The organism is Streptosporangium sp. H16 (genome assembly GCF_051918855.1).
Classification (GTDB): Bacteria; Actinomycetota; Actinomycetes; order Streptosporangiales; family Streptosporangiaceae; genus Streptosporangium.
In genome coordinates this window covers 1-112,836 of the sequence record NZ_JBPXMD010000015.1, presented here as the reverse complement: position 1 = coordinate 112,836, position 112,836 = coordinate 1, and the positions used below count along the sequence as shown (strand labels likewise).

104 protein-coding genes, 1 tRNA gene and 4 pseudogenes (1 of these 109 only partly in view) are annotated in these 112,836 nt (G+C 69.9%); 75 read left to right on the top strand and 34 right to left on the bottom strand.

Annotated features, from left to right (window positions below):
- Positions 1-841, top strand: the 3' portion of a protein-coding gene (locus tag ACTOQ2_RS24710; RefSeq protein WP_440102561.1) for an RNA polymerase sigma factor. 389 nt of this gene lie to the left of the window's left edge; only the last 841 of its 1,230 coding nucleotides appear in the window; its start codon lies beyond the left edge, outside the window; the stop codon is at positions 839-841.
- A gap of 39 nt (positions 842-880) precedes the next feature.
- Here ACTOQ2_RS24710 and ACTOQ2_RS24705 read toward each other — a convergent pair whose 3' ends face one another.
- Complete coding sequence (locus ACTOQ2_RS24705) at positions 881-1,174, bottom strand: sulfurtransferase TusA family protein (protein ID WP_440102560.1); 294 nt, start codon at positions 1,172-1,174, stop codon at positions 881-883.
- Positions 1,171-1,836 carry an ArsR/SmtB family transcription factor gene (locus tag ACTOQ2_RS24700; RefSeq protein WP_440102558.1) on the bottom strand — a complete coding sequence of 222 codons (666 nt, stop codon included), beginning with the start codon at positions 1,834-1,836 and terminating at the stop codon, positions 1,171-1,173. The genes ACTOQ2_RS24705 and ACTOQ2_RS24700 overlap by 4 nt, the downstream gene beginning before the upstream one ends.
- Before the next feature lie 219 nt (positions 1,837-2,055).
- On the opposite strand from ACTOQ2_RS24700, the gene ACTOQ2_RS24695 reads away from it, so the two are divergent.
- The 10 genes from ACTOQ2_RS24695 (at position 2,056) to ACTOQ2_RS24650 (ending at position 16,565) form a co-directional block, all read left to right on the top strand.
- On the top strand, positions 2,056-3,222 hold the full coding sequence (locus ACTOQ2_RS24695) for an NAD(P)/FAD-dependent oxidoreductase (RefSeq protein WP_440102556.1): 1,167 nt from the start codon (positions 2,056-2,058) through the stop codon (positions 3,220-3,222).
- Between the two features lie 58 nt (positions 3,223-3,280).
- Positions 3,281-4,009: an ArsR/SmtB family transcription factor gene (locus tag ACTOQ2_RS24690; protein ID WP_440072827.1), complete on the top strand. Its 729-nt coding sequence runs from the start codon at positions 3,281-3,283 to the stop codon at positions 4,007-4,009.
- Between the two features lie 228 nt (positions 4,010-4,237).
- On the top strand, positions 4,238-4,576 hold the full coding sequence (locus tag ACTOQ2_RS24685) for an ArsR/SmtB family transcription factor (RefSeq protein WP_440102554.1): 339 nt from the start codon (positions 4,238-4,240) through the stop codon (positions 4,574-4,576).
- A 52-nt stretch (positions 4,577-4,628) separates the two neighbouring features.
- A complete protein-coding gene (locus tag ACTOQ2_RS24680) occupies positions 4,629-5,090 on the top strand; it encodes an SRPBCC domain-containing protein (RefSeq protein WP_440102552.1) in 462 nt (153 codons plus the stop codon).
- Positions 5,091-5,391: 301 nt separating this feature from the next.
- Positions 5,392-6,372: a DUF1702 family protein gene (locus tag ACTOQ2_RS24675; protein WP_440102550.1), complete on the top strand. Its 981-nt coding sequence runs from the start codon at positions 5,392-5,394 to the stop codon at positions 6,370-6,372.
- Positions 6,369-8,285: a CRTAC1 family protein gene (locus ACTOQ2_RS24670; protein WP_440102548.1), complete on the top strand. Its 1,917-nt coding sequence runs from the start codon at positions 6,369-6,371 to the stop codon at positions 8,283-8,285. The genes ACTOQ2_RS24675 and ACTOQ2_RS24670 overlap by 4 nt, the downstream gene beginning before the upstream one ends.
- The gene (locus ACTOQ2_RS24665; RefSeq protein WP_440102546.1) at positions 8,282-9,235 is read left to right on the top strand and encodes an enediyne biosynthesis protein UnbU; all 954 of its coding nucleotides are present in this window, start codon (positions 8,282-8,284) and stop codon (positions 9,233-9,235) included. Before ACTOQ2_RS24670 ends, ACTOQ2_RS24665 begins: the two co-directional genes overlap by 4 nt.
- Before the next feature lie 3 nt (positions 9,236-9,238).
- A complete protein-coding gene (locus ACTOQ2_RS24660) occupies positions 9,239-14,875 on the top strand; it encodes a type I polyketide synthase (protein WP_440102544.1) in 5,637 nt (1,878 codons plus the stop codon).
- Entirely contained in the window at positions 14,872-15,624 is a 753-nt protein-coding gene (locus ACTOQ2_RS24655) for an NADPH-dependent F420 reductase (protein ID WP_440102542.1), read from the top strand. Before ACTOQ2_RS24660 ends, ACTOQ2_RS24655 begins: the two co-directional genes overlap by 4 nt.
- On the top strand, positions 15,621-16,565 hold the full coding sequence (locus ACTOQ2_RS24650; RefSeq protein WP_440102541.1) for a hypothetical protein: 945 nt from the start codon (positions 15,621-15,623) through the stop codon (positions 16,563-16,565). Before ACTOQ2_RS24655 ends, ACTOQ2_RS24650 begins: the two co-directional genes overlap by 4 nt.
- A 159-nt stretch (positions 16,566-16,724) precedes the next feature.
- On the opposite strand, the gene ACTOQ2_RS24645 is transcribed toward ACTOQ2_RS24650, so the two are convergent.
- A complete protein-coding gene (locus ACTOQ2_RS24645; protein WP_440102727.1) occupies positions 16,725-18,125 on the bottom strand; it encodes an LVIVD repeat-containing protein in 1,401 nt (466 codons plus the stop codon).
- Positions 18,126-18,503: 378 nt separating this feature from the next.
- Here ACTOQ2_RS24645 and ACTOQ2_RS24640 point away from each other — a divergent pair, with 378 nt between their 5' ends.
- The 7 genes and pseudogenes from ACTOQ2_RS24640 (at position 18,504) to ACTOQ2_RS24610 (ending at position 26,444) form a co-directional block, all read left to right on the top strand.
- Entirely contained in the window at positions 18,504-19,952 is a 1,449-nt protein-coding gene (locus ACTOQ2_RS24640) for a DHA2 family efflux MFS transporter permease subunit (RefSeq protein WP_440102539.1), read from the top strand.
- Positions 19,953-20,044: 92 nt separating this feature from the next.
- Positions 20,045-20,395, top strand: coding sequence for a VOC family protein (locus ACTOQ2_RS24635; RefSeq protein WP_440102537.1), 351 nt, complete (start codon positions 20,045-20,047; stop codon positions 20,393-20,395).
- A 12-nt stretch (positions 20,396-20,407) separates the two neighbouring features.
- Positions 20,408-20,659 (top strand): annotated as a pseudogene (locus ACTOQ2_RS24630) (ArsR/SmtB family transcription factor); the annotation flags it as partial.
- Positions 20,660-20,930: 271 nt separating this feature from the next.
- The gene (locus tag ACTOQ2_RS24625) at positions 20,931-23,258 is read left to right on the top strand and encodes an ATP-dependent Clp protease ATP-binding subunit (protein ID WP_440102535.1); all 2,328 of its coding nucleotides are present in this window, start codon (positions 20,931-20,933) and stop codon (positions 23,256-23,258) included.
- Complete coding sequence (locus tag ACTOQ2_RS24620; protein WP_440102534.1) at positions 23,248-24,369, top strand: acyl-CoA dehydrogenase family protein; 1,122 nt, start codon at positions 23,248-23,250, stop codon at positions 24,367-24,369. Before ACTOQ2_RS24625 ends, ACTOQ2_RS24620 begins: the two co-directional genes overlap by 11 nt.
- Positions 24,370-24,381: 12 nt before the next feature.
- Positions 24,382-25,233, top strand: a complete 852-nt coding sequence (locus ACTOQ2_RS24615; RefSeq protein ID WP_440102532.1) for a phosphate/phosphite/phosphonate ABC transporter substrate-binding protein — start codon at positions 24,382-24,384, stop codon at positions 25,231-25,233.
- Positions 25,230-26,444 carry a hypothetical protein gene (locus ACTOQ2_RS24610; RefSeq protein ID WP_440102530.1) on the top strand — a complete coding sequence of 405 codons (1,215 nt, stop codon included), beginning with the start codon at positions 25,230-25,232 and terminating at the stop codon, positions 26,442-26,444. The genes ACTOQ2_RS24615 and ACTOQ2_RS24610 overlap by 4 nt, the downstream gene beginning before the upstream one ends.
- Before the next feature lie 55 nt (positions 26,445-26,499).
- Here ACTOQ2_RS24610 and ACTOQ2_RS24605 read toward each other — a convergent pair whose 3' ends face one another.
- Positions 26,500-27,054 (bottom strand): peroxidase-related enzyme, encoded by a 555-nt coding sequence (locus tag ACTOQ2_RS24605; protein WP_440102528.1) that lies wholly within the window; start codon positions 27,052-27,054, stop codon positions 26,500-26,502.
- Between the two features lie 95 nt (positions 27,055-27,149).
- Here ACTOQ2_RS24605 and ACTOQ2_RS24600 point away from each other — a divergent pair, with 95 nt between their 5' ends.
- The 4 genes from ACTOQ2_RS24600 (at position 27,150) to selA (ending at position 31,274) form a co-directional block, all read left to right on the top strand.
- Positions 27,150-27,824: a winged helix-turn-helix transcriptional regulator gene (locus ACTOQ2_RS24600; protein WP_440102527.1), complete on the top strand. Its 675-nt coding sequence runs from the start codon at positions 27,150-27,152 to the stop codon at positions 27,822-27,824.
- 322 nt (positions 27,825-28,146) lie between these two features.
- Positions 28,147-28,698: a carboxymuconolactone decarboxylase family protein gene (locus ACTOQ2_RS24595; protein ID WP_440072803.1), complete on the top strand. Its 552-nt coding sequence runs from the start codon at positions 28,147-28,149 to the stop codon at positions 28,696-28,698.
- A 94-nt stretch (positions 28,699-28,792) separates the two neighbouring features.
- A complete protein-coding gene (gene selD / locus ACTOQ2_RS24590; RefSeq protein WP_440102524.1) occupies positions 28,793-29,863 on the top strand; it encodes a selenide, water dikinase SelD in 1,071 nt (356 codons plus the stop codon).
- 61 nt (positions 29,864-29,924) lie between these two features.
- Entirely contained in the window at positions 29,925-31,274 is a 1,350-nt protein-coding gene (selA, locus tag ACTOQ2_RS24585) for an L-seryl-tRNA(Sec) selenium transferase (protein WP_440102523.1), read from the top strand.
- A 180-nt stretch (positions 31,275-31,454) separates the two neighbouring features.
- Here selA and selB read toward each other — a convergent pair whose 3' ends face one another.
- Entirely contained in the window at positions 31,455-33,221 is a 1,767-nt protein-coding gene (gene selB, locus ACTOQ2_RS24580) for a selenocysteine-specific translation elongation factor (RefSeq protein WP_440102521.1), read from the bottom strand.
- Between the two features lie 40 nt (positions 33,222-33,261).
- Positions 33,262-33,355, bottom strand: a tRNA-OTHER gene (locus ACTOQ2_RS24575).
- A 314-nt stretch (positions 33,356-33,669) separates the two neighbouring features.
- Between ACTOQ2_RS24575 and ACTOQ2_RS24570 the strand changes: the two genes are divergently transcribed.
- The 10 genes from ACTOQ2_RS24570 (at position 33,670) to ACTOQ2_RS24525 (ending at position 42,771) form a co-directional block, all read left to right on the top strand.
- Positions 33,670-34,113 (top strand): hypothetical protein, encoded by a 444-nt coding sequence (locus ACTOQ2_RS24570; RefSeq protein WP_440102520.1) that lies wholly within the window; start codon positions 33,670-33,672, stop codon positions 34,111-34,113.
- Between the two features lie 52 nt (positions 34,114-34,165).
- Positions 34,166-34,903, top strand: coding sequence for a DUF6073 family protein (locus ACTOQ2_RS24565; protein WP_440102519.1), 738 nt, complete (start codon positions 34,166-34,168; stop codon positions 34,901-34,903).
- Between the two features lie 113 nt (positions 34,904-35,016).
- A complete protein-coding gene (locus ACTOQ2_RS24560) occupies positions 35,017-35,658 on the top strand; it encodes a hypothetical protein (protein WP_440102518.1) in 642 nt (213 codons plus the stop codon).
- A 2-nt stretch (positions 35,659-35,660) separates the two neighbouring features.
- Positions 35,661-36,947 (top strand): ABC1 kinase family protein, encoded by a 1,287-nt coding sequence (locus tag ACTOQ2_RS24555; RefSeq protein ID WP_440102725.1) that lies wholly within the window; start codon positions 35,661-35,663, stop codon positions 36,945-36,947.
- A gap of 228 nt (positions 36,948-37,175) precedes the next feature.
- Positions 37,176-38,615, top strand: coding sequence for a DHA2 family efflux MFS transporter permease subunit (locus tag ACTOQ2_RS24550; RefSeq protein WP_440102517.1), 1,440 nt, complete (start codon positions 37,176-37,178; stop codon positions 38,613-38,615).
- A gap of 59 nt (positions 38,616-38,674) precedes the next feature.
- Positions 38,675-39,883 carry an acyl-CoA dehydrogenase family protein gene (locus ACTOQ2_RS24545; protein ID WP_440102516.1) on the top strand — a complete coding sequence of 403 codons (1,209 nt, stop codon included), beginning with the start codon at positions 38,675-38,677 and terminating at the stop codon, positions 39,881-39,883.
- Positions 39,880-40,788, top strand: a complete 909-nt coding sequence (gene phnD, locus ACTOQ2_RS24540) for a phosphate/phosphite/phosphonate ABC transporter substrate-binding protein (RefSeq protein ID WP_440102514.1) — start codon at positions 39,880-39,882, stop codon at positions 40,786-40,788. Before ACTOQ2_RS24545 ends, phnD begins: the two co-directional genes overlap by 4 nt.
- The gene (locus ACTOQ2_RS24535) at positions 40,785-41,555 is read left to right on the top strand and encodes a phosphonate ABC transporter ATP-binding protein (RefSeq protein WP_440072785.1); all 771 of its coding nucleotides are present in this window, start codon (positions 40,785-40,787) and stop codon (positions 41,553-41,555) included. Before phnD ends, ACTOQ2_RS24535 begins: the two co-directional genes overlap by 4 nt.
- Complete coding sequence (gene phnE / locus ACTOQ2_RS24530; protein ID WP_440102513.1) at positions 41,552-42,424, top strand: phosphonate ABC transporter, permease protein PhnE; 873 nt, start codon at positions 41,552-41,554, stop codon at positions 42,422-42,424. Before ACTOQ2_RS24535 ends, phnE begins: the two co-directional genes overlap by 4 nt.
- On the top strand, positions 42,421-42,771 hold the full coding sequence (locus tag ACTOQ2_RS24525; protein ID WP_440102511.1) for a DsrE/DsrF/TusD sulfur relay family protein: 351 nt from the start codon (positions 42,421-42,423) through the stop codon (positions 42,769-42,771). The genes phnE and ACTOQ2_RS24525 overlap by 4 nt, the downstream gene beginning before the upstream one ends.
- A gap of 60 nt (positions 42,772-42,831) precedes the next feature.
- On the opposite strand, the gene ACTOQ2_RS24520 is transcribed toward ACTOQ2_RS24525, so the two are convergent.
- Positions 42,832-44,217 (bottom strand): aminotransferase class V-fold PLP-dependent enzyme, encoded by a 1,386-nt coding sequence (locus tag ACTOQ2_RS24520; protein WP_440102509.1) that lies wholly within the window; start codon positions 44,215-44,217, stop codon positions 42,832-42,834.
- A gap of 218 nt (positions 44,218-44,435) precedes the next feature.
- On the opposite strand from ACTOQ2_RS24520, the gene ACTOQ2_RS24515 reads away from it, so the two are divergent.
- Positions 44,436-44,777, top strand: a complete 342-nt coding sequence (locus ACTOQ2_RS24515; RefSeq protein ID WP_440102507.1) for a YciI family protein — start codon at positions 44,436-44,438, stop codon at positions 44,775-44,777.
- A 25-nt stretch (positions 44,778-44,802) separates the two neighbouring features.
- On the opposite strand, the gene ACTOQ2_RS24510 is transcribed toward ACTOQ2_RS24515, so the two are convergent.
- Positions 44,803-46,035: an MFS transporter gene (locus ACTOQ2_RS24510; RefSeq protein ID WP_440102505.1), complete on the bottom strand. Its 1,233-nt coding sequence runs from the start codon at positions 46,033-46,035 to the stop codon at positions 44,803-44,805.
- The gene (locus tag ACTOQ2_RS24505) at positions 46,032-47,339 is read right to left on the bottom strand and encodes an MBL fold metallo-hydrolase (protein ID WP_440102504.1); all 1,308 of its coding nucleotides are present in this window, start codon (positions 47,337-47,339) and stop codon (positions 46,032-46,034) included. The genes ACTOQ2_RS24510 and ACTOQ2_RS24505 overlap by 4 nt, the downstream gene beginning before the upstream one ends.
- A gap of 87 nt (positions 47,340-47,426) precedes the next feature.
- Between ACTOQ2_RS24505 and ACTOQ2_RS24500 the strand changes: the two genes are divergently transcribed.
- From ACTOQ2_RS24500 to ACTOQ2_RS24475, 6 genes are all read left to right on the top strand, one after another.
- Positions 47,427-48,086, top strand: coding sequence for an ArsR/SmtB family transcription factor (locus ACTOQ2_RS24500; RefSeq protein ID WP_440102502.1), 660 nt, complete (start codon positions 47,427-47,429; stop codon positions 48,084-48,086).
- A gap of 12 nt (positions 48,087-48,098) precedes the next feature.
- Complete coding sequence (locus tag ACTOQ2_RS24495; RefSeq protein WP_440102500.1) at positions 48,099-49,271, top strand: cysteine desulfurase family protein; 1,173 nt, start codon at positions 48,099-48,101, stop codon at positions 49,269-49,271.
- Between the two features lie 160 nt (positions 49,272-49,431).
- A complete protein-coding gene (locus ACTOQ2_RS24490) occupies positions 49,432-50,049 on the top strand; it encodes a 4Fe-4S dicluster domain-containing protein (RefSeq protein WP_440102498.1) in 618 nt (205 codons plus the stop codon).
- Positions 50,046-50,945 (top strand): NrfD/PsrC family molybdoenzyme membrane anchor subunit, encoded by a 900-nt coding sequence (gene nrfD, locus ACTOQ2_RS24485; protein WP_440102497.1) that lies wholly within the window; start codon positions 50,046-50,048, stop codon positions 50,943-50,945. Before ACTOQ2_RS24490 ends, nrfD begins: the two co-directional genes overlap by 4 nt.
- Positions 50,946-50,955: 10 nt before the next feature.
- Positions 50,956-53,514: a molybdopterin-containing oxidoreductase family protein gene (locus ACTOQ2_RS24480; RefSeq protein WP_440102495.1), complete on the top strand. Its 2,559-nt coding sequence runs from the start codon at positions 50,956-50,958 to the stop codon at positions 53,512-53,514.
- The gene (locus tag ACTOQ2_RS24475) at positions 53,511-54,134 is read left to right on the top strand and encodes a TorD/DmsD family molecular chaperone (RefSeq protein ID WP_440102493.1); all 624 of its coding nucleotides are present in this window, start codon (positions 53,511-53,513) and stop codon (positions 54,132-54,134) included. The genes ACTOQ2_RS24480 and ACTOQ2_RS24475 overlap by 4 nt, the downstream gene beginning before the upstream one ends.
- A 216-nt stretch (positions 54,135-54,350) precedes the next feature.
- Here the strand turns inward: ACTOQ2_RS24475 and ACTOQ2_RS24470 are convergent, their stop codons facing one another.
- Together ACTOQ2_RS24470 and ACTOQ2_RS24465 are read right to left on the bottom strand one after the other, a co-directional pair.
- A complete protein-coding gene (locus ACTOQ2_RS24470; RefSeq protein ID WP_440102492.1) occupies positions 54,351-55,748 on the bottom strand; it encodes an FAD-dependent oxidoreductase in 1,398 nt (465 codons plus the stop codon).
- Between the two features lie 301 nt (positions 55,749-56,049).
- Positions 56,050-56,883 carry a helix-turn-helix domain-containing protein gene (locus ACTOQ2_RS24465; RefSeq protein ID WP_362849926.1) on the bottom strand — a complete coding sequence of 278 codons (834 nt, stop codon included), beginning with the start codon at positions 56,881-56,883 and terminating at the stop codon, positions 56,050-56,052.
- Positions 56,884-57,049: 166 nt separating this feature from the next.
- Here ACTOQ2_RS24465 and ACTOQ2_RS24460 point away from each other — a divergent pair, with 166 nt between their 5' ends.
- The 3 genes from ACTOQ2_RS24460 to ACTOQ2_RS24450 all read left to right on the top strand — a co-directional run bounded on the left by ACTOQ2_RS24460 (position 57,050) and on the right by ACTOQ2_RS24450 (position 61,811).
- Complete coding sequence (locus tag ACTOQ2_RS24460) at positions 57,050-58,069, top strand: aldo/keto reductase (RefSeq protein WP_440102490.1); 1,020 nt, start codon at positions 57,050-57,052, stop codon at positions 58,067-58,069.
- A 1,883-nt stretch (positions 58,070-59,952) separates the two neighbouring features.
- Entirely contained in the window at positions 59,953-60,414 is a 462-nt protein-coding gene (locus ACTOQ2_RS24455; RefSeq protein WP_440102489.1) for a hypothetical protein, read from the top strand.
- A gap of 299 nt (positions 60,415-60,713) precedes the next feature.
- Positions 60,714-61,811 (top strand): tyrosine-type recombinase/integrase, encoded by a 1,098-nt coding sequence (locus ACTOQ2_RS24450; protein ID WP_440102487.1) that lies wholly within the window; start codon positions 60,714-60,716, stop codon positions 61,809-61,811.
- A 69-nt stretch (positions 61,812-61,880) separates the two neighbouring features.
- Here ACTOQ2_RS24450 and ACTOQ2_RS24445 read toward each other — a convergent pair whose 3' ends face one another.
- Together ACTOQ2_RS24445 and ACTOQ2_RS24440 are read right to left on the bottom strand one after the other, a co-directional pair.
- Entirely contained in the window at positions 61,881-62,135 is a 255-nt protein-coding gene (locus ACTOQ2_RS24445; RefSeq protein ID WP_440102486.1) for a helix-turn-helix domain-containing protein, read from the bottom strand.
- Between the two features lie 238 nt (positions 62,136-62,373).
- On the bottom strand, positions 62,374-62,778 hold the full coding sequence (locus tag ACTOQ2_RS24440; protein WP_440102484.1) for a hypothetical protein: 405 nt from the start codon (positions 62,776-62,778) through the stop codon (positions 62,374-62,376).
- On the opposite strand from ACTOQ2_RS24440, the gene ACTOQ2_RS24435 reads away from it, so the two are divergent.
- Together ACTOQ2_RS24435 and ACTOQ2_RS24430 are read left to right on the top strand one after the other, a co-directional pair.
- Positions 62,741-63,358, top strand: a complete 618-nt coding sequence (locus ACTOQ2_RS24435; protein WP_440102482.1) for a zinc-binding dehydrogenase — start codon at positions 62,741-62,743, stop codon at positions 63,356-63,358. The two genes, ACTOQ2_RS24440 and ACTOQ2_RS24435, sit on opposite strands and share 38 nt — an antisense overlap.
- 50 nt (positions 63,359-63,408) lie before the next feature.
- Positions 63,409-64,245, top strand: a complete 837-nt coding sequence (locus ACTOQ2_RS24430) for a MerR family transcriptional regulator (protein ID WP_440102480.1) — start codon at positions 63,409-63,411, stop codon at positions 64,243-64,245.
- Positions 64,246-64,331: 86 nt separating this feature from the next.
- Here ACTOQ2_RS24430 and ACTOQ2_RS24425 read toward each other — a convergent pair whose 3' ends face one another.
- Positions 64,332-66,311, bottom strand: a complete 1,980-nt coding sequence (locus ACTOQ2_RS24425; RefSeq protein ID WP_440102478.1) for an ABC transporter ATP-binding protein — start codon at positions 66,309-66,311, stop codon at positions 64,332-64,334.
- A gap of 328 nt (positions 66,312-66,639) precedes the next feature.
- On the opposite strand from ACTOQ2_RS24425, the gene ACTOQ2_RS24420 reads away from it, so the two are divergent.
- Complete coding sequence (locus ACTOQ2_RS24420; RefSeq protein ID WP_440066647.1) at positions 66,640-66,945, top strand: DUF3817 domain-containing protein; 306 nt, start codon at positions 66,640-66,642, stop codon at positions 66,943-66,945.
- Positions 66,946-66,980: 35 nt separating this feature from the next.
- Here the strand turns inward: ACTOQ2_RS24420 and ACTOQ2_RS24415 are convergent, their stop codons facing one another.
- Together ACTOQ2_RS24415 and ACTOQ2_RS24410 are read right to left on the bottom strand one after the other, a co-directional pair.
- Positions 66,981-68,000: a DUF4037 domain-containing protein gene (locus ACTOQ2_RS24415; RefSeq protein WP_440102477.1), complete on the bottom strand. Its 1,020-nt coding sequence runs from the start codon at positions 67,998-68,000 to the stop codon at positions 66,981-66,983.
- 104 nt (positions 68,001-68,104) lie between these two features.
- Positions 68,105-68,290 (bottom strand): annotated as a pseudogene (locus ACTOQ2_RS24410) (GNAT family N-acetyltransferase); the annotation flags it as partial.
- Positions 68,291-68,388: 98 nt separating this feature from the next.
- On the opposite strand from ACTOQ2_RS24410, the pseudogene ACTOQ2_RS24405 reads away from it, so the two are divergent.
- Positions 68,389-68,562, top strand: a pseudogene (locus ACTOQ2_RS24405) (transposase); the annotation flags it as partial.
- A gap of 203 nt (positions 68,563-68,765) precedes the next feature.
- The gene (locus ACTOQ2_RS24400; RefSeq protein WP_440102732.1) at positions 68,766-69,008 is read left to right on the top strand and encodes a hypothetical protein; all 243 of its coding nucleotides are present in this window, start codon (positions 68,766-68,768) and stop codon (positions 69,006-69,008) included.
- Between the two features lie 67 nt (positions 69,009-69,075).
- Here ACTOQ2_RS24400 and ACTOQ2_RS24395 read toward each other — a convergent pair whose 3' ends face one another.
- The gene (locus ACTOQ2_RS24395; protein ID WP_440102475.1) at positions 69,076-69,873 is read right to left on the bottom strand and encodes an alpha/beta fold hydrolase; all 798 of its coding nucleotides are present in this window, start codon (positions 69,871-69,873) and stop codon (positions 69,076-69,078) included.
- Positions 69,874-70,057: 184 nt separating this feature from the next.
- Positions 70,058-70,846 carry a MerR family transcriptional regulator gene (locus ACTOQ2_RS24390; protein WP_440102473.1) on the bottom strand — a complete coding sequence of 263 codons (789 nt, stop codon included), beginning with the start codon at positions 70,844-70,846 and terminating at the stop codon, positions 70,058-70,060.
- Positions 70,847-71,873: 1,027 nt separating this feature from the next.
- Between ACTOQ2_RS24390 and ACTOQ2_RS24385 the strand changes: the two genes are divergently transcribed.
- The 3 genes from ACTOQ2_RS24385 (at position 71,874) to ACTOQ2_RS24375 (ending at position 74,282) form a co-directional block, all read left to right on the top strand.
- Positions 71,874-72,758 carry a DUF2268 domain-containing protein gene (locus ACTOQ2_RS24385; protein WP_440102471.1) on the top strand — a complete coding sequence of 295 codons (885 nt, stop codon included), beginning with the start codon at positions 71,874-71,876 and terminating at the stop codon, positions 72,756-72,758.
- A 10-nt stretch (positions 72,759-72,768) separates the two neighbouring features.
- The gene (locus ACTOQ2_RS24380; RefSeq protein WP_440102469.1) at positions 72,769-73,527 is read left to right on the top strand and encodes a MerR family transcriptional regulator; all 759 of its coding nucleotides are present in this window, start codon (positions 72,769-72,771) and stop codon (positions 73,525-73,527) included.
- Between the two features lie 164 nt (positions 73,528-73,691).
- The gene (locus tag ACTOQ2_RS24375; protein ID WP_440102468.1) at positions 73,692-74,282 is read left to right on the top strand and encodes a recombinase family protein; all 591 of its coding nucleotides are present in this window, start codon (positions 73,692-73,694) and stop codon (positions 74,280-74,282) included.
- A 31-nt stretch (positions 74,283-74,313) separates the two neighbouring features.
- Here the strand turns inward: ACTOQ2_RS24375 and ACTOQ2_RS24370 are convergent.
- The 3 genes and pseudogenes from ACTOQ2_RS24370 to ACTOQ2_RS24360 form a co-directional block, all read right to left on the bottom strand.
- Positions 74,314-74,478 (bottom strand): annotated as a pseudogene (locus tag ACTOQ2_RS24370) (DUF4158 domain-containing protein); the annotation flags it as partial.
- 392 nt (positions 74,479-74,870) lie between these two features.
- Complete coding sequence (gene purB / locus ACTOQ2_RS24365; RefSeq protein WP_440102466.1) at positions 74,871-76,301, bottom strand: adenylosuccinate lyase; 1,431 nt, start codon at positions 76,299-76,301, stop codon at positions 74,871-74,873.
- Positions 76,302-76,428: 127 nt separating this feature from the next.
- Positions 76,429-79,692, bottom strand: a complete 3,264-nt coding sequence (locus tag ACTOQ2_RS24360; protein WP_440102464.1) for an efflux RND transporter permease subunit — start codon at positions 79,690-79,692, stop codon at positions 76,429-76,431.
- A gap of 118 nt (positions 79,693-79,810) precedes the next feature.
- On the opposite strand from ACTOQ2_RS24360, the gene ACTOQ2_RS24355 reads away from it, so the two are divergent.
- The 3 genes from ACTOQ2_RS24355 (at position 79,811) to ACTOQ2_RS24345 (ending at position 82,314) form a co-directional block, all read left to right on the top strand.
- Complete coding sequence (locus tag ACTOQ2_RS24355; protein WP_440102462.1) at positions 79,811-80,290, top strand: MarR family winged helix-turn-helix transcriptional regulator; 480 nt, start codon at positions 79,811-79,813, stop codon at positions 80,288-80,290.
- 14 nt (positions 80,291-80,304) lie between these two features.
- Positions 80,305-81,078 carry an SDR family NAD(P)-dependent oxidoreductase gene (locus tag ACTOQ2_RS24350; protein WP_440102460.1) on the top strand — a complete coding sequence of 258 codons (774 nt, stop codon included), beginning with the start codon at positions 80,305-80,307 and terminating at the stop codon, positions 81,076-81,078.
- A 75-nt stretch (positions 81,079-81,153) separates the two neighbouring features.
- The gene (locus tag ACTOQ2_RS24345) at positions 81,154-82,314 is read left to right on the top strand and encodes an MFS transporter (RefSeq protein WP_440102458.1); all 1,161 of its coding nucleotides are present in this window, start codon (positions 81,154-81,156) and stop codon (positions 82,312-82,314) included.
- Between the two features lie 341 nt (positions 82,315-82,655).
- Here ACTOQ2_RS24345 and ACTOQ2_RS24340 read toward each other — a convergent pair whose 3' ends face one another.
- Positions 82,656-82,823, bottom strand: a complete 168-nt coding sequence (locus ACTOQ2_RS24340) for a hypothetical protein (RefSeq protein ID WP_440102456.1) — start codon at positions 82,821-82,823, stop codon at positions 82,656-82,658.
- 105 nt (positions 82,824-82,928) lie between these two features.
- Between ACTOQ2_RS24340 and ACTOQ2_RS24335 the strand changes: the two genes are divergently transcribed.
- The 7 genes from ACTOQ2_RS24335 to ACTOQ2_RS24305 all read left to right on the top strand — a co-directional run bounded on the left by ACTOQ2_RS24335 (position 82,929) and on the right by ACTOQ2_RS24305 (position 86,257).
- Entirely contained in the window at positions 82,929-83,078 is a 150-nt protein-coding gene (locus ACTOQ2_RS24335; protein ID WP_440102454.1) for a hypothetical protein, read from the top strand.
- Complete coding sequence (locus ACTOQ2_RS24330; RefSeq protein WP_440102452.1) at positions 83,075-83,290, top strand: hypothetical protein; 216 nt, start codon at positions 83,075-83,077, stop codon at positions 83,288-83,290. The genes ACTOQ2_RS24335 and ACTOQ2_RS24330 overlap by 4 nt, the downstream gene beginning before the upstream one ends.
- Positions 83,291-83,369: 79 nt before the next feature.
- Positions 83,370-83,525 carry a hypothetical protein gene (locus ACTOQ2_RS24325; RefSeq protein ID WP_440102450.1) on the top strand — a complete coding sequence of 52 codons (156 nt, stop codon included), beginning with the start codon at positions 83,370-83,372 and terminating at the stop codon, positions 83,523-83,525.
- A gap of 278 nt (positions 83,526-83,803) precedes the next feature.
- The gene (locus tag ACTOQ2_RS24320; RefSeq protein WP_440102448.1) at positions 83,804-84,229 is read left to right on the top strand and encodes a VOC family protein; all 426 of its coding nucleotides are present in this window, start codon (positions 83,804-83,806) and stop codon (positions 84,227-84,229) included.
- 120 nt (positions 84,230-84,349) lie between these two features.
- The gene (locus tag ACTOQ2_RS24315) at positions 84,350-84,523 is read left to right on the top strand and encodes a hypothetical protein (RefSeq protein WP_440102446.1); all 174 of its coding nucleotides are present in this window, start codon (positions 84,350-84,352) and stop codon (positions 84,521-84,523) included.
- A 175-nt stretch (positions 84,524-84,698) separates the two neighbouring features.
- The gene (locus ACTOQ2_RS24310) at positions 84,699-85,106 is read left to right on the top strand and encodes a YciI family protein (RefSeq protein ID WP_440102444.1); all 408 of its coding nucleotides are present in this window, start codon (positions 84,699-84,701) and stop codon (positions 85,104-85,106) included.
- A 5-nt stretch (positions 85,107-85,111) separates the two neighbouring features.
- On the top strand, positions 85,112-86,257 hold the full coding sequence (locus ACTOQ2_RS24305; RefSeq protein WP_440102723.1) for an RNA polymerase sigma factor: 1,146 nt from the start codon (positions 85,112-85,114) through the stop codon (positions 86,255-86,257).
- A gap of 208 nt (positions 86,258-86,465) precedes the next feature.
- Here the strand turns inward: ACTOQ2_RS24305 and ACTOQ2_RS24300 are convergent, their stop codons facing one another.
- The gene (locus ACTOQ2_RS24300; RefSeq protein ID WP_440102442.1) at positions 86,466-86,969 is read right to left on the bottom strand and encodes a MarR family winged helix-turn-helix transcriptional regulator; all 504 of its coding nucleotides are present in this window, start codon (positions 86,967-86,969) and stop codon (positions 86,466-86,468) included.
- Between the two features lie 38 nt (positions 86,970-87,007).
- Here ACTOQ2_RS24300 and ACTOQ2_RS24295 point away from each other — a divergent pair, with 38 nt between their 5' ends.
- Positions 87,008-88,021, top strand: coding sequence for an EamA family transporter (locus ACTOQ2_RS24295; protein ID WP_440102440.1), 1,014 nt, complete (start codon positions 87,008-87,010; stop codon positions 88,019-88,021).
- On the opposite strand, the gene ACTOQ2_RS24290 is transcribed toward ACTOQ2_RS24295, so the two are convergent.
- Together ACTOQ2_RS24290 and ACTOQ2_RS24285 are read right to left on the bottom strand one after the other, a co-directional pair.
- Complete coding sequence (locus ACTOQ2_RS24290; protein ID WP_440102438.1) at positions 87,919-89,844, bottom strand: amino acid transporter; 1,926 nt, start codon at positions 89,842-89,844, stop codon at positions 87,919-87,921. The two genes, ACTOQ2_RS24295 and ACTOQ2_RS24290, sit on opposite strands and share 103 nt — an antisense overlap.
- A 417-nt stretch (positions 89,845-90,261) precedes the next feature.
- Positions 90,262-90,981, bottom strand: coding sequence for a TetR/AcrR family transcriptional regulator (locus ACTOQ2_RS24285; RefSeq protein ID WP_440102436.1), 720 nt, complete (start codon positions 90,979-90,981; stop codon positions 90,262-90,264).
- Positions 90,982-91,324: 343 nt separating this feature from the next.
- Between ACTOQ2_RS24285 and ACTOQ2_RS24280 the strand changes: the two genes are divergently transcribed.
- On the top strand, positions 91,325-92,839 hold the full coding sequence (locus ACTOQ2_RS24280) for a M1 family metallopeptidase (protein WP_440102434.1): 1,515 nt from the start codon (positions 91,325-91,327) through the stop codon (positions 92,837-92,839).
- 245 nt (positions 92,840-93,084) lie between these two features.
- Positions 93,085-93,489 carry an ATP-binding protein gene (locus ACTOQ2_RS24275; RefSeq protein WP_440102432.1) on the top strand — a complete coding sequence of 135 codons (405 nt, stop codon included), beginning with the start codon at positions 93,085-93,087 and terminating at the stop codon, positions 93,487-93,489.
- Between the two features lie 75 nt (positions 93,490-93,564).
- On the opposite strand, the gene ACTOQ2_RS24270 is transcribed toward ACTOQ2_RS24275, so the two are convergent.
- The 3 genes from ACTOQ2_RS24270 to ACTOQ2_RS24260 all read right to left on the bottom strand — a co-directional run bounded on the left by ACTOQ2_RS24270 (position 93,565) and on the right by ACTOQ2_RS24260 (position 96,454).
- The gene (locus tag ACTOQ2_RS24270) at positions 93,565-94,395 is read right to left on the bottom strand and encodes a hypothetical protein (protein WP_440102430.1); all 831 of its coding nucleotides are present in this window, start codon (positions 94,393-94,395) and stop codon (positions 93,565-93,567) included.
- 15 nt (positions 94,396-94,410) lie between these two features.
- Entirely contained in the window at positions 94,411-94,959 is a 549-nt protein-coding gene (locus tag ACTOQ2_RS24265; protein WP_440102428.1) for a hypothetical protein, read from the bottom strand.
- A 475-nt stretch (positions 94,960-95,434) separates the two neighbouring features.
- Positions 95,435-96,454: an LLM class flavin-dependent oxidoreductase gene (locus tag ACTOQ2_RS24260; protein ID WP_440102426.1), complete on the bottom strand. Its 1,020-nt coding sequence runs from the start codon at positions 96,452-96,454 to the stop codon at positions 95,435-95,437.
- A gap of 535 nt (positions 96,455-96,989) precedes the next feature.
- On the opposite strand from ACTOQ2_RS24260, the gene ACTOQ2_RS24255 reads away from it, so the two are divergent.
- The 7 genes from ACTOQ2_RS24255 to ACTOQ2_RS24225 all read left to right on the top strand — a co-directional run bounded on the left by ACTOQ2_RS24255 (position 96,990) and on the right by ACTOQ2_RS24225 (position 101,815).
- Complete coding sequence (locus ACTOQ2_RS24255; RefSeq protein WP_440102424.1) at positions 96,990-97,337, top strand: YciI family protein; 348 nt, start codon at positions 96,990-96,992, stop codon at positions 97,335-97,337.
- Between the two features lie 2 nt (positions 97,338-97,339).
- Positions 97,340-98,635 (top strand): RNA polymerase sigma factor, encoded by a 1,296-nt coding sequence (locus tag ACTOQ2_RS24250; protein WP_440102422.1) that lies wholly within the window; start codon positions 97,340-97,342, stop codon positions 98,633-98,635.
- A gap of 60 nt (positions 98,636-98,695) precedes the next feature.
- Entirely contained in the window at positions 98,696-99,328 is a 633-nt protein-coding gene (locus tag ACTOQ2_RS24245; RefSeq protein WP_440102420.1) for a maleylpyruvate isomerase family mycothiol-dependent enzyme, read from the top strand.
- Positions 99,329-99,429: 101 nt separating this feature from the next.
- Complete coding sequence (locus tag ACTOQ2_RS24240) at positions 99,430-99,573, top strand: hypothetical protein (RefSeq protein WP_440102418.1); 144 nt, start codon at positions 99,430-99,432, stop codon at positions 99,571-99,573.
- 3 nt (positions 99,574-99,576) lie between these two features.
- Positions 99,577-100,176 (top strand): MFS transporter, encoded by a 600-nt coding sequence (locus tag ACTOQ2_RS24235; protein WP_440102416.1) that lies wholly within the window; start codon positions 99,577-99,579, stop codon positions 100,174-100,176.
- 13 nt (positions 100,177-100,189) lie between these two features.
- Positions 100,190-100,624, top strand: coding sequence for a PPOX class F420-dependent oxidoreductase (locus tag ACTOQ2_RS24230; RefSeq protein ID WP_440102414.1), 435 nt, complete (start codon positions 100,190-100,192; stop codon positions 100,622-100,624).
- Positions 100,625-100,783: 159 nt separating this feature from the next.
- Positions 100,784-101,815, top strand: a complete 1,032-nt coding sequence (locus ACTOQ2_RS24225) for an aldo/keto reductase (RefSeq protein WP_440102412.1) — start codon at positions 100,784-100,786, stop codon at positions 101,813-101,815.
- Here ACTOQ2_RS24225 and ACTOQ2_RS24220 read toward each other — a convergent pair.
- The 3 genes from ACTOQ2_RS24220 to ACTOQ2_RS24210 all read right to left on the bottom strand — a co-directional run bounded on the left by ACTOQ2_RS24220 (position 101,795) and on the right by ACTOQ2_RS24210 (position 104,145).
- Positions 101,795-102,166 carry a hypothetical protein gene (locus ACTOQ2_RS24220; RefSeq protein WP_440102410.1) on the bottom strand — a complete coding sequence of 124 codons (372 nt, stop codon included), beginning with the start codon at positions 102,164-102,166 and terminating at the stop codon, positions 101,795-101,797. The genes ACTOQ2_RS24225 and ACTOQ2_RS24220 overlap by 21 nt on opposite strands.
- 183 nt (positions 102,167-102,349) lie before the next feature.
- Positions 102,350-103,495, bottom strand: a complete 1,146-nt coding sequence (locus ACTOQ2_RS24215) for a sensor histidine kinase (RefSeq protein WP_440102408.1) — start codon at positions 103,493-103,495, stop codon at positions 102,350-102,352.
- Complete coding sequence (locus ACTOQ2_RS24210; RefSeq protein ID WP_440066602.1) at positions 103,492-104,145, bottom strand: response regulator transcription factor; 654 nt, start codon at positions 104,143-104,145, stop codon at positions 103,492-103,494. The genes ACTOQ2_RS24215 and ACTOQ2_RS24210 overlap by 4 nt, the downstream gene beginning before the upstream one ends.
- Positions 104,146-104,233: 88 nt before the next feature.
- On the opposite strand from ACTOQ2_RS24210, the gene ACTOQ2_RS24205 reads away from it, so the two are divergent.
- The 3 genes from ACTOQ2_RS24205 (at position 104,234) to ACTOQ2_RS24195 (ending at position 106,175) form a co-directional block, all read left to right on the top strand.
- Positions 104,234-104,593: a hypothetical protein gene (locus ACTOQ2_RS24205; RefSeq protein ID WP_440102406.1), complete on the top strand. Its 360-nt coding sequence runs from the start codon at positions 104,234-104,236 to the stop codon at positions 104,591-104,593.
- Between the two features lie 63 nt (positions 104,594-104,656).
- Positions 104,657-105,601, top strand: coding sequence for a S41 family peptidase (locus ACTOQ2_RS24200; protein WP_440102404.1), 945 nt, complete (start codon positions 104,657-104,659; stop codon positions 105,599-105,601).
- Between the two features lie 334 nt (positions 105,602-105,935).
- Complete coding sequence (locus tag ACTOQ2_RS24195) at positions 105,936-106,175, top strand: hypothetical protein (protein ID WP_440102402.1); 240 nt, start codon at positions 105,936-105,938, stop codon at positions 106,173-106,175.
- 60 nt (positions 106,176-106,235) lie between these two features.
- Here the strand turns inward: ACTOQ2_RS24195 and ACTOQ2_RS24190 are convergent, their stop codons facing one another.
- Both ACTOQ2_RS24190 and ACTOQ2_RS24185 read right to left on the bottom strand, forming a co-directional pair.
- Entirely contained in the window at positions 106,236-106,979 is a 744-nt protein-coding gene (locus tag ACTOQ2_RS24190; protein ID WP_440102400.1) for an alpha/beta fold hydrolase, read from the bottom strand.
- Positions 106,980-107,120: 141 nt separating this feature from the next.
- Complete coding sequence (locus ACTOQ2_RS24185; protein ID WP_440102398.1) at positions 107,121-108,110, bottom strand: helix-turn-helix transcriptional regulator; 990 nt, start codon at positions 108,108-108,110, stop codon at positions 107,121-107,123.
- Between the two features lie 57 nt (positions 108,111-108,167).
- Between ACTOQ2_RS24185 and ACTOQ2_RS24180 the strand changes: the two genes are divergently transcribed.
- Positions 108,168-108,926 carry a DeoR/GlpR family DNA-binding transcription regulator gene (locus ACTOQ2_RS24180; protein ID WP_440102396.1) on the top strand — a complete coding sequence of 253 codons (759 nt, stop codon included), beginning with the start codon at positions 108,168-108,170 and terminating at the stop codon, positions 108,924-108,926.
- A 125-nt stretch (positions 108,927-109,051) separates the two neighbouring features.
- Positions 109,052-110,230 (top strand): MFS transporter, encoded by a 1,179-nt coding sequence (locus ACTOQ2_RS24175; protein WP_440102394.1) that lies wholly within the window; start codon positions 109,052-109,054, stop codon positions 110,228-110,230.
- Positions 110,231-110,502: 272 nt separating this feature from the next.
- Here the strand turns inward: ACTOQ2_RS24175 and ACTOQ2_RS24170 are convergent, their stop codons facing one another.
- The gene (locus tag ACTOQ2_RS24170) at positions 110,503-111,885 is read right to left on the bottom strand and encodes a lectin (protein ID WP_440102392.1); all 1,383 of its coding nucleotides are present in this window, start codon (positions 111,883-111,885) and stop codon (positions 110,503-110,505) included.
- Positions 111,886-112,836 lie beyond the last annotated feature (951 nt).

Sequence of the window (112,836 nt, the reverse complement as noted above, 5' to 3'; positions counted from 1 at the left end):
CCAGATCGCCGCGGCCTTCGTCGTGCCCGAGTCCACCGTGGCCCAGCGGCTGACCCGGGCGAAGAAGAAGATCGCCGGCGCCGGCATCCCCTACCGTGTTCCCGCCGCCGACGAACTGCCGGCGCGTCTGGGTGAGGTGCTGGCCGTCGTCTACCTGTTGTTCAACGAGGGGTACCTGTCCAGTTGCGGGGAGCGGTCGCACTCGCGTGACCTGGTCGACGACGCCGAATGGCTCGCGGCGCTGCTGGCCGCCCTGATGCCGGCCGAGCCAGAGGCCGTCGGCCTTCTCGCGCTGATCCGATTGCACCGGGCGCGGGCGGCGGCCCGGTTCGATCCGAAGGGCGCGCTGGTGCTGCTGCGCGATCAGGACCGCTCGCTGTGGAACCACACCGCCATCGGTGAGGCGATCGCGTCGCTGACCCGGGCGGCCCGGCGGCACCGGCGGCCCGGCCCGTACCAGCTGCAGGCCGCGATCGTCACCTGCCACGCGGAGGCGCGACGCTGGGAGGACACCGACTGGGCGCAGATCGCCGTCCTGTACGACATGCTGCTGCACCTGACGCCCTCGCCGGTGGCCCGTCTGCATCGCGCCGTCGCCCTCCATCACGCCGAGGGGCCGGGCGCCGCCATGGCGGAGCTGGAGGGATTGGGGGAGGCGCTGGATCGCTACGCGCTCTATCACGCGACGCTGGCGGAGGTGTTGCGAGCCCTGGGCCGATTCGAGCAGGCGACGGCCGCCGACCGCCGGGCGCTCGGCCTGACCGCCAATCCGGCGCAGCAGGCTCTGCTGCGGGAGCGGCTGGCCGAGGCGCAGCCGGATCTCTTCATGGTGTGCCCGTAGCCCGTCACCGCCGGAACGCGGGCAGTGGCGCGGCGCGGCTCACACCAGATGCCAGGGCGCCCGCGGCGCGGTGCGCCGCGACGCCGGGCTCACCCGCAGGGCGTAGGTGGGCCGGTCGGCGGGCACCGGGCCGAGGTAGGAGTGCCCGGTCAGATGACACCAGGCCGCCAGGTCGACGGGGGCGGCCGGATCCGGGGTGATCAGATGGATGAGGCTGTGCGCAGGCAGCGTGTCGGTGTGCCGCCGAAGCTCCAGGAGCAGCATCACGCAGGAGCGGTCACCGCCGTCCACCACCACGGCCGGTGACTCCGGGTCCGGCGGCCCGGCTCTCACGAGGATCCCTTCTCCAGGGGCAGTCCGGCCACCTGCCATTCGAGGATGCCCTCCGACAGCCGCTTGGCCTCCATGCCGTGGCTGGTCAGGAGGCGGACCGCCTCGGGTGCGAACACACAGTAGGCCCCCCGGCAGTAGGCGACGACCTCCGTGTCGGCCGGGAGTTCGTTCAACCGGTCGGGGAGCTCGCCGATGGGGATGCAGACCGCTCCGGGAATGTGCCCGGCCTCGAACTCCTCACGCGGGCGGACGTCCAGTACCGTGATCTGGCCGGAGGCCGCGCGTTGCAGCAGCTCATCGCGGGTGACCTCCTCGGTGTGCTCGCCGAGGTAGGCCGTGACGGCGGCCTGGACGTCCGCGAGGTGGGTGGCCGCCACGGTGCGCAGGCGGGCGTACAGGTCGGTGACGTCCTCGCCCGACAGGCGATACATCACCCGGACGCCGTCCCTGCGGGTCACGACGAGGCCGCCCTGCTTGAGAGCCTGCAGGTGCGCCGAGGTGCTCGTCATGCCCAGACCGGCGGTCTGGGCCAGCGCTTCCACACTTCGCTCTCCTTGAGCGAGCAGGTCGAGCAACTCCAGCCGCTTGCCGTGACCTAGGGCTTTGCCAACTCGGGCAATTTGGTCAAACAGGGAGGCTTTTCGAGCCGCGTCTCCGACCATATAATCCTCCATGGAGCAATGGATTAATGGATGCATGGAGGATTATAGCGATCTATCGGGCGCGTGTCGCCGTTTTCCGCCATGTCAAGGGCTTGACAGCAAGATTTGCGCCGGTTCCGTACACCGGTGCGGCGGGACAGGCGAGCACGACGCTCATGTACACCCGTGCATCCGCCTCGACACAGTGATCGATCTCGAGTTCGGTGGGAGCCCTGCACCATGTCAAAGACTGTTGTGGTCCTCGGAGCCGGCGTCGGCGGGCTGAGCGTCGCGAGCCGGCTTCGCGAGCAACTTCCCGAGAAGGACCGGATCCTCCTCCTGGATCGGTCCTTCGACGCGACCCTGGGACTGTCCCTGTTATGGGTGATGCGTGGCTGGCGCACCCCCGAGAACGTGCGGGTTCGGCCGACACCCGCCGCCCTGCCCGGCGTCGAGATGGTCACCACCACCGTCGAAGCCATCGAACCGCAACAGCGGCGGGTCCTCACCGAGGCGGGCGAGATCCGCTACGACGCACTGGTGATCGCACTGGGGGCCGACCTGGCCCCCAGGAGCGTTCCGGGACTGGCCGAGGCGATCGAGGCGGGGCAGGCCGAAGAGTTCTACACGACGCATGGCGCGCGCTCGCTGCATCAGGGGTTGCTGGACCTGCGTCAGGGCCGCCTGGCGGTGCTGATCGCCGGCCTTCCCTTCAAATGTCCCGCCGCCCCCTTCGAGGCCGCCCTCCTGGCCGCGGATCTCCTGCGGGAGACCGGGGCGCGCGAGCACGTGCGTGTCGACACCCTCACCCCCGACCCGCTACCCATGCCGGTCGCGGGGCCCGTGGTCGGGCAGGCGCTGGTCGGCATGCTGAGCCGGTACGACATCGGTTTTCTGCCCCAGCGCGGCCTCGAACGCGTGGAGGGGGAGAACCGGCGGCTGGTCTTCACCGACGGCAGCCAGGAGGACTACGACCTGCTGGCCGTCGTTCCGCCGCACCGGCCACCCGCTGCGGTGGTCGGCCCGGGGCTGGGAACCTCCGGCTGGATTCCCGTCGACGCGCGCACCCTGACCACCGATCACGAGGGTGTATGGGCGATCGGTGACGTGACCCTGCTGACCCTGCCCAACGGCAAGCCGCTGCCCAAGGCGGCGGTGTTCGCCGAAGGAGAGGCCGACGTGGTCGCCTTCGGAGTGGCCCGCCATCTCGGCTATGAGGCCCCCACGCCGTGGTTCACCGGATTCGGTTCCTGCTACATCGAACTGGGAGACCACGTGGCGGCCAAGGGAGAGGGGAACTTCCTGGAGGCGCCGTCGCCGATGGTGACGCTTCTTGAGCCCTCCGCCCGCTTCCACCAGGAGAAGGCCGACCAGGAAACCGACTGGATCAAACGCTGGAACGCCTAGCCACGCTCCATGCGCTCCTTGTGCTCGTTTCGGTCCCATGTGAAAGGAGTGGTAGAAAATGCCCACCGACAAGGTGACAGTGGTGCTCGCCGAGTTCGCCCGTGTCGCCAAGGCCATGGCCAACCCCATCCGACTGCACCTGCTCGACCTGCTCTCTCAGGCCGAACGCAACGTCGAGGATCTGGCCGCCGCCGCGAACGTCCCCATCGGTAACACCTCCGCCCAGCTCAAGGTGCTCCGTGACGCCGGGCTCGTGTCCAGTCGGAGGGAAGGCACCCGCATCTACTACCGGCTCGCGGGCGACGACGTCGCCTCGCTGTACGCCAGCCTGCGCCAGGTCTCCCGGCATCGCCTGCCCGACGAGCCGGCGGGCACCGGCCAGACCGGAGCCGTCCAGGCCGCGGGCACCGTCACCCGCGAGGAACTCCTGCGCCGGGTCCGCGACGGCAAGACCATACTCATCGACGTTCGCCCCGCGGTGGAGTACGTCTCCGCGCACATCCCCGGAGCCGTCTCGATCCCGCTGGAGGAACTCCGGGCCAGACTCGGTGAGGTTCCGGTGGGGAGTGAGGTGATCACCTATTGCCGAAGCGCCCACTGTTTCCTGTCCCGGGAGGCGGTCTGGCTTCTCAAAGCCCATGGTCGCTGCGCGCGTCATCTGGAGGAGGGCATGCTCGAATGGCGTCTACACCGCCTTCCGCTGGAATCGGGAATCCGAGCCGTTCGAAATCACGTGGTTCCCCTGCGGCCACGTCAGTTCGCCCATATCGCGGCCCCGGGCTCTTGAGCAGGGACACTGACCGGTTTTGATGATTGACGCTGACGAAAGGAGCGGCATACGCTCGGAAAAATCGCTACAAAAGCGATAACGCCACGGGTGGCGGGTGTGAGGTGGGCCAATGCGACCCTCGCGGGGCAGCGGATCGTCATCTCCGGACAACGTCGGACTCCGCGCTCGGCGCCGCTCCGGCGCCGCACGCGGGTTCTCCTTCGCTCACTGGCTAGGATCGATGTCATGAGCGGGGATCTGGACGACGTGCTGCGGGCCATCGCCGAGCCGCGCCGGCGGGCGATCCTGCGCCTGGTGGCGACGCAGGAGTTGCCCGCCGGCCGAATCGCCGAGCACTTCGACGTCACTCGATCAGCGGTCTCCCAGCACCTGCAGGTTCTCAAGGACGCCGGGCTCATCCTCGAACGTCGCGACGGGACCCGGCGGATCTACCGCGCCAGCGAGGAGGCCCTGACCGAGCTTCGCGAGGTCGTCGAATCGCTGTGGCAGCAGAGCCTGATGAAAGCTCGAGACACCGTTGAGGGTATGGAGGGCATAGCGCACGATGAGTCGGCGGTCAGCTGAGAGATCTGGCAGACTGGCCAAGGTTGTTCCCGCGTCTGCTGAGGTCATGCCGATGAGTAGCTTGATTGGAACCGGAGTGGAGCCGATCCGTCATGCCGTCACCGTCGAGGCTGACCAGGCCCGCACCTTCGGCACCTTCACCAGGCAGCTGGCGACGTGGTGGCCCATCGAGAGTTTCGCGATCGAGCCCGGGAAAGTCCGTGACGTCTGCGTGGAAGAGCACGTGGGCGGCCGCATCTACGAGGTGCTGAACGACGGCCAGGAGCGCGATTGGGGTCATGTCCTGCGCTGGGAGCCGCCCCAGCTCGTGACATTCACCTGGGAAGTGATCCAGGGGCCCGCCTTCACCGAGGTGGAGTTGCGCTTCAAGCCTCTCGGCCCCGCCCTGACTCGCGTGGAAATGATTCACAAGGGCTGGGAGAACCTCACCCCGCTGCTCATGGACTACTACCTGGCGCACCAGTCGGGCTGGCCGATGATCCTGGGGCGCTTCGAGTCCACCTTCTCCGCCTGACCTCCACCGCGAAGCGTTTATCGCAGGTGAACGCGGCCGGCCCGTGATCCGCTGAGTTCGTCCGCCGTCCCCGTGAGGGCCGCCGGAATATCGCCCGCGCTTTTCACCGTACGTTCGCCGTACCCCCGATCATTTCGCCATGAATGCTGCCCGTGTGTGCATCCGGACAGTATTCAATTGATTACCGCGTATTATTCAATAGATCCTTGGGGAATTCTCTTCGTAACCACGCGTCTTGCGCCATGATTTCTGTTGACAATTTACGCCGAATGTTATTGATTGCCTTTCAGGCCTCCATCGAATGCAATGGGGTTGGACGATGGCAATCTCGGGCTCATTTTTAAGATCACTTTTTCGCCGGCCGCTCACTCTTGATCCAAATGATCTCGACCTTGTGCGGCGAGGCTTCTCACCCGCGTCACCTCCGGTGCAGCCGGTCCTCGACGGCGTGGTGCGCAGCTTCGCCGCCGGCTACAACGCGGCGCTCGAGCACGAGCCCCGCGAACTCACCTTCGAAACGCTCAGCCCCGCGCTGCGAGGCTTCGCCTACGAAGGCGCCGCCATGAGCACGACCCTGCTGGACCTGCTGACCGGCACGAGAGGGCGCAGACTGGCCGCCCTGGAGCGGGGAAGCGAGCAGCGCTACACGCACCTGATCCATGTCGGGGCGGGATGGGCGTTCGCGCGGATGCGCCTGCGCCCGTGGACGGGCATCCGCTTCGGCCGGTCACCGCTGCACTGGCTCGCGTGGGACGGATGGGGCTTCCACCAGGCGTTCTTCCGGCCGGCCCAGGTCTTCGCCGGCCATCTCGAACGAGCCGCCAGAGCGGGGAGCAGACCCGTCCGCGACCAGGGCGCCGGACGGGCCCTGTGGTTCTACGCCGGAGCCGACCCGGCCCGCATCCGCGATGTCATCACCACCTTCGCACCCGGCCGCCGGCCCGACCTGTGGGCCGGCATCGGCCTGGCGGCCACCTACACCGGCGCGCAACCACCGGACGTCCTGGAGAACCTCCTCACATCGTCGATCGGCTTCCACGACCACCTCGCCCAGGGCTCGGCGTTCGCCGCCAAGGCGCACTGCCTGTCCGGCGTCATGCCCCCGCAGGTGAGGAGCGCGGCGAGGATCTTGACCGGCGCCGAACCCGAAGCCGCCGCCGAATGGACCGACGCCTCACTTCGCGCCGTCGACGGCCACGACCACACACCACGGGCCTACCAGGACTGGCGCGCCGGCATCCGCCGCGCCTGGGCCATGCACACAGGGGGAGTCACCACATGAGAGGCCGAATCAAAGTCCGCGCGGCTCAGCTGTGCGCACTGCTCCTGACCGTCGCGAGCTGGCACTTCGCGCGGCTTCCCGACGCCGCGCCCGCGACGGCCACGTCGCCGGCCCCGGTGTTCGCCTTCCAGAAACTGCCCCTGAACACCGCCACCACCAAGCGCGACATACGCGCCGTGGCCCCCGCCTACGACAAGATCAGACACTGGATCTCCTCGGTCGGCGCCGCCGTCGCGCTGGCCGACCTGGACGCGAACGGACGAGCCGACGACACCTGCCTGGTGGACCCCCGCGACGACTCCGTCACGCTCCTTCCCGCCCCGGGCACCGGGAGCCGCTACGCCCCCGTGACACTCGCGCCGACCGGTCTGGCCTACAACGCGACCATGGCGCCGATGGGGTGCGTCCCCGGCGACTACAACGAGGACGGCCGGATGGACGCACTCGTCTACCACTGGGGCCGCTCGCCCATCCTCTTCCTGAGGAAGGCCGACCCGATGACCTCCGCCGCCTTCGCCCCGCAGGAACTCGTCCAGCCGTATCAGGTCTGGAACACCAACGCGGTGTCCCTGGCCGATTTCGACGGCGACGGCCACACCGACATCGTCGTGGGCAACTACTTCCCCGACGGCGCCCGCGTCCTCGATCCCACGGCGCGGCAACCCGAGCTGCAGATGCAGGACTCGATGTCGGCCGGCTACAACGCGGGCCGCAACCGCGTGCTGCTCTTCCAGGGCGCCCGGGGAGGAACCACCCCACAGGCGCGGTTCGCCGAGGCGGCCGGTGCGCTGTCGGCGGAGATGGCCAACGGCTGGACGCTCGCGCTGGGCGCCCAGGACCTGAACGCCGACGGCCTGGCCGACCTGTACGTGGCCAACGACTTCGGCCCCGACCGGCTGCTGCGCAACATCTCCACCCCCGGCAACCCCCGCTTCCAGCTGATGGACGGGATCCGCCACCTCACCACCCCCAAGTCCAAGGCGCTGGGACGCGACTCCTTCAAGGGCATGGGCGTCACCTTCACCGACCTCAACCGAGACGACGTGCCCGACATGGTCGTCAGCAACATCACCGAGGAGTTCGCGCTCCTGGAAAGCAACTTCGCCTGGATCAGCGCGCGTAAGAACGTGCTGGACGACGACGGAACCGCCTACTACGACGATCACAGCGAACCACTGGGACTGTCACGAGCCGGGTGGGGCTGGGACATCAAGGCAGGCGACTTCTCCGGTGACGGCCAAACCCAGATCCTCCAGGCCACCGGCTTTTTGAAGGGCACCACCAACCGCTGGCCCGAACTGCAGGAGCTGGCGATGACAAACGACGAACTCCTCGTCCACCCCGGAGCCTGGCCCGAGTTCGGCCCCGGAGACGACGTCTCCGGCGACGATCCCGACCGGTTCTTCGTCCGAGACTCCAACGGCCGCTTCCAGGACATCGCCGCCCAGCTGGGCATCGACAACCCCGGGCCGACCCGGGGCATGGCACTGGCCGACGTCGACCACGACGGTCGCCTCGACTTCGCGGTGGCCAACCAGTGGCGGCAGTCCTACTTCTACCGCAACACCCGAACCACCCAGCGCCCCTTCCTGGGACTGCAGCTCCTGCGGCCCGCGACCGCGTGCGGCGGCCCCGCCACCTCGGCCGCCACGCCCGCGATCGGAGCCACCGCGCTCGTGCGCTCCGGCGCCGCCGGCACCAGAACCGGCCAGGTCCACCCCGCCAACGGTCACGGAGGCGTCTCCTCACCCGAGCTGCTCTTCGCGCTCGGCGCCGCCGCGACCCCGGCGAAGGTGACCGTCGCCTGGCGCGACGCCTGCGGCGTCCGCCACAGCACCGACCTCACCCTCACCCCGGGCTGGCACACCGTACTGCTCGGAACCGACGGCACGGCACGGGAGATCACCCGATGACACGCACCCCAGACCCCCGCACCACCGCACTGCGCCGGTTCGCCCTGTCGATCACCGTCTTCAACGTGCTCGGCCACGCCTTCCTGGGATTCGAGCAGGCCTACGCCACGCCACTCACCGCGATTCTCGTCGCCTACGCCATGGAACTCGGCCTGGAGCGGATCGACGCGACGGCCAACGGCAGGCCCGTCAAATACGCCGGCGGCTGGATACCCCTTGTCAACTTCCTGCTGCCCGCCCACATCAGCGCCCTGGCCTGCGCCATGCTGCTGTACGCCAACGACCGCCTCGAACCCGTGATCTTCGCCGTCGTCGTGTCCATCGCCTCGAAGTACCTGATCCGCGTGCGGCTCAACGGCAAGCTCAGGCACGTGCTCAACCCCTCCAACACCGGCATCGTCATGGTGCTGCTGCTGTTTCCGTGGGTGGGAATCGCGCCGCCCTACCACTTCACCGAATGGGTGAGCGGCCCCCTGGACTGGATCATCCCAGCGGCCATCCTCGCGGCGGGGACGATGCTCAACGCCATGCTCACCAAGAAGATGCCGCTGATCCTGGGCTGGGTGGGAGGATTCGCGGCCCAAGCCGTGATCCGCACGATGATCGACGGAACCGCCACGGTGACCGCTTTGACGGTGATGACGGGAACCGCGTTCGTGCTCTTCACCAACTACATGATCACCGACCCCGGCACCACCCCCGTCAAACCCAGCCGCCAGGTCCTGTTCGGCCTCGGCGCCGCCTGCGTCTACGCCCTGCTGATGCACTTCCACATCGTCTTCGGCCTCTTCTTCGCCCTGGTCATCACCTGCGTCGTCCGCGGCGCCGCGCTCGCCGTCGTCTCCTTGCGCCGGCGTGCCACCGGGGAGGCACCCGCCCCAGCCCAGCAGGGCGCACCCGAACTCTCCGTGTCCGGCCTCACCTCCGGGCACGCCGCGAACAGGACGTGATCCATGGACGAGTCGATCGCGATCGTCGGCGCCGCCTGCAAATACCCCGACGCCGACGGCCTGGACCGACTGTGGGAGATGGTCCTGTCGGGACGCAGAGCGTTCAGGCCCATCCCACCCGCCCGGCTCAATCTCGACGACTACTCGATGACCGCGGCGGGCGACCTGGACGGCACCTACGCCAGGTTCGCCGCGGTACTGGAGGGATGGACGTTCGACAGGGCCCGCTTTCGCGTACCGGGCTCCGTGCACCGCGTCACCGACACGGCGCACTGGCTGGCCCTGGAGATCGCCGCGGACGCGCTGCACGCCGCCGGATTCCCCGACGCTCACGGCCTGGACCGCGACCGGGTCGGCGTGATCGTCGGCAACACGATGAACGGCGAGTTCAGCCGCGCGGCCGGCCTGCGGCTGCGCTGGCCCTACGTGCGGCGCGTGCTCCAGCACGCGCTGAGCGCCGAGGGATGGGACCCCGGCGCGCAGGCCCGTCTCCTCACCGGCCTGGAGCAGACCTACAAGAGCCCCTTCCCCGAACCCAACGACGAGAGCCTGGCGGGCGGGCTGGCCAACACCATCGCCGGGCGCATCTGCAACCACTTCGACCTGCGCGGCGGCGGGTACACCGTGGACGGCGCCTGCTCCTCCTCCCTGCTCGCCGTCGTCACCGCGGCCAGGGCGCTGCGGGCCGGCGACCTCGACATGGCGATCGCCGGCGGGGTCGACCTGAGCCTTGATCCCTTCGAGCTGGTCGGCTTCGCGCGTACCGGCGCGCTCGCCACCTCGGCGATGCGGATCTACGACGCCGACCCCACCGGTTTCTGGCCGGGAGAGGGATGCGGGATGGTGGTCTTGATGCGGGCCGAGGACGCCCTGGCCGCCGGCCGCACCCCGCTGGCCCTCATCCGCGGCTGGGGCGTCTCCTCCGACGGCCGGGGCGGGATCACCCGGCCGGAGCGGGATGGCCAGTTGCTCGCCGTCCACCGAGCCTACGAACAGGCGGGGTTCGGCCCCGAGACGGTGTCCCTGTTCGAGGGACACGGCACCGGGACCGCGGTCGGCGACAGCGTGGAGATCTCCACTTTGACCGAGGCGCAGCGCGGCCGCAGAACCCTCCCTCCGGCCGCGCTGGGTTCCATCAAGGCCAACATCGGCCACACCAAGGCCGCGGCCGGCGTCGCCGGACTGCTGAAGGCGGCTCTGGCCCTGCAACGACAGGTCATCCCCGCGACGACCGGCTGCGAGGAGCCGCACGAACTGCTGCGCGCCCCCTCGGCGCCGCTCCGCGTGGTTGACGAGCCCGAACCCTGGCCGCAGGGCGCGCCGCTGCGCGCCGCGGTGAGCGCCATGGGCTTCGGCGGCATTAACACCCACCTCGTCCTGGAATCGCCCACCCCTCGGCACCGTTCCTCGTTCACCCGCGGCGAACGGCGCATCGCCCGGCGCCGACTCGGCCACGAGGTGTTCGTCTTCGGCGCGGCCACCCGCGAAGACCTCGTGGCACAGCTGGAGCGGGCGGCGTCCGTCGCCGCGTCGATGTCCCTCGCCGAACAGGTGGACCTGGCCGCCGGCCTGGCCCGGACCGCGGCCGGCGCTCAGCACGGCCATCGCGCCGCCGTGGTGGCGGCGGACCCCGAGCAGCTGGCCCGCCGGTTACGGCAGGCGGCCCAGCTGGTCGCCGGCGATGACGGCGACGGGCTCGTGACCGTTCCCGGGATCAGCGTCGCCAGCGGTTCGCCCGGCCGCGTGGGCCTGCTGTTCACCGGTCAAGGCGCCGCGCCGCCCACGCGGGCCGGTGCGCTCGGCGTCGTCCTGCCCGACATCGAGGACCACTTCGGGAAGGTAGCGGCGGGACGAGAGCCCACCGACACGGCCGTCGTCCAACCGGCGGTCGTGAAGGCCTCGCTGGCGGGCCTGCGCTGGCTGCGGCGGCTCGGCGTCAGCGCGCACGCCGCGGTGGGTCACAGCCTCGGCGAGATCACCGCGCTGCACTGGGGCGAGGTGATGGGCGAAGACGACGTCGTCGCCCTGGCCACCGCGCGAGGGCGCATCATGAGCGAGCACGGAGCACCCCGCACCGGAATGATCTCGATCGCCGCGGACGCGGACCTGTCGGCCCGCCTCACCTCCGGCACCGACGTCGTCATGGCGGCCGACCACGGAACCTCACGCGTACTGGCCGGCCCCGCCGACGATCTGGACCGCATCATGCGCCGATGCCGGGAGCAGGACGTGGTGGCCAAGCCGTTGAAGGTCAGCCACGGCTTCCACTCACCGGCCTTCGCGGCGGCCGAGCCGGAACTCGGGCGCTACCTGCACACGATCGAGATGAACGCCCCGGCTCGCCGTGTGCACTCGACGGTCACCGGTGACCTGCTCACCGGCGAGACCGACATGCGCCGGCTGCTCACTCGCCAGCTGACGGCGCCGGTACTCTTCCGCCAGGCCGTGTCGGCGCTGGCCCAGTCGTGTGACCTGCTCGTCGAGGTCGGCCCCGGGCACGCCCTGGCCTCACTGGCGGGAGACATCACCTCCGTTCCCGCCCTGTCCCTGGACCTCGGCGCCGAGTCGGGGCTGGCGCTGTGCCAGGTGGCGGGAGCGCTGCACGCCCTCGGTGCGGCGCTCGACCTGCGGCCGATGTTCGCCGAACGCTTCCACCGCGACTTCGACCTGTGGCGTGATCCCGAGTTCCTGGAAAATCCCTGCGAGCAGGCTCCGGCGACCGTCGCCCTGCCCGACGTGCGGCCTCCCACCTCCGCCCCCCAGGCCCCGGCCGAGGCGCCCGGACCACACGGAGACGTCTCCTCGCTGGTCAAAAAGCTGGTGGCCGACACCATCGAGCTTTCCGTCACCGCGATCGACGACCACGACCGGCTGCTGAGCGACCTGCATCTGAACTCGCTGCGCGTGGTGCAACTCGCCGCCCAGGCGGCGACGGCCTGCCGGCGGGCCGTCCCGGTCGAACCGCTGATGCTCGCGGACATGTCGATCGTGGAGCTGAGCCGGCTGATCGAAACCCTTCCCGCCGCCGACGACGCCGGAGCCGAGGGGCCGACGCCCCCGGGCGTGACCGACTGGCACCGCGTCCTGGTGCCGCGTCCCGAACCGGTCGAGCTGACGGGCCGGACCGCCGACCACTCCTGGCGTATCCGGGGGAGCGGGCCGCTGCGCGCCGAGCTGGAGCCGCTGCTGCGTATCGGCGAGCGGCGGCCCCTTGCCGAACTCCTCTTCCTGCCCGAAGACCCCGGCGACCAGGACATCGCCGAACTGCTCGACGTCGCGCGCGCGGCCGTCGAGACGGCGACCCCGCTCACCGTCGTCGACCACGGAGATACGGCCTCGGGATACCTGGCCACGATCCGGCAGGAGCACCCGGAGTCGGCGATTCGCTGGGTGGGAGCCTCCTGCCGCGGCGCGGCCGCCACGACCGCCCGCATCCTGCGCTCCCCTCTCGACGCCCACCTCGAACTCCTGGTCGACGAGAGGGGCCAGGCCCACACCGTCGGCTACACGCCCATGACGTCCGCCCCGGACACGGAGGTCCCGCTGGGCGAAGCCGACGTCGTCCTGGTCACCGGCGGAGGCAGGGGCATCGGCTTCCACAGCGCCCTGACCCTGGCAAAGCTGTCGGGGGCACGCCTGGCGCTTCTCGGACGCGGTGACCCCGCAGGCGACGACGAACTGCGCGAGAACCTGTCGCTGCTGACCACCTCCGGGATCGGCCACCTCTACCTCCGCGCCGACGTGAGCGACGCGGCCGACCTGCGCCGAGCGGTCCACCAGATCACCTCCGAACTCGGCCCGATCACCGGGGTCGTCCACAGCAGCGGGATCAACCACCCCAAGCGCTTCACCGAGCTACGAGCGGACGACTACGCCGAGCACGCGGCCGCCAAGTACCGGGGCCTGCGCCTGCTCGTCGACGCCCTCGACACCTCCCGCCTGCGCCTGCTGGTCACCTACGGATCGGTGATCGGAAGGTTCGGCCTGCCAGGGGAGGCGCACTACGCGCTGGCCAACGGCCGGATGCGCGAGCTGGCCCGCGTGCTCGCCCGCGACCTGCCGCACTGCTGGGTCTGCAATGTGGACTGGACCGCCTGGTCCGGTGCCGGCATGGGAGAGCGGCTCGACGTCCTGGACGGCCTCATCCGCGCCGGGGTGGTTCCGCTTCCCGTCGAGGCGGGCCTCGGCCTGCTCCGGAACCTGCTGTCGGCACGCCCGGCCGCACCGAGCGTCCTGGCCACGGGCCGCCTTCCCCAGCTGAACCGCGAACCCGTCCTCGATGAACACCCCTACCTTCGGCGGGTCCGCACCCTGGTTCCCGGCGTCGAACTCGTCGCCGAGGCCGATCTCGACACCCGGCGCGACCCCTACCTGCTCGACCACCGCATCGACGGCCTCCTGGTGCTTCCAGCCGTCTGCGCCCTGGAGGCGATGGCACAGGCGGCCGGCGCGCTGAGCGGACGTCCTGTCACGAACCTGGAGAACTGCCGGTTCGAACGCCCAGTGATCATCCCGGAGGCGGGGACCGCGACCATCAGGATCTGCGCCCTGGCCGGAGAGAACGGCGACATCGAGGTCGTCGTCCGCAGCGACGAGAGCGGCTACACCGTCGACCACTTCAGCTGCCGCGCGGTGTTCGCGGCCCGCGACCCCGAAGACGTGACCGCGAGGCGGTCGCGGCTGCCCGCCCACCGCGGACACGACCTCTACGGCCCCACCTTCTTTCACGGTCCGCTCTTCCAGCGGCTGCGACGCTACGACCACCTCGAGGCGACCGCGTGCACGGCCGTCCTGGAGACCGGCGAGCGGTGGCGGTTCGGCGCGGCGACGACAGGACCCCTCCTGCTCGGCGATCCCTCCCTGAACGACGCGACCATCCACGTCCTGCAGGCGTGCGTACCGAACCGGCGCCTGCTGCCCGTCGGCTGCGACGCGTTCACCCTCCACCGCCACGAGCCACACGACGGCGATGACCTGGTCCTGGCAGCGGTCGAACGCTCCCACACGGGAGCGGACCACACCTACGACGTGACCGTCCGCGACACCGCCGGCAACCCCGTCCTGAGCTGGGCAGGGCTGCGGCTTCGAGACGTCGGGCCCATCGAACCCCCCCACGGGTGGCCCGCCGTCCTCCTGGGCCCTTACCTCGAGCGAGGGCTGGACACCCTCCTTCCCGGCGCCGGCCTCGGGGTGCGGGTCCTGCCCGCCGCGCGGGAGGGGACCCCCCGCCACGGCGGCGAGCGGCCCGAGGCGCCGGACGCGCAGCAAAGCCGCAGCCACCTCGACGATCTCCTTCTGCAGGTCACCGGGCCGGCCCCGTTGACCTGCGACTGGGAATGGGTGAACGAGGAGACGCAGCGACCAGGCGCGGTGGCGCACTGGAACAGCCTGGCCGACCAGATCACCAGGATGACCGACGAACCGGAACCCCGGGTGCTGGCCCGGCTGTGGACCGTCCGCGAATGCCTGTCCAAGACCGGGCGAGTCGCCGCGCAGGCTCCGCTCACCGTTCAAGGCGCCTACGAGCAGGACTGGCTGCTCCTGCGCAACGGCGCCGAGCACCTCGTCTCGGCGGTGGTCGTCGTCGAGGGCCGGCGCCACCCCGCCGCGATCGCCGTCATGGTGAAGGGAGGATCGTGAACTCCCTCCCGGGAGAGGTGGCGCGTGCGAGCGCCGAAGGCCGGCGCCTCACGCCGGACACCGGGCGGCGACGCCCCCTTCTCGGTGTCGTCGGTTGCGGCGCCATGGGCGCCGCCCTGACAGAACTGTTCGCCGGCCACGGTTTCCCCGTCTACCTGGCAGGGGGCAGGCGGCGAAGCGCGGAAGACCTCGCGGCACGCGTCCCCGCCGTCACGACCGCGGACCTCGACGCGGTGGCCGAGAAGGCGGACGTGCTGATCCTGGCGACTCCGGTACGGGCGAGTTGCCTGGAGATCGCGCCACGGATCGGCCACCGCCTCGCCGGAAAGGTGCTGATGGACGTCTCCAACCCCGGCCCGGCGGACCTGTACGGCATCGAACACCGCTCCGCGGCCGAGCTGATCGCCGAGTCCTTTCCGAAGAGCGTCGTCGTCAAGGCCCTCAACTGCGTCTCGGCGCGTCAGGTCCGGGCCGTCGCCCACGGCGGACCGGCACCCACGGTGCCCATCGCCGGCGACGACCACGAGGCGAAGCGGTCCATCGCCCAGATCCTGCGGCAGACCGGATTCGACGCGGCCGACGCCGGTCCGCTGGACAGCAGCCGGTGGATCGAGGGGCTGACCGAACTGCTGCGCCGGCTCGGGCACGAGGAGGGGCTGGGGGACGCCGTGGGCTTCCGGCTCCTGCGCCTGGCTCCCACGGCCCGCACAGCCACCGACATCCGTGAACCGGAAGGGAAGACACCGTGACAAACCTCGACACCAGCGTGACGGAAACCTCCACCCGCCACAGTTCGGTGCCCGCACGGCGGGGCCTCGTCATCGCGCTCAGCGCCCTGGCCGGGTTCGCCCTGACCGTCATATGGTCGGCCCCGTTCGTCGACCGGGTCATCGGTGACAGCGTCACCGGCGCGATCCTCGGGCACGAGAGCACCGACGCCCCCATCGCGGGAGTCCTCTCAGGCATCGCCTTCGCCTTCGCCAGCGGCGTCGGCGGCACCTTCACCGCGTGCAACATCGCGGCCCTGGGCGCGGTCGCCCCGCTGATGGGGGAAAGACGCTCGCTGCGCGGCCGGCTGGGGCAGGCCCTGCCTCCGCTCGGCTGGCTGGTCGCGGGCATGGCCGTCGTATCAGCCGCCTACGGCGTCATCGCCGCTCTGTTCGGCACGCACATGCCGCAGTACTCGACCGCGACGGTGAGCACCGGTCTCGCTCCGCGGCTCGTCCAGTCGATGGTGGTCTTCGGAGTGATCGGCCTGGCCCTGTGCTATCTGGGACTCGCCGCCCTGAAACTGGTCAGGGACCCGATGGAGCGGCTGTCGCGGCGTTTTCCCCACGCGCGCTCGGCCCTGATGGGCGTTTTGATCGGCGCCTTCCTCGTCGGCCGCCCGTTCGGGCTCTACCGGCAGCTCTTCCGTGACGTCGCCGACAGTCACAACCCGCTTTACGGGGCCTTCTCCTTCGTGATGCAGTCCCTGGGCAACATCATCGTTCTCGCCGTCCTCTTCCTTCTTTTGACGGTCGTGGCCGGCGGACGCCTCCAGCGCTGGATCGCCGCCAGGCCGAGCCGGGCAGCGGTGATCACCGGATCGGCGTTCCTGGTGGCGGGAGTGTTCACCTTCCTCTACTGGGACGTGCGGCTCCTCGCGCGCACCGGCGTCATCTGGTATCCGATCATCACCTGGTACTGACCGGTCTCGCCCTTTCGTGAGATCCACGCCCCGGCGGCCTACGGCTGCCGGGGCACTCCTCACGGGCCCGTGAAGCCTTCGCACTTTCAGAAGCGATAGTGAACCGCCGGGGCGCCCACCGGCCGGTGGGCGCTGCCACCTCCCTGCGGCCTGGGCCGCTCACCTCGGGTACGGCACCTGGGTCTGGGCGTTGAACTGGTCATGGCGGGTGAGTTTCCCGGTGACGGTCCGAAGATCACGAATATCGATCACGTCGAGCCCCTTCTGGGTGTCGGCGGCGTAGATGTAGCCGTTGTAGTAGTAGGCCGACCACGCCCCGCCAAGGAGCAGCTGCGTCTCCGACAGCGGTCCCCGGTCGAAATAGGCGATCTCATGGGGTCTGCGAGCGTCGGTGAAGTCCCAGACGGACACCCCTCCCTGGTACCAGGCCTGGACCATGATGTCGCGGCCCCAGGCGGGGATGAGCGCGCCGTAGTGGGCGACGCAGTTCTCGGTGGCCGTCTGGTGCCGCGGAATCTTGTAGTAGCTCTGCAGCTCCATCGTGCGGCGGTCACCCTTGCCGTTGATCTTGTAGATGGCGTTCGCCCCTCTTTGCGCGCCCACGCCCGGGGTGCAGGTGGCGCCGAAGCCGCCGCCCAGCTCGTCGGTGAAGACGACCTTGTCGCCGTGGTTGCTGAACGTGGCCGAGTGCCAGAAGGCGAAGTTCTCGGTGTCGCGCTCCGCGGTGATCACGTATGGCCGTTCGGGGTCGGAGATGTCGAGGAGGACGCCGTCGCCCATGCAGGCGCCCGCGGCCAGGTTCCTCGCGGGGTAGGCGGTCAGGTCGTGGCAGCCCGTCGTCGGGTACCACGTGCTGCCCGTGCCGCCGGGGTTTCCGCCGCCGGGGAACAGGACCGGCTCGGCCACGACGGCGGCACGGCCCGGATCACGTAACGGCACCTTGACGATGGAGATCTTGTCGTGCGGTGGCCGGCAGTCCGGGAAGGAGGGGTCGGGCAGGTAGGAGGAGATGTAGACGTAGACCGCGCCGCGGTTTGCGCCCTTGCCCGGCACCAGCGTGTGCGTGTGCGACCCGCACGAGGTCTCCACCGACGTCACATACCTCGGCCGTGACATGTCGCTGATGTCGAAGATCTTTATGCCCTCCCAGGCGTCCTTCTCCGTCGCCGGCCTGGGAACGCTCTGGCAGGAATCGTCGCTGCGGGAGTCGTCCGTCGACAAGAAGAGCAGGTCGCCGGCGACCGAGACGTCGTTCTGCGCTCCGGGGCAGACCACCTGGGTGACGATCCGGGGGGAGCGGGGGTTGCCGATGTCGTAGACGGTGAACCCGCCGAAGTTCCCGGCGATGGCGTGCCTGCCGGAGAAGGCGAGGTCGGTGGTGGGGGAGAGCATCCCGTCGAACGGCGCCTGCTTGGCGAGGTTGGCCACGTGCCTGACGTTCCCGCTGTGCACGACGGTGTCGTCCGCCGCCGTCCGCGCCGCCGAGACGGCCGTGGTCGCCGTCGTCGCCGCGGTGGCGCCACCGAGCGCGAGCAGGGCGGCCGAGGCGAGCACCAGCATGGTCCGGACGCGCCCGCGCCGCGGCGCGCCGAGGGGCCGCCCGTCCGTGTCTGGGGGATTGGGGTCCTTCCTGGATCTCATCTCTCCAGTGGATTACTTTAGAAAAATATAGTCAATGGGTTGACGGCGATATCGCATCCGGTTCATCCTGCGGGTGTCCGCACGCCGATGTGACGCAAAAAGAGGCCGCAGGAGGGATCTCGGAGGGGCCCAACTGACAGTTGACGCTTTCGGAAGACATGGCTAACGTTTAAATCCGTACAGCGACCTGCAGATCTCGGCCTGTGGCGTCCGCCGACGGGCGGAACAGCCGGATCCGGAGGTCTGCGGCGTCGGGGGGCGCTGCTCGCACCGCCAATATCGTTGGTTGGAGTAGCCATGACCGTCAGTGACAATTCCCCGCCCGCCTACTCACCGGCGCGGCAGCGATGGACTTTGATCCTTGCGTCCTTCGCCTCGTTCATGGTCGGCCTGGACGTGCTGGTCGTCACGACCGCACTGCCGACCCTGCACGAAGAGCTCGGAGCCGGAGTCGCCGGCCTGGGCTGGACCGTGAACGCCTACGAACTCGGCTTCGCGGCACTCATCCTCACCGGCTCGGCCCTGGGCGATCGGTTCGGCCGCCGCAAACTGTTCGTCATCGGCGTTGGCATCTTCACGCTCAGCTCGGCCCTGTGCGCGCTGAGCACCTCGATCGAGACACTGATCGCGGCCAGGGCGCTGCAGGGAATAGGCGGCGGCATCGCGATCGCCCTGGCGCTGGCGGTCATCACCGACGCCACCCCGCCGCAGGAACGCGGAGCCGCCTTCGGCATCTGGGGCGCCATCTCCGGCGTCGCGGTCGCCGCGGGCCCGCTCATCGGCGGCGCCATCATCCAGGGCTTCGCCTGGCAGTGGATCTTCTGGCTCAACGTCCCGGTCGGTGTGGCCCTGATCGCCCTGAGCCTCATGAAGATCGCAGAAACCCGGGGAGTGGCGTCGAGAATCGACCTGCTCGGCCTGATCCTGTCCACCGCGGGCGTCTTCGCCATCGCCCAGGCCATCATCCGCGGCGGAGAGGCCGGCTGGACCTCGCCCACCGTGCTCGGCGGCATCGTCGGCGGAGTCATCGTGCTGGCGCTGTTCGTCTTCTGGGAGACCAAGACCTCAAGCCCCATGATGCCGGTGAGCATGTTCCGCAACCTCAGCTTCACCGGCGGATGCCTGACCAGTTTCGTACTGGCCGCCGCGCTGTACGGCAACGGCTTCGTCTTCGCCCAGTACCTGCAACTGGCCGAGAACAACGACCCGCTGGGCGTGGGCATCCGCATGCTGCCGTGGGTCGGGCTCGCCCTGTTCATCTCGCCCGTCGCCGGGAAGCTGGCCGACAGCATGGGAGAGCGGCCACTGGTCATCGTGGGACTGCTGCTGCACGGCGTCGGATTCCTCGCGATCGCGTTGATGGCCTCCGCCGGGATGGGCTACGGGCCCATGATCGCCCCGCTGCTGCTGGCCGGTGTCGGGGTCTCCATCGCGTTCCCGACGGTGGCCTCGGCGGTCATGCGCTCGGTCAACCCGATGCAGGTCGGAGTCGCCGCCGGAGTGAGCAACACCATCCGCCAGGTGGGTGCGGTGTTCGGAGTCGCCGCGGTGGCCGCGGTGTTCACCAGCGCCGGCGGCTACGGCTCCAAGGAGCAGTTCGTCGCCGGATTCACCCCGGCGACCATCGTCTTGACCGTCGTCACCTTCGCCGGGGTGGCGGCCGCGCTGATCATTCGCCGCCCCGACCCCGAGACCGCCGCCGCGCCGATGTCGCCCGACATGCAGCCAGGCCCCGCCTCGCCCTGAGACCCCCTCACCTTCCGGCCGAGACGCCCCCTCACCGGGAACCCGACCTCCCAGGAAATCGCAGCACACCACATCACACGAAAGGAAAGTCAATGGGAAAGCCCGTTGCCTGGTTCGACATCACGGCGAAGGACTCCGCCAAGTCCCGCGCGTTCTACTCCGAGGTGTTCGGATGGAAGATCGACTTCGATGCCGACATGAACTACGGAATGATCGACCCCGGCGCCTCCGAGGGCATCCCCGGCGGTATCGGAGAAGCCGGTGAGCACACCCCCGCCGGTGTCGTGATGTACGTCGTCGTCGACGACGCCGAGGAGACCCTCAAGCAGATCGACTCGCTCGGCGGCGAGAAGGAGACGCCGCCCTACGACATCCCCGGCATCGGGAAGATGGCCGTCTTCCGTGACCCCGACGGCAACCGCATCGGTCTGTGGCAGCGCTGAGCAAGCGCCGCCATGCATCCCGGTGAGATGCGATCCGTGAACACGGACGAGGAACTGGACGCCGTCCTTCGAGCGATCGCCGAACCCCACCGGCGGGCGATCCTCACCCTCATCGCATCCACCGAGCTGCCGGCCGGGCAGATCGCCGAACACTTCGAGGTCACCCGGTCGGCGGTTTCCCAGCACCTGAAGGTGCTCAAGGAAGCCGGTCTGATCACCGAGCGCCGTGAGGGCACCCGCCGGCTGTACCGTGCCAGCGAGGCGACCCTGGCCAGGGTCCGCCTGTTCCTGCAGGAAATGTGGCACGCCGGCTTCGACGTGGCCCGCCAGGCGGCCGAGGACGCGGCGCGAAAAAAAAATGACTCCGTGACGTCGCCCGGCTTTTCGTGCCCGCGACGTCTTCGCCGTCACACCCGCCGCACATCCCGTACGGCGACGAACAGCTCAATGCCCTCCGGCGTCTCGCCATCCGCGTCCGCCGGAGACCGGCCTCCGTTGCCATGCCGCTTCAGCGGAACCGAGCGAGGAGCGGAAGATGGTGGACCGACTCAGCGATCTTGCACGGCAGGTGGTCGTCCTGGCCCAGGAAGAGGCCAGGATGTTCAACCACAACTCCGTCGGCACCGAACACCTCCTCCTCGGCCTGGTCCAGGCCGACGGGCTGGCCGGCGCGCTGCTCAAGGAGTTCGACATCGAGCTCGACAGCGTGCACCAGCAGGTGGAGAAAATCGTCGGGGCGGGCCAGCAGTTCACCGCCGGACACATCCCGATGAGCGACGGTGCGGCCAAGCTGTTCGAACGCTCGCTCACCGAGGCCAGGCGGCTGGGGCGCGACCACATCGACACCGAGCACATCCTGCTGGGCATGGTCGCCGTACGGGATGACCCGGCCGTCAAGGTCTTGGCGAACCTGGGAGCCGACGCCGCCCGGGTGCGCGAACGCATCCTGGAGTTGCTCGACCAGGTTCCGCAACCGATCCGCCTGGCCGCCGGACCGGTGCGCTCGGCTGACCTGCTGCTCGAACGCTTCGGGCGCAACCTGACCGACGCGGCCCGCAACGGGGACCTGGATCCGGTGATCGGGCGGGAAAAGGAACTCCAGCGTCTCATCCAGGTTCTCTGCCGCCGCACGAAGAACAACCCGCTGCTGATCGGGGAACCCGGCGTCGGCAAGAGCGCCCTGGTCGAGGGCCTGGCACAAAGAATCGTCAGCGGGCAGGTGCCCGACGTCCTGGACGGCAAGCGCCTGTACACCCTGGAACTGGGCGCCCTGGTGGCCGGTGCGCGCTATCGCGGCGAGTTCGAGGAGCGCCTGAAGACCGTGGTCACCGAGATCCAGGCCGACGGCGGCATCATCTTGTTCGTCGACGAGTTGCACACCCTCCTGGGAGCCGGCGCGCCCGAGGGAACGATCGACGCCGCCTCGATCCTGAAACCCCTGCTGGCCCGAGGCGAGCTGCGCACGATCGGTGCCACCACACCCCAGGACTACCGCAGACACCTGGGCGGGGACGCGGCCCTGGCCCGCAGGTTCCAGGCCGTCCAGGTGGAACCACCCGACGCCGCCGCCACCGTCGAGATCCTCAAGGCGTTGCGCGAACGCTACGAGACGCATCATCGGGTGTCGATCACCGACGAGGCCGTGCTCACCGCGGTACGCCTGACGGATCGTCATCTTCCCAGCCGTTTCCTGCCCGACAAGGCCATCGACGCGATGGACGAGGCGGCGGCACTGACCCGGATCCGGGCGCTGGCCCTGCCCGACGCGGAAAGGACGGCACAGGTCACCGGTGAACTCATCGCCGAGGTGGTGGCCGCGATGACCGGTATCCCGCTGACGCAGGTCTCCACGGGGGAGACGACGCGGCTGCTGGCGATGGAGATCGAGCTTCGCAAGCGCGTGGTCGGCCAGGACGCCGCGATCGCGGTACTGGCACGCGCTGTCCGGCGCGCCAGGACAGGAGTGGGGGATCGGGGCCGTCCCAACGGTTCGTTCGTCTTCGCGGGCCCCACCGGAGTGGGCAAGACCGAACTCGCCAAGGCGCTGGCCGCGTTCCTCTCCGGCCGCGACGACGCGCTCATCCAACTGGACATGAGCGAGTACATGGAAAAGCACTCCGTATCCAAGATGTTCGGTGCGCCGCCGGGTTATGTCGGCTACGAAGATGGAGGCCGGCTTACCGAGGGTGTTCGACGAAGCCCCTTCTCGGTGGTGCTGTTCGACGAGATCGAAAAGGCTCACCCCGATGTTCTCGACATGCTTCTCCAGGTCCTGGAGGATGGCCGGCTCACCGACGGCCACGGCCGGCAGGTCGATTTCACCAACACCGTGGTCATCATGACGACCAACCTGGGGGCCGGAAACCTCGCCTGGAGCCTGCCCGCCGGTTTCGCCGATCCCGGCGACGACAGCCTCGGCGCCGAGCACGCGCGATCCAGGGTCGAAGACGAGCTCCGAGATCATCTGCGACCCGAATTCCTCAACCGGGTGGACGACGTCGTCGTGTTCGGCCATTTGACACCGGCCGACCTGCTGGAGATCGTCGATCTGACCGTCGCCCGCCTGTCCGAGCGTCTGAGCGGCAACAGAGCCATCACCCTGGAGGTGAGGCCGGACGCCCGACGCCTGCTGGCACACCTCGGCCACGACCCGGCACAGGGCGCCCGCCTCCTGCGGCGAGTCGTCCGGCAACTGCTCGACGACCCCCTGTCCGCCCTGATTCTCAGCGGGCGGCTCCAGGCCGGGCAGAGCGTCGTCGTCAGCGCCGAGGCAACCGGATCCGCCGCGCTCACCTTCACGCCAGGACCCTCGACCGATCACGATCCGTCTCGAACCGAAAGTGGTGATGTCCGTGTTCTCTGATCACATGGCCGCCTTGGACGCCGCGATCGAATCCACGATCGCTCCGGCCGCGGCGGAGACCGACCGCCGTGGAACGTTTCCGCGTGCCGGCGTCGACGCGCTCGCCCAGGCCGGCCTGCTGGGCCTCACGAGCGCCAAGGAGCTCGGCGGCGGCGGCCAGGGCCTGTCCGAGGCCGCGAAGGTGATCGAAAGGCTCGGCGAGACGTGCGGGTCGACCGCCATGGTCGTGCTGATGCACTACGCCGCGACGGCGCTGATCGAGGCCTACGGCAGCGAGAAGGTCCGCGCGGAGATCGCCCGCAACGAGCACCTCACCACACTCGCCTTCTCCGAGGCCGGTTCCCGCAGCCACTTCTGGGCCCCCCTCGGCACGGCCTCCTCCGGCGACGGCGGCATCCGGCTCGACTCCAGGAAGAGCTGGGTCACCGCCGCGGCCGAGGCGGACAGCTACGTGTGGTCGACCCGCCCGCTGGAGGCCGAGGGCCCCATGACGATCTGGCTGGTGCGCAGCGACGCGGCCGGCCTGCGCGACCGCGGGCCGTTCGACGGATTCGGGCTGCGCGGAAACGCCTCCAGCCCCATCACGGGTGAGAACGTCACCGTCGACCGGGACGCCATGCTCGGCGCGGACGGCTCGGGCCTGGACATCGCGCTCCAGACCGCGCTGCCGTACTTCCTCGTCCTGAACGCGGCGTTCTCCCTCGGGCTCATGGAGGCACTGGTCGCCAAGGCACATGACCACCTGCTGGGCACCAGGCTCGACCACCTCGACCAGACGCTCGCCGAGCAGCCGCTGCAGCGAGCCCGATTCGCGCAACTGCACACCCGCACCGACGAGGTCCGCGCCTTCCTGACCGACACCCTCACCGCGCTGGAGACCGGCCGCGCGGACGCCACCCTGCGCGTCCTGCAGGTCAAAGCGGTCTCTGCCGAGGCCGCGGCGGAGGTCGCCGACGGTGTGATGCGGTTGTGCGGAGGGTCGGCGTTCCGCAAGGAGACGGGGGTGGAGCGATTGTTCCGCGACGCGCTCGCCGCACGCGTGATGGCCCCCACGACCGACGCCCTGCACGACTTCGTCGGCCGGGCCACCCTCGGCATGCCGCTCTTTTAGGAGGATTCCACGATGACGCTGCTCATGGGTGCGGTCGCCTACGACCCCAAGGTGGTGACGATCTGGGGCGGGTTCAGGTCGTGGCTGCTCGACCAGGGATTCGCCTTCGACTTCGTCCTCTACTCCCACTACGAGCGCCAGGCCGAAGACCTCGTGGAGGGGCGCATCGACGCCGCCTGGAACTCCCCGCTGGCCTGGATCCGCGCCCGGCGCCTGGCCGAGGCCCGCCGGCGCCGGCTCACCCCCCTGGTCATGCGCGACACCGACCGGGATCTCACCTCGGTGATCGTGGTCCGCGCGGACTCCCCCTACAAGGACCTGGCCGATCTGAAGGGGGAGACCGTCGCGGTCGGCGCCGTGGACTCCCCGCAGGCCACCCTGATCCCCTCCTCGTTCCTGGCCGGGCGCGGCCTGCGACCGGGGATCGACGTGCCGATCCGCCGGTTCGACGTCGGCGTGGGCCTGCACGGCGACCACATCGGCGGCGAGCGGGACGCCGCCCGCGCCCTCGCGGCCGGCACGGTGGCCGCCGCATGCATGATCGACTCCAACCACCTGCTGTTCGGCCGCGAGGGCACCCTCGCCGCGGGCAGCACCCGTGTCCTCGCCCAGACCCCGCCCTACGACCACTGCAACATGAGCGTCGGCGACCACGTGCCCGCGCAGGTCACCCAGGCCTTCGGTGATCTCCTGCTGTCCATGTCCTACGCCGACCCCCGGGTACGCCCCCTGTTCGACCTCGAAGGGCTCACCGTGTGGCAGCCCGGCAGAACGAGCGGATACGCCGCGTTGGAGGCCGCGGTCGACGAGACGGGCTTCTACGACGCGTCCGGGGCCGTCACAGCGGACGGATACACGCCATGACCGGCCCGCCGCCCCTGCTCGACCTTCGAGACCTCAGCTTCGAGCGCGGCGCCCACCTGCTGGTGCAAAGGGCGCTGCGCGACCTGGAACCCGGAGACGAGCTGGCGGTGACCGGCCGCGACGCCGCACTCGTCGTCCATCTCGAGGCCTGGTGCCGGGGCAGAGGACACCGCGTGCACCTCGTCGAGGACGCCGACGACGCCGACGACGAGGTGCGGGCCCGGGTGGTGCGCGGCCGCACCGATCTCGACCGGTGGGCACACGCCGAACGCGCGGGCGGCCCCGCTCCCGAGGGAATCGTCGCCGACCCCCCGCGGCACTGGGGCCTGGCGGCGCGCGGAGCACTCGTCGAACCCGGCGGCCCGGAGCTTCCCGTCGACCTGATCCACCGGGACCTGGTCTGGTCCACGATCGCACCCAGCCTGTACGCGCACGCGGCCGCCGCCCAGTGGGATCCGGCCACGGCGGTGGCGTGGGACGCGGAGTTCAGCCTGTCCGACGAGATCGAGCGGGCGGTGGTGCAGGTGATGACCTTCCTGGTGGAGAACGAGCAGGCGGCCCTGGTCGTCCCGGCCCGGCTGCTGGCCCGCGTCCACCCGCATTTCAGGGAGGTCCTGCAGCTCCTGGCCGTCCAGGCGGCCGACGAGGCCCGGCACGTCGAGGTCTTCACCCGCCGTGCCCTGCTCACCGGCGGCGACATGGGCACCTCGTCGGTGAGCGGGCGAGAATCGCTGAGCACCCTGCTCACCGAGCCGGACTTCTCCCTCGCGTCGTTCCTGCTGTCGGTGCTGGGGGAGGGAAGCTTCCTCAACCTGCTGACCTTTCTCGACCAGCACGCCCCCGATCCGGTGACGCGCCAGGTCGCGAGGCTCGCCCGGCAGGACGAGGCGCGGCACGTCGCCTTCGGGGTGGCCCACCTGCAACACCAGTCGGCGGTCGATCCGTCGCTGCGCGACCGGCTTCGCGCCGCGGTGGAGAGGCGGCACGAGACCCTCGTCAGCAGCGCCGGGCTGAACCAGGACGTCTTCGACGCCCTGGTCACCCTGGCCGCCGGAGAATGGACGCCAGAAGCCGTCGAACGCGGGTACGCGAAGGTGCTGCGACTGCAGGCGGAGATGGACGAGGGACGCCGGCACCGCCTCGTGCGGCTGGGTTTCCCGCACGACGAGGCCACCGAGCTGTCCGCCCTGCACACCCGCAACTTCATGTGAGCCGGGGGTGCGGCGCCGCGTTGGAGCGGCCGGCGCCGCACCCCTCACCATCGGGTCAGCCCCGCTCGGAGAGCTGGCCCAGGGCGCTCAGGCCAAGGGTGTTGACCATCCGCGCCACCCAGTTGAACTGGCAGGCGGTCCAGACCGCCTCCAGGATCTGCTCGTCGCTCCATCCCACCGCCCGGAGCCTGACGAAATCCTGATCGAGGATCCGGTACGCCTCGTGCGTGATGCGATGAGCCAGCCGCAGGAGCTCGCGGGTCGGCTCGGGGATCGCCATGTCGTCGATGTCGGCGACGGCGAGACTCGCGGCAAGGCCGGGGTCCGCTCCGATCAGGTCCAGGAAGAGGACGTGGGCGTCGACGCAGTACCGGCACGCGACCTCCCGCGCGACGAAGGCGGCGATCAGCTCCTTGACGTCGCGATCCAGGACGCCCTCGAGGAAGACCGAACGGTATCCGTCCCAGAAGGCCCGCAGATAACTCGGGCGTGTGCTGACCAGCTTGAAGACGTCGGGGACCAGGCCGAAACCCAGCCGGTCCCGTATCTCCTCGTAGATCGCCGCCGTGTCTCCCGTCGCGGCCGCCTCGTGGATCACAGGCACTCGCACACCGGGCGAATGTGTCACCATGCTCGCTCCCGATCCGCCTCTTGTCGTATGTTCCTATCTAGAAATAAAGTATAGAATTCAAGAGGAGGATCACAATGAGTCATGTGCGGAGAAACTACGGACAGTACTGCGGCCTGGCCTCGGCTCTCGACATCGTGGGGGAGCGCTGGACGTTGCTCATCATCCGTGAGTTGCTGCTGGGCCCCCGGCGCTACAGCGAACTGGTCGCCGAGCTTCCCGGCATCGGCACCAACCTGCTCGCGGAGCGTCTCAAATCCCTTACTGAGCAGGGAATTCTGGTGAAGCCCACCTCCCGTGACCAGGGGTATGAGCTGACCGAGTCGGGCCGGCAGCTGCGCGAGCCGGTGCTGATGCTGGCGCGCTGGGGGATGGCGTTCCTCGGCGCACCCCAGGCCGACCAGGAGGTCCGGCCGCACTGGGGATTCCTCGCGGTGCAGGCGATGATCGACCCGGCGCGCGCGTCGGACGTCGACGAGGTATACGAATTTCATGTGGACGACGTCACCTTCCACATCGCCGTCGAAGGACGGGTTCCTCGCGCGACCGACGGAGCGTACGACGGCCCCTGCTCCATGGTGGCGCGTACCGACGCCAGAACCTTCGTGGAGATCGGATCCAAGCGGCTGACCCCCTTCGAGGCCCTGGCTTCGGGCAGGCTCATGCTGTCCGGCGATCCCGACGCGATCATGCGCTCCAGCTTCCTGCTGGGCCTCATGCCCGAGATGGACGCCGTCGCGGGCGCACGCTGACCTCTTCTCACAATTTAAGAAACAATAGAATTTCGTGGTGCTTTCACGCTCCGTCATCGATCGGCCCCTCTATCTTTGAGTTGAATATGTGCTGACGAAGGTCTCTTTTCGATGGCTCGACAACTGCCTCACACCTCCCCTGGCAACAGAGCTTCTTTACGCTTGACTATATATCTCTAAAGCGTTCTACTTTGAGGTGTCGGGTACGACAACGCCCGTGGCGGCTCGCCCGAGAAGACGTTCCCTTTTGCGTGGCGTCTTCGCCTTTCACCGCCGGCCACGGCAGCGCCGAGGATCGTGCACCACCCCCAGAGGAGAGACAATGCCGCACATCGCCATGTCCCCCGAGCTGGCTCCCGGAACTCCCGGCCTGTTCCAGTACCGTCCCGAGACGGGGCGCCCGCTGGCCGAACTCGCCGAGGTGCTCCTGCGCAACCCGCACTCCCTGAGCCGAGGTGACCGCGAACTGATCGCGGCCTACGTCTCGATGCTGAACGACTGCCACTTCTGCAGTTCCGCGCACACCGAGATCAGCGCCGCCCAGCAGAGCGGCGGCCGGGCACTGGTGGACAAGGTCATCGACGACGCCGCCAGCGCGCCGATCTCCTCCAAGCTCAAGGCGCTCCTGGTCATCGCCGGCGCGACACAGCGCGGAGGTCAGGAGGTCACCGAGGAGATGGTGGAGACGGCCCGCCAGGCCGGCGCCACGGACACCGAGATCCACGACACGGTGCTCATCTCCGCGGCGTTCTGCATGTTCAACCGCTACTGCGACGGGCTGGCCGCGATCGTCCCCCAAGACCCCGCCGCCTATGTCGGGATGGCTCAGATGATCATCAACGACGGTTACCGGATGTGCGCCACCGGCCACTAGGGCCGGTCAGACGGCGGCCGCCCGGTTCACCGCGTGAGGTCGGGGCGGCCGCCATCGGTCACCAGAGTTTCGATGAGCACCTGGAAAGGCTGAGATGAGCGAATCAACTCGGCACAGCGTCCGCCTCACTTCTCTCTCACCCGGCGCCGGATGTGCCTGCAAGCTTCCTCAGGCCTCCCTCGAACAGCTCATGGGCGATCTCGGCCCGATCATCTCCACGTCCGGCACCGACCTGCTCGTCGGCCTGCCCGAAGGCGACGACGCCGCGGTCCTGCGGCTCAACGCGACACAGGCCCTGATCTTGACCACGGACTTCTTCACCCCCATCGTCGACGATGCCTACGACTGGGGTCGCATCGCCGCGGCGAACGCCCTGTCCGACGTCTACGCGATGGGCGGCCGGCCCCTCATCGCGCTCAACCTGGCCGCCTGGCCCGGCGATGACCTGCCGATCAGCATGCTGGCGCAGGTCATGCGCGGCGCCGCGGCGGTGGCGGCCGACGCGGGATGCACCGTCGTCGGCGGCCACACGATCGCCGATCCGGTGCCCAAGTACGGCATGGCGGTGGTGGGCATCGCCGACCCGGCACGCCTGTTCACCATCGACAACGCCAGGGCCGGCGACGAGCTGATCTTGACCAAGCCGCTGGGAACAGGGGTCGTCGTCACGGCGCTGAAGCACGACGCCGCCCACGCCGACACCGTCGAGAGCGCCGTGGCCTCCATGGCGGCGCTCAACGCGGCGGCGAGCGAGCTCGCGCTGGCGGCCGGGGTCCGAGCCGCCACCGACGTGACCGGATTCGGACTGCTCGGGCACCTGCGCAGGATGCTGAGAGCCAGCGGCGTCGCCGCGGAGGTGGACGCCCGCCGAGTGCCCTTCCTGCCCGGGGCCTGCGAGCTGGCCGCCAAGGGATTCGTCTCAGGCGGTTCCCGGGCCAACATGAGCTATCTGGCGGACTGGGTGCGCACCGATCCGTCCGTCGAGGAGGAGATCTCGGTGCTCCTGCACGACGCGCAGACCTCCGGAGGCCTGCTCATCGCCGCGCCCGCACCCGCGGACGGCCTGCTGGAGCGACTGCGGGCACAAGGGCTGCCCGCCGCGCTGATCGGGCGGGTGATCGCCGGGAACGCCGGACACATCACCGTGCGTGGCGGCCCCTCCTGACGATCCACGCGGGCCTCATGAACCATCCCCATATGCTGCGAACTGGCCGGAGGTAAAGGCGATGAGTGGCGATCCGCGCCGTGCCCTGCCGAAGATGGACGTCGTCCTGGCGCATCCCCGGATCGCCGAGCAGATGAGCAGCTGGGGACGGCCGCTCATGACCGAGATGGCCCGGCGGGCGCTGGAACAGGCCCGCCAAGGCGTCGCCGAGGGCCGTGCCCTGCCCTCGCTCGACGACATCGCGCGGACGGCGGCCAGATCCGTCGCCTCCCTCACTGCCGGTCGGCTGCGCGCCGTCGTCAACGCCACCGGGGTCGTCCTGCACACCAACCTCGGGCGGGCGCCGCTGTGCGCGGCGGCCAGGGAGGCCGTCAACACCGCGACCGGATACTCGACGGTGGAGTTCGACCTGCGGACCGGAGGACGCGGCAGGCGGGGCGCCACCGCCAACGCCCTGCTGCGTGAACTCACCGGAGCGCCCGGCGCCCTCGCGGTCAACAACGCCGCGGCCGCCCTGTTCCTCGCCCTCGGCGTTCTGGCGCGCGATCGGGAGGTCCTCGTCTCCCGCGGCGAGCTGGTGGAGATCGGGGGGGAGTTCCGTGTCCCGGCCATCATGGAGGCCGCGGGCGTGAAGCTCGTCGAGGTGGGCTCGACGAACCGCACCCACCTCGCCGACTACGCGAACGCGATCAGCGAGCGGACGGCCCTGCTGATGGTGGTCCACCCCTCCAACTACCGCATCGAGGGATTCACCGCGCAGCCCGCCCTGACCGACCTCGTCCACCTGGCGAGGAAGGCCGGTATCCCGTTGCTGCACGACATCGGATCGGGACTTCTGCGCGGACACATGGGTGATGAGCCGACGATCGAGGAGAGCCTGGCCGCCGGAGCCGATCTGGCGGTCTTCTCCGGTGACAAGCTCTTCGGCGGCCCTCAGGCGGGCCTCGTCGTGGGCCGGCCGGACCTGGTCGAGCGATTGTCGCGCCATCCCATCGCGCGCGCGGTGCGCATCGACAAGCTGACCCTCGCCGCCCTGGAGGCGACACTGCAGACACACCTGTCGGGCCGGCTGGAGGAACTCCCCGTGTGGCGGATGCTCACCCTGCCCCTGGGGGACGTCAGATCCCGCGCCGAACACATGGTCCGGGCCCTGGGCGAAGCCGCCTCGCTGGGGGAGGGCGCCAGCGTGGCCGGTGGCGGCAGCCTTCCCGGTGAGGGCATGCCCAGCGTGCTCGTCCAGATCGATCCGCGGCCCGTGACCGAGACCGTGGTCATGGCCAGGCTGCGCGCCGAGGACCTGCCCGTCATCGCGCGAGCCGAGCGGGGACGTGTCGTGGTGGACCTTCGCACCGTCTTCCCCGATCAGGACGAGATCCTGCTGCGGAGCCTGCGACGCGCGATCGGGCACTGATCCGGACATCCGACGTCGGTGACCGTCTCGCGAGCGTGGCGGGCCTCGCCGTGGTTCGCATGCTCGCGCGTTCGCGCGCCACGCGTCGGGGAGACGGCAACATCCTCATCGAGGTGGCGGAAGGCGCAGAGGAACACACCCGGGCGAGCCTTCACCCGCGATCAGGGCGCGGGCGATCGGTCAGCCCGGCGTGCGCGCTCTCATCTGACGCGTGCTCGCGTCCACCCGGACGGTGTGGCCGCGGCTGTCGAGGTACTCCAGCAGCGGGATGGCGACACGGCGGGAGGTGCCCAGGGCGCTCCTGGCCTCGCTCGCGGTGAACGGCTGCCGCAGCCGGCTCAGGATCTGCACGGCCCTGCCCTCCGCCTCGACAGGAAGGACCACACCTTCGGCCAGCCGGAGCAGGGCGCCCGCCCGCGCGGCGGTGATCACCGACTTCGAGGTGAAGCCCAGGCCGGCGAGATGCGCCGCCTCAGGGGCCTTGAAGGGGGCCGCCTCCAGCTCTTTTTCCAGACGGCGCACGGCCGCGGCGAGAGAGGCGGGCAGCGTGGGCGCGGCGGCGGGCCGGTACACACGGCCGCCCTCCATCCGTAACGGAGGCCGCACGAGGGCCTCCACCAGGCGCCGGTCGGGCAGGTTCAGCAGCTGCCTGGCCGACTCGACCGGCAGGCCCGGAGCCAGGGAGTTGCGGTCGGCGTAGGCGTTGACCGTTTCGGAGAGCTCGCCCGCCAGGGAGTTCCAGCGGACCGGGTCGACCAGCCAGTCGCCGACCACGGGCCCGTCCTCGGGTTCGCAGCCCATGACGGCCAGATCGGCTCGTTTCAGGAAACCGTGCCTGCGTAGCAGCGCGCCTCCGGTCGGCCGCTCGGGCCATCCGGCCAGCTCGCGGGCCGCGGCCGCGGCCGCACCGCGGCGGTTGAGCGGCGGGGGCCGGACGTCCAGGACGGTCAGGCCCGCCATGCGGCGAGAGCCGGGGTCTCGCATGATCGCGCGATCTCCGACGTGCAACGGCAGCGGTGTGGTGAGCGTCAGCCGGGCGGTCTCGGCGCCGAGGCGTCGCAGGCGCACCGCGGTCGCGGCGGAGCCGATGTGCAGGATGGACTCTCTTCCGAGGTCGTCGGCGCCGGCGCCGCGCAGACGGACGTCGACGGTGCTCGTGGCGCTCCAGCGGTCCGGTGACACCAGCGCCATACCGCGTGCGACGTCCGTCAGCTCGGCCCCTTTGAGGTTCACCGCCACGCGGGCGACACCGGAGACCGAGGAGAGACGTTTCTTGAGCGATTCCAGGCCGCGGACCCGGACGCGACGCCCGGAGGGGGCCAGGACCAGCTCATCACCCACCGACACGGTGCCGGCGGGCAGCGTGCCGGTGACGACCGTGCCCATTCCCCTGATGGTGAAGGCCCGGTCGATCCACAACCGGACAGGCTCCTCGGCCCGCGCGGGGGGAAGCGCGGTGACGAGCCTGTCCAGCGCCTTGAGGAGGTCGTCGATGCCCTCTCCCGTCGTGCTGCTGACGGTGACGGCCTCGACCTGGCCCAGGCAGGTTTTGGCGATCTCCGAGGCCGCCTCCTCGACCGCGAGCAGGGGATCGGCGCGATCGCATCGGGTGACGACGAGCAGCCCGTGTCCCAGCCCCAGCGCGTCGATCACCGAAAGGTGCTCGGCCGACTGCGGCATCCAGCCCTCGTCCGCGGCGACCACCATCATGACGGCGGGAACCGGGCCCACACCGGCGAGCATGTTGGTCACGAAGCGCTCGTGGCCGGGAACGTCGACGAAGGCCAGCGGCCTGCCCGAGGGCAGTGTCCGCCAGGCGAAACCCAGGTCGATCGTGAGGCCTCGCCGGCGCTCCTCGGCCCAGCGGTCGGGCTCCATGCCGGTGAGGGCGCGTACGAGCGTCGACTTTCCGTGGTCTACGTGGCCTGCGGTCGCGACTACATGCATACGCGCTTTCCCATCGCTCAAGGAGTGACGCGACGATCTTTGGCGGAGGCGAACGGGAATCGAACCCGCCAGCGACGTTAACGCCGCCCATCGGTTTTGTAGACCGGGAGGGCCACCAGGCACCTAACGCCTCCAGCACCTAACTAATAATATCTGTAGCGTACTGTCAACCGATTGAGCTCTGGAACTTCCTCGCCCTCTTGCCGTCCGGCCTTGATGTGGCTATTCAAAGGGAAGTTTGTGGAGAAACGATCTAAGGGCCTCCCGCGGGGAAATTTTCTCGGCCGAAGTATTGACTATATGAAGTTAAAGTAATCAACTATGGGTGACGCCGATGCTCAGGGTCGCTGAGCGCGGCCCTCGCCGGATCCGGCAGCTGCGGCGGCATCCGGAGACTCCACTTCGAGAGGCGTCCTGATCAGCCGAGAACCCAGGTTGGGAGAAAGACATGACCATCGCGGACAGCCCCCTGTCGACGACATCCCCGGACGTTCGCCCCCTGCTCGCCGACTACCGCGAGCGGTTCGTCCCCGTGGCAGTGGACTACCTGGAAAGGAGGATCTCCGCGAATGAGCTGCGCCGGCTCTGGAAGCCTCACTACCTGGGCCCGTTCCACTCCTACGACCTCACGGTGGAGCGGTCCTGGCGGGAGGCGAGCGGCTCGAAGGGCGTGATGGAGTCGGGGGCTCCCAAGGCCGATCCCAGCTTCGAGACGCCGCTCAAGCACTTCCCGGTGAGCATCGCCTACAACAACCTCGATCGCCTGATCGAGGTGCTCGCGATCGAACTGGGTGACCAGACGGTCGACAAGACCAAGGTCCGCGAGCGGACAGTCGACTTCGCGCACGTCATCGACTCACTCGATGTCCTCATGGCGTCACTTGACAACTAGTGGGTGACGCCGGGCAACCACGCTCCATCGCTCTCACTCGAAAGGTTGAACTGTGAGCGAACCTCAGGGAATCCTCAGACAGCTCCTCGACAGGGGCATCGCGTCGGATATCGACGACGCGACGCTCTCGCCGGCGGAGGTTGTCAAGGGTCACGAGTCCGCGTGGGGAGGGCCGGGTAACCTCTACCCGATCCGCCCGTACACGCTGACACCGTCGGCCCTCGAGTCCTTCACCGTCCGCGAGCGCATTCACGTGCGCATCGACGGTCTCGGTGAGGACATCGTCGACCTCCACGGCATGGCGATCTATCGTCGCCACGACCCGCACGCGGCCGAGGGCGTTGCCCTCGACTGGGCCAGCTCGACGATCACCGCGCAGTTCCTGTCGCTTCAGGTGACGGGACACAGCGAGATCTTCGGTCAGGTCAAGGTTTCGAACTCGCCCGGAAAGGCGGAAGGAGCCCGGGTCAAGCCGAGTCCCGCCCCCGACGATGGCTCGGTGATGCCCATCAAGGACTGTATTACCATGATCTATCCTCGGTTCGAGGTAGAGCAGCTCGGCATGACCGTGGACACCGGCGACCAGGTGGTCCGTCTGGAGTCTCGGGTTGCGATGGTCCCGCCGATCGGGGACGTGTCGCGTACTTCCAAGCACTACACGCTGTACGACGGCGAAGGCCGTCGCGTCGGTGAGTTGATCGCCGCCGACATCGAGATCGGGAATCTTCTCCACCACATCCCGATCACGAGCGCGGTGGTTCCAGCCGAGCTCGCCAGAGTGCTCGCCTAGGAACTTAGGCGATGGATGACGTGCGTGTTGCAGGGCCGGCCCGGGCGAACTTTCGCGCGGGCCGGCTCGTGTCCTATGCCTTCAGCGTTGAGGCCACCATCGGGCAGAAACCGATGAGGTACCTGTTCGCGCGCCGTTTCTCCGGGCCCCCCGGCCGGGGGAGCGCGGCGACCGCGATCTTCGTGTTGAAGCCGGAGGTTCTCTTCGGCACCTACGTATGGATCGACGAGGACCTCGCTCTGGCGACCTGCTCGGTCCAGACCTACCTGCCCACGATGAGGGAGCCGCTGCAGGTGGTGGACCGGCTCGTGTTCGACTGCCTGCCCCTCACCGAGATCGGATACGTGGACCTCATGGCCTGGCCGCATCCCGCCCTGCAACCGGTCGCCCCCGGCCTGTGTGCCGATCGGCTGCCGGACCTCCTGCCCGGGGCCGAGACGCGCTGCTTTTCTGGGCCGTCCTCGATGCCCGGGCTGCGCGTCAGCGAAGTCGTCGGCGCGCGCCACGGCATGGTGCTCGCGCGCACGGTGCACGATGGTGCCCAGCAGGTCAGGCGCTGGGAACTCATCGAGCAGGGCGGGGCGGAAGAGGACCGTTTGCCCAGACGCATCAGGGTCTCGCGGTCACAGGGCGGCCACCGCAGCGATTTCGTCCGGACCAGCCCGGCGACGGCGATCCCCGCGGCGGACTTCGACCTGAGCCCGCCGCTTCTTCGCGAGGCGGTGGCGCGGCGGCTGCGCGAGGAACGGGAGTGAGCATGCCGGCCCGGCCCTCGCCCTCGCTGCTGCTGGGACGCGCCCTGCAGGTGGCCGTCCATCTTTTTCGCTTCCTGCTGCGGGTGCTCGGGGTGACCCTCACCTCGCCGGCGGCCTCCCGGCGCGAACGCGTCGCCACGGAGGTGGCACACCTGGCCGAACGATTGGGCGGGGCCTTCCTCAAGGCGGGCCAGCTCCTGGCGACCCGCGTCGACCTGGTGGGACACACCATGGCCGCCGCCCTCGGACGGCTTCACGACAACGTGCGGCCGATGAGTGGCCGCCAGGCGCTGGGGGAGGCCCGCGCCGCCTTCGGCGCGCTGCCCGCGGGGTTCGACGAGGCCCTGCGCCGACCGCCCGTGGCCAGCGGATCGATTGCCTGCGTCTACCGGGCCGAACGGGACGACGGGGAGGTGGCGATCAAGGTGCGTCGTCCTGACATCGCCCGGCGCTTCGCGGCCGACATCGCGATGTTCCGGCTGGCGGCCCGGCTCATCACCCGCCTTCCGCCTTTCCGGCGCGTGCCCATGGTCGACATCGTCACGCAGATCGGGGACTCGCTGGTCGGGCAGCTGGACTTCGTCAAGGAGGCCGACAACCTGCGTCGCCTGCGCGCCGACCTGAGCTCGTTTCCCGAGGTCGTGGTTCCCGCGACGCGCGCGGGCATGTGCGCCGGCGGGGTCATCACCATGGACTACATCAGCGGTCTCGACCGCCTGGCCGTCGACCGCCTGCCGCGGAAAACGCGGGAGGCCGGCGTGGTGATCCTGGTGCGGGCCGTCTACCGGATGCTCTTCGTCGAAGGTTTTATCCACGTCGATCTGCATCAGGGAAACGTTTATTTTCAGGCCGACGGGAAAGTGGTGATCCTTGACGCCGGATTCACGTTTCGGTTGAGCGATATGGCGAGAGGCAGGTTCACGCAATTCTTCGCCGGGATGATCCGGGGAGACGGAGAATCCTGCGCAGAGATCTTGCTGTCCACTGTCCGGAGTATTGGGAAGGACGCCGATGTGGCCGCGTTCCGGCGTGACATCGCCGATCTGGTGGTGCGGAACGCCGGTGCGGTCGCCCGCGACTTCGACCTGGCCGCCTTCTCGGTCGACCTCTTCGACCTGCAGCGCAGGCACCGGCTCTTCGCGGAGCCGGAGTTCGTCTTCCCCCTGCTGTGCCTGCTCTCCCTCGAGGGGACGGTGCGCCGTCTCCACCCCATGATGGACTTTCAGCTTGAGGCCGCGCCGCACGTCATGCACGGTTTGCTGGTCAATTCCATAATGCCGTTCGACTAAGGGCCGAAATGGGTCACGTAACGGAAAGCGGCTGTCACTCGTAGGAGTATCAGTCGGGAGTCTTGACATGTTTCGGGTCAACATAGACGATAACTATATATTTATAAAGCATTCGTCCGTTTTTCTGATATGGGGTTATTAGCCCGGACCAGACCGATCGCAACGATCTGGGAGCTTCGCATGCCCGCCCCCTCTTCCCCGCGACAATCGTCCGCCACCGCAGGCGCCGTGGCAACGCTCTGCCTGACCGCCTTCGTTGTCATGGTGGACACGACGATCGTCCAGGTCATGGCCCCGGATCTGATCGACGGTCTCGGTGCCGACCTGAACCAGGTGCTGTGGGTCGTCAACGGATTCGTCCTGGTCTACGCCGCCCTGCTCATCACCGCCGGGCGGCTGGGAGGCGTCCACGGTCCCCGGCGCCTGCTGGTGGGGGGTCTGCTCCTCTTTGTGGCCGCCTCGCTGGCGTGCGGCCTGGCGGATTCCCCCGCACAGCTCATCGCCGCCCGCGTCGTGCAGGGTGCCGGGGGAGCGATGATCGTCCCGCAGAGCCTCACCCTGGTCGCCATGCTGTTTCCCGAGCACCGCCGCGGCGCCGCGCTCGGGGTGGTCAGCGCGACCATGGCCCTGGCGGCGGTCGTCGGCCCGGTCGGCGGAGGCTTGATCGTCACCGGCTGGGGATGGCGGTGGGCGTTTCTCGTCAACGTCCCGATCTGTGTGCTGGCCCTGCTGCTGACCCTTCGCTACGTTCCCGACGTCCGTGCCGGCCGGCGGCAGGCGCTGGACCGGGGAGGTGTCGCGCTGGCGACCGCCGGGCTGACGGCGATCACCTACAGCCTCATCGAAGGACCGCGACACGCGTGGGGCACGGTCGCCGGTCCTGTCACCATTCCCATGATCTTCGTTCTGGGACTGGTGCTTCTCGCCGTCTTCGTCTGGTGGGAGCGCGGGCACGCCGATCCCCTCATGCCGCTCGGCCTGTTCGCCCACCGCTCCTTCACCGTCGCCGGCTGGCTGGCGTGTGTGCAGTTCACCGTGATGCTCGGCCTCATGCTGGTCGTCACCTTGCACGTGCAGGGCGCGCTGGGCGGCACGGCCATCGACACGGGGCTGGTCTACCTGCCGATGGCGGTCGCGGCGGGGGTGCTCTCCCCGCTGGCCGGATGGCTCACCGACCGGGCGGGAGGCTGGCTGATCATCATGGCGGGCCTGATGGCGATGTCGGCCGGCGTGGGGTGGTTCGCCCTTCTGGCCGGACGGTCCGCCACGGTGCTCACCCTGGCTCTGCCGCTGGCCCTGGTGGGCGCCGGGGTCGGCCTGGTGATGGCGCCGGCCAGTACCGAGGCCATCAAAGGCCTGCCCGCCGCTCTGGTTCCCGCGGCCTCCGGGGTACTCAACACCGGGCGGCAGCTCGCGGGCATGCTCGGTGTGGCGCTCGTCGGCGCCATCGTCCAGATCGGCTCGCCGTCCTGGCCGGCGACACCGGTGGGCCCCGGCGGCCAGGTGCGGCAGGCGCGCGAGGCGTACGCGAACGCCTTTGCCGCGGCCGAACGCTCGGCGTTGATCGTGCTGGCCGCCATCGCCCTGCTCGCCGCGTTCGGCTCGCTGCTGATCCGGCGGCGCTCACGCCCCCACGAGGTCGTCGGCTCCACGCCCATGACCACGTGATTCACCGGTTACCACCACGTCAGCTGTGCAACACCTCATCGAGTTTCGAGGAGATCATCATGCGCCAGTGCCTGGACGAGCGCCAGCAGCGGTTCCTCTCGCTGACGGACAAGGTGGTTCCGGCGCTCGCCGAACGCGCGGGCCGTCACGACCGCGACAACACCTTCCCCTTCGACGACTACAACGACCTGCGCGAGGCGGGGCTCCTGCGCCTGACCGTGCCCGAAGAGCTGGGAGGTCTCGGCGCCGGGCAGGCGGAGATGCTGCCGGTGCTGGAACGTCTCGCGAGCGCCGGCGCCGCCACGGCCCTGGCCTACGCCATGCACGTGGCACCTCTCGGCTCCTGGGCGCTGACCTGGCGGCGCACCGGTGCTCCGCCCCTCGCGCAGGTGCTCCAACTGGCGGGCCAGGACCGGTTGGTGCTCGCCGCGATCGCCAGCGAGATCGGCACCTCCAACCTCTTCCTGGACGCCAAGACCACGGCGACCCGCACGGAGGGCGGTTACCGGATCACCGGCCGCAAGAACTTCGCCACCAACAGCTCCGTCGCCACGATGTGGGCCACGACGGCGCGGTACGAGGATCCCGACCACGGGGCGCGCCTGCTGGTGTTGCTCGTGGACCCCTCGGTCCCGGGCATCACGATCGAGCAGACGTGGGACACCCTGGGCATGCGGGCCACGCAGAGCAACGACGTCGTCTTCGACGGACTGTTCGTGCCCGAGCACGGCGTCGTCCAGTCGATACCGGTCGGGCACTTCGACGCCCAGGTCCTGGAGACCATCATCTGCTGGACCGCTCCCAGCTTCGGGGCCGTCTACACCGGCATCGCCGCCGGAGCCCTGGACTGGGCCATCGCGCAGATCCGCCGCCGCGGCCTGGCAGGGGACCCGCGCGTCCAGGACGCGGTCGCGGATGTGGAGATCATGCTGGAGGTGAACCGCAGCGTGCTGCAGCGTCACGCCGCGGAGGTGTCCAGCCACCGTCTCATGGAACAGCTCACCGTCCAGGAAGGGCTGGGACGGTGCGCCTTCGTGAAGAACGTCTGCACGAACAACGCCGCCGCCATCATGACCCGCCTTCTGGACGTGGTCGGCGGCGCCGCCTACATGCGCGGCCAGCCGTTCGAGCGGATGTGGCGCGACGTCCAGGCCGGGCTGATCATGCCCATCAACAATCGCACCGGCAAGGAGCTCATCGGCGCGAGCTCCCTCGACGTGGCCGTCGCGCCCGTCGCCGACCTCCAGATGCCCGGGAGCGAGCGGTGACCAGGACACGGTTGAAGGCGGCTCTCGCCGCGTTGTCGGTCCTGGTCGCGTCCGTCGCCTGCTCGGCCGCGACGGCGGTCCGCTCCGACGGGCTGCCCGCAACCCTCCGGGTGGGGGTGATCCCCAACATCTCACCCGAGACCCAGCGCGCCCAGTACGAGCCGTTTCGCAAGTACCTCGCCGAACGGCTGAAGACCGAGGTGGAACTGTTCGTCGCGACGAACTACGCGGGGGTCGTCACGGCTCTGGCGGCCAAAAAACTCGACGTCGCCTATCTGGGCGGCCTGACCTACGTACAGGCCGAGGCACAGACGAAGGTGGTGCCGCTCGTCACCGAGGTCGACCAGGAGACGGGAACCCCGGAGTACCTGTCGGCCGTCGTCACCAAGGCCGACGCGTCCTTCCGGTCGACGAAGGACGTGGTGGCCGCCGGCGCGAAGTTCGCCTTCGGGGACGTCAGCTCCACCTCGGGCAGTCTCTATCCCCGCATCATGCTGGCCGACGCCGGAGCGCGATGCCAGGTGCGGGATCTCACCTCGTGCGCCCCGCTGTCCGCGGTCACCTTCACCGGCGGCCACGACGCGACGGCTCAGGCGGTGCTGTCGGGCAGCGCCGACGCGGGAGGCATCGAGTTGCGGATCCTGCACCGCCTGGAGAAGCAGGGAAGCGTGCCCCAGGGCGCGCTGCGGGTGGTGGAGACCCGCAAGGTGATGGGGTATCCGTGGGTCGCCGGTCCGGACCTGGGCCAGGGCGCCCGCGCCGCGATCGTGAAGGCGTTCACGGAGATATCCGATCCCCGCCTGCTGGACCTCATGCGCGCCAAGCGCTACGCGGCGGTCTCGGCCACGCACTACAACGAGGTCCGCGAGCGAGCGGCCGATCTCGGTCTGCTGACGGCTCCGTGAGCACATCGCGAAGCGGGCAGGCGATGCGCATCGAGGTGTCGAACGTCCGCGTCACGTTCACCGACCAGGCCGTCCTCGACGACGTCAGCCTGAGTGTCGCCCCAGGAGAGCAGATCGCCCTTTTGGGCCCTTCGGGAGCGGGCAAGACGACCCTCCTGCGTGTCGTCGTGGGCGCGCTCCGCCCCGAGCGGGGCGCCGTCATGGCCGACGGGGTGGATCCCTTCGGGACCCGTGCCGGCCTGACCCGGCTGAGACGCTCCATCGGATGCGTGCGGCAGCGCGACGACCTGGTCGCCGGACTCACCGCCCGCACGAACATCCTGGCCGGGGCCGCGCACGCGTGGAGGCCCGCGGACTGGGCCGCGGTGCTGGTGGGCTCCGTACCGCGCCGTTTCGCCGAGCGCCTGGGCGAGCTGGCCCGCATCCACGACATCGAGTCCCTGCTCGCGGACCGGGTCGAGCACCTGTCCGGTGGGGAGCGCCAGCGGGTGGCCCTGGCGCGGGCCCTGTTCACCCGGCCCCGGCTGTTGCTCGCCGACGAGTGCACCTCCGGCCTCGATCCGGTACGCGCCACCGTCGCGCTCGACCACCTGCAAGGCTCCGGCGCGACGCTTCTGGCGACCACGCACGACCTGAACGTGGCCAGGCGTTTCGAGCGGGTGGTGGCACTGCGGGAAGGGAAGATCGTCTTCGACGGCAAACCGCCGGACGCCGAGGAGATCGAGCGTATCTACGGCAAGAGCGCGCCCGAGGAGATACCGGTATGAGCGCGCCGAGCCGGGGCGTGGCCTGGCGTTCCCCTTCTCCCCGGCGGCCGCTGCGCTGGCTCCTGGGCGCCGTGGCCGTGGCGGCGGTGCTGTGGTCTTTGGCCGGTACCGGTGTCGGGCTGGGGTCCCTGATCGAGGGCAGGGCCGGTGCCGCGCAGCTGATATCGGGCCTGTTCCCGCCCGATCTGGACGCGGACCTGCTGAGCAGGGTGTTCACCGCAGCGGTCGAGACCCTCCAGATGTCGGTGGCCGCGCTTTTGCTGGGCGCGGTGATCGGGCTGCCGCTGGCCGTCGTGATGGCCGGGAACGTACAGGCGCCGCGCTGGCTGGGCGCCGCCGCGCGGACGGTGGCGACCCTGCTGCGCAGCGTCCACGAGCTGCTGTGGGCTCTGCTGTTCGTGGCGACCGTGGGTCTTGGCCCGGCGGCGGGCGTCTACGCGATCAGCCTGCATTCGGCCGGTGTGCTGGCCAAGCTGTGCTCGGAACAGCTGGAGGCCGTCGACCCCGGCCCGGTCGAGGCGATGCGGCTCACGGGTGGCTCCCGCTTCACCACCGCCCTGCTGGGGATCATCCCGCAGGCCCGCGCGCACCTGGCCTCCCAGGTGCTCTACCAGTGGGAGTGCAACATCCGCAGCTCGGTGGTGATCGGCTTCGTCGGCGCCGGGGGGATCGGCCAGGCCCTCGGTATCGCGCTGCACCTGTTCCGATACCAGGAGCTGGCCACCCTGGTCGCGTCGGTGGTGATCCTGGTCATCGGCGTCGACCGGATATCCAAGGTCTTCCGGAGCCGCCTGGGTGCGGCCTCCGGGCGCGCGGGCGGAGGCACACCGCATCCGCATCGATCATTTTTCGGAAGGAGCGTCCGATGAAATTCCTGTTCGTCCTGCACGACCCGCCGTACGGCACCGAGCGGACCTACAACGGCATCCGATGGGCCAGGCAGATGCTCGACGAGGACGAGAACGAGGTGAAGGTCTTCCTGTTCGGCGACGCGGTGATCTCGGCGATGGACGGCCAGAAGACGCCCAACGGCTACTACAACATCGCGAAGATGATCCGCGGCCTGGTGGACAAGGAGGCCGAGATCGGGTCCTGCGGCGCCTGCCTGGACGCGCGGGGTGTCAGCGAGGACAGCGTGGCCAAGGGGACCCACCGGTCCTCGATGAAGGAACTGGCCCAGTGGACCGCCTGGGCGGACAAGACGATCAACGTGTGACGAGCCCGGCCGGCGCCGGTCGGGCGCGCCCCCGCGGGGACGCGCCCGACCGGCGCCTTTTCAGCCCAGGGTCGCCATCGCGCGGATGACCCGTTCCACCTCTTGGGGATCGGTGACGATACTCGGCCCGAACCTGACGAAGGACTCGCGGTAGGGGGTCTCGGCGGCCGAGATGTGATGCTTGGCGAACAGTTCCTGGACCACCTGTTCGGGCGTGAGCCCGTCGACCGTGCAGCAGATGATCCCCGCTGACAGCTCCGCCGAACGCGGCGTGATGAGGCGAACGTGCTTGAGCCTGGCCAGGCCGTCCTTGAGCTGGTCGGACTGGGAGCGGGTCCGGGCCGCGACGCGGGCCTTGCCGATGGCCTGGTGGAACTCCACCGCCTTGGCCAATGCCCAGCGGTGCTCGAAGGAGTGGTAGCCGCCCGGTGTGGCCAGGTCGCCCGGTGCGCCGGTCGGTGGCTGCCCGGTCAGCCAGCCGGTGAAGGCGGGCATCGAGAAGCTCGGCACCACCGGCCGGAACCGGGCCCACGCCTCGGCTCTGCCCCAGACGAAGCCGGTGCCCCGCGGCCCGAACAGCCATTTGTGGGTGGCGGTCATGAAGAAGTCGCAGCCCAGGTCCTGCATCGTCACGTCCTCGGCGGCGAACCCGTGCACCCCGTCGACGCACAGCAGGATGCGCTCTTCGTCCTCACGCCGCTGGTTGATCTCGGCGATGGCGGCCGCGACCTGTTTCACGGGGAGTTTCAGGCCGGTGCTCGAATAGACCCATGTCACCGCCACCACCCGGGTCTTGGAGGTGATCGCGGCGCGCAGCCTGGCGACGAGCTGACCGGCGGAGGCCTTCGCCGGATCGTCGTAGAGCTTTATCGTGCGCACGACGACGCCGTCGGCCTGCGCACGCAGCCGAAGGGACTCGTGGGTGGAGTAGAACTCGTGCTCGGTCGTGACGACCTCGTCGCCGGCCTTGAGGTCCAGGCCGCCGTAGACCAGGCCGATGCCCATCGTCGTGCTGTCGGTCAGCGCTATGTCCTCGGCCTTGGCGCCGATGTAGGCGGCCAGGGCCTTGCGCACGTCGTCGCTGCGCCGGAAGTCGTCCATCCCGAGCCCGTACTGCTGGGGGAAGGAGTCCAGGCCGTCACGGAAGTGCCCGATCGCGGCGCTGACCGGCGCGGGGTGCGAGGCGAGCATGAACGCCGAGAAGTGCGCGTAGCGCCGGGTGAGCGGGAACTGCGCGCGTACCGACTCCCAGCTGCGGGGGTTGAAGCGGGCCGGGTCCGGCTTCGCGGCGGGCGAGGGGGTGCCCGCCTGGGCCGTGGAGCATCCCGCGGCGAGCACGCCCGCGCCCGCGAGGGCGCTGCCGCGCAGCAGCGTGCGCCGGTCGAGACTGTCCGCGGTGGCGTCGCCCGGATCGTGCGACGCGGCTCGAGTGCTCTGGTCTGTCACAACGCCTCCTGTGCACGGCGTCCCCGCCGAAGTCATCCAGAGGGAACTATATTTTTATAAAGCCTAGCATTTGACTATATGTATCTAAAGTAAGTTGTTTCTGCCTGTTTGAGGTGTTGCGCCGTTTCGTGACCTGTGTTGAGCCCTTACGGAAGTCGCCCCCCATAGATGTAGAAATACGGCGATTGCCGTTCGTCTTTCAGGCAGGAGGTGCACGCGTGAGATACACCCTCATGTTTCGCGGCGCGGAGCAGGCCGAGCGGCCCTGGGAGGCGACAGGCGACAACGAGTGCGATCACATGTCCACAAAGGTGGAGCGGTGGTTCTCCGCCCACGCCGGAAGGATCACCCGCAGCTGCCGGCTGAGGTCGTATGAGACCGCCACGACCCTGCGCCCGGGGCAGGGGCCGCGGCTCAGGGTGCTCGACGAACCGTTCTGCGCGGATCGTGACGCGTTCACCGGCTACGTCGAGGTCGAAGTGGCCGGCCTGGAGGAGGCGCTGGACATGGTGCGCGGCTGGCCGGCCCGCGCGACGGTGGAGATCCGGCCCATCGCGTGAGGCAGGGACGGGCGTCTGGCCGAGATCACCCCGCCGCGGGGCGCCGGTGGGTCTCCTGCATCCGGGCGGCCACGACCAGACCTGAGGCGGCGGTGATCCCGGCGACCACCCAGATGGCCGCGGGGATCCCGTACAGGTCGGCGATGACGCCCGACAGCACGGCGCCCACCGCGAACCCCCCGTCGCGCCACAGGCGATAGACGCCCACCCCGCGGGCACGCCAGCTGGGGTGGGCGACGTCTCCCACGGCGGCCAGCAGCGTGGGATAGACCATGGCGGTCCCGGCGCCCAGCAGGGCGACGGCGGCCGCCCACGCGGCAAAGCCCGTCCCCAGCGCGACACCCGCCAGCGCGGCCGCCTGAAGGAGCATTCCGGAGGTGATCAGATGCTTGCGCCCGAGCCGGTCGGAGAGCGCTCCGGTGACCATCTGTCCCGCTCCCCAGACGGCGGGGAGGAAGGCGGTGAGCAGGCCGATCTGCGCGAGGTGCAGGCCGTGGGCGGCGAACAGAATCGGAAACAGCCCCCAGGCCAGCCCGTCGTTGAGGTTGTTGACCATTCCGGCCTGGTTCACCGCCGACAGGGAGGGGTGACGGAAACTGGCCAGCACGAAGACCTGCGAGGTACTCAACCGGGTGGCCTCGTGCGTCGTGGCCTCCAGCCGCGCGTGCCCGCGGGTCTCCCTGACCAGCAGGAGGGAAAGACCCAGGCCCAAAGCCGCGTAGGCGAGGCCGAGGAGGAAGGGCGCCGGGCGCAGGCCGTAGCGCTCGGCCAGGAATCCGGTGGCCAGGGCGGTGAGCGCGACGGCGAGGTATCCGGCCGACTCGTTGAAGCCCATCGCCAGTCCCCGGCGTTGCGGCCCCACCAGGTCGATCTTCATGATGACCGTCGTGGACCAGGTGAGCCCCTGGTTGACGCCGAGCAGCACGTTGGCGGCGACGATCCATCCCCAGGAGGGGGCCCAGATCAGCAGGAGCGGCACCGGCAGCCCGACGAGCCAGCCGGCGATGAGGACGGGTTTGCGGCCGTACCTGTCGGAGAGCGTGCCCGCGAAGAAGTTGCTGATCGCCTTGGTGACCCCGAAGGCGAGGATGTAGGTCAGGACCGCGCTGTAGGCGCTGAGCGCGAACGTCTGCTCGGCCAGCAGCGGCAACACTGTTCTTTCCTGCCCGAGCATGCCGCCGACCAGGGCGTTCACCGCGACCAGTAGGACGAACTGGGCCAGGTTCGCGCGCAGTCCGAGCCTTGGCGGCTCCCTCACTCCTCCTTCTCCAGGGGAGCGCCGGTGAGCTCGGCCCAGTCGCCGGGACCGCCGCGCAGGATGCTGACCTGCCGGTGGCCGGCCCGTCGCAGCAGGCTGGCCGCGGTGGCCGCGCGCTCCCCATGACCGCACATCACCACGCGCCGCCGGTCGTCCAAGGCCGCACCGGCAAGGCTGCCGAGCTCGATGTGGTCGGCTCCGGGAAGGTGCCCCGCCCGGAACTCGGTGGTCTGCCGCACGTCGAGGACTTGAGCGCCGCCGAGTTGGTCAGGCGTGATGACGTCCATCATGACCAGGAGATCACGCTGCCAGCCCTCGGTGACCTCACCGACGAGGTTCTCGTGGCCGATCTTCAGCGCCTGCCAGAGGATCTCGCCGGGATCCTGGTCGGGGTTGCGGACGACCGCCACGGGAGCCGAAGCCGGCACGATCCAGCCAAGCCAGCTGGCGAACTGGTTGCGCAGTGGTATGGAGATGGACCCGGGAAGGTGTCCGCGCGCGAAGTCGCCGACGGGACGCACGTCGACCACGGTGGCGCCTGCGGCGGCCGCCGCGTCGACGGTCAGCGGACGCAGGCAGGGCTGCTCCTTCACAACGGCGGGACCGAGTCTGTTGATCTCGCCCAGCCGTAGGAAGTAACCGGGGAAACTGCCCAGATCTCCGAGAAGCCGGTCGGCGAAGGTGTCGGCGTCCGGAGCCGCGAGGAGCGGATTGCTCTTCTTCTCCCTGCCGATCGTCGAGACGCGTTCGGCTCCCGGCGGGGCCGAGCAGAACGATCCAGCGCCGTGCGTGGGCCACACGGCCACCTCCTCGGGCAGCAGGCCGAGCCTGCGGAGCGAGTGGTACTGCGCGTGCGCCAGTTCCCTGGCCCGTTCCGGGGCCACCAGGTCGGTTCGGGCGGCGGAGCCGACGATCAGGGACCCTCCGGTGAAGACGCCCGCGGGGACGTCGCCGTCGAGCAGAAGGAAGGCCAGGTGCTCCGTCGTGTGCCCAGGGGTGGCGATCGCCCGCAGGGTCAACCCGCCGAGGTCGACCTCGTCCCCGTCGCGCAGGCCGACGTGATCGAAGGCGCGCTCCCCGGCGGCCGAGGCCAGCACCCGCGCGCCGAGGTCGTGGGCGAGTTGGAGGGAACCGGACAGGAAGTCGGCGTGCAGGTGGGTGTCGGCGGCGAACGCGATCGTGAGCCTGCGGCGTTGGGCGGCCCGCCGGACGGCGCGCAGGTCCCGGGAGACGTCGACGGCGAGGGCGCGTCCGTCGCCGAGGTCAACCAGATAGGAGGAGTTGCCGAGCCCTTCATCGACCAAAGGAATCAACTGGGATTCCGAAAATGCCACTGTGTACCCCTTTGTACAGCATGTTACAATATTCCATAACTCTTTGGAGGATGTCTCATGAGTGACCGCGAGCGCAAGACACAGTTGTACGAACAATTCGCCCGAATGGGAAAAGCGCTCGCCAACCCCCTCCGACTGGAACTGCTCGACGTACTGGCCCAAGGGGAGCGCGGGGTGGAAGACCTCGCCTTCACCTGCGGGTTCAAACTGAGCAACACCTCCGCACAACTCAAGGTCCTGCAGTCAGCGGGACTGGTGACGACAAGACGATCTGGCACGCGCGTCTTCTACCGTCTGTCCGACGACGCGGTCGGAGGATTCGTCGAGCAGATGAAGAGCGTGGCGGCGGCATCACTCGCCGAAGTGGAGCGAGCGGCCCGCGACTACCTCGGCGAGATCGGCGGCCTGGAGCCGGTCGGAAGATCCGAGCTGTCCAGGTTGCTGGAGAACGGTGACGTCATCGTGGTCGACGTACGACCACAAGCCGAGTACGCGGCCGGGCACATCCCCGGCGCGCTGTCGATCCCGCACGACCAGGTGGCCGCGCGACTGGCGGAACTACCCTCGCACGTGCCGATCGTGGCCTATTGCCGAGGCCGGTTCTGCGTCATGGCGCCGCAAGCCGTGCGCCTGCTGCGCCGGCACGGGTTCCAGGCGAGCCTTCTCGAAGACGGGCTGCCCGAGTGGCGGCGGGCCGGGCTGCCGATCGCCTCCTGACAGGGAACCACAGTGAATCACCCCGGTCTCGACGACAATGTGATCTATCTTGACTACAACGCCACCACGCCCGTGGACCCGAGAGTGGCCGAAGCGGCCTGGCCGTACGTCACCAGGTTCTTCGGCAACCCGTCGACCTCCTACCGCTACGCGCAAGAACCACGCCGTGCCCTGAAGGAGGCCCGATCCCGGGTGGCCGCCCTCCTCGGCAGCCGCCCCGCGGAGATCGTGTTCACCGCCGGGGGCTCCGAATCCGACACCACGGCCCTTCGCGGCCTGGCCCTGGCCGCCGGTGGCGGTCACATCATCACCCAGCAGACCGAGCACCCCGCCGTGCTGCGCACCTGCCGGGCGCTGCAACGCCGGCACGACGTCCACGTCACCTTCCTGCCGGTGAACGAAGGCGGCCTCGTCGATCCAGCGGCACTCGAAGCCGCGTTCACCCCGCGGACCTTCCTGGTGTCGATCATGACGGCCAACGGCGAGACGGGCGTCCTGCAGCCGGTCGCCGACCTCGCCGAGATCACGCACCGCCACGGGGCACTGTTCCACACCGACGCCGCCCAAGCCGTGGGCAAGATCCCGCTGGCGGTCGAAGACCTCGGCGTCGACCTGCTCACCGTGGCCGGTCACAAGTTCTACGCGCCCAAGGGCATCGGCGCCCTGTACGTCCGCGAAGGCGTCACCATCGAACCCGCCGTCTACGGGGGAGACCAGGAGCGGGGCCTTCGAGCCGGCACCGAGAACGTCGCGTACGCGGTCGCGCTGGGGACCGCCGCCGACCTGGCCGCCACCGAACTCGACCGCGAGGCCTCCCGGCTTCGCGACCTCCGCGACCTGCTGCACCAGGACCTGCGGCAGCGGCTGCCCGGATCGATCGACCTCAACGGCCACCTCGACCATCGGCTGCCCGGCACCGTGAACCTCAGCGTCGCGGGCGTCGAGGGAGCCGCCCTGCTCGCCGCCACCCCCCAGATCGCGGCCGCCACCGGATCCGCCTGCCACACGGGCGACCCCGAACCCTCCGCGGTCCTGACGGCCATGGGACTGAAAAGGGAGCGAGCCCTGTCGGCGATACGGCTCTCGCTGGGACGCTGGACCACCGAGAACCAGGTCAAGGCCGCCGCCCGGCTCCTCGCGAACTCGGCGCTGCGACTTCGCGCCGACCAGGAGAACTCTCCCTGATCCGGTCATCGGACGGCGAGACCCGCTTTGACAGTTGACGCTAACGAAAGCGCCGACATACGCTCGCCACTGTCGATTTCGCCTCATAGATCCGGTTTCGCCGACCGGTCCGCCTTGGCCCCCGGACGCACGTCGTCGCTCTTCGACCCTGGAGGTTTCCATGGTTCGTCTCGGCATGCTCATCGACCTGAACACCTGCATCGGATGCCACGCCTGCTCCGTAGCCTGCAAGGCGGAGTTCGACGTCCCCCTGGGAGTCTTCAGGGACACCGTGAAGTACGTCGAGGAGGGCACCTACCCCCAAGTGACCCGCCACTTCATACCGGTGTTGTGCAACCACTGCGAGGACGCCCCCTGCCTCAACGCCTGCCCCACCGGCGCGGTGCTACGGCTGGACGGCGGCGAGGTCACGATCGACGAGGGCGACTGCAACCTCAACAGAGCCTGCATGTCGGCCTGCCCCTACGACGCCATCTACGTCGACGTCGACAAGGGCGCCGCACAGAAATGCACCTTCTGCGAGCACCGCACGGCCCAGGGACGACAACCGGCCTGCGTCGACGCCTGCCCCACCGACTGCCGCATCTTCGGAGACCTGGACGACCCCGAAAGCGTCATCGCGCGCAAGGCCGCGGCCAATCCGACCACCGCGTGGAAAGAAGACGAAGGCACACGTCCTCGCGTGCTCTACGTCGATCCGAAGAACGCGCTCGACCTGGTCGCCGACGCGGGCGTCCAGGTGGACCGCTCGGTCGACCTGCCCGGTGAGAGGGCATGACCGCGGCGTACGAAGCCCACGTTCTCGCACCGGAGCCGCCCTGGGGACCGCTCCTGGCGGCCTACATCGTTCTCGTCGGTCTTCCCAGCGGTCTCACCCTGGTGACCTGGCCACTGGCCCGGCGGCACTCCCACCTCTCGGCCGGCATCGACCGGTACGGGTCATGGGCCGCGCTGGCGACCCTGCTCGTGGTCAGCGTCCTCCTGGTGGCCGACCTGGGCCGCCCCGAGCGTTTCCACTTGATGATCACCCGTTTCGACAACCTGGCCTCCCCGATAGCCGTGGGCGCCAAGCTCATCGCGATCAAGATGTTCCTGCTCGCCGTGCTCGTCTACGGGCTGGAACGGCGCCGACGCTCCCCAGACACCGCGGTGGTGACATCCGGCAGGATCACCTCCCTGCTGTCAGGGGCTCTCCTGCTGACCAGCTTCGCGCTCGCCGTCTATCCCGCCGCCCTGCTGTCCAGGTCCTGGGCCTCGCCGCTGGCCGGCACCAGCGGCTCAGCACTGATCTTCGTCGTCACCGCCCTGCTCATGGGAACGGCGGCGGTCCTGCTGGTGGTGTCCCTCCTGAATGTGAAAGAAGGCGACCACACGTCGACTCTCCACATCTGCCGCCGGGCGGTACTCGTCCTGCTCGGCGCCCTTGGTGTCACCCTGTCGTTCGAGGTGCTCTCGCTCGCGGGAAGACCACCCGACCGCCTTCTACTCGCCGCGATGCTCACCGGAAGCCTGGCCCCGGTGTTCTGGGGACTCGTGGTGGCACTGGGCATCATCGCCCCCGCGGCGGCACTTCTCCTCTTTCCCTCCCACCGCGTGATCGTCATCATCAGTGCCACCGCCACGCTGACCGGCGCCGCGGCGGCCCGCTATCTGCTTTTCGCCGTCGGTCAGTGAAGGAGCAATCATGCCCGCCGAGCATCAGAGCACTCCGGAACCCGCATGGACGCTGACACGACGCGATCTCCTTCGGATAGGAGCAGTCACCGGCGCCGCGGTGACGGGTCTGGGAACCATCGAGATCATCGACCGTACCGGCGCCTCCCCGGGCACGGCGAAAACCGCGAGCACGGCGCACAGGATTCCCTCGATGTGCCAGATGTGCACCACCGCCTGCGGCATCGTCGCCAACGTACGCGACGGCCGGCTGCTCACCATCGAAGGAAACCCCGCCGACCCCAACAGCCAGGGATCGATCTGCGCCAAAGGCGTGGCCGGACCCTCCATCCTGTACGACCCCAACCGCCTGCTCTATCCGCTCAAACGCGTCGGCAAGCGAGGCGAGGGACGATGGCGGCGCATCTCCTGGGAGGAGGCCTACACCGAGATCGCCGACAGGCTGCGCCCCATCAGGCAGAGCGGCCACCCCGAGGAGTTCGCCTTCCAGCAGGGACGTAACCGCTCCACCGACATCGTCAGCAGGTTCCTCAACGCCTTCGGCACCCCCTCGGCCTTCAACCACCGGGCCCTGTGCTCGCTGAACCGCCGGGCCGCCATCCTGGCCACCATCGGCGACTCCGACTGGGACCTCGGCGACTTCGAGAACAGCCGCTACATCCTCAACTTCGGATGCAACTGGGCCGAGGCACACCAAGGCCACATCCCCGTCGCGATCCGCATGATGCGAGCCCGTGAACGCAACCACGCGAAGATCGTGACCTTCGACGCGCGACTGTCCAACACCGCCGCACTGTCGGACGAGTGGTTCTGCGTCAAGCCGGGCACCGACGGCCTGATCGCCCTGGCCATCGCCAACGTCATCTGCTCCGAAGAACTCTGGGACAGGAAATGGTTCGACACCTGGTCGAACTATCCGGCCGACAAATACGCCGAACACGTCAAGCAGTACACGCCCGAGCGCGCCGAAGCGGAAAGCGGCGTACCCGCCGAAGCCATCCGCCGCATCGCCCGCGAGTTCGCCGCGGCCGCCCCGCGATGCACCACGATCTGCAACCGAGGCTCCGCCGCGCACCGCAACGGCTTCTACAACGACCGCGCCATCACCGTACTCAACGCCCTGGTCGGCAACATGGGCCGCACCGGCGGCTGGTGCTGGCACCCCATCAGCGCCTGGGACAAGAAACAGATCCCCGAGCCCGAGCCGATCCCGCCCAAGCCCACCGCCCGCAGCCTGATCGCCGAAGCCAAGAACTGGCCCCTGGCGAACGCCTGGCAGGACAACAAGATGCGGGTCGGCGAAATCGTCTACCTCTGGATCAAAGAACGACGCCAGCGAATCTCCGCGCTGATGACCTACAACTGCGACCAGGCATGGTCATGGCCCGAAGCCAACCTCGTCCGGGAGGTGCTGGCCGACGAGGAACTCGTCCCCTTCCACGTGTGCATCGACGTCATGCCCTCGGAGACCTCCGCGCTCGCCGACATCGTGCTGCCCTGGACGACCTACCTCGAACGATGGGACATCGACTCCCGGCCCCCGCAAGGACTCGTCGACTACGTCGGCCTGCGCCAGCCCGTGGTCAAACCACTGGGGGAGTCGAAGGACCTGCGAGAGATCTTCCCGGAACTGGCCCGCCGCATCGGCGGCGGCATGGAACGCTACTTCCCCTGGCAGACCCAGGAACAGTACTTCGACGACTACTTCCGCAGCGTTCCCGGCGGGCTCGCGCACATGCGAACCACAGGAGTGTGGCAAGACCCGGCGAAAACCCCCAACTACACCCCCTACGAGCGGGTCCTGACCGACGACGAACTGAAAGGCAGCGAAACCGACCGGGAGACCGGGATCATCTACAACGGCGAAGACCCCAAGACGAAGGAACGCCTCGCCGTCGGAATCATGATCGACGGCATCCCGCGAAGAGGGTTCTCCACCCCCTCCCGCAAGGTCGAGGTACACAGCCAGTTCGTGGCCGACAAGGGCACCGAGGTCGACAAGACCGTCTCACCGCTACCGATCTACGAGCAGATCCCCAGCCACCGCAGACCACTCGCCGACGACCAGCTCATAATGATCAGCTTCAAGTGGAACGTGCACAACGCCCACCGCACGATGCAGTCCAAATGGCTCCAGGAGATCGCCCACACCAACCCGGCCTGGATCAACAGCGCGACGGCTGCCCGCCTGGGACTGCGGCACGGCGACTGGATTGAGGTGACAAGCTTCCGCCCCCACGACGATCAGGTACCCGGCGGCGACGGCTCAAGGCTCGGATCCCTGCGAACCCGCGTCCACATCACCGAAGGCGTGCACCCCGCGGTCATCGCCATCGCCCACAACTCCGGCCGCACGACAGGGGGACCGATCGCCACCAACGGCCGCGACCGGAGCCGCCCACCCGGACACGAACGACCGCGCGACAAGGACACCGAACGCATCTGGTGGACCGGCACACTGAGCGTGGCCCAGAACGACATCCTGCCGATCTACCCCGACCCGGTCTCCGGCCAGCAGTCCTACCACGACACCATCGTCAGCGTCCGCAAGATCGAGAGCGGCACGTGAAAGACTCCCGGCTGGAGAACCTGGCCGCCGGCCGCGACCTGTTCCTGCTGACCTCCCGGCTGCTCAGCAAGGAGATCGACCAGCCGTTGTACCGGGCACTTCTCACCGCCGACCCCGAAGGGACACCGGCGAAACACCGGCTGATCGACGAGCAGACGCGCGCCATGGACGAACCGGACGCCCTGCGGCTCCTCTCGGTCGAGTTCTGCCGCCTGTTCGTGGGGCCGTATCCCGCCTGCCTGCCGTACGCGTCGATACACCGGGGCGAGCCGCTCGTCGGCGGACGCGCCGACCACGGCATCAGGGACTTCATGACTCGTCACCGCTTGCAGGCCGCACCACCCGACAGGCATACGCTGCTCGCCCACGACCATCTCGGGGTCGGCCTGGCCCTCCTGCATCACCTGCTGCGGGACTGGCAGAAAGACGTCTCCGCAACATGTCAGGAACAGAAGAACCGGCACGCGGTTCGCGAACTGCTGGAGGACCACCTCCTGCCGTGGGCACCCTCCTATCTTCAGGACCTGCACGGTGCCGCACTGCACGCCCCGTACGGGATCGTCGCGCAGCTCACCGGCAGGCTCCTGGCGGACGAGCAGGGCATGACAGCGATCAGGTGAAGGACGAGGACAGGAATGGTGAGACCGAACACCTCCACCATGTGGCCCCTTCCCAAAGGCCGCCGCCGGCAAGGCGCGGATTCTTCGCCGTCCCCATGGGGCGCGAAACCGGGGAAGGTGGACGACAACTGCTGGGGCGGAGACCGACGCGAACGGCTTGAGGAAACGCAGGCGACCCCCCCGGGCTCTCCTTCGCGACAGCCCCGAAGGCGCCGGTCAGTCACCAGACGCGCGTAGGTCCCGGTCACCGGGACCGGCTTCACCCGCCGGCGAAGAGGCCGCCGGCGAGGAACGGGCCGACGCCCCCCGCAGGACACGAAGCACGGTCGCCGGCGCCAGGAGGCGGCTGGGCGCGTCGATCAGATTGAGGACGCGCAAGAAGGCCGCGCCGAGCACGGGGTCGGCGGTCGCGGCGGCGTGCAGCCTGTTGACGTAGGCGTTGACGAAGCGCACCCTCGGCGAGCGCCGCCCCTCCACCTGCGGGAACCGCAGATCGGATCCCACCGAGATCGACCACGGGGCATCTATGATCTTGGCCGCGCCGCGGAAAAACCGCCGTGCCAGCCCATCGCCTCCCCGACCGAGCAGATCACCCAGCAGCAGAGCCTCGAGCGCGGCGACCGTCATACCTTGGCCGTAGACGGGATTGAAACTGCACAGCGCGTCACCCACCACAAGGTAGCCATCGGGGAAACTCCGCAGCCGCTCGTAGCGGCGCCGCGTACTCGCCGGGAAGCGCATCTTCACCGGCGCGTCCAGCGGCACCGCCGACCGGACCACCTCGCCGATCTGCGGCGCGGCCAGGCTCGCGGCATACCACGCCAGGCCCTCGTCGTCGGTGGGCGGTTCCTCGCCCAGCACGCCGGCCAAGACGACGGCGAAGCGGCCCTCCTCCTGAGCCGCCACGATCCCTGTCCGCGGCAGGCCGGGAGTGGCGTTGGCCAGAGCCCCGAACAATCCGTCGAGATGGTGCGGCTCGCGCCGGTAATTCCGGGTCACATAGGTGATGCCGACGCGCACCTGTTCCTCCGCAGCGCACTCGTACCCCAACTCCCGCAGCCAGACCGGGGTCCGCGAGGCGCGCCCACCGGCGTCCACGACCAGGTCGGCACCGATGACCGACTCCGCCGCCCCCTCGGTACGAGGCAGCACCCGCACCCCGTTGACCCGCCGAGAACCAGGCGCCGCAGTAAGGCCGACCACCTCGCACCCGGGCAGGAAACTCACCCCAGGCAAGGCCGCGACACGGGCACGGACCGCGTGCTCCAGCAGCGGCCTGCTGATCCCGAAAGCCCTCAACGAGGAAGGCGCCCGGCGCATCCGGTACCCGTCGTTGTACCAGTGGACCTGCTCGTGAAGATCGATCAACGGCGCCCCCAGGGCGGCCAGCTCGCCCGACAGGCCAGGGAGCAACTCCTCGAAGGCCTCCCTGCCGCGGGCCAGCAGGATGTGAAGTTGCCGGCCCTGCGGCACACCACGGCGTCCGACGGCGCTCTCCGGCAGCAGATCGCGATCGACGAGAGTGACCTTGGTATACCGTTTCATGAGAGCGCGAGCGGCCAGCAATCCGCCGATGCTGGCGCCGATCACGACCGCAGTATCCGGGTGTGTCATAGTCGCAGGTTACGTCGACACGGGTAAGCGCCAACATCCCCCTTTGTTCTCAGTGCCGGACCATCTCCACGACGACGTCCCTCGCTCGGCTTCCTCGTGCAGGGCCTGAATGAGCACGAGCCTCGCGCTCCCGGCTTAGGCGGGCTCGATGATCGCCTATCGTTAGCTCGCCTGCTGTCGGCCGTGCAGAGGCATCGGTCCCGACCTGCGGACCTGCCGGTGGCGACGCTCTCCGATCATGTGTCCGTTCCGGTCATGTGTCCGTTCCGGCGCCCGTCAAGCCCGGACGCGACGACGCCCGTCAGACCTGGACGCCGACGACCTCCAGTAGCCGCAGTCGCTCGGCGGTCTCGCTACCCTCCGCCACGGTGAAGGCCATAATCCGCAGATCGGTGCCGAGCGCCGCGAGGATGTCGCAGTCGAGGGTGAGTTCGCCGACGCTCGCGTGCCGGACCGTCTTGGTCAAGGGCTCGTGCACACCCACCACGCCGGAGCCCCACAGCGCCGCGAAGTCACCGCTCCGGGCACGGAGCTCATCGATCAGTGCGGCCAGTCCGGCATCCTTCGGATAGCGAGCCGACGCCGCTCTCAGGTCGGACACGAAAGCCGCCCGGTGACCCGTCTTCCGGCTCACCGCCTGGGGGTATCCGGCGGGCGGTTCCACGAAGGACCACCACACCGCATTCCTCCCGAAGCCGCGTGACGCGGGCGGGTTGCCGAACAGCGCGGCCCACAACCGGTTCCACGTGATGAGGTTCCATGCGGCGTCGTACACGCTCAGCGGTGTGCCGGTCAGCCGATCCAGCAGGCGCTGGACGCCTGCCGGCACATGGTCGGAAATCTGCCCGGGGCCCGGCACCGCCTGACCGGCGAGCACGAAGAGGTGCTCACGCTCCGCCGTCGTCAGCCGCAACGCCCGAGCCAGCGCGGACAGTACTTGGGGGGACGGATTCGTCGACCTGCTCTGTTCGAGCCGCACGATGTAGTCGACAGACAAGCCGGTGAGCAGGGCGAGCTCCTCACGCCGTAGGCCTGGCGCGCGCCGGCGTCCGTCGTCCGGCAGGCCGGCCTCGGCCGGTTTCGTGCGATCCCGCCAGGCGTGCAAGGCCCTGCCAAGATCCGTGGATCCGGTCATCTCCCCAGTATGGGCAATCGGCCGCGTCCCGTCGTGGTACTCCGGGTCCACTGGCTGCGGCGGGTACTGGTTGATGCCCGCGAGTCCGCGGAAGGTGGATATACCGGCCGACGGGCGGTGGTCGGCGGGGGACCCACTCGCCGGTCGGGACCGAAGGAGCACGTTCATGAAGTATCGCAACCTCGGGCGGACCGGGATCAAGGTCAGCCCCTACGCACTCGGCACGTTGATGTTCGCCAGCCAGATGGATAACGACCCGGACGAGTCGGTCCGGATCATCCACAAGGCGATAGACGCCGGGATCAACCTCATCGATACCGCCGACCGCTACGCCGACTCCGAGGACATCGTCGGAAAGGCCCTCAAGGGCCGCCGCGACGAGGTGGTCCTGGCCACCAAGGTCGGCATGCCCATGGGCGAGGGCGTCAACCGGCAGGGTGCCTCCCGCCGCTGGATCACCACCGCTGTCGAGAACTCCCTGCGCCGGCTCGGCACCGACTACATCGACATCTATCAGCTCCAGCGGCCCGACCCGGACACCGACCTGGAGGAGACCCTTTCCGTTCTGACCGACCTCGTCAGGACCGGCAAGGTGCGCGTGATCGGTTCCTCGACGACGCCCGCCTCGATGATCGTCCAGGCCCAGTGGGCCGCCGAACGCGCCGGGCTGCAGCGGTTCCGCACCGAGCAGCCGCCGTACTCGATCCTGAACCGCGGCATCGAACGGGAGGTCCTGCCGCTGGCGCAGGAGTACGGCATGGGCGTCATGGTGTGGGGTCCATTCGGCCAGGGCCTGCTGACCGGCCGGGTGCGCAAGGGCGGTGAGAACGACCTCAAACGCGTCCAGTTCTCCCGCCACCTCACCGACGAGCGCCGCATCGACGTCGTCGAACAGCTCATCCCGCTCGCCGAGGAGGCCAGCCTGCCCATGACCCACCTGGCCATGGCGTTCGCCATCGCCCACCCGGGCGTCACCGCCGCGCTCCTCGGCCCGCGCACCATGGAACACCTCGACGACCTTCTGGCCGGGGCCGACGTCGAGCTGTCCGACGACATCCTCGACCGGATCGACAAGATCGTCCCACCGGGCACCGAGGTCAGCGCGCTCGACCAGGAGTACAAGCCCCCGGCATTACTCGACCCCGCTCTCCGGCGTCGTCCCGCCGGGCTCCGGTCGGCGGCCTGAGCACAGCGCGCTGCAGCATCTGGCCGAAGCCGGCCGGAGCGCGCCCGAGCTGCTGGCCAAGTCCCGCCACCAGCACCTGGCCAGCCTCGGCCGCTACATCCGCCTGGGCGAGGAGACCTCCGCCCGCATCACCGCCGAGCACGACCCCGCCAACCGGCGCCGCCGTCCCCGCTGACCGCTGCACAATCCCTCCACAGGCTTCGGCTCCGACACTCTGACCAGCGGTTCAGCGCTCGACTAGCCCTTTCTCTCGTACTTGGCCTGGCCCCCAGATGCGCCGCATCTACGAAGACTGCACCGTTCCGCCCTACCTGAACGCGACCGGCCAGCGTCTCCTTCTAGGATCTCTTCCCTACGCCGTCGTCGACGTCGAGACCACGCACGGACCTGCGCCCACCTGCTGCGCCTGTACCTCAAGCGTGCGGCAGCTCAGGACCTGCGCCGGTTTCACCAAATCGGCACCGTCGGTCACCTTCCCACTACGCCATGGGTCTCATCGCCACCCACCCACCGGCCGCAGTCGCCGTCGCCCGATATTGGATATCACGCCCGCGCCCCACCAGTGAGTCACCGACTGGGGGAGTGGTCCACCATCGGATCCAGGATGACGCGCCGATCATGAGAATCTTCAACAGCGCCGACCTGCCCATATTCGTCCGCCAAAGTGAATACTTGCCTGATAACACAGGGGAGAGGCCCCGGCGCGCCGATTTCGTGGACGATGACAGCCTCTGCCATCAAACACGCCCGATAGGGCAGAGCAAATGAGACAAACTGCTCGACCGAGACAGATACAGAACCGAAGCAGATCAAGTAAGACACCGAGCCGGTCATCCGAGACGAGACGGTCCCGTGCGGCACGCGCCGACGGAGCCTCACCACCTCTTGATCGTTTTGGACGGCCCGGCGGCTTGTGGATCTTGTTCGACGAAACGATCGAGCGGGGATGGCCATGCACCGAAAAGAGACTCCGGGCGCGATGGCACACCCGGGAGGGGAATTGCGCCGTTCTCCGCCTTCCTGTGGCGGGGAGCGCCCAGCGACTAAAACCCTCACGGCTAAAACCTGCGCGGCACGCCGAACATGCCCTACCAGGACAAAACGCCTTATACCGTACAGAAGCTTCATTCTGTCTGGTATAAGGCGGGTAGTATTAATGCGTTGTTTCATCCATCCACCGCCAGGCGACCTGCTCGGACCACACCCGGCTCACGGGGCCCGCTCGGTGAAAGTCGCTTTGCGGCGCACGCCGGGTCCCACGTCTCGCCCGGCCCGCTTCGCAAGCATGATCATCCACCCCGCTTATGATCATGATCTTCTTGAATGATCTAGATGGTCGTGTTCACCCGGAGAACGCGCAAGGCCTTCAGGGGGCACTGCCCGGCAGTGTGCGGAAACCGGGTGGCGATATCAGCACACGGGCGGCCTCTCCCCCATCCTGAGAACAAATATTTGCTGATTGTCGGTTTTCGACACTAGAGGTGCTTTCATGCGTGAGAGTCGGCTGCTTTCCCAGCGCTCCCCTGTCGTGATCCGACATGGCGACGAGGCGGCAGAGTTCGGCCGGCAGCGGCGTTTCACAGGCGGGACCTACACCTACCCCTCCGGTACCCGGTCCTCCTGAGGAATCAGATCCTCCCCTGTCCGGCTTCTCCCCCGCGATCCGGCACGTCGCACCGCACTATGCTCCGTGGGGCGGCCGAGATCCGATCCCGCACCGGCTTGGGTAGCGGTCGCGCCCCGCTTCGGGGAGCATGTGGGGCGACTCGGGTGGGGCGTCCTGGGAGGGTTGCCGCCAAGCGGCTCCTTCACGAGCGCTCCTGGCCTGATCATCTGCCGGGACCCTGTGGCGCCGGCTCCCCGACCGTCTTGGAGAAGTCGTCATGACCATGCCTGAGCACATCACCACCTGGCGCGACGCCCGCTTCGACATGCCCGTCGGCCGGCAGCTGGAGCGCTACGACGAGCTGGCCGCCAAGAACGCGTCGGCTCGCGCCCGCGTCGAGCTGGTGGCTCGGGGAATCTATGATCCCGCCCGGCACGGGGCCGATGACCGGTCCGCGCTCACCGTGGCCGAGCACATCGAGCTGCTGGCGCTGGCGGAGTGCATCGCGCGTACGGTGCGCCATCCCTCCAACTTTCACCATGCGCTGCTGGCCGGGGTCACGTGGGCGCAGATCGCCCATGTCGTCGATTCCGACGAGCTCGCCGTACGGCGGGCCTACCAGCGGTGGGCCGACGACCAGCATGACCTCAACCGGCGCTACCCTGACCGCGGCATGACCGCCGAGGAGTATGCCGCCGCGACCGCCAGAGTGGCGGAGGGCGTCGGAGGCACCCGCTGAGTGAGGCACCTGCCGGGTGAGACGGCCGCTTGAGTGAGGTACGCGGTGGTCTCGGGGCGGGGTGGCGGGACTTCTCGCGCAGGCACTGCGGGCGCGGGCGTTCGTCTACCGTGGGGGGATGTGCATGATCGGTGATCTGCCGGGTGGGTCACTCCCCCGCGGTCATGGCTGCCGGTGCCGTCGGTGCCGTCGCCGGTGGCGGTGTTTCGGCGGTGTTTCGGCGGTCGCGGATGTGGCACTGGTGCGAGGTGAGCGGCCGTTGACGGCGGCCCGGATGCGGGAGGGGTGTCGCCGGGATCATGCGGCCTGCTGATCTGAATCGTCTCAGTGTGGGCGAGTCGGCCGATCGTTACGTGGAGCTGGTGCGGGCCAAGACCCTGACCGGTGCGCTGTCGGTGTCGACGGCGGAGGTGTACGCGCGTGATGTGGCCACCTTCGTGGACCTGGTGGGCGAGGAGGTGGTGCTGGACGACCTGACCGGTGAGGACGTGGACGCCGTCCTGCTGTCCTTCGCCCGCAAGCCCGACGGCCGGCGGCGCTCGCAGCCCGGCGAGCAGGCGGGTGCCACGCAGTCGGCCTCCTCCCAGGCGCGGTTTCGGCGGTCGATCTCGGCGTTGTTCAAGCACGCGGTGCTGGCGGGGTGGGTGCAGGTCAATCCGATGGCGATGGCGACGGTGACGGCCAGGGAGCGCGGGGGGTTGCGGCCCGAGCGGCGGGCGTTGACCCGTGAGCAGGCGCGGGGGCTGATCGGTGCGGCGCGTGAGCTGGGCGGCGGGCCGGACGGTGGTGCGGGCGGTGGTGCGGCGGTGGCCGAGGCGTCAGGGGCGTCAGGGGCGCCGGTGGCGGGTGCGGGGCGGGTGCGGCGGCGTGACCAGGACACCGAGTTGCGTGACGGGCTGATCGTGTTGATGTTGTCGACGATGGGGCCGCGGGTGTCGGAGCTGGTGCGGGCCAATGTGGAGGATTTCTACACCAACGACGGGGTCCGGTACTGGCGGATCTTCGGTAAGGGTGGCAAGACGCGGGATGTGCCGCTGCCCGGTGATGTGGCGCTGGTGCTGGAGGCCTATCTGCTGCACGGGCGGATGGCCTCCGCGGACAAGGCGTTGCTGCTGTCGTGGCGGGGGCGGCGTCTGGCGCGGGGGGATGTGCAGGCGGTGATCGACCGGGTGCAGCGCAGGGTGGATCCCGATCGTCGCCGTTCGGTGACGCCGCACGGGTTGCGGCACACCACGGCCACTCACCTGCTGGCTGATGCGGTGGACATGGACGCGGTGCGGCGGGTTCTGGGGCACAGTGACCTGGCGACGCTGGGGCGTTACCGCGATGAGCTGCCCGGGGAGCTGGAGGTGGCGATGCGGTCGCATCCGCTGCTGCGCGGTCCGGCGTCGAGCTGATCACCAGCTGGGCGGTGGGTCCGGTGGGTTTTCGCGGCCGGGGTCGCCGCTGTGAGGTGAGGTGGGTGTTCAGGCGGCGTGTTCTTCGGCGCGTACCTGGGCCAGGACGTCCAGGGAGACGTTGAGGGTGTGGGCCAGGGCGGCGACGGTGAAGAAGGCCGGGGTGGGGATGCGGCCTGTTTCGATCTTTCGGAGGGTTTCCGCGGACAGTCCGGCGGCGGTGGCCACTTCGGTCATGCTGCGCGTGCCGCGTGCCTGGCGCAGGATGGCGCCCAGGCGGTGGCCGCGTTCGCGGTCGAGTTCGGTCAGCGGGGGTCGCACCATGCGCCCGATCCTAGCAAGCGTGATAACAATACCGGTATAGGTGTTGGGTGGCCGGGGTGTGGCACCTGGTGGAGACGAAGGTGGCGGGCGGGGCCGGTCGACTGCGGCGCCTGCTGGTCTGATGGGCCGGTGACGCGGTGGTCGGCTTCGTCGCCGGCTCGCCGCGCCCCGGTGAGGTGGGTTGATCGAGGTGACCGGCGCCGTGCCCGCCGCCGGGTGCGCCGGTACTCGGGCCGGTTCAGGCCAGCAGCTCCCCCACCAGCTGGCGCAGTGAGCGGGCGAATCTGCCGGGGCCGCTCTCCTGGGTGAGGAGGCGCACCATGTCGGCGTCGAACATGCCCAGCAGGGCGTGGGCCACGAAGGTGGCGTCCAGGTCGGGGCGGGCCTGGGCGATCAGGGTTTCCAGGTGGGCGTGCCAGCGCACGTAGGTGGGGTCGGCGTGGCGGTCGGTGGCGCAGGAGCGCTCGTGGGCGGCCAGCAGGGTGAGGTTGCCGGCGGCCAGCCGGGAGAGGGCGTCGAGGAAGGCGACGATGCGCTCGGCGGGTGGCGCGCCGGGTCCCAGTGGGGCAGGCCTCGAACCCGGCCCCGGCCAGTTGCTCGTCCAGGTGCGCCACGCCTCCCTCAACCCCGGCGAGCTGGGCATGCTCGCCCAGCTGCCCGCCGGCCACGTGGGCGGCTACGACGCCGCCGGAGTCGTCGTCCGCCCGGCCGCCGACGGCACCGGCCCGGCGGAGGGCACCCGGGTGCTGGCGTTTGGCCCCGGCGCGTGGGCCGAGCTGCTGGCGGTCTCCAGCGCCGACGTCGCCCCCCTGCCGCGCGGAGCCGCCCTGGCCGAGGCCGCGGCCTGGGCGCTGCTGGCCCCCGGCGCCACCCTGCAGAGCATCGGCTGGGCCGGCGGCGAGCCCGCCGTCTTCCCTCCCGGCTCGACCTTCTTTCCCGGCGCGGCCCGCACCTTGAGCTCCTTCGGCGACGCCGCCGCCGTCGGCGCCGACCTGGGTCTGCTGGCCGTGCTGCTCGCCTCCGGGGCGCTGTCGGCGCAGGTCGGCTGGCGCGGCTCCTGGGAGCGGGCCCAGGAGGCGGTACGGGCGGTCCGCGAGCGGAAGGTCACCGGCAAGGCCGTCATCGACGTCACCCCGGCCCCGGCCCCGGTCTCGGCCCCGGCCCCGGCCCCGGTCTCGGCCTCGGACCTGGGCGCGGGTGCGGGTGCGGGCCCGGGAGCTTGACCCTGCCGTAACGTGAGGGTGCAGGCTGGCACGGTGAACGGGGAGAGGCGATGAGGCGCGCGGCGGGCGAGATGAGGCATGTGGCGAGCCAGGGGCCTGATCACGTGCCCGGTGGTGCGCCGGATTACGCCGTCGGGCAGGTGGCGCGCATCGCCTCGGTCAGCGTACGCACGCTGCACCACTACGACGAGATCGGGCTGGTCTCGCCGGGGCGGCGCACCGCGGCGGGATACCGTCGCTACACCGAGGCCGACCTGCAGCGCCTGCAGCACGTCCTGTTCTACCGGGAGCTCGGCTTCGCGCTGGAGGAGATCACCGCCATCCTCGACGACCCCGCCACCGACACCCTGGCGCACCTGCGGCGCCAGCACGAACTCCTCACCCGGCGCATCGACCGGTTGCGGGCGATGGCGGACGCGGTCGAGCACGCGATGGAGGCGAACATCCTGAGCATTCCCCTGACCCCCCAGGAGCGTTTCGAGATCTTCGGCGGTTTCGTTCCCGAGGACCACGACGAGGAGGCGCGCCGGCGCTGGGGGGCCGGTGACGCCTGGCGGCAGGCTCGCGCCAGGACGGCCGCGATGACCAGGGCCGACTGGGCGCGATTCACCGAGGAGGCCGCCCGGACGGTGCGTGACTTCACCGAGGCCTACCTCGCGGGGCTGCCGGCCGGCGGTCCGCGGGCGATGGAGCTGGCCGAACGCCACCGGGCGCACCTCACCCGCTGGTGCTACGACTGCTCCTACGATCTGCACCGCGGCCTGGGTGACATGTACATCGCCGATCGGCGTTTCGCCGCCGTTTACGAGGCCTCGGCCGCCGGCCTGACCGCCTACATCCGCGATGCCATCCACGCCAACGCCGACCGCGCCGGGCGGCCGGCCTGACCGCCTCTCCCCTCCCCCGGTCCCCCGGCCACCGATGGCGCGGGGCAGGCGGGGGCAGGGCAGGGGCCAGGTGGTCGAGGGGGTGTTCAGCGGGCGGCCACGGCGTCGCCGGCGGCCTGCCGCCCCCCGTCGAGCTCACCGTCGAGCTCGTCGAGTTCACCGTCGACGGGCCGGACCGCGTCCAGGTGGCCGGCCGGGGTGGTGGCCTGGCGGCCGAACTGGGTGCGATACAGCTGTGCGTAGCGGCCTCCGGCGGCCAGCAGCGTGGCGTGCGTGCCCCGCTCGGCGATCCGCCCGCCCTCCACCACCAAGATCAGGTCCGCGGCGCGGACCGTTGAGAGCCGGTGGGCGATGACCAGTGCCGTCCGCCCGGCCAGTGCCTCGGCCAGGGCTTCCTGGACCGCGGCCTCGGAGGTGGAGTCCAGGTGCGCGGTGGCCTCGTCCAGCACCACCACCCGGGGGCGGGCCAGCAGCAGGCGGGCGATGGTCAGCCGCTGGCGCTCCCCGCCCGAGAGGCGGTAGCCGCGCTCGCCGACCACGGTGTCCAGCCCGTCGGGCAGCGCCTGGACCAGATCGGCCAGCCGCGCGCGCCGCAGCACCTCCCACAGTTCCTCGGGGGTGGCCTCGGGGCGGGCCAGCAGCAGGTTGGCGCGGATCGAGTCGTGAAACAGGTGCCCGTCCTGGGTCACCACGCCCAGCGTCTGGCGGATCGAGGCCGCCGACAGCTCGCGCACGTCCACCCCCGACAGCCGCACCGCGCCGGTGTCGACGTCGTACAGGCGTGCCAGCAGTTGCGCGATCGTGGACTTGCCCGCCCCCGAGGAGCCCACCAGCGCGATCATCTGCCCGGCCTCGGCGCGGAAGGACACCTCGTGCAGCACCGTCGCGCCGCCGCGCGCGTCCAGCGTGGCGACCTCCTCCAGGGAGGCCAGTGACACCTTCTCCGCCGAGGGGTAGGCGAAGCCGACGTGGTCGAACTCCACCGTCACCGGCCCCTCGGGCACCGCCTGGGCGTCGGGCCTGTCGGTGATCAGCGGTCGCAGGTCGAGGATCTCGAAGACCCGCTCGAAGCTGACCAGGGCGCTCATCACCTCCACCCGCGCGCCGGCCAGCGCGGTCAGCGGCGCGTACAGGCGGGTCAGCAGCAATGCCAGCGCCACCAGCGCGCCCGGCTCCAGCCGGCCGCTCAGCGCGTAGAAGCCGCCGACCCCGTACACCAGGGCCAGTGCCAGCGCCGAGACCAGGGTGAGGGCGGTGACGAACACCGACTGCACCATCGCGGTGCGGACCCCGATGTCACGCACCCGCCGGGCCCGCGCCAGGAACTCGGCCGACTCCTGGGCCGGGCGGCCGAACAGCTTGACGAGGGTGGCGCCGGGCGCGGAGAAGCGCTCGGTCATCTGGTTGCTCATCGCCGCGTTGTGGTCGGCGGCCTCGCGTTCCATCCGGGCCAGCCGGGTGCCGACGCGCCGGGCGGGCAGTACGAACAGCGGCAGCAGGACCAGCGCCAGCGCGGTCAGCTGCCAGGAGATGCCGACCATCACCACCAGGGTCAAGGTGAGCGTCACCAGGTTGCCCGCCACTCCTGAGAGGGTGTCGCTGAAGGCCCGCTGGGCGCCGATGACGTCGTTGTTCAACCGGCTGACCAGCGCGCCGGTGCGGGTGCGGGTGAAGAAGGCGATGGGCATGCGCTGCACGTGGTCGAAGACGGCGCCGCGCAGGCGCAGGATCAGCCCTTCGCCGATGCTCGCCGACATCCACCGGGTCAGCAGGCCCAGCCCCGCCTCGGCCAGTGCGATCACCGCGATCAGAACGGCCAGCCTGACCACGACGCCTGTCGCGGCGCCGCCGACGATGGCGTCGACCACCTGCCCGGCCAGCACCGGTGTGGCCACCGCCAGCACCGCCGACACCACGCTCAGCAGCAGGAACCACACCAGCAGGGTGCGGTGCGGGCGGGCGAAGGCGGCGATGCGCCGCAGCGTGGCCGCCGAGAAGGGCCGCCGGTCGTCTTGGGCGTGCATCGTGCTGTACAGCGAATGCCAGGCCGCCATTTCCATGCTCATCACACGTCACCATGTTTCCTGCGCTCGTTGTACGGGGGATCGCCGGCGCACCGCCGGGTGGCACCCGGCCAGGGCGCGGGGGGGCGGCGCCACACCATGACCATAGAACCTGAAGTTGACTTCAGGTCAATGCCGATGCCCCCGCCGCTCCCGCGGGCCCCTCCCCTGCGCCGCGTGCCGCCCGTCTCGCGCGGCCGCCGTCGCCGGCGCGGGTGGGGCCCGGCGGGGTGGGCGACGCCCCGTCCCCCTAGGCTGGAGGTCGTTTCCTTCCGGTCCGGACGCCCCGCTCTCCGGACGGTTCCCCCTTTTTTGGAGAGGTGTACTCGCCGTGCCGACCGCACTCCGCCTGTTTCGTTACGTGGCGATCGCCGAAGCGTGCTCGTGGGCGGGACTGCTCATCGGTATGTACTTCAAGTACGTCGCCGCCACCGGGGACATCGGTGTGAAGATCTTCGGCCCGGTGCACGGCGCCCTGTTCGTGCTCTACCTGGCCGCGGTGCTGTACGCGGCCCGCCAGGCCCGCTGGAGCCTGGGCACGATCGTCGTCGGCCTGGTCTGCTCGGTGCCGCCGCTGGCCACCTTGTGGTTCGAGCGGCGCATGCTCGCCCGCCACCGGGAACCGGCCACCGCCTGACCCCGCCTGGCCCCGGCTCCACCGCCTCCACGGCTTCACAGGTCCAAGATGGCGCGGGTGGCCGCCCGGCAGCGCCGCGGGTCGGTCAGCAGGTCGACGCAGTCGCCGAACTGGTCGATCGAGCCCACCGGCGGCAGCGCCCGTACCCGGGCGTCGGTGATGGCGCCGTGCAGGGCGTCGGCGAACCGGCCGGCGTCGATCACCTGGAAGGGCCGGCGGTGATAGGGTCGCAGGCTCCCCTCCAGCGCCGGCGCCACCCCCATCCGGTTGTGCAGGGCCGCCACCCGCCGGTACACCACTCCCAGGTGTTCCTCGCGCCGGCGCCACCCGGTGGCCGCCACCGCCGCCGACAACGCGTCCCCCAGCTCCGCTGTTCCCGGCAGGCGGGCGAAGGCGCTGCCCAGCCACTTGGCGTACGGCGGGTAGCGGCGGCGCATCAGCACCACCAGCCGCATCAGGTCACGGGCCAGGGCCGCGGTGACCAGTGCCGAGCCCACGTCGTCGCCGACCTCCCCGCACCGCCCGGGGAAGGCCTCCTGCTGGGCCAGGCGCCGCCACTGCCCGGCCAGCACGTAGCGCTCCAGGTCGGGCGGGTACCAGCGCAACGCGGCGCGGGATCGCTCCATGACCTCCAGGCCGTCGTGGAAGACCTCCCCGCTGGTGACCTCGGCCAGGCGCTGCCAGGGAGTCGACAGCCAGTCCAGCACGCTCACCTCCCGCAGCGGGTCGAACCCGAGCCGCTCGGTGAACCAGGTCGCCGGATCGCTCACCTGCACCCCGCATCGCTCACCGGTCACGGTGGTGCGGTATCCGCGAAAGTCCTCGGGCAGCCGGTCGGCGACGGCGCGCCACACCGGCTCGGTCCGGTGCGCCGCGACGAACACCACCACCCTGGGCCCCCAGTCATGGTCGGTGGAGCGTTCGGTGTCGAAGGCCAGCACCTCCGACCCGGCGCCGATCAGCGCGGCGCTGTGCGGCACGTCGGCCACGATCGGCCGCACGACCTGGGCGTAGAAAGCACGTGAAAGCTCCAGGCCAGGGATGAAACTGGACATCATTTCGTCCACTTTGCCTGCCGGGACCGCGCCCCGCACCAGGTTTTCCCCCGCCCGGCGCGCTCGATCGGCGGACGGGGTTCAGCCGGAGTCCAGGCGGGGGTTCAGGTGGGGTCCGGCGCCGCGGCGGCCAGCGGCCGCCCGCGCAGCCCCAGCCGCTCGTACAGGGCGATGGCGGCGTGGTTGCCGGTGTCGACCATCAGCGCGACCCGCTCGTGCGCGGCCGCCGGCTCACCGAGGACGAAGCGGCACACCCGCTCGCCGTATCCGCGCCCGCGCACGGCCGGCGCGGTGGCGACCCCGGGCGGACCCGCGCGCCCACCTGCTGAACGGCCCGGCGTGGGAGGCGATCAGTGAGCTTCCCCCGTTTTTCCGGAGGCTTTGGATCATGGTCCGCGGATCGCGGGAAAGGTCTCGATTGGAGCTACGCGAGCGCGCGATGAGGCTGTACCGGCAGGCCGAGCCCAAGCCGGTCATCGCGCACCTGGCCGACCAGCTGGGCATCCAGCGCGAGGCGCTGCGGAACTGGATCCGGCAGGACCAGGCCGATCACGGCGAGCGTGACGACCTGCCGAGCACCGCGGTGCTGGAGGAGAACCGGCGGCTGGCCAAGGAGAACGCCGAGCTGCGGTGCGTCAACGAGATCCTGCGGGCGGCCGGCGCTTATTTCGCCCAGGAGTTCGACCTGACCCGGCGGCGGTCAGGAGGTTCATCGACGCCCACCCTGGCCGTGCCGCGGTCGAACTCATCCTGCGGGTCCTGGGCGTGCCCGTCTCCACCTACTACGGATGGCGTGAGCGCGCCGCCCGGCTCAGCCCACTCGGCCACGCCCACCTCAACGTCCTGGGCCGCTATGCCATCTCCTCCTCCGCACCGGCCGAAGGCCTGCGCCGGCTCGGCGAGATCCCCGACCTGCCCGACGGCGGGGACACGGTGGAGACGGTGACGGTGGAGACGGTGACGGTGGAGACGGTGACGGTGGAGACGGTGGAGGGAGAGGGCGTGTAGACCTCTGGCTTTGCGCCGACGGCTATCAGGATTCTCCCGTGCGGGATTCACCGTGACGGCGGCGTCTTCAGTTCCCCTCGTGGTCGAGGGCGGCGACCTCACGTACGGCCTCGGCAATGGCGCGATAGTCCTTACGCAGGATCGAACCGTGGTTGCTGGCGACTTTCGCGCTGATTTGGATGTTCGGATTGCGGGCAGTCACCGCAGGGAGGCTGGCGCGTATCCGTTCGTGCCCGCCCTGGCTTCCGAAGGACTCCCCAGAAGCGACCACGTAGCGCGCCGGGACGGTGATGCTGTCCAGCACGGGGCCCAGGTCACGCTCGCGGGCGATCTTGCCGACCTCGATGTTGCTGTCTGCCAGCTGGTCGCCGGTCATCCGTGGAGCCATACCGAACGGGCGCAGCAGCTGCATGGGCCACCAGATCCGCTTCCATATCTTGCGCATCCCCGGTTCCATGGACTCGTCGAACCAGTCGTAGGGCTGCGCGCCCTCCACCAAGACCGCGCCCACGGTACGGGCCGGATTCCGGCTGGCCCAGTGCGCCGCGACAAACGCTCCATAGGACCAGCCCACCATCACCGCCCGGGCCACACCCCGGGCTGCGAGGACAGCATCGACATCTCGGATGTTCGTCTCGAACGAATAATCCGCCGAACGCTTCGACTTACCACGCCCCCGCATGTCGTAGGTGATATGCCGCCACTCCGTCCCCAACTCGGCAAGGACCCGCCGCCATTGCCGCTGAACGGCGGCGTGGCCGTTGAGGTAGATCACGGGGACACCGTCGGTGTCGGTGTCGGTGACGGCTAAGGCCGTATCGTCTACTGGGACCATGCCGGTCCAGGGGGATCGCTTGATGGTCATGGTCTCCCTTTCTCAGAGGTGAATCGCGAACGATGGCTGGTGCCGGTGGCCAGGTCCCGGACGGCGCCCTCCTGCTGTCTCGGGGCGACGTCGGTCTTGTGCCGCGCTCCACCAGCCTGATCCTGTACCCCGTCGCCCGCCGACATGAGTAGTGGACGTCCAGGTGTGAAACGACGCCCGCAGGTTAGTCGGGGGGCTCCGCCAGCCGCTCCATCCGGTGCCAACCGGCCCAGCCGCGCTCGCGCATCAGGTCCAGCAGCCGCTCCGCCCGCGGGTCGGACTCGACGGCAAGTGCGTCCAGAAGGTCAACCGGTAGGTCGTCGTGCGCGACCTCGTCGGGGTTGATCTCGCCGGAGGTGTATGCCTGCTCGGCCAGGCCGGCCATGATATCGGCGGCTTCTGCCAGACGCGGATCGTCGTCGCCTGCGTCGTCGTTTTCGATGATCTCCGACAGGATCCGGTAGAGCCGAACGAGTTGCGGGTCATCGAGCTGCGCGAATTTTGCGGCCATAACCGCGGGGATGTCTTCGGGCCAGGAGGCAGCAACAACCAGGATCCACCCGTCCCGCTCGGCCTCCACCATCCGCTCTCCTACCCCGATCTCCCGGAGCAGATCGAGGTAGGAGATCACCTCCGGCGGGAGCGCCAGACTGTCCCCGGCGGCGAGCTGCGCGATCTGCTTGCGGCTGGTCTCAAGCCGTTCGATCTCGTCGTGCAGGCGACTGTCGATCCGTTGGACTGCTTCGGCAAAGGTCGATGCGTCGGCTTGGAGCATCTGACCGATCTGAGACAGCGGCACGCCGGCGTTGGCGAGGGTTCGGATCTTGATGAGCGACACGACTGCCTTTGCGCCGTAGCGCCGGTAGCCCGAGGCATCCCGGTCCGCTTCGGGCAGGAGCCCGATCTGGTGATAGTGCCGCACCGCCCGCACCGTGACGCCGGCATACGCCGCCAATTGACTGATGGTCAGCATGCTCTGATCCTGCTCTCAACTCAGGAGATCCTGCGACGGTAGGAGAGGTTGGCGAACAGGTAGGCAACGATGCCCCACCACATCGGCAGATGTACGGCCCCGCCACACGGCGGGGCCGTACATCTGCCGTCAAGGGATCATGTCTGGCCACGTAGCTCCGGAGATTCCCGGCCATTTTTCGCCGGAACTTATATGCGGTCTCCTGGACCTGATCGGTTGTTGGCGGGATGCTCATGACAGCCAGCATGCAGGGTTGACGCAGCGTCAGGGTCAAGTCCGCCGGCAGATTCGTGTCTGGCGGCGATAGTAGACGGACACGAGCCGGCGCGGACATCGTGCTGGTCTCCGAATTACTCGGGCACGCCTCGCTGAACTCGACCCGGATCTACACCCTGTCCACCGCTGCCGACCGGGCCCGTGCCGTCGAGCTGCTGCGTACAGACCACTGACCGGCGTCGGCAAGATCGAAAATTTGGCGGGCTGGGTCAGCTACCCAAGCACCGGGCCGATTCCGACCACAACATCGCCTGCATCGTCATCGCCCGCCTCGCCCCCGCGGGCTGACCCGGCAGTCCGGCCTGTCGGGATTAGACGATTTCCCGACACCCCGCCGACCCGGCTCCCCGCGGCCCGGAAAATCAGACTCCGCGTCACAAAACACCGCTCCTAGGCCCTCCACTCGGGTCCGTGCCACCAGCCGCAAGGTAGCTCCGCGTGACGGGTTGGGATGGCGATAGCCGATCATCGCGGTCGCGGTGCTGTGTCTGTCGGGTCGCGCCGACAGGCCTCTGAGGAGGTTCTCTGGAGTAGCTGGCGACGGCTGGGTGCAGCGGTGGATGCTGTTTACCGCGGACCGCAAGACCGAGGAGCTGCGCACGCTGGAACTGCGGCTGACCAAGTTGGGAGTCCATCGCAGCGGCGAACCGCCGGTCGCGACGGGCCTGGGTGACGGCATGCCCGGCTGTATCTCGACGAAGAGCGCCGCTGGTTTGACCTTGACGCTGCGTCAACTTCTAGCATCGGGGCCATGTCGATCACTGTTCTTGACACCTACGCCGCCATGCGACAGATCCTGCTGTCCCCGGTCGCGGACCGCGTTGACCTGCTGCGTTCGATGCTGGAAGCCAACAAGGGCATGTATCGCTACCACCCAGGCGAGCTCGACCTGGTAGCCGTACACCTCCAATCGTCCGGGTTCCCCATCGACCGCGACGAGGAGCGTTGCCTGGAGGCGCTCGAAACCCTGGCAGCGGCCGGGGCCTGGGAGCGGATGCAACGCGCGCTCGACAACGCTCTCGCCGTACTGCTGGAGGCGACAACGGGGCTGGAGGCCCCGGACATCACCGTGCTGTTCGTTCTCGGCGATCCGGGTGACGAACACTTCATGGGTCCCTGCAAAGGATTGACCGGGTTCGGCGGCATCTCGGGCAACATCGCCATCACGTTCTGGCCCTTCCCCGAGAACGTGGAACGGCTGGAGGCCACCGCCGTGCACGAACTGCACCACAACCTGCGGTGGAGCCCGGGCGGGGTGGTGTGGGACCCGATGACCGTTACGGTCGGCGAGCATATTGTCGGCGAGGGGCTGGCCGACGCCTTCGCCCGCCAGCTCTACGGCGATGAGCTCGGCCCCGCCCGCATCGGTGTGCCGCACCTGCACGACGACGAGGTCTTCGCCAAGGTGCTCACCGGGCTCGACGTGACAGGCATGCAGAACTTCACCGCCTGGGTGCACGGCGACCCCGGCGCGGAGCACCTCGGCGTCGCCCCGGTGGGATTGCCGATGGGCGCGGGGTACGCCGCGGGCAACCGGCTGGTCGACACCTACCTGGCGGCGACCGGGCAGACGGCGGCCCAAGCCCTGCACGCCGACGCCTCGGAGATCATCGCAACCACTCTCCGCCGCGGGTAACACTGGAGGGATGGAGTGGACGATCCAGGAACTCGCGGCGAGGGCCGGCATCACCAGCCGGACCCTGCGTCACTATGACCGCGTCGGGCTCCTGGTCCCGTCGCGGGTCGGCGCGAACGGGTACCGCTACTACAACCCCACCGCGGTCGCCCGGCTCCAGCGGATCCTGCTCATGCGCCGGCTCGGCATGGGCTTGCCGGCCATCGCCGAGGTCTTGGCCGAGGAGGTGGACGCGCTCGACGGGCTCCGCGCCCACATCGCCGCGTTGGAAGAGGAACGGGACCGCATCGAACGGCAGGTCCGGTCCGTGCGTCACACACTCGAGGCCCTTCAGGCCGGGGTTGAACCGCGGATGGATGTCATGTTGGCGGGGTTCAATGACCTCTACAAGGACGAGGTGATCTCACGTTGGGGCGAGCACGCGTTCCAAGTGAGCAACGACTGGTGGCATGGCAAGAGCCTTGACCAGCAGCGAGCCTGGAAGCAGGACACCGAAGACCTCGTCGCCGCATGGGTTGCTGCAGTGAAGGCCGGGGATTCGCCGACATCGGAACACGCTCAGTCGCTGGCTGCCCGACATGTCCAGTGGCTGAGTCAGATCCCGGGCACTCCCACCGCTGAGGGCGACCGGGAGCGCTCGATCGAGATGGTGAACGGCATTGGGGACATGTTCGTCGACGACCCTCGCTTCGCCGCCATGTACGACGACGAGGAGGGGGCGAGGTTCGTCCGCGACGCGCTGCACACGTACGCGCATACCCGGATGTAGCTCGTGTGGTTCGCAGAAATGGCATTTCTGCGAGAGGCACCAGCGCGCCGGACGCCAACGCTCCCGCCGCTCCCGCCGCTCCCGCCCAGGTGGCTCTTCGCAGAACATCTCTCAAAAGGGCCAGACTTCTGCGAAGCACTTCTGCGAGACTCCGAGACCTGGAGATGACATCGGAGTCGGCGGGCACGGTCGAGCGGCACGCCTGCCCCCGATGCGCGGTTCTGGCCGGAAGTGTGTGCCGGACCCGAGGCGGCAAGGTCGCGTCGAAGTATCACACCGCCCGGTTCGTTCTGGTCCCGGCGTTGCGTGAGGTGCTGGAGGTCGCCGTCCCAGCCGACCGGCTGCCCGGCAGGCCATGGATGAAGGGCCCGCCGCTCCAGGCCGCCGTCGCCGAGGCCAGCGACACGGCGATCAGGATCGGCTACGCCCGCTGTTCCACCGCCCAGCAGGAGCTGGCCAGCCAGATCGAGGCCCTGGAGAAGGCGGGCTGCAGCCGGATCTTCTCCGAGAAGATCTCCACCCGGATCAAAGTCCGGCCGGAGTTCGAGACCGCCCTGAAACTGTGCACCGACATCAAGAGCGCCGCCCCGGGCCAAGCGGTGATCCTGGTCGTGCACGAGATGAAGCGGCTGGCGCGCAACGCCGCCGAACTGATGACGCTGGCCGCGACCCTGCAGGAAGCGGGCATCCAGCTGGAACTCCTGACCGGGCCACTGGTCGGCGTCTATGACCCAATGGGATGGGCTCGATCTTGACCTGCCCGGCCATGAAGTCCACCGCGGCCCGCGGGATGTCCTCGCGCCGGGGGAAGCGTGCTTCCAGCTCGAAGAACTTCAGCATCAGGGCGAAGCCAAGCCGTGTGGCTCCGGACTTGTTCGCCAGCAGAGCGAACTCCTCCTCATCCAGCGTCCAGCACTCGATCAGGTCCTCCAACTCCCACTCGCGCCGCATGCCCGCACCCTGTTTCTCCTCGATCTCGCTAAAGGTCAGGAAAAACATGATTCGTAACCGTTCGGCTACCGACCGGTATGCCGGAGCCGTGACCGCGACGTGGCGGACTTGAAACGCAACGCTCAGCCACTTTGCGGCCGATCTGAAACAGACAAAGCCGGACCACATCGTTCAACGACTGTTACGCAGAGTTACTTTGCGGCTGGCGACGCCGACCCGAGTGGGGGGCCGTTAAGGTCGGGGCAGGCCACCGCCTCCCCCAGCGCCCACGCCCGCACCCCCGGGCCCATCGCCTGCCCCCCACAGCACGAGCGCGTCACCCGCGCAGGCCCGCGCGACCTCGGCGGCCTTCACCAGCGGTGTCGGCGTGCCGCTCAAGGCGTTCAGAGCGTTCAGAGGATCGCCCCGGGCCGGTAGGCGGCCGCCTGCGGGTAGCGGGCCACGACCTGCGCCACGCGCGTCACGACCGCCTCCACCTGGGCCGAGGCCGCGCCGGTGAAGGAGATCGGCTCGCCCAGCAGGTCCCGCAGCGCCGCCTCGTCCAGCGGGAAACGCTCGTCGGCTCCCAGGCGGGCGATCAGCTCGTTGCCGCCCGCCTCCTCGCGCATCGCCAGGGCCGAGGCCACCGCGTGCTCCTTGATCAGCTCATGGGCGCTCTCGCGGCCCACCCCGGCGCGCACCGCGGCCATCAGCATCTTGGTCGTCGCCAGGAACGGCAGGTAGCGGTCCAGCTCGGCGGCGATCACCGCGGGGAAGGCGCCGAACTCCTCCAGCACCGTCAGCATGGTCTCCACCAGACCGTCGAACGCGAAGAACGCGTCCGGCAGCGCCACCCGGCGCACCACCGAACACGACACGTCCCCCTCGTTCCACTGGTCGCCGGCCAGCTCCCCGGTCATCGACGCATACCCCCGCAAGATGACCGCCAGCCCGTTGACCCGCTCGCACGAGCGGGTGTTCATCTTGTGCGGCATCGCCGAGGAGCCGACCTGCCCCTCGGCGAACCCCTCGGTGACCAGCTCGTGGCCGGCCATCAGCCGGATCGTCTTGGCCAGCGAGGAGGGGGCCGCGGCCAGCTGCACCAGCGCGGTGACCACCTCGTAGTCCAGCGAACGCGGATACACCTGCCCCACGCTGGTCAGCCGGTGGGCGAACCCCAGGTGGGCGGCCACCTCGTCCTCCAGCGCCGCCAGCTTGGCCGCGTCCCCGCCCAGAAGGTCCAGCATGTCCTGGGCGGTGCCGACCGGCCCCTTGATGCCGCGCAGCGGGTAGCGGGCGATCAGCTCCTCCAGCCGGGTGAACGCCACCAGCAGCTCGTCGGCCACCGAGGCGAACCGCTTGCCCAGCGTCGTCGACTGCGCGGCCACGTTGTGCGAGCGCCCGGCCATCACCAGCTGCGAGTGCTCCGCCGCCAGGCGCGCCAGCGCGGCCAGCAGTGCCACGCACCGGTCGCGGACCACCACCAGGCTGTCGCGGATCTGCAGCTGCTCGACGTTCTCGGTCAGATCCCGCGAGGTCATGCCCTTGTGCACCTGCTCGTGGCCGGCCAGCGCGTTGAACTCCTCGATGCGGGCCTTGACGTCGTGGCGGGTGACGCGCTCGCGGGCGGCGATCGACTCCAGGTCGACGTGGTCGAGGACCTTCTCGTAGTCCGCCGGCGCCTCGGGGGGCACCGCCACCCCCAGCCGCGCCTGGGCGGCCAGCACGGCCAGCCACAGGCGCCGCTCGGCCACCACCTTGTACTCGGAAGACCACAGGCGGGCCAGCTGCGCGGAGGCGTAGCGGGCGGCAAGGACATTGGGGATACGCGGCTTGGCAGTCACGTTGGGTCAGTATATTCCGCCATCCCCGCCCGCCCCGACCAGGGGTGGGCGCCCCCGGTGAGGCGGGAGGGCCGCTCGCCCGCGCGGGCGAGCGGCCCTCCCGCCTCGCTCATCTTCGGCCGGCGCCCTACCGGGTCGTCGGCGCCAGCTCGTCCTTGTCGTAGACCTTCAGCTGCGGCCGCTCCGCGCCGTCCTTGGGCGTGCGCCGCAGCCGCTCCTTGAGCCGCTCCACCATCACGTACAGGGTCGGCACCAAAACCAGCGTCAGCAGCGTCGACGACAGCAGCCCGCCGATCACCACGATCGCCAGCGGCTGAGAGATGAACCCACCCGAGCCGGTCAGTCCCAGCGCCATCGGGATCAACGCGAAGATCGTCGCCACCGCGGTCATCAGGATCGGCCGCAGCCTGCGCCGGCCCCCCTCGATCACCGCCTCCACGATGCCCATGCCCTGCTCGCGGTACTGGTTGATCAGGTCGATCAGCACGATCGCGTTGGTCACCACGATGCCGATCAGCATCAGCATGCCGATCAGGGCCGGAACCCCCATCGGCGTGCCCGTCGCCAGCAGCAGCCCGATCGCGCCGGTCGCCGCGAACGGCACCGACACCAGCAGGATCAGCGGCTGCACGAAGCTACGGAACGCCGCCACCATGATCATGAAGACGATCGCGATCGCCGCCAGCATCGCCAGCCCCAGCTGCCCGAACGCCTCGGCCTGGTCCGCGCTCACCCCGCCCATGGTGAAGCTCGCCCCCGCGGGCAACGCCAGCGCCTCCAGCTTCGACGTCAGCTGCGTCGTCACCGCGCCCAGGTCACTGCCGGTCGCCGTACCCGACACCGTCGCGCTGCGCTCACCGTCGATCCGCGTCACCTGCGTGGGACCGGCCACCGTGGACACCTTGGCCACCTGCGACAGCTTCACCACGCCCGTCGCCGTCGGCAGCTTCAGCGCGCCCACGGCCTTGACGTCCTCGGGCGCGTCCGCCGTCCGCAGCACCACCGCACCCGAGCGGCCGTCCAGCGTCAGCTCACCCAGCGGCGCCCCGCGGAACTGCTGGGCCACCAGCTGCCCGATCTGCGTCTCCGTCAGCCCCCTGGCCGCCGCCTTCTCCCGGTCGACCCGCACCTCGACCCGCTCGGCGCCGGCCGCCAGGTTGGAGGTCACATCCCGCAGCCCGCCCAGGTCGGCCATCGCGGTGCGAACCATCTCGGCCGCCGTCCGCAGCGTCGCCACATCCGGCGCCTGCACGATCACCTGCAGCTGGTCGGTCGCCCCGCCGCCGGGGCCGCCCTGGCCGCCGCCCACGGTGACCTCACCGATCTCGGCCTCGGGCAGCTCCTTCAGCCGCCCGCGCAGCTCCTCCTCCAGCACCGCGCTGTCGGTCTCCTCGGCGACCGTCACCGAGTACGACGCCCGGTCACCGCCACCGCCGCCCGTTCCCAGAAATCCGCCGCCGCCGCCCACGTTCACCTGGTAGTCGCGCACGCCCTTCAGTGACGCCAGGACCTCCTCGACCTTCTTGGCCGCCGCGTCCGTCGCCGCCAGGTCGGTACCGGCCGGCATCCGCTGGCTGATCGACACCGTGTCCTGACCGGAGGAGTCGATGAAGTTGGTCTCCAGCCGCCCGGCCAGGCCCATCGTCGCGGCGAACACCACCACGCCGACCAGGAGCGTCACCAGCCGCCGCCGCGTCGCGAACCGCAGCACCGGCAGGTAGGCCCGCTGCAGCGGGCTGCGCAGCTCCTTGGCCTCGGCCTCCTCGCGCACCACCCGCGCCTGCTCCGGTGACAGCACCGGCGCCTTGAGGAACCAGTACGCCAGCACCGGCACCACCGTCAGCGACACCAGCAGCGACGCCAGCAGCGCCACCGTCACCGTGATCGCGAACGGCGCGAACAGCTGCCCCACCATGCCGCCCACCACCGCGATCGGCAGGAACACCGCCACCGTCGTCAACGTCGAGGCCGTCACCGCGCCACTGACCTCGCGCACCCCGGCCAGCACCGCCTTGCGCTTGGCCTCCCCGTATCCCAGGTGACGCTTGATGTTCTCCAAGACCACGATCGAGTCGTCGACCACCCGGCCCACCGCGATCGTCAGCGCGCCCAGCGTCAGCAGGTTCAGCGAGTAGTCGCCCACCCACAAGGCGATCAACGCGATGACCACCGACAGCGGGATCGACGCCGCCGTCACCAGCGTCGAGCGCACCGACAGCAGGAAGACCAAGATGACCAGCACCGCGAACGCCAGGCCCAGCAACCCCTCGGTCGTCAGGTCCTCGATCGACCGCTCCACGTACGGCGCCTGATCGAAGATCACCGTTATCTCCGAGGAGTCCCCGATCGCCCGCACCAGCTCCGCGCGCTTCTCCCGCACCTGGTGCGAGATCGCCACCGCGTTGCCGTCCGGCGTCATCGTCACCGACAACCCCAGGCTCGGCTGCCCGTTGGTCCGCGTCAGCGACGTCCCCTCGGCCAGCGTCCGCTCCACCGTCGCCACGTCCCCCAGCCGCACCGGCTTGGGAGCCGCCGGGGGGCGCTGCGCCTGCGCCTGGGCCTGCGCCCGCTGCGCCTGCTGGATCTGCTGGGCCGATCCGCCGCCCGGCGCCTGCCGGGCCTGCGCCGGCGCCTGCTGCGCCGCCGGCGCGGCAGGCGTCAGGTACAGATCCTTCAGCTCCTCCAGCGTCGAGACCCGCGACCCCACCTGAACCGTCAGCGACAGCTTGTCCTGGGTCACGCTGCCCGCCGGAACCGGCTGCCCGTTGGCCCGCAGCACCTCGGCCACCGCCGTCGGCGACAACCCCAGCAACGCCAGCTTGCGGGCGTCCGGAGTGATCGTCACCACCTCGTCGCGGGCCCCCGTCACCGTCGCCGAGCGCACTCCCTCGATGGCCTGCAGCTCCGGCACCACCAGCCGCTCCAGCCGCTCGGCCATGACCCGCTGGTCACCGCCGTCGCCCACCGCCAGCTGCATCACCGGGATGTCGTCGGTCCCGCCCGAGAGAACCTGCGGATCGACCCCCTCTGGCAGCTGCGCCTCGATCCGCGAGATCGCCTGCTGCATCTGCGCGACCGCCGCGTCGATGTCGGTGCCGTACTCGAACGCCACCTGGACCTGCGCCATCCCCTCCCGAGACGTCGAGGTCACCTCCGAGACCCCCTCCAGCCCCTGGAAGCTGTTCTCGATCGGCTCGGTCACCTGCTCCTCGACGATCTCAGGAGAGGCCCCCGGGTAGGAGGCCGCCACGAACGCCCCCGGAAACGACAGCGAGGGCAGCAGCTGCTGCTTCAGCGAGGGGATCGCGAAAAGGCCGAACGCGCTCAACACCAGCGCGATCATTATGACGAGGCTGCGGTTGGCGAGGCTCAACCTGGCCAGGGAGGTCATGGGGGCGGACTCCTCAAGGAGGGATATCACAACAAGATTCGCCCCAGACTAACACTTCGCCTCATACGAATATTTAACGATGCTTACCAATCCTGATAACCTTCTCAGGAAGCGAGAGGTGAGCGTGAACGACGACCGCGAACAACTGATCGACCAGATCGGCGCCATGCAACGCGACCTGGGCCGGCTCCTGGCCCAGCACAGCGCCCCATCCCCCCTCTTCGACTCCAACCTGACCATGCGCCAGCTCAAAGTCGTCATGATCCTCTCCGGCCAGGACTCCGCCTCGGGCCAGGACCTCGCCGCCCACCTCGACGTCGGCCTCGGCACCGTCACCGGCATCGTCGACCGCCTCGTCGCCCACGGTCTCGTCGCCCGCCGCGAAGACCCCCACGACCGCCGCATCCGCCGCGCCCAGCTCACCCCCGCCGGACGCGCCCTCGTCGAACAGATCGCCGACGCCGGCCTCACCGAGTTCCGCCACCTCCTGCGACACCTCGACACCCCCACCCTGCACGACCTGTCCGCCATCATGGACAAGATCCAGCAGGCCGCCCTCGCCCTCCAGGATCACCCCCCTCACAAAAAGGTGGGATGATAGGTTCTGTCGCTGTGACAGCACCCACCGACACCCTCTTCTCCCTCACCGGCCGCACCGCCCTCATCACCGGCGGCAGCTCCGGCATCGGACACGCCATCGCCCACGCCCTCGGCCACGCCGGCGCCTCCGTCATCATCGCCGCCCGCCGCACCACCGAACTCACCCGCACCCTCACCGAACTCCACGAACACCACATCACCGCCGCCGCCATTACCGCCGACCTCGCCAACCCCGACGACATCACCCGCCTGTGCCACCAGGCCCCCACCCACTTCGGCGACATCGACATCCTCGTCAACAACGCCGCCAACAACATCCGCGCCCCCATGGCAGACCTCACCACCGACGACTACCAGCAGACAATGGCCGTCAACATCACCGCCCCCTACCTCCTCGGCCAGCACTTCGGCCCCCGCATGGCCCACCGAGGCTGGGGCCGCATCATCAACATCGGCTCCCAGCAATCCCACAGAGCCTTCGGCGACAGCGGCGCCTACGGCATCTCCAAAGCCGCCATCACCGGCCTCACCCGCTCCCAGGCAGAAGCCTGGTCCCCCCACGGCGTCTGCGCCAACACCATCATCCCCGGCTTCGTCCTCACCCCCCTCACCCAACCCGCCCAAACCATCCCCGGCCGCGTCGAAGCACTCGCCGCCCGCACCATGACCGGCCGCAACGGACTGCCCGCCGACTTCGCCGGCATCGCCGTCCTCCTCGCCGGCAACGCCAGCGCCTACATCACCGGCCAGGCCATCTGCGTCGACGGCGGCTTCTCCGTCCACTGAACGTCCACTGACACCCCCACCACCAAAACCCACCATGATTGAATACGCCCCGGAGCCAACACACCCGGGGAGCTCATGACCACCACACACCGGCCCCCCACAGGCGCCCGCAAAGCCGTCTGCTACTTCTTCATCCTCCTCGGCATCACCTCCGGAGCCTGGGCCGCCCGCATCCCCGCCGTCAAACACACCCTCCACCTCAGCGACGGCCAGCTCAGCTACGGCCTCCTCGCCATCGCCGTCGGACTCGTCACCGGCATGCGCTTCGCCGGACACCTCACCGACCGCCTCGGCAGCGCCCGCCTCATCACCCCCGCCGCCATCGCCACCGCACTCACCGTCATCCCCCCCGGCTACGCCACCACCCTGCCCGCCCTCATCGCCACCCTCTTCCTCTTCGGCTTCACCAATGCCTTCCTCGACGTCTCCATGAACGCCCACGGCGTCGAAGTCGAACGCGCCTACCGCCGCCCCATCATGTCCTCCTTCCACGGCATGTTCAGCCTCGGCTGCTTCACCGGAGCAGGCATCGGCGGCCTCTTCGCCGCCCTCGACCTCAGCGCCGCCACCACCCTCACCGCCGTCGGCCTCCCCCTCGCCCTCGCCTCCCTGTACGCCCGCCGCCACCTCCTCCCCACCACCCCACCCCCCGCGACCCCCACCACACCCCGCCGACGCGCCCCCTGGACCGGCTGGATCATCCTCATGGGCATCGTCTCCTTCGCAGGCCTCGTCGGAGAAGGCGCCGCCAACGACTGGACCGCCGTCTACCTCTTCCAAAACCTCGGCGCCTCCCAAGCCGTCGCCGCCGCCGGATTCGCCGCCTTCTCCATCGCCATGACCATCGGCCGCTTCACCGGCGACCACCTCGCCCACCGCCTCGGCCCCGTACGCCTGGTCCGCTACTCCGGCCTCCTGGCCACCGTCGGCCTCACCACCACCCTGCTCGTCGGCCAGATCCCCACCGCCATCGCCGGATTCGCCCTCTTCGGCCTCGGCCTAGCCGCCATCGTCCCCCAGGTCTTCTCCGCCGCCGGCAACCACGACCCCGCCCGCGCCGGACAGGCCATCGCCCAGGTCGCCACCGTCGGCTACGCCGGCCTCGTCGCGGGCCCCGCCATCATCGGCGGCGCCGCCGAACTCATCGGCCTGCCCGCCGCCCTGGGCATCCCCGCCCTGCTCGCCGCCTTCATGGCCGCCTCCGCCGGAGCACTACACCCCAAGAAAACGGCATAACACCACACCCACTCCACCGACACCGACGAAAAGACACACCCTCACAGCGCCCGCGACACACGCCAGCGCGCCACCGCCTCCACACAGGCCGCCGGAACCTCCATCGGCACCAGATGCCCCGCCCCCTCCAACACCCCGACTCGGGGGTCAGAGAGATTTGGAACGGACTCCGACGTTAACGGGGTCCCCGCAGGTCAGCACCCTTCCGTCACGGCCTGGAACTCCCGTAGCTACGGCGAGCCGCCACCGTTGATCATCTAAAAGATCTTGCCTCGTGGAGGGCTTTCAACGCTCGTGACCTGCACCTACGCAATGACATATGTCTGGGGTCGTACTCTACGCTAACGATCTGTCGTTCGCCTCAACGTGAAATCCTGCCGCCACTGCTCGGCGGCCTGGACCAGGTTTTGGCTGACGTGCTCGAAGAACTGGCTCATGTCCTGCAGTCGGGCGCCAGCGGGGGTGGTGGAGTCGAGGATTTCGGCTCCGTCACGGGCGAGGTCGGCCATGGTGGCGTTCTGCCATGCGCTGACCAGCCAGGCTCGGTACCAGACGTCGGGGTCGATGACGTACCGGTCGCGCCGCCGGCGGGGGTCGCGCTGCAGAACCCTGCCGTGTCCACGACCATCGTCGGAGCGATGACGATCGAGGAACTGCGGTCAGACCTCAACGCACTGTCGGTGCACCTGGACGATGACGCCATGCAACGACTCGACAGAATCTGGCCGGGCCCGGGACCGGCCCCGCAGTCCTACACCTGGTGACCGCCACCGCGAGCGCAGCAGCGCCAGACGACGGCAAATCCAGAGCCCGCTCCTCCTGGCCCTTGAAGACACCGGCGAAAGCGGCAACGCTGGGCAAGTTCAAGCTGCGCCTGGCCCACCTGCAGGCGCTCGACGAACTCGGCGCGACCGAGCAGCGGCTCGACGGCATCCGCCTGCGATATCACCGCCGCGGCGAACGCCCTGGCTGGTGACGGGCACCCGATCGACACCGACGACCTGGCCACGATCTCCCCGTACATCACCCACACCATCCGCCGGTTCGGCGACTGGGTGCTGGATCTGTCCCCGCCGGACACGGTGCCGGTGACCAGGCTCGACCTGGTGCCTGGGGCGCTGTTCCCCGGCGACATCACCCCGGCCGCGGCGCCAGCCGCCACCACGTCGCGCCGGACGCGGCAGCGCACCACCTCGAAGAAGGGTTCCTGATGGCCACCACCCGCTGAGTCCGCTACGTCGTCCCGGTCATGGTCGAGATCGACTGCGACAACGACGCGATCTACCGAATCGTCAAGCGGATCGGCGTGCGTGCGGGCGGGTTCTCGTTCGGCGGTGTGGGCGCCCCAGGGCGGTGACGGCCAGAAGCAGGTCCTAGAACTCAGCACGCTCCGGGTGTCGAGAATGTGGCGCTGGCTCCGTCCCAGGGACATCAGCGGCCACAACGGGCCGCGCGACGAAGAAGGAGAACCCCCGTGACAATTCAGCGGATGGACAACGTCGGCATCGTCGTCGACGACCTTGAGGCTGCAATCGCGTTCTTTGCAGAACTCGGCATGGAGCTGGAAGTCAAGACGCAGATTGAAGGCCTTTGGGCGGACCGCACCGTCGGACTCGACGGCGTCCGCTGCGACATCGCGATGATGCGGACCCCAGACGGCCACGGCCGACTGGAACTGGCGAAATACCACACCCCCGCGGCGATCGGCGCCAGACCGCATAACCCGCCGCACAACACGCTGGGCATGCATCGCGTCATGTTCGCCGTCGACGACATCGAAGACGTCGTTGCCCGCCTGCGCACTCACGGCGCCGAACTCGTCGGTGAGCTGGCCCAGTACGAAGACAGCTACCGGCTCTGCTATGTCCGCTGCCCCGAGGGGATCATCGTCGCGCTGGCCGAGCAGCTCAGCTAACAACCCGTCGCGGCCGATCTACGACCAACCAGAACGATCCGCCTCATCCGCAGCCGGGCCGAGCTGAACTTCGTCGATGGAATCCCGAACGAATATCTCCAGGCGACCAACACCTACGAGATGACGCCCGAGCAACGGGTCGAGTGGGAGGCGGAAGTGCGTTCCCTCTACCACGACGGCATGGCCTGGATCGTCGTGACCCCGAACCGGGCGAAGCTGATCGACTTCGAGACGACCCTGCCGAGCGCGGTCGAGGAGCCGGTCCGGCAGCGGGAGGAGCGTCAGCGCGCCTGAGCGGCGCACGGTCGCTCGCATCGGGTGGATCACCCACGCCTCAACCCCACCACGGTACGCGGAGTCTGTGAAGTCCGCCAAGAAATGTCGCGGTGGGATGTCGAGAATCCGCGCCCGGCTTCGTCCCCGCAGTGAACACGGCCACAATGGGCCGTACCGCACCAAGGAGAACACGATGGCCAAGTACCTGCTGCTCAAGCACTACCGGGGCGCACCGGCAGCGGCCAACGACGTGCCGATGGACCAGTGGACGCCGGAGGAGGTCTCGGCCCACCTGCAGTACATGCGGGACTTCGCCGACCGGCTCGAGGGCACCGGCGAATTCGTCGATAATCAGGCGCTCTCCCCGGAGGGCACGTTCGTCCGCTACGACGGCGAGGGGCGGCCGCCGGTCACCGACGGCCCGTTCGCGGAGACCAAGGACCTGATCGCCGGCTGGATGGTGATCGACGTCGAGACCTACGAGCGGGCGCTCGAACTGGCCGGCGAGTTGTCCGCGGCTCCGGGCGCGGGTGGGAAGCCGATCCACGAGTGGCTCGAGGTGCGCCCGTTCATGACGGCTCCCCCGACCATCACGGAGTGACGACGGTGAACGAGGCCCCGCTGCGGACCCTCACCCCCACCGTGATCGGCATCCTCGTCCGCCGCGGAGCGGACTTCGCGGCGGCCGAGGACGCCGTGCAGGACGCCCTGATCGAGGCCGTGGGTGCGTGGCCGGACGACTCTCCGCGGGACCCCAAGGGCTGGCTGGTCACCGTGGCCTGGCGCAAGTTCCTCGACACCGCCCGCGCCGACACCTCCCGGCGGCACCGCGAGGTACGCGCCGAGGGCGAGCCCCCGCCCGGCCCGGGCGAGGTGGTGGACGACACGCTCCAGCTGTACTTCCTGTGCGCGCACCCGTCCCTGACACCGGCTTCGGCCGTCGCGCTCACGCTGCGCGCGGTCGGCGGCCTGACCACGCGCCAGATCGCGCGGGCCTACCTCGTGCCGGAGGCGACCATGGCCCAGCGGATCAGCAGGGCCAAGCGGACCGTCTCAGGCGTCCGGTTCAACCAGCCCGGCGACGTCGCCACGGTGCTGCGCGTGCTCTACCTGGTCTTCAACGAGGGCTACTCCGGTGACGTCGACCTCGCCGCCGAGGCGATCCGGCTCACTCGCCGGCTGGCGGCCAAGACCAGCCACGAGGAGGCCGCGGGCCTGCTCGCGCTCATGCTGCTCCACCACGCACGGCGCCCGGCACGGACCGGCCCCGACGGCAGGCTCGTGCCTCTCGCCGAGCAGGACCGCGGCCGGTGGAACACCCGCCTGATCGCCGAGGGCGTCGACGTGCTCCAGACGGCCCTCGCCCGCGACCGCCTGGGCGAGTTCCAGGCCCAGGCCGCCATCGCCGCGCTCCACGCCGACGCCCGGACGGCCGAGGAGACCGACTGGGTGCAGATCGTCGAGTGGTACGACGAACTGGTGCGCCTCACCGGCAACCCGGTGGCCCGCCTCAACCGGGCCGTCGCGGTCGGCGAGGCCGACGGCCCGCGGGCCGGCCTGGCCGCCCTGGTGGAGCTCGACCCCGCCCTGCCCCGCCACACCGCCGTCGCGGCGTACCTCCACGAGCGTGACGGCGACCCGGTCACCGCGGCACGGCTCTACGCCGAAGCCGCCCGATCGGCACCCACCCTCCCCGAACGCGACCACCTCACGCGACAGGCCGCACGGCTCAACGCGCAGCTGCGCAGTTGAGGGCCTCCGCTCGGGTCGGCGCGGCCAGATGAAAAGCAGCTCTGGGTGAGTGCCGTTACTCTTCGCGTTCTCATAAATGACCAGTTGTGACAGTTCTGCGAACACCCCGATCCGAGCCGAACGGGCCGCCCTGTTTTTCGGTGATGAGTCTTTAGTCCGCTGTAAATGATCTTGGCTCCCATCGAGCGCCTTTACAATGTAGATTTATTTATTGGGGCGCCTCGAACCGGGCCAGCCAGGTGGCGAGGAGCGACTCCAGAAGGACCGCCTCCTCGGGAGACAGCTCGTCGAGGAGGCGGCGCTCGTTGCGCATGTGCTCGGCGAACGCCCGGTCGATCAGCTCTCTGCCCGCGGCGGTGAGCGCGACCACCCGCCCCCGGCCGTCGCTCTCGCTCGGACGGCGGGTGACGAGCCCGTCGCGTTCGAGCCGGTCGATGCGCTTGGTCATCGCGCCGGTGGTGACCATGGTGAAGGCGGCGAGCTCTCCGGGGGCGCGCTCGAAGGGCGCCCCTGCGCGCCGCAGGGTGGCCAGGACGTCGAACTCCCCCTCCCCGAGCCCGTACCGCCGGTAGACGAGGCAGAGCTGTTCGGTGAGGTGTCCGGCGAGCCGGTGCAGGCGCCCGATCACCCCCTGCGGGCTCACGTCCACATCCGGTCGCTCGCGGGCCCACTCCCGCTGGATGCGGGCGACGTGATCCAGGGATTCGCTCATGCCCCCAATATAGCTTCTAGGGAAGCTATATTCCTTCCATGGAAGCTACCTTTCGTTGGACATTGGTCACGGCGACGGCACCGGTCGCGTGGGGGACGACCTACTTCGTCACCCAGCAGTTCCTCCCGCCCGGCTACCCGCTGTACGGCGCGGCCGTCAGAGCGCTGCCCGCCGGGCTCCTGCTCCTCCTGCTGAGCAGAAGGCTCCCTCGCGGCTCGTGGTGGTGGAAGTCCCTCGTCCTCGGAACGCTCAACATGAGCGCGTTCTTCGCGCTGGTCTATCTCGCGGCCCAGCTGCTGCCGACGAGCGTCGCCTCGACGATCATGGCGATGTCGCCCGTGGTGATGATGCTCCTGGCCTGGTCGATGCTCGCCGAACGGCCGCGGATCGCGCACCTGGCCGGGGCGGGCGTCGGCATCGCGGGGGTGTGCCTCATGCTGTTCACCGGCGCGGCCGCCGTCGACGCCCTCGGCGTGCTCGCGTCCGTCGCGGCCATGGTGATGTCGTCGTTCGGCTACGTGCTGGCCAAGCGATGGACCACCGGCGCCGGCGCGCTGTCGTCGGCCTCCTGGCAGCTCATCGCCGGAGGACTGGTCCTGCTGCCCTTCGCCGCCGCGCTGGAGGGGCCGCCGCCGGCGCTGGACGCACCCGCGGTCCTCGGGTTCGGCTACGTCACCGTCGTCGCGACGGCCCTCGCCTTCGCCGCCTGGTTCTCGGGACTGCGGCACCTGCCGGCGGCAACGGTGGGCCTCGTCGGGTTGCTGAACCCGGTGACCGGGGTGCTGCTCGGCACGACGGCCGCCGCGGAGGCCCTCACCGCGCGGCAGCTCTGCGGGCTGGCCCTGGTCCTCCTCGGAATCCTCCTCGGCCAGCCCGCCGCGGCCCGCCTCGCAGCCCTCCTGCGGGACCGGAGGCAGCCTTCGGGAACCGCAGGAGAGCGGGGCCGGCGTCAGCCGACGTGGACCAGGGGGCGGCGGGCGGTCTCGGGCTCGGCCTGGCGCAGCACCTCGCGGGTGAGCGGCGGGATGTCACCGCCGCCGAAGACGAGGTAGCGCAGCAACGCGCCGACCGGGTTGCCCTCGGCGGCCCAGTGGAAGTAGACGTGCGGGGTCTTGCCGGTCTGGTCACGCAGGTACAGCAGCAGGGCGGCGATGGCGTTGGCGATGGTGGGGCTCTCCATCCGCAGGATGCGGAACCCGTGGCGCTCCTCGCCGACGACGCGCAGCTCACCGGCGAACTCCGAGGCGTCGGAGACGCTCACCTCCAAAAACAGCAGGCCCTCGCCGGTACGCAGCCGGTGCAGCTCCCAGGCCTCACGGGCCTTGTCGACGTACTCCTTGCAGTCGCGCGCGTGCGGCTCGTTGGCGATCAGCCGGATCTCCCCCGACTCGCTGACGTAGCGGCGGGCCAGGTCGTCCAGGGTGACCTTGGTGACGCGCAGCTCGGTGGAGCGGGTGGCCCGGGAGATCAGCGAGGTGATCACGATGGCCAGCACGAACAGCAGGGCGATCACCAGGCCGTCGGGGCGTTCGACGATGTTGGCGACGGTGGCGTAGGCGAAGATCAGCGTGATGATCCCGAACGAGACCGCCGCGCGGGTGCGGCCGTCGTTCCAGGCGGCCAGGGTGACCGCGACGGCGGCCGACAGGATCAGCGCGAGCACGCCGGTGGCGTAGGCGCCGCCCTGGGACTCCACGTCGGCGCCGAAGAACAGGGTGATGAGGAAGGAGATGGCGGTGAAGACCAGCACCATCGGCCGGGCGGCGCGCGACCAGTCGGGGGCCATGCCGTAGCGGGGAAGGTAGCGCGGCACGATGTTGAGCAGCCCGGCCAGCGCGGAGGCTCCGGCGAACCACAGGATCGCGATGGTGGACAGGTCGTAGACGGTGCCGAACCCGTCTCCCAGATACTCGTGCGCCAGGTAGGCCAGGGCGCGCCCGTTGGCCGCGCCGCCCTCGGCGAACTCACCGGCCGGGATGAGCACGGTGGTGGCGAAGCTCGAGGTGATCAGGAAGACGCTCATGATGACCGCCGCGGTGGTCAGCAGTTTCCTCGCGCCGCCGATCCGCTGGACGAGGTCCCCCTTGACCAGCGGCATCACGGCCACGCCCGTCTCGAAGCCCGACAGGCCCAGGGCGAGCTTGGGCATCACGTACAGCGAGACGGCGACCATCGCGATCGGGCTGGAGTGCTCGGCCGTCAACGCCTCACCCCAGCCGGTGACCAGCGCGGGGTCGGCGAGCACCCGGTGCAGGGCCGTGCCCAGGACGACCACGTTCAACACCAGGTAGAGGGCGACCAGGACGACGGCGATCGAGATGGCCTCGCTGAACCCGACCAGGAACACCCCGCCGAGCGCGGCGATCAGCGCCAGGGTGACCGGGACCTGCCCGCCGGACAGGAACTCCGGCACGAAGGGGTTGTGCAGGATGTGGGCGGTGGCGTCGGCCGCCGACAGGGTGATGGTCACGATGAAGGCGGTGGCCACGAACCCGAGCAGGAACAGCACCAGCAGCTTGCCTCGCCAGCCGGGCAGCAGCCGCTCCAGCATCGACAGCGAGCCCAGCCCGTGGGGACTCTGCCCGGCCACCGCCCGGTAGGTCGGCAGCGCGCCGAACAGGGTCAGCGCCACCAGCAGCAACGTCGCGAGCGGGCTGAGCGCTCCGGCGGCCAGCGCGGCGATGCCCGGCTGGTAGCCCAGGGTGGAGAAGTAGTCCACCCCGGTCAGGCACATCACCTGCCACCAGGAATGCCGGTGCTCCGGCGGTTCCTCGTGGTGCGGGCCGCTGGTCCTGGGGTCGGAGCGTTGCAGCCCATGCAGCAACCACCCCCGCAGCCCCGAGTCCACCCGCGCCGATGCCGACGTACCTGCCACTGTTTCCTCTCCCTGCGCTCACGTCGTTGCCCTGCTCCTGACGGGCGTGGACGGCGCGCTGTCGCGCCGCCGGCCGCCAGGTGCCGATGTCCGGTCCCTGCTGCCCGCGTCCCGCGGCCGCGAGATCAGAGCGGGTGACCGGGGAACGTCCGCCGGCCACCGGCCGGCGAGGGAACGGTGAGGCGTCCCGGACGGCGGAGCGCGGCCGGGAGGGATCGCCGCGGAAGAGGAACCGGGAGGGATCGCCGGAAATGAAGACAAGACACCCCATATTCCCTACCGGTCCGGCCGCCGGACGCCTAGAAAATCATGCGGATCCATACGCGTTCTTGACGCCGGTTCATCCGGATTCGAGAAGATTCGCCCTACCGCACTCGGGCGCCGACCGTCGTGCCGCGCTTCCCGGGTCCGCCCGCCCTAGGCGTCGCGCCGGCTCGCGCCGCCGGGGGGCGAACCGGGCGCCGTGCCGGCGAGGCGGCCCTCCAGGCCGTCGAGGAGGGCCTGGAGACCGAACTCGAAGGTCTTGTCGGGAGCGGCGGCGTAGTCCGTGGCCGTCGGCGTCTCAAGGCGGGCGCGCAGCCGGGGGAAGTCCATGGCGACCTCGGTCGCCTTGGCCATCGCGTCCTGGATCAGCGCCTCGGCGTCCGCGCCGTCCCGGTTCAGCCGCCTGGTCAGGGAGACCGCGGCCGAGGCGCCGAGGACGTTGCCCATGACGAACGTGAAGACGGTCGCCGCGGCGCGGTCCGCCCGCGCGCAGGCGAAACCGGCCGCCTCGTAGACGGCCAGGCTGTGGTCGTCGTGGCGCGCCTTGCCGGGGCCGTAGAACAGGTGGGAGCCGAAGGCCTGGACGAGCCACGGGTGGCGGCTGAACATCGCGTGCAGGCCGGTGGCCATCGTGGTGGCCGCCGCGCGCCAGCCGACCGCCTCCGGGTCGGGCAGCTCGACCTCGTCCCAGACGCGGTCGCCGGCGAGCAGGATGAGGTTGTCCTTGTTCTTGACGTGCCAGTAGACCGCCGTCGCGGCGGTGCCGAGCCTGCCGCCCAGGCTGCGCATGTTCAGGCCGTCCAGACCCTCCTCGTCGAGCAGCTCGATCGCGGTGCGGACGATCTGTTCCTGGGTGAGCGTGTCGCGCGGCATGCGGCCACGATAGGTCATCGAACCCGACTTGCACAAAGTTCAAAAAGCGTCTTGCACTAAGTTCAAGAAGTGGCCCGCGTTCTCCCATGAACTTGGTGCGAGTCGAGGTGGCGCCCCGGCGAAGGAGATCGGCCGTCAACGTTCTCGCCGCCGTCACGCGGTCGCTCGTCACCGCGGCCTTCCTGAGCATCCCGCCGGCGCGGCACCGCCACGGGCCACCGCGATGGCCTGCCGCCGCACCGCCCCGGCCGGGGCCGGCGGATACCCGGCCGATACGTGACCGAGCGCCGACGCATACGCGGCCTCGACGGGATCGATGTCCGATTCGCGAAGGATAATGGCCATGTTTCCTTTCCGAATGACCAGCGCGCTGGCCGCCGTCACCGCATCCGCGATGGCGCTGACCGGATGCGGTGGCGCGAGCGCGCCGGCCGGACCGCCGGAGCCCGCCAAGCCCGGCGCGCGAAGCGCGGGCGACCCGCTCTTCGCCTACCTGGGCAACGGCGGCTACGACGTCGGCTCCTACGACGTGAGCTACGACTACCGCAGCGGCACCACGAAAATGGACGCCTCGGTGAGGATCAGGGCCACCGCGACGCACGCCCTGTCCGGCTTCAGCCTGGACGCGGCGGTAGAGAAGATCACCAAGGTGGCCGTGGAAGGCCACCCCGCCGGCTTCCGCGTCGCGGGAGAGAAACTGCTGATCACACCCGGGCGGGTACTGCCCCGAGGCCGGCCGTTCCGCGTGGACGTCTCCTACCGCGTCGACCGCGCCGCCAACCCCCAGTCCCCCGCCTTCCCCAAGGACGAGAAACCGCACCGCACCGCCTGGGTCGACAAGAAGGACGGCTTCGCGGTCATGGGACAGCCCGACCGGGCTCACCTGTACTTCCCCGGCAACGACCATCCCGGCGACAAGGCGAAGGTCACCTTCCGCATCACCACCCCGAAGGGCCTGCAGGCGGTCGCCAACGGAACGCTCCGCTCACGGACGGAGAAGGCAGGCCGCGTCACCCACGTCTTCACCACCCGCGACCCCATCCCGACCCACGTCGTGCAGGCGGCCGTCGGCCGCTTCACCCTGATCGAGGGCACGGGGCCGCACGGCCTGCCGCTGCGCAGCTACGTCGCCACCGCACAGGCCGCCAGGACCCGCGCCCTCGTCGACGGCATCGCCGACCAGATGACCTGGATGGAAAAGCAGGTCGGCCCCTTCCCCTTCGAGACCTACGGCGTGCTCGGCGTGCCCGGCGGCTACAACGGCGTCGCACTGGAGAGCGCGACCATCTCCACCTACGCCGTGGAAAGCCTGACCGGCACCGACCGCCAGGGCCGGGTGACCACGCAGGACACCCAGGACGACGCGATCACCATGGTCCACGAGCTGGCCCACCAGTACTTCGGCGACGCCGTCGCGGTGCGCGACTGGAACCAGATGTGGATCAGCGAGGGCCACGCCGAGTTCTACCAGCTCCTGTACGCCGCGGAGAAGGGCTGGCGCGACCTCGACGACCCCTCGCGCGGGCTGCGCGCCCGCTACGACTTCGACGGGGACAAGCGCGTCGAGTCGGGCCCCCCGGGAAAGATGATGCACGCGCGGGACGTGCTGGTCGGCACCAACACCGCGGGCCTGTTGATGCTGTTCGGCCTGCGGGAGATGGTCGGCCAGGACACCTTCCAGCGGATCGAGAAGACCTTCTTCGCCGAGTTCCGCGGCCGCTCGGCCGACACCCGGGACTACATCGAGGTCGCCAACCGGGTGAGCGGCGAGGACCTGACCGGCTACGTCAACGGTTGGATTTACAACGCGCAGACTCCGCCGATGCCGGGCCACCCGGACTGGAAGCCCAGGGCGTGACCGGCTTCCCCACAAGCCCCCACACCCGCCGGTGCCGCCGTCAGCCTCGGGGGCGACGGCGGCACCGGCACGATCCGGACCATCTCACCTGGGGATGGAGCGCTCCCACCGCCGATCGATGATTGAGCAGGTCAGAGCGGGTAGTACCCCTTCACAACTTTCACAGCGACCGTTCTGATCCTGGCGGACACGTCGGTAGCCCCCCGCTGAACGCCACAGACGGCACTCACGTAAGGGGACCGGACATGCATACCGATCAGCGGGGCCACTGGCCGATCAGCACCGACCTGATCGGCCTGCGCCGGCATCTGTACCGCCACATGAGCCAGGTCGGGCTGGCCGGGACGCGACGCGACGACCTGCTGCTGGCGGCCAACGAGGCCGTCATCAACGTGCTGGAACACGGCGACGCGGCCGGCAGCGTGAGCGTCTGGCGCGACGAGGCGGACCTCGTCGTCGAGGTCGTCGACGACGCCGGGCGCCTCACCCCCGACCAGGCCGACCGCCACCGGCCCGGCCCGGGCGCGGTCCGCGGGTTCGGGCTGTGGCTGATGGGCCGGCTCTGCGACGAGTTCACCATCTGCCAGAGCGGTGGCCGGTCCCGCGTCCGGTTGCGGATGCACCTGCACGCCACCTCCGGCGCCGGATAGCGACCGGCGCCCGCGGCGGCGCCCACCGTTTCGCGCGCCCGGAAGCCCGTACCTCCGCACGGACCGCCTCCGGACTCAGCCGCTTCGCGGATCAGGCTCCGCGAAGCGGCCGGCCGTGAGCATCAACGGGGTATCGACCCCGTGCCGGGAACTCGCGTCGGCGAGGAAGGCGGCCAGCCATCCCAGAGCGTCCAGCGACCACTCGGCGAGGGTGCCGTGAAAGGTGATCCGGTGATGAGCGGGCCCGAGCCACACCTCGTCGATGACGGCGGGTTCCAGGACCAGATCGTCGTCGTCCGTCACGGAGACCGCGTCGCACCAGAAGACGTCCTGATCGAATTCCCGCACCCACCGGAGTATCCCTGGCGCCGCCGAACGGACGGACGGATCCTGCCCGCCGTCCAACGTCACCCGCACCCGTACCCTCAGGCGCGGATCACCGTCGGCGAACCAGCCCGCGTCCTGGAGCAGCGTCATCACCGCGCCCGCACGCGACGACGCGCCCACCGGCGCGTCGAGGCTCTGCACGGGCAGCAGGAGCTGGACCGCCCGCAGGTGAGCGGTGCCGATACGCGCCACGACGTCGTCCGCGCACGACAGGAACGCCTGCACCGGCAACGGCCGGCCGTCCGGGACCGCTCCGGTCAGCGACACCTGAAACCACGCCACGCGTGCCGGCCGCGATCGCAAGGCCGAAGCCGGCGCCGGGTCGTACCCGGCGTCGTTCATCCCCCAGAGGCCGCCGACCGCGTTCTCCTCGGCCTCGGTGAGCCATCCCATCGCGGACGACCTCGCGACGAACAGGCTGTAGGCGTCCGGGGAGGCGACGAGAGGATCCCGCCACGGGTGCACCACCAGCTCGCCGTACAGAGCCGCGAACATGGTGCCGTCGGGTCTGATACTCACGTCGCCCCTCTCGTGTCATCGCCTGCAGTAGATGTTCTGCCCCGGCGTGAAGAGCTTGCCCGGGTCGTCGGCCAGGCCGACCAGGTCAACGTCGACGACGCTGCGCCACCCCGTCAGGCTGCCGTTGGCGCAGGCCGCGCGCCCGGTCGCGCGGTTGCCGGCCCCGCCGCCGGACCTCACCGTCGCGCTGCCCGCCGTACCGGCGTTTCTCCAGGTGCCGTCAGCGTAGTACTGCTGCAGCTGGACCGTGACGATCGCCAGCGTGGCGTTGCAGTTGCCGTTGATCCACCAGCCGTGCCCGGACGCCTCGAAGGCGGACCCGGAGATGTGGACGTAGTCGCCCATGGTCTGGAAGAAGCACACCGCGGAAGGCGCCCGGCCGTTCTCCGGGGAACCCGAGTTCCTGGAACTCGCCTCGCCGCCCGCGGGGGCGGGTGTGGGAACCGGGGCGGGCGGCGGGGCGGACCTCTCCGGAACCGCGATCGCCGAGGTCTGGGACATCGCGAGAAGCATCACGCCCACGATGCCGGCCGTTGTGGAGATCCTGCGAAAAGGGTTACGCATGAACCGCACCTCCGAGCTGGGTCGAGCGGGATCAGGGGTTTCCGCGCGCCCCCTGACGGGCGCGCCCCTGACGGCGGTTGAGAACGCGCACGACGCTGACCTGGAGCGGCGCGCCGAGCGTAAGTAAAAGTGTCATCGCCATTCCGCCGTGTCAAGAAAATTAAAATCGTTTAGCGGCGTTTTGTTGGCATACGACATGTGATTTCGCATACATCCTGGTAAGCGGCAAGAGAATCACCTTGGCGGTCATTTCATGGCGATTAATCAAAGGGTGGGAATGGAGAAAGGGATTCCGTGCGGCGAATTGCCGGACTCCGGGGAGTCGTTTTGGTTTTTACGGGATGTTTTCGGACAGCGGCCGCCCGGCTTTACAATGTAGATCAAAAAATTCGCGATCCGTACCCGCCGGGGGCGGCGATCGCCATGGGCCGCCGAGTTTCGTCGCGAGCTCGGCGGGTGTCCCGGCCGCCGGGTGTCAGCCGTCGAGTCCGGGCAGCACCTCGGCGCCCAGCCGGCGGATGTTCTCCAGGGTGCGGGCGTGCTCGCCCGCACCCTCGACCATGAGGATCAGGTGTTCGAGCCCGGTCACCTCGCGGGTGCGCCGGATCGTCTCCACGCAGTGGCCGGCGTCCCCCACCGGATGGACACCGGTCAGGAAGTCGACGTACTCCCCCACGTCCCGCACGGGCCGCCGCCGGCCGTCCACCGGCACGTACCCGGCCAGGCCGGGCTCCAGCCAGCGGGGCATGGCGGCCCTCACCTCCCGCACGGCCGCCCTCGTCGAGTCGGCCACGTGTCCGACGACGGCGGCCACATGCCGTACCGCACCCGCACCCGCTTCCGCTTCCGGTGAGAGGGGCGGCGCGGGTGGGCGTGCCGCGTCGTACCCGGCGAGCATCGCCGCCTTGCCCGCGTCGTCCATGTGCATGCCGAGCAGCATCGGCAGCCCCCGCTCGGCCGCCAGCCGCGCCGTCTCCGGCGAGGTGCACGCCACCACGGGCCGCATCGACGCCGCCGGCACCATCGCGACCTCGCGGAAACGGAAGAACTCCCCCTCGGCCGACACCGTGCGCCGCCCCAGGGCCCGGCACAGCAGGTCGAGCGACTCGGCGAAGCCGCGCTCGAACCTCGCCAGGCCGGTACCGAACACCTCCAGGTCGACCCAGGGTCCGCCCCTGCCGACCCCCAGCGTGAAACGCCCGCCGGACAGGTGGTGCAACATCGCCGCCTGCTCCGCCAGCGCCACCGGGTGCTGCGTGGACAGCACGCTCACCGCCGTCCCCACCCCGATCGTCCGCGTACGCCCGAGCGCCACGGCCGCCAGCGTGGCCGCCGACGGGCAGACCCCGTACGACATGAAGTGGTGCTCGGCGATCCACGCGTCGTCGAATCCCGCCTCCTCCGCGACCTCGATCGCCTCCACGCAGTCACGCAGCACCTGTCCCTGAGGTCTGCCGGGGAACCCCGCCGCGACCAGGAAGATTCCGATCCGCATCCTGCTCACGCTCTCTCACGCAGGGGCAGGGTCCCGGCGCCCGCCCGGCCGGTGGTCCGCCACCCCCGCCGGGTGAAGGACTCCCGCTCCCGCCCGCCTACCGGAGATACCGACATCTCGCAGGCCCTCCCTTTGACCCCGTCGCGGCGCGGAGAAGGCCGCGCGACTCCCTTTTCTGCGACCTTTCCCGGCCGGTTCCGCGGCAGGACGCCGACGAGGAGCACTCGTTCGGGAATCTCGTGTCCGGCCGGTCGCTTCGCGAGGCTAGAGATCACGTGCCGAATCCGTCAAGGTGAGGCCGGCCAGGCCGGGGGGCAAGATGGTGGTCGTCAACGCCTGAACTGCAACGAGCATGACCTGCCGGACACGGCCGGAAGCCGACCGCGATCACCGTCCCCGGCCGGAGCCCTTCTCGCGTGCGGCGAGGTCGAAAGGAATCTCCGGGAAATCCTCGGGGCGTGTCGATCCGGCCGCGCCTCGTTCGTCGTCATGGTGTACGGCAGCCCGCCGAGCGAAAACACGAAGGAGCCAGACCGTGAAGTACATATTGCTGATGTACGGTGCCGCGACGGCCGACGGGGACGACCAGTGCGACTTCGAGGAGTGGGTGGTCTACGACAAGGCGCTGAAGGAGGCCGGGGTCCTGGTCTCCGGGTACGCGCTGAAGGACGTGAGCACCGCCACGACGATCCGGATCGGCACGGCGGGCGAGCGGATCGTCACCACCGACGGGCCGTTCGCCGAGACCCGCGAGATCCTCGGCGGCTACGACGTCATCGACGTGCCGAACCTCGACGTCGCGCTCGACTGGGCCGCCCGCTGCCCCGGCGCGCGCTACGGCGGATCGGTCGTGGTGCGGCCGATCGACGAGTTCGAGGTCTGACGGTGACGGGCGGGGAGGCGGACGAGCGGGCCGGCGATGCCAGGTCGTCCGTGGAGTCGGTGTTCCGCGAGGAACGCGGCCGGCTGCTCGCCTCTCTGGTCCGCCGCTTCGGCGACCTCGACCTGGCCGAGGAGGTCGCCTCCGAGGCCGTCGAGGCGGCGCTGGTGCACTGGCCGGTCGAGGGGGTGCCGCTCAGGCCGGGGGCCTGGCTGCTGACGACGGCGCGGCGCAGGGCCGTCGACCGGCTGCGGCGGGACCGGGCCTACGCCGCCCGGCTCGCCGTCCTGCAGGTGGAGGCGGACCGGGCCGACCCCGCCCCGCCCGCGGACGCGGACGGCGATCTCCCCGACGAGCGGCTGCGGCTGTTCTTCACCTGCGCCCACCCGGCCCTTCCCGCCGACGATCGCACGGCTCTGACCCTGCGCTGCCTCGCCGGGCTGACGACGCCCGAGGTCGCGCGGGCCTTCCTCGTCCCGTCCGCGACGATGGCCCAGCGGATCGTGCGGGCGAAGAGGAAGATCCGCGAGGCCCGCATCCCGTTCCGCGTGCCCGGTGCCGACGAGCTGCCGGAGCGCCTGCCAGGGGTGCTCCAGGTCATCTATTCGATCTTCACTGAGGGCTACGCGGCCAGCTCGGGCCCGGACCTGCAGCGGCTCGACCTCGCCGAGGAGGCCATCCGGCTGGGGAGGATACTGCGCCGGTTGCTGCCCGCCGAGCGGGAGGTCGCCGGGCTGCTCGGGCTGATGCTGCTGGTCCACGCGCGGCGCGAGGCCCGCACCGGCCCGGGCGGCGAGCTGGTGCTGCTCGACGACCAGGACCGCGGCCGGTGGGACCGCGCGATGATCGAGGAGGGCCGTGACCTGGTGCTCGTCGCGCTGACCGGCGGCCCGCCCGGCCCGTACGGGGTGCAGGCCGCGATCGCCGCCCTGCACGACGAGGCCCCGGACGTCGCGACCACCGACTGGCCGCAGGTCGTGGCCCTCTACGACGTGCTGCTCGCGCTCGCGCCGTCCCCGGTGGTCGCGCTGAACCGGGCCGTGGCGGTGGCGATGCGCGACGGGCCGGAGGCGGGCCTGGCACTGCTCGACGAGCTGGCCGGCGAGCCCCGGCTGCGCGACCACCACCCCTACCCGACGGCACGGGCGGACCTGCTGCACCGGCTCGGGCGCCTCCCCGAGGCCGCCGCGGCCTACCGGCAGGCGCTCGACCTGGCCGGCACCGACCCCGAACGGGCGCACCTGCTGCGCAGGCTCAGCGCGGTCGAGACATCCGATCCCGGCGGCACGGCCGGCGCATGACGGCGGGACCCCCCCCCGGCCGTCGTCGTCACCCACGCACACGAGCGAGAAGAGCCGTACATGGACGACGAAGAGATCTTTTCCTGGACAGTGGACGAACGGCTCGGCTTCGCCGCCCTGCTCGACGAGCTCGACGACCACGAATGGGCGGTGGCCTCCCTGTGCCCAGGCTGGACGGTGCACGACGTGGCCGCTCACATGACGCTGTCCACGCACACCCTGTTCCTCGACACGCTCAGGGGCGTGATCCGGACGCGTGGCGACATCAACCGGGTCTTCGCCGACCAGGCGTGGGACCGGGCGGCCAGGTTCGGGCCCGCGGAGCTCGTCGCGCAGCTCCGCGAGACGGCCGGCTCACGGCGCCGCGGGCTCGGCTCCCGTCCGCTGGACACGCTCGTCGACGTGCTGGTGCACGGGCAGGACGTCGCGCGCCCGCTCGGGCGCGTGCGGGAGATGCCCGCCGAACGGGCGGTCGCGGGGCTCGGCCGCGTCCTGGGGACCGGTTTCTACGGCGCCCCCAAGCGTCTGCGCGGCACGAGACTGGTCGCCACCGACCTGGACTGGTCGGCGGGCGAGGGCCCGGACGAGGTCCGGGGCCCGGCGGGCGATCTCCTCCTGCTGGCGACCGGGCGGGCCGCGGGGCTCGCGGGCCTGTCCGGTCCGGGTGTCGAGCGGGTGGCGGCCGCTCTGTAGGCGAAAGCTCTGTTGACGGGGGCGCGCCGGGGCGCGCCGGGGGTCGCCGGGGGTCGCCGGGGGTCACGGCCGGGAGGGCTCGGTCCAAGGAGGCGCGAGGAGTGAGCGAGCGCGGCAATCCCTGGGCCGTCATGGCGACACTCTGCGTCGGGCCCTTCATCACCGTCCTGGACACCACGATCGTCGACATCGCCATCCCCGGCATCCTCACGGACCTGGACGCGACGATCACCGAGGCCCTGTGAGTGATGAGCGCCTACATCCTCGTGGTGGCCGCGCCGGTGATCACGGCGGGCCGGATGGGCGACATTGTTGGACCGCGCGTCGTCTTCATCGCGGGCATGATCCTTTTTACCGTCGCGTCGGCACTGTGCGGGGCCGCCGGGGAACCCTGGCAGCTCATCGCCGCCCGCGCCGCGCAGGGCGCCGGCGCCGCGCTGATCACCCCGCAGACCCTCACCATCCTGACGGCGGTCTTCCCGCCCGACAGGCGCGGCCTGCCCAGCGCGGTGTGGGGCGTCACGGCCGGGCCGGCCGGACTGGCCGGTCCGACACTCGGCGGGCTCCTCGTCGCGGAGGGCGGCTGGCGCTGGATCTTCCACGTCAACGTGCCGATCGGAATCGTCACCGTCATCGTGGCGTTCGTCCTCATTCCCGGCACACGCCCGGGCGGGCGTCCCCACCTGGATCTCACCGGGGCGCTCCTGGCGACCGCCGCGCTCGGCGCGATCACCTACGGACTCCTCGAAGGCGACCGGTACCGCGCTCGCCATGTCGATCCTGTCTCCTTCCGTGGCCCTGCCGGGGCTGGTCTCACCGCGGCCTCCCCCGGGCGCGGTCCCGGCTGACAGGCTCGACCCCATGAGCGCATTCACCGACGGCGAAATCGCGTACCTGACCAGCCGGCCGCTGGGACGCCTCGCCACGGTCGGCCGCGATGGCAGACCGGCGGTCAGGCCGGTGGGGGTCATCTACGATCCCGAGGCCGGGGCGATCGTGATCGGTGGGGTCGCCGGTTCCGGCATGGCGGGAAGCAAGAAGTTCCGTGACGCGTGGCACCACCCGGACGTGTCGTTCGTCGTCGACGACCTCGCGGCCGTGGACCCGTGGACACCGCGCGGGATCGAGATCAGGGGGTACGCGGAGACGTACGCCGAGGGCGGGGAGCAGGTGGGCGAGCGGCTCGACGCGCCGTTCCCCTTCGACCCCGCGTGGATCCTGATCCGCCCGCGGCGGATCCTGACGTGGGGCATCGGCAACGGCTCCTTCGAGATGTCGGCACGCGAGGTGGCCTGAAGCGGCCCTGCCCGGAGCCGCACGGAGCCGGGCCGGGGCTTCCCGGAGCGGCACGGTCCGGGAAGCCCCGGCCCGGTTCCGGCGGGACCCCGAGGCCACGGGGCCTCCGAGCGCGGCCTCCACGACTAACCGACCACCGACCACAGGAAAGGACCTTCCTTGCGTTACCGACCACTGGGCCGGACCGGGCTGCGGGTGTCCGAGCTGTTCTTCGGCGCGATGACCTTCTACGAGCGCGGCGGCTCCGACGTGCCGCAGGAGTACCGGGCCATGCTCGACACCTACGCCGACGCCGGGGGCAACGTCATCGACACCGCCTCGGCGTACGGCGAGAGCGAGGAGATCCTCGGCGAGCTCCTCACCGGCCGCCGCGACCGCTTCGTCGTCGCCACCAAGTACACGCTCTCCCGCGACCGCGACGACCCGAACGCCGCCGGCAACCACCGCAAGAACCTCACCCTGTCGCTGGAACGCAGCCTGCGGCGGTTGCGGACCGACCACATCGATCTGCACTGGGTGCACATCTGGGACCGCCACACCCCGGTGGAGGAGACGATGCGGGCGCTGGACGACGCCGTGCGCGCCGGGAAGATCCTCTATGTGGGCATCTCCAACGCCCCGGCGTGGCTGATCAGCCGCGCCAACACGCTGGCGGAGTGGCGGGACTGGACGCCGTTCGCGGGCCTGCAGGTGCCGTACAACCTGCTCAGGCGCGACGTCGAGCGGGAGCTGCTGCCGATGGCCGAGGCGTTCGGGATGAGCGTGGCCGCGTGGGGGCCGCTCGCCGGCGGCGTGCTGTCGGGGAAGTTCACCGGCCAGGCGTCCGCGGAGGGGGCCACCCGGGTCGATCCCGGCTCCCTCACCGCGCGGGACCACGCGACCGCGGGTGCCGTACGGGAGGTCGCGGGCGACCTGGGCGTCACGGCGGCCCAGGTGGCGATCGCCTGGACCCGCACCCGCTTCGCCGCCGTCCACCCGATCGTCGGCGCGAGAGACGTCGAGCAGCTCACCGAGAACCTGGGCGCGATCGACGTCGCCCTCCCCGAGGAGGCGGTCCGGCGCCTGGAGTCGGCGACGGGGTTCGAGGTGGGATTCCCCGGTGACTTCATCGCCGAGTGCGAGGCCGACCCGTGGGTGTTCGGCGAGGCGCCCACGCAGCCCCGCGTCCGCTCACAGGTCTCCGGGCCATAGGTCTCCGGGGATCCTGGCCCGCCTGGCCGTCGGCAACCGGGCGGCGGTGGCCGTGGTGGCCCACGAGGCCGGAATCGTCCCCGCCCGGGCGCCCGAGCAGCGGTGATACCAGCCGCGCCACCGGCGGCGTGAACGCGAGCAGCACCGGCACCACCACGGTGGCGGCGAGGATCGCGCCGGCGAGCACGTCGTGCGGGTAGTGAACCCCACCGCCACCCGCAGCAGCGCCGCCGCCCCGGCCAGCGGCAGGGTCACCGCGGCGAGGCCACCGCACCAGGACGAGCAGCAGCCCGAGGACCACGCCGAGCCCAGCAGCCGACGACCGAAATCGTGCCAAGAGCCAGTTCTCATAGCCCCTGACCGTAGGAACGGCGGCAGCCGGACACCTGAGTCGAACGGCAAGGCCGGGCCTGGACGAACGTCAGGGTTGACATCCCGCGGCCACCATGTCCAAAGCCGCGTCCAAAGCCGCTGTCGTCCTCGACGGCCGCCCCGGCGCGGCCGCTCCCGCGGCAACGGCGAGTACGTGCGTCATCATGTCCGCCACGACGTACGGCGGGTGGGTTCGGTTCGGCCCGGCGGGGTTTCCCGTCTCCGGTCCCGAGGTCCGGCGAACGCCACGACGAGTTCCAGCCCGCCCCCCGGGTTGGAACTCGCCCGTATGCCGGCCCCGTGCGCCTTCGCGATCGACGCGACGATCGACAACCCGAGCCCGGCGCCCTGCTCCCGGGTCGTGTGCAGGCGCCGGAAGGGCTCGAAGAGGTCGCCGAAACGTTCCTCCGGCACCTCGGGGCCGGTGTTCCTGACGGTCAGGACCCCGTCGGCGAGCGTGACCTCGACGGTTCCGCCGGGACGGTTGTGGCGGACCGCGTTGTCGACGAGGTTGGTGACGAGCCGGTTCAGCAGGATCGGATCGCCGTGGACGACGAACGGCTCCGTCCGTGCCGTCACGGTGATGTCGCCGGAGCCCTCTTCGGCCAGGACGAGGCGTACCACCTGGTCCAGGGCCACCGGTCTCAGCCTTTCCAGGCCGTGTTCCGCCTGGGCGAGGACCAGCAGGGCGTCGATGAGGTTCTCGGTGCGGCGGTTGTGGAACAGGAGCTTGTCGCGGATCTCGCCGACGTCCTCGGGAAGGCCGATCTCGATCGCCGCCCGCTGGACGGCCAGCGGGGTGCGCAGCTCGTGGGAGGCGTTCGCGACGAACCGCCGCTGCCCCTCGACCGAGCGTTCGAGCCGGTCGAGCATCGCGTCGAACGTGTCGGCCAGTTCCTTCAGCTCGTCCTTCGGCCCGGTGAGCGCGATCCGCTCGTGCAGGTTCGACAGGGACAGCCGCCGCGCGGTGGCGGTGATCCGGTGGACGGGCCGCAGGATACGCCCGGCGACCAGCCATCCGACGACCACCGACACCACCGCCAGGATCCCGACCGTCAGCGCGGTCACCTCCCACTGGTAGCCGATGACGTCGTCCACCAGGTCGGGCAGCGGCACCGGCATCGGCCGATCCGCCGGCATCCCCGGCACCGGTGCCACCGGCGCGGGGGGCGGCGGCACCGGGAACCGTGCGATCCGCGTGCGCAGCGTCTGGCCCAGCAGCAGGTTGACCGTGACGAGCAGGATGATCGAGGTCAGCAGGAACAGCCCGGAGTAGGCCAGCGTGAGCCGTACCCGGACCGTCGTCACAGCAGGTACCCCGCGCCGGGAATCGTCTGGACGCACGGCGGGTCGCCCAGTTTCGCCCGCAGGCGGCTGACCACGACCCGCACCACCGTCGTGAACGGGTCGGCGTTCTCGTCCCAGGCCTCCTCGAGCAGCCGTTCGGAGCTCACGACCGCGCCGTCCGCCCTCATCAGCACCTCCAGGACGGCGAACTCCTTGAGCGACAGGTGCAGGTGCCGCCCGTCCCGCGACGCCTGGAGCCGGTGGGTGTCGAGCACGATCCCGTGCCGCGCCAGCACCGGCGGTACCGGCGACCGGCTGCGCCGCCCCAGCGCCTTCACCCGCGCGACCAGCTCGGCGTAGTCGAACGGTTTGGGCAGGTAGTCGTCGGCGCCCATCCCGAGACCCTCCACCCGCTCGGGCACCGACGCCGCCGCCGTCATCATCAGGATCCGCGTACGGCTCCCGCGCGCCACCAGCTCACCGCACACGAGGTCGCCGTGCAGCCTGGGCAGGTCCCGGTCCAGCACGAGGACGTCGTAGTCGTGCAGCGCCAGCCGTTCGGCCGCCGCGGCACCGTCGTACACCACGTCGACGGCCATGGCGTGGCGGCGCAGTCCCATCGCCACGAGATCGGCCAGGTCACGTTCGTCTTCGGCCACCAGAACCCGCATGCCGACGTTCTTACTCGAACGGGGGTAACAGCGGCGTTAACCGATCCGTTCACCGCCGCGAAACCCGCTTCCGGCCACGCTGACGTTCATGATCAGAACCCTCTGCGCGGCCGTCCTGGTGACGGCCTGCTCCCTGTCCGCGCCCGCCCCGGCATTCGCGGCCGACCCGTCGCCCCGGCCGAAGTCCTCGTCCTCACCGGCCGCCCCGGACGGGGACTGCGCGCCCGCCACGGCTCCGCCGCCGGAATCGGCGCCGCCGACCTCGGTGAACACGCTCCGGCAGGCGTACTTCTGCGTGCTGGACAACTACTACGGCGGCCCCGCCCTGGATTCGAGAGAGCTGCTGAAGAACGCCCTGGCCGCCTACACCCAGGACCTGATGCGGCGCGGCGCCGACCGGGCCGATCTCCAGCTGCCCGCGCTGACCGGCGGCCGCGACACCGACTAGGCCGCCTTCGCGAAGGTCCTGGGCACGGGTGACCCCGCGGCGCTGCGCGCCGCGATCACCGGCATGGTCGCCGGGCTGCACGACAACCACGCCCGCTGGGAGAGGCCGTCCCCGCCGCCGGAGGGCGGTCCCGTCGGGACGGGCATCGCGGGCGCCTCCGCCGTTCGGGGCCGGGAACTCGACCCGGCGGCCCGGCCGCCGCTGTTCATCACCCGCGTCCTGCCCGGCAGCCCCGCCGACAAGGCCGGTGTCAGGCCCGGCGACATCGTGGTCGAGGCCAACGGAATGCCGCCGTTCGTCGGGGAGAAGGTGAACCAGAGCTTCATCGACGCCATCGCCTCCGGCGCGGTACGGATCACCCTCAAGCGCCCCACGACGGGACGGACGCGCACCATCGACCTCAAGGAGGGACCGATCACCCGGCAGCCTCCGGCGGTGATGTCGAAGAGGCTTCCCGGCGGCGTCGCGTACGTCCAGCTGCCCGGATTCCACGAGGGCGCCGCCGACCAGGTCATCGCCAAGCTGGGGGGCAGGCCGAAGGCGGTCGTCCTCGACCTGCGCGGCAACGGCGGCGGATCGCCTCGCGAGGTGACGCGGCTGCTCGGCGCGTTCGCGCACGGCAAGGTCACCAGCTACTTCTGCCCGCCCAAGGGCGACTGCGTGCCCAACAGGACCGACGACAGCGTTCCGCTGCTCGGCCTGCGCCTGGTCGTCCTCACCGACCGCGGGTGCGCCTCGGCCTGCGAGGACTTCAGCGCGGCCGTCAGGGGCAACGGCCTGGGCACTCTCGTGGGGATCCGTACCGCCGGAGCTGTCTCCGGTCCCGCCGCCGCGTTCCTCCTCGACGACGGCAGCGTCCTGCTGCTGCCCAGGGTCCGGCACCTCGGCCCCGACCGCGAGATCATCGACACGATCGGCGTGCCGGTCGACCACCACGCTCCCCTGACCGCCCTCGACCTGGCCACCGGGCGCGACCCGGGCGTGGCCAAGGCGCTCTCGCTCCTGTAGTCCGGTGGTCCGCGGGCGCCCGCGGACCACCCTCACGGCGGTTCTCGCCGGGTCCGTTCCGACGGACCGAGATCCGCCCGCCCTCTGGAGGTGCGCGCGAGGCCGCGCGCACCCGAGACGACGGCCTGGCCACCCCTGACGGCACGGCGCGCGGCGCGCGACGCACCACATGGCACGGTGCGCGACGCGGCGCACCGGCGCCGCGCGGGCGCCCTGCCTCCACGGGCGGCGACCGGTCGCCCGCCCTGCCGCCGCACACCACCAAAACGGATATTGCCTACTATTTATACAGGAATTAGGGTGATCCTAACGCGACACGTAGAACGGATCCGGTATGAGTATCGACCGCACAACCTCCCAGGCTCCCGGTCTGCCGGGGGCGCATGTGATCGCCGATGACGCGGAGGCGGTCGCCACGGCCCGCGCGCTGGCGGCCGAGTTCGCGCCCGGCGCCGCCGAACGCGACGCCGGGCGGCTGCTGCCCGTGCCGGTGCCGGACATCTACTTCGGCGGATCCTCCCCGGCCGCCGGCCGGGTCGCGGCCCGCCGGTCGACGTCTGAGAGGTCAGGCTGAGGCGCATGGCGTTTCAAAGCCTTTGGGGGCGCCTTGAGGAGGTTCGCCCCGCGGCGCGGATCAGGTGAGGTGTTCGAGGATCAGTGCGGTGATCTCCCCCGGCCGCTCCATGCTCGGCAGGTGCCCGGCCCACTCCAGGTGCACCGCCGTCACCGAGGCCAGCTCCCGGGCCAGATGGCGGGCCGTCATCTGGAAGTAGGGCAGGTCGTGGGTGCCGCTGACCACCAGCGTGGGCATGGTCACCCTGGACAGGTCGACCTCCCCCTCCAGCTGTGACGGCTCGGGATCGGCGGCGAGCTGGACCTCGAAGGCGTGGCGCTGCATGGCCATCTGCCGGGCGCGGGTCTCCCCGTCGGCCTCGGGGCCGAGCCAGGTGCGGGCGTTGAGCTCGACGGCGGCCTCGACCTCCCCCGTCTCCAGCAGCCGGTCCTCCTCCTCGCCGAACGCGGCGAGGTCGGACGTGGGCTCCAGCCCGCAGCCCGGATTGAGCAGCACCAGCCGGGAGACCAGGGCCGGATGGGCGGTGGCCACCTCCAGCGCGACCCGGCCCCCGTAGGAGGAGCCGACCAGCGCGGCCCGCTCCACCGCGAGCGCGGCGAGCAGGTCCGCCACGTCACCGGAGTCGAAGTAGGGGATCTCGGAGGCGTACGGCGTGCGGCCGTGACCTCGTAAGTCTGGCCGGATCACCCGGAAGCGGGCGGTCAGCGCCTCCCACTGCGGGTCCCACATCCGCGAGTCGGCGGCACTGGAGTGCAGCAGCACCACCGGCTCGCCCACTCCCCCGTCGTCGTGGGCGAGCGTCATCGGACCGCCGGAGAACGAGCATCGCCCGAGGCGAGAAGGAACATCCCGCCATCGTCGCGGCCGCCCCCCGGCGTCCGCAATCGATTAACCACGGACACGGCCCGCGCCACCGGGCGCCGGAGCACGCGAGACAGGCCGGCGTCAACCTGAGGCCGTGCCCGTGCCGTACAGCGCGGCGAGGCCGGCGACGGTGGCGGCCATCTGCTCGCGCAGCTCGGGCGGCTCCAGCACCTCGATGTCGGCGCCCAGGCGCAGCAGCTGCCAGTGGGCGTGCCGGGTGGACTCGGTCGGCAGGCGCAGCACGACCCAGCCGTGCTCGTCGGGCGGCCCCGCCTCGGCGAGCGCGGCCTCGGCGACCTCGGCGCCCACCGTGTGACTCAGCATCCCCTCGGTGCCGGGCGCCATCCGCACCACGGCCTCGCCGGTGTGCATCCGCTCGCGGAAGTCGGCGGCGTACTCCCGCCAGAAGACGGGCAGGTCGAAGTCGGCGGGACGCTCGAAGTGCCCCGGCGCGAGTTCGGCGCTTATGATCCGCGACACCCGGTAGGTGCGCGGCCCTCCCTCTCCGGCGACCGCCACCATGTACCACGCCCCGCCCTTGAGGACCAGCCCGTACGGGTGGGCCAGCCGCTCGACGTCGCGGGGGCCCCAGCGCCGGTAGGTCATCCGCAGCGGCCGCTGCTCCCACACCGCTTCGGAGACCTCCCCGAGGAAGGGGGCCGGGTCGGCGTCGCGGTACCAGCCGGGGACGTCCAGGTGGAAGCGCTCGCGCATCCGGGCGGCGTGGAAGCGCGGCTCGGGAGGAAGCGCGGCGAGCATCTTCAGCTCGGCGTTGGCCGCGACCTCGGCCAGCCCCAGGTCGGCGGCGGGACCGGGCAGCCCGGCCAGGAACAGCGAGGACGCCTCCGCGGCGGTCAGGCCGTTGAGCCGGGTGCGGTAGCCGTCCAGCAGGCGGTATCCGCCGGCGGGGCCCCGGTCGGCGTAGACCGGCACCCCGGCCGACGACAGCGCCTCCACGTCGCGGTAGACCGTGCGGACGGAGACCTCCAGCTCCCCGGCCAGCTCGGTGGCCGTCATCCGCTCCCGGGTCTGCAGGAGCAGCAGGAGTGAGAGCAGACGACTCGCGCGCATGACGGCCATTGTCCCGCACGTTTGCCAACCTCACATCACCCATGTTCAAATGAACATGTGGAAAGCAACAATCGCATTCGCGCGATCATGTCGGCGCTGCGGGCCAGCGACGCGGTCTCGGTCGCGGAGTTGGCGGTCGAGCACGCCGTGTCGGAGATGACCATCCGCCGCGACCTCGACGAGCTCGCCCAGCAGGGCGTGGTCAGGCGGGTCAGGGGCGGCGCGGTGAGCCTGCTGCTGCGCGGGGACGAGCCGCCCTTCGGGGTGCGCGAGCGCGAGGCCGTGGAGGCCAAGCGGCGGATCGCCGCCGAGGTCGCGGCCCTGCTCGCCGACGGGGAGGCCGTGCTGCTCGACAGCGGCACCACCTCCCTGGAGATCGCGCGCGTGATCCGCGACCGCCGCCTGACGGTCCTGCCGCTCTGCCTGCAGTCGGCCACCGAGCTCAGCACGGCCTCCCGGATCCGCCTGGTGCTCCCCGGAGGCGAGGTCCGCCCCGGCGAGCTGAACTTCGCCGGCCCGCTGACCGAGAACGCCATCCGGTCCCTGCGCTTCGACACCGCGGTCATCGGCTGCTGCGGCCTGTCCGCCGAGCACGGCCTCACCGCCCACGACCTCTCCGAGGTCGCCGTCAAACAGGCGGCGATCGCCTCCGCCCGGCGCGTGATCGTGGCCACCGACTCCGGCAAGTTCACCCGCACCGCGTTCGGCGCGGTCTGCCCGCTGGACCGCCTCGACATGGTCGTCACCGACACCGCACTGCCCCCCGCCGAGCACGACGCCATGATCGCGGCAGGCGTCGTCGTCCGCACCGTCTGAGTCACACCCCCTGGTTCGCGGCGTCCGAGCGCGGTGTCCGGCCGGAATCCTCCCCGCGATCATGCCGGACGCGCGAGGTTCGCCCGCCCTCTCCGATCCGCCCCTTCTGACTGGAGTCCTCCCCCATGCACGTCGCCCCCCTCGACCGGGCCGCGCTGCTACGCGGCCGGGTGGCGGTCTACCTGCTCTTCCTGCTCTCGGGCATGTCCATCGGCACCTGGACGGCACGCATCCCGTCGATCAAGCAGGGGCTGGGGCTGAGCGAGGGCGAGCTCAGCCTCGGGCTGCTCGGCATCGCCGCCGGGGCGATCGCCGGCATGCAGGTGGTCGGCCGCCTGGTCGACCGCCACGGCAGCGTCAAGGTGATGCTGCCGATGGCCTTCGCCCAGGCCCTCGCGCTGATCCTGCCCGCCTTCGTGCCGAACCTGGCCGTCCTGGCCGTCGCGCTGTTCGTCTTCGGGGCGGTGCACGGCACGCTGGACGTGGCGATGAACGCCAACGCCGTCGAGATCGAGCAGGCCACCGGCCGTCCGATCATGTCGTCCTTCCACGCCGTGTTCAGCATCGGCGGCTTCCTCGGCGCCGCCGCCGGAGGGCTGCTCGCCCAGGCCGGTCTCAGCCCGGGGGCGACGTTCACCGCGGTCGCCGCCGTGATCGTCGCGCTCGCGCTCTGGGCCGCCCGCTGGGCGCTGTCCCTGACCGCGCACCCCGCTCCCACCGGGACCGGGCCGGCGACCGGCGGGGGCGGCGGGGGCAGGGGAATGCTACTGCTGGGCGTCCTGGCCTTCTGCTGCATGCTCGGCGAAGGGGCCACGGCCGACTGGAGCTCGGTCTACCTGAGCGAGAGCCTCAACAGCTCCGACGGGTTCGCCGCCGCCGCCTACGCCGCCTTCTCGATCATGATGACCGCGGGCCGCCTCGCCGGCGACAGGCTGGCCACCCTGCTGGGGCCGGTCAATCTGGTGCGCGCGTGCGGGGCGCTGGCCGCCTGCGGGCTCGGCCTGGGCCTGCTCGCCGGCCACCAGATCGCCGCGGTGATCGGTTTCGGCTGCTTCGGGGCCGGCCTGTCCTGCATCGTCCCGCAGGTCTTCTCCGCGGCAGGCCGGCGCGACCCGGCCCGGGCCGGGAAGGCACTGGCCCGGGTGGCGAGCCTAGGCTACGTGGGATTCCTCAGCGGACCCGTGCTGATCGGTGGCGCCGCCGAGCTGATCGGCCTGCCCCGCGCGCTGGCCATCCCCGCCCTGCTGGCCCTTTTCGTCGCCCTGGCGGCCGGCGCGCTCAGGACCCCGCCCTTTACAAAGTAGATCAATAGACCACGATCTCGGGACGGCAGGAGGGAGACGATGCCCAGGATCGGGTGCCGTTAACGGCTGTGTCACCAGCCCCAAATGCGGATGATCATGCTTGATGCTGCGGCGTGTAATGGCCTATCCGCTGTAGTGGATCACCTGCCATGGAGCGCACGCCGTTAGGCGTTCATGCGAAAACGGCCCTGCCGTTGAAGGGGATCCCCGCCGGGACGGTCACTTTCCCCGGCGAGGGATCCCAAAGGTGTCTCAGAGCTCTGAAAAGGGGATCAGCTCCTGGTCCAGCGCTGGTTGGTACCGCCATGGCAGGTCCAGATGTGCACCTTGGTGCCGTTGGCGGTGCCGTAGCCGGAGACGTCCAGGCACTTGCCGCTGCCGATCGCGGTGATGCTGCCGTCGGCGTTCAGGCGCCACTTCTGGTTGTTCTGGCCGTTGCAGTCCCAGATGATCACCGCGGTGCCGTCGGCGGTCCCGCCGCCGTTGACGTCCAGGCACTTGTTGCCGTAGACCCGCAGCTCACTGGAGCCGGTGGAGGTCCACTGCTGGTTGGCCTGCCCGTTGCAGTCCCAGATCTGGGCCAGCGCGCCGTTGGCCTGGGAGGCGCCGTTGACGTCCAGGCACCGGTTCGACCCCCCACCCCGCAGAGCACTCGTGCTCCCCGGCGTCGGAGAGGGCGAGGGCGACGGGGTGATCGAGGGGGTCGGTGTCGGCGTCGGGTTCGTGCCCCCGAACTGCGAGAAGAAGTTGTACACCACCGGCCCGGTCCAGGACCTCTCGTGGGGGTTGTAGTCGCCGGCGGACCCGTCCCAGGGACCAGGGGTGTGACCTGCGTCGAAAGCGGCCCATGCGACCGGATACCCGGCCCGGCACCCCGAGTAGTAGGTGACGGTGTGCGTCAGGCTGCCCTGCGCCGGCTCCGGCGGATTCTGGGCGGTGCAGCCGTTGTTCCTGACGAACCTGTCACGCAGCGACCGGCCCGCGGAGATATTGAGCACCGGGTCCCTGAGGCCGTGCAGGCCGATGTACCCGATGGGATCGTTGCCGCCGCTACATCCGCTGAGCTGCCCGCCCGCGTAGACCGCGACCGCGCGGAAGGTCGTCGCCCGGGCACACGCGAGCGCGTAGCTCATGCCGCCGCCGTAGCTGAAGCCCATGGCGAAGCGCTGGGAGGTGTCGACACACAGGTCCGCGTCGATCCGCCGGATGATGTCGTCGATGAAGGTGACGTCCTCACCGCCGGAGTTGGCCCAGCCGTTGTTGAAGCCCTGGGGCGCGACGAAGATCGCGTTGCTGTTCGACAGCGCCCTCTGCCCGTAGTAGGACCAGGGGTACCCGCTGGTTCCGCCCGAGTCGACGTCGTTGGCGCTGCCGCCGTTCCAGTGGAACCCGAAGAACACCCGGTAGGGGGTGGTGTTGTTGTAGTTGTCGGGAAGCCTGAGGATGTAGCTGCGATTCTTCCCGCTGGTCGTAATTGACTGCGAACCGCTTCTCAGCGTCGGAGTCTTGCCGCACCCCGCGGTGGGCGCGAGGGCGCCGGCACCCGTGGACGACGTGGTTCCGCCGAGGCTGTTGCTCAGCGCCGCGTGACCCGTGGACAGGACGAGAAGTGCCGCGACCGCGATCGCTCCGAAGAGGGATCTGTTCATCGACATCACGCGGCTCCCTCTGCGGTTCGAATATCGACACGTCTGGATGGGGACACCACTTGGTTCTCCTTCATTGGGGGGTGGGAACCTCAGCCGGCCGGTGTGGCGGCTCAACGCCATTTCGTTGGTCTCCGCGCTGAACACCACGTCCGGCCGGTTCTTACCGGTGTTGCCGAACAACCGCGTCCTGGTTCGAGGCGGTCGGAACCGCTCGCGTCACCGTCGTGGACGACGATGTCCGGCCTGGCCTCCGTGGCTTCGGCCGGTCCGGCTCAGCCGTGAGCCGCCCGGTGAAGTTCACCTACGCAATCGGCTTGCCGTCGCTGATCCGCGTGGCCATCCTGAAGCCGCCCTCATGGCGGTGGCACGGCCGGCGAGTACCGTCCCGCACTCAGCGCCGGCAGCCGGTAACTCCAGCGTCGGTCGCGTTCGCGTAGCTCGTTCCGATCGCTCACATGATTCTCCAGACATACCGCGGTGTCCGGCGAATGGCACCACGAGGGGGGTGTGATCTGAGGGACTGCGTGAGTCGAGACGGCCAGGCCACGACGCACGACCGCCGCGGAGTGCCCCACTCCAGATGCGGTTCAGCCGAGGAGACCTCCAACAGGAGGCGTCCCGGAGACTTAGCTACTAATTACGTTCCTCACGCTGAGGCGCGTCAAGACCTTAAGCCCACTTATTTCTGACTCCTCACAAGCGCACCATTGTCAGAGTGGGAACTCTTCCGAGTATAAGTGCAGCTAGACGGCTTTATCTTTCCCTCCGCCGGTTCAAGGATCCGGTAGCTCGTCAAATGTGTAGCATTCAATGCCGGGCGGAAAGCAAGGATTGATGCTGATCCGGGCCCCGGTTGGTCGTACTCTCGGGGGCGGTGGCGGGGAGGGAGCGGCGTGGTCGATATTCCGCGTGCGGAAGGCGTGTACCGGCCGGGCTACGAGGTGGCCGCGGAGCAGG

What these genes read in the sequence shown, in the direction of transcription:
- ACTOQ2_RS24265 (WP_440102428.1), bottom strand. Translation starts at nt 94,959, where the DNA reads ATGCGTAACCCTTTTCGCAGGATCTCCACAACGGCCGGCATCGTGGGC.
- ACTOQ2_RS24220 (WP_440102410.1), bottom strand. Translation starts at nt 102,166, where the DNA reads ATGAGAACTGGCTCTTGGCACGATTTCGGTCGTCGGCTGCTGGGCTCG.
- ACTOQ2_RS24445 (WP_440102486.1), bottom strand. Translation starts at nt 62,135, where the DNA reads ATGGTGCGACCCCCGCTGACCGAACTCGACCGCGAACGCGGCCACCGC.
- ACTOQ2_RS24450 (WP_440102487.1), top strand. Translation starts at nt 60,714, where the DNA reads ATGCGGCCTGCTGATCTGAATCGTCTCAGTGTGGGCGAGTCGGCCGAT.
- ACTOQ2_RS24675 (WP_440102550.1), top strand. Translation starts at nt 5,392, where the DNA reads ATGCAATGGGGTTGGACGATGGCAATCTCGGGCTCATTTTTAAGATCA.
- ACTOQ2_RS24395 (WP_440102475.1), bottom strand. Translation starts at nt 69,873, where the DNA reads ATGACCATCAAGCGATCCCCCTGGACCGGCATGGTCCCAGTAGACGAT.
- ACTOQ2_RS24345 (WP_440102458.1), top strand. Translation starts at nt 81,154, where the DNA reads ATGACCACCACACACCGGCCCCCCACAGGCGCCCGCAAAGCCGTCTGC.
- ACTOQ2_RS24465 (WP_362849926.1), bottom strand. Translation starts at nt 56,883, where the DNA reads ATGACCGGATCCACGGATCTTGGCAGGGCCTTGCACGCCTGGCGGGAT.
- ACTOQ2_RS24670 (WP_440102548.1), top strand. Translation starts at nt 6,369, where the DNA reads ATGAGAGGCCGAATCAAAGTCCGCGCGGCTCAGCTGTGCGCACTGCTC.
- ACTOQ2_RS24210 (WP_440066602.1), bottom strand. Translation starts at nt 104,145, where the DNA reads ATGCGGGTTCTGGTGGCCGAAGACGAACGTGACCTGGCCGATCTCGTG.
- ACTOQ2_RS24460 (WP_440102490.1), top strand. Translation starts at nt 57,050, where the DNA reads ATGAAGTATCGCAACCTCGGGCGGACCGGGATCAAGGTCAGCCCCTAC.
- ACTOQ2_RS24570 (WP_440102520.1), top strand. Translation starts at nt 33,670, where the DNA reads ATGACCATCGCGGACAGCCCCCTGTCGACGACATCCCCGGACGTTCGC.
- ACTOQ2_RS24645 (WP_440102727.1), bottom strand. Translation starts at nt 18,125, where the DNA reads ATGCTGGTGCTCGCCTCGGCCGCCCTGCTCGCGCTCGGTGGCGCCACC.
- ACTOQ2_RS24340 (WP_440102456.1), bottom strand. Translation starts at nt 82,823, where the DNA reads ATGGCCGACCTCGCCCGTGACGGAGCCGAAATCCTCGACTCCACCACC.
- ACTOQ2_RS24190 (WP_440102400.1), bottom strand. Translation starts at nt 106,979, where the DNA reads ATGACGCTCGCCCACGACGACGGGGGAGTGGGCGAGCCGGTGGTGCTG.
- ACTOQ2_RS24260 (WP_440102426.1), bottom strand. Translation starts at nt 96,454, where the DNA reads ATGCGGATCGGAATCTTCCTGGTCGCGGCGGGGTTCCCCGGCAGACCT.
- ACTOQ2_RS24700 (WP_440102558.1), bottom strand. Translation starts at nt 1,836, where the DNA reads ATGGTCGGAGACGCGGCTCGAAAAGCCTCCCTGTTTGACCAAATTGCC.
- ACTOQ2_RS24425 (WP_440102478.1), bottom strand. Translation starts at nt 66,311, where the DNA reads ATGAGCATGGAAATGGCGGCCTGGCATTCGCTGTACAGCACGATGCAC.
- ACTOQ2_RS24625 (WP_440102535.1), top strand. Translation starts at nt 20,931, where the DNA reads ATGGTGGACCGACTCAGCGATCTTGCACGGCAGGTGGTCGTCCTGGCC.
- ACTOQ2_RS24680 (WP_440102552.1), top strand. Translation starts at nt 4,629, where the DNA reads ATGAGTAGCTTGATTGGAACCGGAGTGGAGCCGATCCGTCATGCCGTC.
- ACTOQ2_RS24375 (WP_440102468.1), top strand. Translation starts at nt 73,692, where the DNA reads ATGACATCGGAGTCGGCGGGCACGGTCGAGCGGCACGCCTGCCCCCGA.
- ACTOQ2_RS24315 (WP_440102446.1), top strand. Translation starts at nt 84,350, where the DNA reads ATGACGCCCGAGCAACGGGTCGAGTGGGAGGCGGAAGTGCGTTCCCTC.
- ACTOQ2_RS24430 (WP_440102480.1), top strand. Translation starts at nt 63,409, where the DNA reads ATGAGGCGCGCGGCGGGCGAGATGAGGCATGTGGCGAGCCAGGGGCCT.
- ACTOQ2_RS24285 (WP_440102436.1), bottom strand. Translation starts at nt 90,981, where the DNA reads ATGCCGCGCGACACGCTCACCCAGGAACAGATCGTCCGCACCGCGATC.
- ACTOQ2_RS24555 (WP_440102725.1), top strand. Translation starts at nt 35,661, where the DNA reads ATGCCGGCCCGGCCCTCGCCCTCGCTGCTGCTGGGACGCGCCCTGCAG.
- ACTOQ2_RS24200 (WP_440102404.1), top strand. Translation starts at nt 104,657, where the DNA reads ATGGTCGCCGGGCTGCACGACAACCACGCCCGCTGGGAGAGGCCGTCC.
- ACTOQ2_RS24230 (WP_440102414.1), top strand. Translation starts at nt 100,190, where the DNA reads ATGAGCGCATTCACCGACGGCGAAATCGCGTACCTGACCAGCCGGCCG.
- ACTOQ2_RS24665 (WP_440102546.1), top strand. Translation starts at nt 8,282, where the DNA reads ATGACACGCACCCCAGACCCCCGCACCACCGCACTGCGCCGGTTCGCC.
- ACTOQ2_RS24390 (WP_440102473.1), bottom strand. Translation starts at nt 70,846, where the DNA reads ATGCTGACCATCAGTCAATTGGCGGCGTATGCCGGCGTCACGGTGCGG.
- ACTOQ2_RS24525 (WP_440102511.1), top strand. Translation starts at nt 42,421, where the DNA reads ATGAAATTCCTGTTCGTCCTGCACGACCCGCCGTACGGCACCGAGCGG.
- ACTOQ2_RS24560 (WP_440102518.1), top strand. Translation starts at nt 35,017, where the DNA reads ATGAGGTACCTGTTCGCGCGCCGTTTCTCCGGGCCCCCCGGCCGGGGG.
- ACTOQ2_RS24490 (WP_440102498.1), top strand. Translation starts at nt 49,432, where the DNA reads ATGGTTCGTCTCGGCATGCTCATCGACCTGAACACCTGCATCGGATGC.
- ACTOQ2_RS24615 (WP_440102532.1), top strand. Translation starts at nt 24,382, where the DNA reads ATGACGCTGCTCATGGGTGCGGTCGCCTACGACCCCAAGGTGGTGACG.
- ACTOQ2_RS24480 (WP_440102495.1), top strand. Translation starts at nt 50,956, where the DNA reads ATGCCCGCCGAGCATCAGAGCACTCCGGAACCCGCATGGACGCTGACA.
- ACTOQ2_RS24690 (WP_440072827.1), top strand. Translation starts at nt 3,281, where the DNA reads ATGCCCACCGACAAGGTGACAGTGGTGCTCGCCGAGTTCGCCCGTGTC.
- selB (WP_440102521.1), bottom strand. Translation starts at nt 33,221, where the DNA reads ATGCATGTAGTCGCGACCGCAGGCCACGTAGACCACGGAAAGTCGACG.
- phnE (WP_440102513.1), top strand. Translation starts at nt 41,552, where the DNA reads ATGAGCGCGCCGAGCCGGGGCGTGGCCTGGCGTTCCCCTTCTCCCCGG.
- ACTOQ2_RS24295 (WP_440102440.1), top strand. Translation starts at nt 87,008, where the DNA reads ATGGAAGCTACCTTTCGTTGGACATTGGTCACGGCGACGGCACCGGTC.
- ACTOQ2_RS24300 (WP_440102442.1), bottom strand. Translation starts at nt 86,969, where the DNA reads ATGAGCGAATCCCTGGATCACGTCGCCCGCATCCAGCGGGAGTGGGCC.
- ACTOQ2_RS24385 (WP_440102471.1), top strand. Translation starts at nt 71,874, where the DNA reads ATGTCGATCACTGTTCTTGACACCTACGCCGCCATGCGACAGATCCTG.
- ACTOQ2_RS24595 (WP_440072803.1), top strand. Translation starts at nt 28,147, where the DNA reads ATGCCGCACATCGCCATGTCCCCCGAGCTGGCTCCCGGAACTCCCGGC.
- ACTOQ2_RS24310 (WP_440102444.1), top strand. Translation starts at nt 84,699, where the DNA reads ATGGCCAAGTACCTGCTGCTCAAGCACTACCGGGGCGCACCGGCAGCG.
- selD (WP_440102524.1), top strand. Translation starts at nt 28,793, where the DNA reads ATGAGCGAATCAACTCGGCACAGCGTCCGCCTCACTTCTCTCTCACCC.
- ACTOQ2_RS24170 (WP_440102392.1), bottom strand. Translation starts at nt 111,885, where the DNA reads ATGTCGATGAACAGATCCCTCTTCGGAGCGATCGCGGTCGCGGCACTT.
- ACTOQ2_RS24695 (WP_440102556.1), top strand. Translation starts at nt 2,056, where the DNA reads ATGTCAAAGACTGTTGTGGTCCTCGGAGCCGGCGTCGGCGGGCTGAGC.
- ACTOQ2_RS24275 (WP_440102432.1), top strand. Translation starts at nt 93,085, where the DNA reads ATGCATACCGATCAGCGGGGCCACTGGCCGATCAGCACCGACCTGATC.
- ACTOQ2_RS24455 (WP_440102489.1), top strand. Translation starts at nt 59,953, where the DNA reads ATGACCATGCCTGAGCACATCACCACCTGGCGCGACGCCCGCTTCGAC.
- ACTOQ2_RS24440 (WP_440102484.1), bottom strand. Translation starts at nt 62,778, where the DNA reads ATGCCCAGCTCGCCGGGGTTGAGGGAGGCGTGGCGCACCTGGACGAGC.
- ACTOQ2_RS24320 (WP_440102448.1), top strand. Translation starts at nt 83,804, where the DNA reads ATGGACAACGTCGGCATCGTCGTCGACGACCTTGAGGCTGCAATCGCG.
- ACTOQ2_RS24500 (WP_440102502.1), top strand. Translation starts at nt 47,427, where the DNA reads ATGAGTGACCGCGAGCGCAAGACACAGTTGTACGAACAATTCGCCCGA.
- ACTOQ2_RS24235 (WP_440102416.1), top strand. Translation starts at nt 99,577, where the DNA reads ATGAGCGCCTACATCCTCGTGGTGGCCGCGCCGGTGATCACGGCGGGC.
- ACTOQ2_RS24360 (WP_440102464.1), bottom strand. Translation starts at nt 79,692, where the DNA reads ATGACCTCCCTGGCCAGGTTGAGCCTCGCCAACCGCAGCCTCGTCATA.
- ACTOQ2_RS24635 (WP_440102537.1), top strand. Translation starts at nt 20,045, where the DNA reads ATGGGAAAGCCCGTTGCCTGGTTCGACATCACGGCGAAGGACTCCGCC.
- ACTOQ2_RS24175 (WP_440102394.1), top strand. Translation starts at nt 109,052, where the DNA reads ATGCACGTCGCCCCCCTCGACCGGGCCGCGCTGCTACGCGGCCGGGTG.
- ACTOQ2_RS24470 (WP_440102492.1), bottom strand. Translation starts at nt 55,748, where the DNA reads ATGACACACCCGGATACTGCGGTCGTGATCGGCGCCAGCATCGGCGGA.
- selA (WP_440102523.1), top strand. Translation starts at nt 29,925, where the DNA reads ATGAGTGGCGATCCGCGCCGTGCCCTGCCGAAGATGGACGTCGTCCTG.
- ACTOQ2_RS24640 (WP_440102539.1), top strand. Translation starts at nt 18,504, where the DNA reads ATGACCGTCAGTGACAATTCCCCGCCCGCCTACTCACCGGCGCGGCAG.
- ACTOQ2_RS24415 (WP_440102477.1), bottom strand. Translation starts at nt 68,000, where the DNA reads ATGTCCAGTTTCATCCCTGGCCTGGAGCTTTCACGTGCTTTCTACGCC.
- nrfD (WP_440102497.1), top strand. Translation starts at nt 50,046, where the DNA reads ATGACCGCGGCGTACGAAGCCCACGTTCTCGCACCGGAGCCGCCCTGG.
- ACTOQ2_RS24545 (WP_440102516.1), top strand. Translation starts at nt 38,675, where the DNA reads ATGCGCCAGTGCCTGGACGAGCGCCAGCAGCGGTTCCTCTCGCTGACG.
- ACTOQ2_RS24610 (WP_440102530.1), top strand. Translation starts at nt 25,230, where the DNA reads ATGACCGGCCCGCCGCCCCTGCTCGACCTTCGAGACCTCAGCTTCGAG.
- ACTOQ2_RS24245 (WP_440102420.1), top strand. Translation starts at nt 98,696, where the DNA reads ATGGACGACGAAGAGATCTTTTCCTGGACAGTGGACGAACGGCTCGGC.
- ACTOQ2_RS24380 (WP_440102469.1), top strand. Translation starts at nt 72,769, where the DNA reads ATGGAGTGGACGATCCAGGAACTCGCGGCGAGGGCCGGCATCACCAGC.
- ACTOQ2_RS24185 (WP_440102398.1), bottom strand. Translation starts at nt 108,110, where the DNA reads ATGCGCGCGAGTCGTCTGCTCTCACTCCTGCTGCTCCTGCAGACCCGG.
- ACTOQ2_RS24660 (WP_440102544.1), top strand. Translation starts at nt 9,239, where the DNA reads ATGGACGAGTCGATCGCGATCGTCGGCGCCGCCTGCAAATACCCCGAC.
- ACTOQ2_RS24195 (WP_440102402.1), top strand. Translation starts at nt 105,936, where the DNA reads ATGAGTATCGACCGCACAACCTCCCAGGCTCCCGGTCTGCCGGGGGCG.
- ACTOQ2_RS24280 (WP_440102434.1), top strand. Translation starts at nt 91,325, where the DNA reads ATGTTTCCTTTCCGAATGACCAGCGCGCTGGCCGCCGTCACCGCATCC.
- ACTOQ2_RS24685 (WP_440102554.1), top strand. Translation starts at nt 4,238, where the DNA reads ATGAGCGGGGATCTGGACGACGTGCTGCGGGCCATCGCCGAGCCGCGC.
- ACTOQ2_RS24205 (WP_440102406.1), top strand. Translation starts at nt 104,234, where the DNA reads ATGATCAGAACCCTCTGCGCGGCCGTCCTGGTGACGGCCTGCTCCCTG.
- ACTOQ2_RS24600 (WP_440102527.1), top strand. Translation starts at nt 27,150, where the DNA reads ATGAGTCATGTGCGGAGAAACTACGGACAGTACTGCGGCCTGGCCTCG.